Origin of the sequence: Oribacterium sp. P6A1, from assembly GCF_000702885.1 — a bacterium.
Classification (GTDB): domain Bacteria; phylum Bacillota; class Clostridia; order Lachnospirales; family Lachnospiraceae; genus Oribacterium.
The window spans coordinates 230686-313831 of sequence record NZ_JNKO01000001.1; the positions used below are offsets into that span (position 1 = coordinate 230686).

Sequence of the window (83146 nt, forward strand, 5' to 3'; positions counted from 1 at the left end):
CTTCGCAGTAACCCACATTTTCGAGATTCCCTGCCATATTTTTCTGACGGTAGAGATAATACGGTTTCAGATTCAATATCCCTGCAGTATATGCAGAAGCCATCATCATACGGGTTATTTCAGGATATCTGAAACAAAGTTCCTTATCCTTCCCGGCAGCTTCGCCATTTCCTCTCATACCTGCTGCCAATGCCTCTTCCTGAAGTCTTGTCTCCTGAACTATCTCATTCTCATCCCCGGCACGGTAAACTCCAGCCCAGAAATCTCTTTCCAGAGTAAGACGCGCGGCCCTTTTAATGGCAAGACTGTGAACAGTAAGGCTGTCAGGCTTATACCTGGCAATTTCGCAGAGGGTATGTGTTACCTCCGGGAGCTTCTCTCCCGGGAGTCCCAGAATTATATCCATATTTATGTTCTCAAATCCCACTTCCCTGGCAAGAAGATATTTTTCTATAACAGAATCAACACTGTGCTTTCTGCCTATGAGATCAAGAGTCTTCTGATTAAAAGTCTGGGGATTTACAGAAATTCTGTCCACCCCGGAATTCTTAAGAATCAGAAGCTTTTCTTTTGTTATGGAATCCGGCCTTCCGGCCTCAACAGTAAACTCAACTATTCCGTTTCCACACTCTTCATGAACTATATCCATCAGAACCTGAAGCCACTTTTCATCAAGGGAAGTGGGAGTTCCGCCACCGATATAGATAGTCTGAAGCGGCTTTTTCTGTCTTCCGCAAAGCTCTGATACCGTAAACCTTATTTCTTTACGAAGATTATCCATATACTCCGAAAGACGCTTCTCCCAGAGATCTATGGTGTTGCTAAGGAAAGAACAGTACAGACATCTGGTGGGACAGAAGGGGATTCCGATATACAAACTCCATCCCTCTTTGTAGGTTCTTCCTGTTTTCTCAAATATACGGTTAAGAATATGATGCTCCCTGACTGCCACATCAGTCATGAGGTCAAGCTTCTCTCCTTTTATGCAGTACTCCGCTGTCAATGCTTCCTTTATGTTTTTTATATCATCTTCGGAAATATTTCTCTCTCCCAGAGCCTCCACCATGGGACTGACCAGAGAAACCGGTCTTATACCTGTAAGATCACCCCATGGAAGCTCCTTTCCGGTCATACCCACAAGAGTATCGTATAGTTCAGCCTTGATTATTGATTTGTCGTTTTTCCTTACGCCTGTAAGCGGCATTTCCGAAGCCGATATTTCCAGAGTCAGTCTTATCTTTTCCTCGGAAGCTCCCTCAGGGGTCACCTCCTGAGCCATCTTTGCTTTGTTCTTTGTTGACTTTTTATTAACCGCAGTCACTTCCCCTGAGGCCTTGGCCTGCTTCAAAGCATTCTTCTCTTCCTGAGTCGTATTTGTAAAATGAATTCCTTCAGAACTCCGGATTTCGAAATCCTCTCCCGGATAGAATTCCTGAACAAGCTCTCTTATATCCTGTTCAAAGCTTTCGGAAGCCTTGTCTAAAATCAGTCTTATCATCTTTACCTCTTATAAAAAAGTCTGGTTCACACGCAAACATGCGTATAAACCAGAAAAAATATACACTCAAATCATTATCAAATGAAATCATATCCTCTTGCCAAAGGATTATAGGTTCTTTCGATACCTATACTTGTCTGTGGACCATGTCCGGGAAAAACAGAAGTTTCTGCCGGAAGAGTAAGGATTTTATCTCTTATGCTCGATGTTATCTCCCTCTGTGAGCCACCCTGAAAATCCGTTCTCCCATGGGAGCATCGGAAAAGAGTATCTCCGGAAAAAAGCACCGGTACAGTCTTCTCTTCGCTTGCACCATTCGGTATATATGAAAGTCCATCCTCTATATAAAAGCAGGAAGAACCTTTGGTATGTCCGGGAGTTCCTATGACCTTCCAGTTTCGTCCAAGATAATTTAAGCTCCCGGAATCTGTAAAGGTCTCAAATTCTTCTCTTCCATAGGAAACCTCTGAACCTGTGAAGTTCAGGCTGAGATTTGCTTCAGGGTCAGTCATCATATCAGCGTCCAAAGCATTGACATATATCTTTATGCCGAAATGTCCGGAAACTTCTCCCGCTGCTTTCATATGATCAAAGTGAGCATGCGTAAGCAGTACAGCCACTGGTCTTACAGATAGTTCATTTTCTGCGATGTTTATGATATGATCCCCGTTGTCGGCAGGATCGATGATAACGCATTCATGCGTATCATTGTCATAACAGAAATAGACATTGGTCTCCAGCATTCCCGCTGCATATTTTGATATTTTTAACATTTCATCTCCGATAACAATTCTTAGGGGCTCTATATCCGGGATCTGCAAAAACCACATTTTCCGTAAAGCTCCAAATAAAACATCATCCCTGTGCTCTTACGATATCCACAACTCCTGCTATCTTATGTATCTTGCTGACAAGAGTCTGAAGTTCTGTCTTGTTATGTATATCGAAGGAAACCGTAATGGTAGCCTTGTCATTCTTACCGACTCTTGAAGTCAAAGCCTTGATATCGATATTCGAATCCGTAAACATCTTTGAGATATCCACAAGAAGACCGACTCTGTTGTTGGTAAATATCTCAAGCTCTGTGGAATAAGTCTCTCCTGCGATGTCGGACTGCCACTCAGCCTCAATAAGTCGTGCCTTTTCATCCTCAGGCAGATTCATCATATTTATACAATCGGTACGGTGTATGGTTATTCCGCGTCCTCTTGTAACGAAGCCCACAATTTCGTCTCCCGGTACAGGTGAACAGCACTTTGCGTAACGAACAGCAAGGTCGTGTATACCCTTAACAACGATTCCGGACTTTGACTTACGAATGATCTCCGGTTTCTTGGTCATGCCTTCAAGATTCTGAAGAACATCCTCATCGGATACAGTTGTCTCTTCGGACTTGTGCTTAAGCTCTATGAGCTTCGCGATAACCTGCGACTCCTTGATACCGCCTCGACCCACAGAAGCAAGAATTGCCTCCCAGTCCACATAGCTGTATCTTCTGATGACTCCCTCGATATACTCAGGCTTCGTAAGTTCACTTAAATTATATCCTCTGGACTTCGCATAGCTTGAAAGAAGGTCCTTTCCATGGTCAATGTTTTCATCCTTCTGCTCATGCTTGAACCACTGGTTTATTTTGTTCTTTGCCTGAGTGGACTTACATATCTTAAGCCAGTCACGGCTCGGTCCATGGGAATTCTGTGAAGTAATGACCTCAACACGGTCACCGTTCTGCAGTTTATATGTAACCGGCACAAGCTTCGAATTAACCTTGGCACCCACCATCTTATTACCTACTGCCGAATGAATTGCATAGGCAAAATCAATGGGGCAGGACCCGGCAGGGAGATTCTTTACATCACCTGACGGAGTAAAGCAGTAAACATTTTCATTGAAAAGGTTAAGGTCTGACTTGACCATGTTCATGAATTCCTTGGAGTCGGACTCATCCTTCTGCCACTCAAGGATCTCATGAAGCCAGTTCATCTTTACATCTTCATTCTGGGAAGCATTTTCCTTAGATCCGCCGGATTCCTTGTACTTCCAGTGGGCCGCGATACCAAACTCGGCTGTACGGTGCATCTCGAAAGTACGGATCTGAATCTCAAAAGGCACGCCGTCCCGGCCGATAACAGTGGTATGAAGGGACTGGTACATATTCGGCTTAGGCATAGCGATATAGTCCTTGAAACGTCCCGGAATAGGCGTATACATCTTATGTATTACGCCCAGAGACGCATAGCAGTCTCTCACTGTATCAACGATTATTCTGATGGCAAAAAGATCGTAGATCTGATCGATGGTCTTGTTCTGATTTACCATCTTCTTATATATGGAGAAGAAATGCTTGACACGGCCGTTGATGTCCGCATCGATTCCTGCTTCCGTAATATGTGAAGAAACTTCTTTGACAATGTTTCTGATACGCTCTTCTCTGGCTTCCTTCTTAAGGTTTACCTTGGCCGCAAGATCATAGTAAACATCCGGCTCAAGATACTTAAGAGAAAGGTCATCCATCTCTATCTTTATCTTACTGATACCGAGACGCTCGGCAAGGGGCGAATAAATCTCCAGTGACTCTCTGGCTTTTTCCCTCTGCTTCTCCGGAGTCTGATACTCCAGTGTTCTAAGATTATGCAAACGATCAGCCAGCTTTATGATGATGACACGTATGTCCTTCGCCATGGAAACAAACATCTTACGAAGGTTCTCAGCCTGCATCTCCACCTTGTCGGTATTCAGGTTCAACTGGGTCAGCTTTGTAACGCCGTCCACAAGAAGGGCAACATCAGGATTGAACTCCTGTGAAACTTCATCAAGAGTCATACCTGTATCTTCAACTACATCATGAAGAAGACCGCCTACTATAGTTTCCTTATCCATCTGAAGATCAGCAAGGATTATGGCAACACAAAGAGGGTGAATGATATACGGTTCACCCGACTTTCGTTTCTGGTCCTTATGCTGTTCTTTTGCAACTCTGTAGGCCTTCTCAATCATACTGAGATCGTCTGACGGATGATAGGATGTGATGGTATCTATCAGACTCTTATATAATTGTTCCGGCGGAGTATTATCTTCCGGTCTCTCCAGGATTACTTCTTCTGTCATATTATTTTTCCCCTATGGTTCTCTGCTTAAGCCTAAACCCGTTTTTCCAATTCAAACCTTAATTTTACTATCGGAAATAAATATTGTCAAAACCTATGTCTTTACCTGAAATACGTTCCCTACTATGTTTTTTCGACTGTTTTTTTCCTATAAATTATCTTAATTTTTCTCCGGATTTGTTTTAGTAAATTTTAATAATCAATTATGTTTTTCGAGAAGATGTTTTATGCAGAATATGCTATTATATCAGAGGTCGAAAATGTTTTTTAAATTTGGAGGCATTACAAATGAATATTTTATTCTTCCTTACACCCAAATGTGATGTAGCTTATCTTGAGGAAGACTATACATTGCGACAGGCTCTGGAAAAAATGGAGTTTCATCGCTATTCCACAATTCCCATCCTTACAAAGGACGGAAAATACTTCGGAACTATGACAGAGGGGGATCTGCTTTACGAAATAAAAAATGATTTAAACATGAATTTAAGCTCACTTGAAAAAGTAAAGGTATCCGACATACCCATGAAGAATCATTACAACCCTGTATATGTAGACGCTTCCATGGAAGATCTTATGGAACGTGCATCAAATCAGAATTTTGTTCCCGTAGTGGATGACATGGGTCATTTCATCGGCATCATACGCAGAAAAGAGCTTATCAATTATCTGTACGCGCACTCCAGTCTTTCACTCCCCATGGACAGTGATAATTCAGAAAACAACATCATATCCGATTTAAGGGTACTTGCGTAATCAATCTTCTCCATAAGGAAACCGTCCGATAAAAGGCATCTTTTGATTCCTTTCATCGGACGGTTTCTGTTATATCGTATATCTTCTTCAATAGAAACTATACATATAATTTTTTCTGATCTGATTAATCAGAAGGACTTGATATAATCATCCTCCGACTCACCGGTGTTCTCGATTTTTCTGATGACTACATAGTAGCTCTGTCCGTTCTCAGTGGTAACCTCGCATCTGTCCCCCACCTTATGTCCCATAACCGCTCTTCCTATAGGGGATTCGTTGGAAATAAGACCTTCGAGACTATGTCCGCGGATAGACGTAACTATACGATATACCTCTTCCTCGTCATCCTCCTCAAAGTACAATGTGACTGTATTGTTGAGTCCTACTTCATCATCCTTTGAAGAATCATCTATGATACGCGCAAACCTGAGAACTCTCTCAAGATAGTTGATGCGTCCGTTATTCTCTCGATTTGCTTTTTTTGCCGCATAGTATTCGAAGTTCTCGGAACGGTCTCCCTGAGCTGCCGCCTCTGCGATCTCCCTGGTAATCTGAGGTCTTAGCACCAGCTTTCTGTGGTCGATTTCTTCCTGTATCCTTCGAACATCCGACTTGGTTAATTCCTGTCCCATTTAATTTGTCCTGTTATTTTCCTTCGTAGGTTATAAGTGACTTAACATTGTATCCCTCAAGCTTCTTACGGCCGCAAAGACCTGCAAGCTCCATGACAACAGCTATTTCAGCCACCTCGCCCCCAAGCTGCTCAACAAGCTTGCAGCAGGCCTCAAGAGTTCCTCCTGTAGCAATGAGGTCATCGATGATAACAACCTTATCCCCCGGCTTGATGGCATCCTTATGGATCTCGATCTCAGCCTGGCCGTACTCAAGATCATACTTCGCGGAAACTGTCTCTCTTGGAAGCTTGCCCTTTTTACGAACAGGTACAAAGCTCTTTCCAAGTGCATAAGCAACAGGAGTTCCGAAAATAAATCCTCGTGACTCAAGTCCCATTACCACGTCGAATTCCACACCCTTTAATGCATCGAGAAGCCCGTCGATGGAATCCTTAAATCCGTCAGGATCCTGAAGAATGGATGTGACATCTCTGAACATGATGCCCGGCTCCGGGAAATCGGGAATGGTCAAAACATAGTCTTCTAATTTTTCTCTCTTCATTTTTTTATCCTCTCTGTTTGGGAACATCTGCCCATTGTTTCTTTGATAATGTCTCTGCCCTGTACCGGTTCTCTCAGGTACTTATATACAGGGCTTACTTGTTGTACTTTGCAGCATAGGTCATGATAGCTGCTACAGTTTTTCCATCGGTCATTTTACCTTCATAAATAAGCTGTTTCAGATCTTCCAGCTTCCAGGGTTCCACACCAAGTTCTTCATCCTCATCCCAGTGTGCATTGCCCTTCTCCAGATTTTCCGCAACATATATACCTATCTTTTCATCAAGAAAAGCAATGGTGGTATTCACATAAAGAAGAAACTCAAGATGATCTGTCTTGTATCCTGTCTCCTCTTCAAGCTCTCTCATGGCGCAGACCTCAAAGGACTCATCCTCTGCATCTCTCTTTCCCGCAGGAAGTTCCAGTGTATACCGTCCGAGTGCGTGTCTGTACTGTCTTACCATAAGTATACGACCGTCCGGAAGTACAGGAAGCACTGCCGCAGCTCCCATATGATGAATGAAATCCCAGTGGGTCTTATGTCCCCCCACATCCACATAATCATCATAAACAGTGATGACCTTGCCTTTGTAAGCAAGCTTTCTCTCTATGAGCTTTACAGGTTTTTCTGCATTATCTTGATTAAGCATTATCATCCTCCTGTGTGCTTTTCAAACACGAAAATGTAGTATAGCACAATTTATTGATTTTCCGTAGAATTATTCTTCTTTCTTACAATGGTCTTTCCGATACGGTGATTCTTTATATATGCAACATCTATACTGAGTTCATCCGTCTCCACATGGAAGGAACTTCCGTCATCGGGAACCTTGCCGATTATACCCATGATATATCCGCCGAAAGTATCCGCATCCTCTGTGGGGATGTCCACCTTAAGCTCCTCATTGACATCCTCAAGATCCGCAATTCCAAGAACTATCCACTCGTTCTCACCTATAGCCTCAATGGGTTCCGGCTCAGGTATGGCATCTTCTTCCTGAAGATCCCCCACAAGTGCCTCTATCAGATCGTGGAGGCTTACTATACCTGTCATACCGCCATACTCATCGATAACAACAGCATAATACTTACGCTCTCTTTTCATGGTCTGAAAAAGATCAGAGACTTTCATATTCTGGGAAACCAGGAAGGGCTTATCCACAGCGTTCTTCATGACGCTGTCACGTGACTGATCCTCAAGACGGAAATAATCCTTAGTGTCCAGGATTCCTATGACATCATCATCATCTTCGCCGCATATAGGATAGTTGGCAAATCTGTTGTTATAAATGATCTTACGCCAGTCCTCATCACTGTCCTCAGTGTAAAGCATTGCAACATCTGTACGATGGGTACAAACATCTTCCACTGTGAGGTCATTGAACTCAAATACATTCTGGATCATTTCATTTTCCGCAGACTCGATAGTTCCGTTCTCAGTACCCTCATCCAGCATCATTTTAATGTCTTCCTCAGACACCTTATCCTCCACCTCGGAAGGATTTATACCCATAAGATGCATAACTCCGTTGGTTGATACCGTAAGAAGCCAGACAAACGGTCTGAATACAACCGAAGCAAGCTTAAGTATTCCGGCCATACTGAGAGAAAGCTTCTCTGTATATGCCTGAGCCAGTCTCTTGGGAACAAGCTCACCGAATACTATGTTTACATAAGAAAGAACAAGTGTGATCACTATGATAACCACAGGATTCAAAACCTCTTCGCTTACAGGTACTCCCAGCTTTAACAGAAGTCTTGTAAAAGGTCCCGCAAAGCTGTCAGCCGCGAATGCCGATGACAGAAAACCGGCCATGGTTATGGCCACCTGAATTGTCGAAAGAAACTTCGCAGGCTCCTCTGTGAGCTTTAAAAGGGTGGAAGCCCTTTTATCACCATCCTCCGCAAGTCTTTTCAGCTTCGTATCTCCTACCTGCAGCACTGCGATTTCAGCACAGGAAAAAAGACCGTTTACAAATATCAAGATTATAAGAAGAACAAAACTTCTGATCATAAAAACAAGATGCCGCCCTCCAAGCGGTAACAGGGTACTAAACTATACCTTCATAACATGTCTCGAAATTTCCCGGGTCATGAGTTAAATCAGGTAAAAACCACTATATTATAATACGAGAAAAAGGCCTAACCGGCTACCCTCTTCACCGACTATGCCTTGATACCATCTAAATATTAAGTGAGGTCAAGCCACAGGAGGCTCCTCCTTCATCCATGATGTAAATTTCTCCTTTTTTATCATCAAATGATTTTAAGCATTCAAAACGTCTGTGAAAGCCTGACAGTCCATGCTTCATAATCAACTTAATGAAATCTTTGTTTATCAGTGTATCTGAACCCTTATATTTTGTCAAATCAGGCAGGATTCACTTTTTTATTTCACCTTGAATTTCCTGTACTGCTCCTCCAGATATCTGCAATCCTCATAGTATCTGTCAGGTGTGGAATTTTCAAGTGTACCAACGATGTACGGTTTCCACAGGCTTACCTGCCTCATGAGCTCCTCATAATTAAAGAAACCCTCTCCCGGATGTCTGAACTTCTGATCATTTCCTTCAAAAACACCGTCTTTAAGGTGAAGGGTGGTAATCCTGTCTCCGTAAAGGTCAAATGCCTTCTTTATCAAAGCATTCTGACCCTCGGGATCATTTTCAAGATCAGGTGTTATAAGATTCACAGAATCAAGAATGACATCAAAATTCACGGAATCTATATCATCAAGAAATCTTCTCATTAATTCAGGTGAGTGAAGAGTATGGTTGAACACACCTTCGACTCCCACCATAACCCCAAGCTTTTCCGCCGCGTCCCTTATACGCTTAAATGAGTCAAGCACCCTGAGATAGTTTTCTTCGGTATATGTTTCCGGAACTATCCTCATATTTGCATCCGCACGTCCGGTTTCTGTACCCACCATATCAGCCCCGATACGTTTACAGTATTTAAGATGCTCAATAAAACGCTGTACCTCCAGCATTCGCCTATCCTCATCAGGATGAGCAGGATTTATATAGCATCCGAGAATTGAAACGTGAATGTCTCTCTTCCGAAGCTCCTCTCCGACATAATCCCCAAGGCCTGCATTGTAATGCCCGACCGATGTATCCACATCCGAAAAGCTCTTTGACATGGCGAGCTGGACATAATGGACTCCCAGTTCCTTTACCTTATCCAGCACTCCTGTTACCGTATCCTTACCGCAAATATCATGAACCCTCATCCCATACTGTATCATAATATGTCTCCTCTAATATTTTTAAGATCACTTCAACCTGAGCTTTATTTCCTTCTCCGGATTTTTACGGTACTTTCCCGGTGAAAATCCTGTCATCTGTTTAAATACCTTCTCAAAATAAGTGATATTACCGAAACCGCATATCTCGGCTATTTCAGTAATACTGGTGTCAGAATCCCTCAGCAGCTGCTGCGCCTTTTGTACTCTGATATAGGTCATATACTCCACTACGGAAAAGCCTGTAACGTTTCTGAAAACTCTTGTGAGATAGGACTTACTCATAAAGAACTTCTTTGCAAGATCATCAAGAGACATATTTTCATCCGTATGCCCCTGAAGGTACATGGCTATATCTCTTACCTTCTGATAAACTCCCGTCTTTACCACAGACTGCTGCTCTGCAGTCTCGATTCCCTGTTCCGTAAGCTTTCTCTGCATATCTCTTCTTCGGCTCTTTGCAAATATGCAGGCCAGCTCCACTGCCTGAAGATACAGAAAAGAATGAAGATCCTCCATAGATGAAGTCATACCTCTTCTCTCATCATCACAGGCAGCCTTAAACTCATCGATGATGGATTGAATCAGCTGCCATTCTGTATCATTGAATTTCGCAAGTCCTCCGTATGTTGCTCCGAAATCATCAAATCCTTTAAGACCGAACTCCCTGAACTTTTCATCAAAGACAGCCCTGTCCAGCTGAAGTATGAAATTGTGATGATCCGGCGGCATATTGGGCGCAGTTGATGTCTTATGTATGATATTGTGATTCACCATAATGGCAGTATGAGGAGTCAGCCGGTATGTCTCCTGATTTACGAACATAAGACGTTGTCCGTATATGATTATGTGGAGCTCTATGGTTTCATGAAAATGCCTGTTTCGCATTATAAACCGCTGATGTCTCACTGCCTCATTAACTCTGAGACCCGGTATTCTTTTTTCAAAGACCAGCTCCAGCCGCGAATTATGTAAGTTCTCGTCTGACATATAACTCCTTTTTAACCACATATTCAAAGACTGCAATACATGCCGCTGCAGAACAAAGGATATGTTTCAGATATGATATTTAAACAGTAAATGGGATATGTGTCATGCCGGAATTTATCCGATAGGACACACATCCCATATTTTATCTTAGCATTTCAGTATACGCAAGGAATAGTGGTCCTACTCCCTTTGCATCATTTTCAACCACAGGTTCGGATAAGTAGTAAGCAACAGAACCGTCACGACGCTTCTCGCCTCCCAGACCTGCCACAAGACATATGCCTGTTACTCTCGGATTACCATCCTCTCCTTTAGATAACCTCTTGTCTACTATTCCATAAAATGCCTTTTGACCTATACTCTTATAACGCTCCGGGAGAAGACCCAGTCTTACTCCCTTCAGTATTGCTGCGCTTATAAGGGCGGAACCGGAAGTCTCAAGATAGTTTCCGGGGACATCAGGCAATGCTATAAGCTGATACCATAATCCGCTTTCATCCTGGTACTTCAAAAGTGCTTCAGTGAGATCCGTAAGCATTGACTTAAGATGTCTGAACTGTGATCTCATGTCCATATCCATCATTATCTCAAGAACATCCACCAGGCTCATGATAAACCATCCCTCTGCCCTGAGCCAGAAGTTAGGACTGCAGCCCGTCTCCTTATCTGCCCAGTACATGGATCTTGTTTCATCATAACCATGATAATAAAGGCCTGTCTCCTTATCCCGCATTAGCTTTTCCACATTACATATCTGCTCATACACATCCATAGCCTTATGAGAATCCCCAAATCTCTTCTCATATTCAAGATAGAAGGGCTGAGCCATATATAATCCGTCAAGCCATACCTGATTGGGATAAATGTTTTTATGCCAGAAATTACCCGCCTGTGTTCTCGGCATCATATCAATCTGCGAACGTACATTTTTTATAGCTTTTAAGTACTTTTCCTTACCTGTGCAGTCATAAAGCATAAACAGATTTTTCGCCGGATTGATATTGTCAAGATTCTTTTCTTCCACATCATATGTTCTTATGGAGCCGTCTTCCATCACAAAGCCCCCCATAAAATCATCTGCAAAACCAAGATACTTCTCGTCTTCTGTCATTTCATACAGACTGAGAATACCTCTTATCATGCACCCGTCGATGTAATTCCATTTATTCTCTTTACCGCTCCTTATGACCTCCAGATTCCATGCAGGATGCCCGGAATCTGAATTCGCCATAAGATATTCAATATATTCGTTCAGCAGTTTTTCTGTTTCTTCTCTTCCACCATCAAGATGGCTAATCTGATTCATTTTAAACTCCTATATCCATTTATCCCTTTACCGATCCGGCTGTAACACCGTCGATAAACTGATCCTGAGCTATAAAGAAAACAACCAGTGAAGGAATGATGGAAATCAGTGAAAGGGCCAGAATTCTGTTCCATGAGAATCCGGTATCCGCATCCATTGACATCTTTACGAAGATGGCTGCAGGATAGCGCTTCGGTGTTGAAACATAAAGCAACGGTCCCATGAAGTCATTGGATGACCACATGAACTGGAACAGTGCGGCTGAAGTCATGGCCGGCTTAAGTACAGGAACGATTACATGCCAAAGTGTTCCCAGTGCAGTACATCCGTCAATCTTGGCTGCCTCATCAAGCTCCTTTGGAATGTTTCTCAGGAACTGAATGAGCATGAATACGAAGTATGTATCCTGTGCAAACATGGTAGGAACGATAAGAGGAAGATAAACAGGTGAATCTACCCATCCCCAGCCGTTATACATGATAAACTGAGGTACGTTTAATACTACGTTCGGAAGGAAAAGGGTTGCCATGAGAACAGCAAACAGAAGATCATGGCCCTTGAATTTAAATCTTGCAAAACCGTAAGCTGTAAGGGTACAGGATGCGATGGTAAATAAAACCTTCGGAATTACTATCTTGTAGGTGTTAAGCATTGACTTCCAGATGTCGATATCTCCGCCGTAACCATTCATGGCATCAATATATCCCTGAACCGTAGGTGCCTTTGGAATAAATCCGATGCTTGAGAAAATCTCCGAATTTGTTTTAAAGGAAGCACCGATCATCCATACCAGTGGATAAATCATAACGATACCCACAAGAACCAGTACTATATACTTAAAAACCGTGGCTATCTGTCTTTTCTTTTCAAGTGTCATTTTTAAGCCTCCTCATCGGAATAGTATACCCAGTGCTTCTGGCTGTACTGTAAGATTGCAGTGAAAATCATAAGAATGATAAACAGTACCCAGGCCTGTGCACTTGCAAGTCCCATCGCATACTTCTTGAATGCGTTGTTGTAAATAAGCAGCGAAACAAGTGTTGTGGCGCCTCTCGGTCCTCCGGCTGTAATGATATAAGGTCCATTAAATTCCTGGAATGCCTGAACCAGCTGTGTAACAAGATTGTAGAAAATAACAGGTGTTATCATAGGAACAGTGATGGTAAAGAACTGTCTCCACTTTCCGGCGCCGTCAAGAGAAGCCGCCTCATAAAGATCCGGTGAAACTCCCTTAAGAGCCGCAAGGAAAATAACCATGGTGGAACCGAACTGCCATACACGAAGCAGACAGATGATAAAAAGAGCTGCCGACTTGTTTGATAACCAGTGTGGTCCTTCCACACCAAAAACTCCGAGTATCATATTTATGATACCGTCGTCCTTGAAGATAGCCTTCCACAAAACTGCTATAGCTACTGAAGATCCAAGAATCGAAGGAATATAATAGACTGTTCTGAACATCTTAACTCCCTTTATTTTGAAGTTAAGGATATAAGCTACGAACAATGCAAAGACAAGCTTTAAAGGCACTGTCATAAAAGCATACTTAAAGGTGATGCCGAAGCCGGTCTTAATCTTTGAATTTGTAAAAACGTCCAGATAATTGAAGATACCCCACTTTGAAATACCCTCAAAAAGTGAATAATCACTGAAGCTGTAAATCAACGATGAAAGGAATGGATATCCCTTGAAAACAAGAAATCCTACCAACCAGGGGAAAATAAAAATAAAACCTTTATTTTCTTTCCAGAAGTTGTTCGGAGCACTTTTTGTTTTTGTATTTGACATTTTGTCTACTCCTTTTTTCACATTTTTCGCATAAGAAACGGACCTCCGAACCGAAGGTCCGTTTCAGGCACAAATTTTATTTATTTAACCCTAAACTTAGGAGGATCAGGGATAAATCACTTTCCTCTCCGGCTTACTTATTCTCTACCTCATCTACAGCATCAATAAGTGCCTGAGCAAGCTCCTTAGAATCTGTTCCGTCATAAGACATGTCGTTGATGATTTCCTGGTATGCACCCTCTGCACTATCCTTAAGAGCAGAATCCTCATAGTATGGTGAAAGCTGGAATGGTGCATTGGCAGCAGCTGTCTTGTTTGCTTCGTATGTAAGACCCTGAAGAGCACCTGAAGCTGAAAGCTTCTCCTGAGCTGCCTTAGAAGCAGGAACACCTCTCTCAAGAGCAAGAGTCTCTACACCGTCACCGTTGAACATGTACTGAAGGAGCTTGGCAGCCTCTTCCTTGTTTGCTGAGTTAGGTGAAACAGCAAATCCCATGGAAACCTTATATACTGTAGCAGGTGTGCCGTAATCAGCAGGATACTCACCGATAACAAGCTCCTGATCACCCTCAAGTGCATCCGTAAGCTTCTTGATTGAGCTGTCCCACTCAACAACACCTGCATAGTGTCCGTCGATGAAGTTAGGATTCTTATCAAGTGAATCTGCTCCGTCACCTGTAAGCTTCTCCTGTGTAGGAATTACGTGATTTGCTTCAAGGCTCTTAAGGAAGTCAAAGCCGTCGGCAAGCTCATCAACTGTATAGTTCAGGTGTCCGTCAACAACCCACTGTTTGTTGTACTTCTCCTGCATATAGTATGTGAGAAGAATAGTGAGATCATATGTACCGCAGCTAAGTGGATAGTAGTCATCACCAAGCTTCTCCTTGAATACAGGTCCTGCTGCAAGAAGATCAGCAAAGCTCTTTGGAACCTCAAGTCCTGCCTTCTCAAATGTCTGCTTGTTCCAGTAGAATACACGTCCTGTTGATGAAACAGGTACACCAAGTACATGTCCGTCAATGGTCATAAGATCAAGAAGTGACTGATCATACTGTGAAAGATCAAAATCTGAAAGATCCTTGAGATCTGCAAATCTTGTTCCATCCGGGCTGAACTGCCATAACCAGTTCCAGTTGATCTGGAAAAGATCAGGCTCGGAATTACCTGCGATCTGTGTTGCGATCTTATCCTGCCATCCTGACCATGCACCGTACTCTGACTCAACCTTTACGTTAGGATTTGCAGCCATATACTCATCAAGCATCTTAAGTGTTGCATTGTGTCTTGAATCACCGCCCCACCATGACATACGAAGTACAACATCTCCGCCATTTTCCTGAGCCGCAGCAGCAACAGTCTCCTTTGCTGTTTCAGCAGCCTTTGTAGTCTCGGCTTTTGGAGCCTCTGTTGCAGCATTTCCGCTGCCGCCGCATGCTGCAAGTCCCATTACCATAGTTGCAGCCAAACTTCCTGAAAGAATCTTTGTAACCATTTTTTTCATTTTTTTACCTCCTGGGGATCCCCTTCGACCCCCGATTATTAGTTTTTTATTTTAATACACGGATACCTGTGCCAGTTCCGATATCCGCATATCCAACTATTTTTTAAAATTCCGAAGCCACATTATTTACGTAGACAACATTGTAACTGTCGAAATCAATAACATTGATAAGTTCCGTCTGGGTATCGTCAGAACCTCTTATCTCGATGTTATCCATAGCAAGACGCTTCACGTTTCTTGCATAAACGCTCTTTCCGGTCATCTCCTTGAAATTGTCCATCATTATGGTCTGACCGGGTTTTCTTTCGGATTTCGGCCTGAAAGAAACCTTTACATTTCTAAGGACGATGTTGTCAATATAGTTTTCCGGAAGTCCGTAGGCCACGAGCATGCACTGATCTGCTCCTGTAGCTTCGATATTCTCGGCTCTGATGGTTCCTATAGTGGGAGTTCTGTCATCCACCGGTCTTTCATTCTGATCCTGAACGTATTCGCTGTGTCCATCCGGATCGCAGAAATAGAACATATTGAAGGTGAAAGGCATATGTACATCCTTCATGACAATGTCTCTGAAAAGTATATTGTCATAAACCGCCTTTGGTCCTCTGCCTCTTCTTGTTTTGATTCGAAGTCCTCTGTCTGTTCCGTCGAAAATGCACCTTTCAACAGTCACATTTTTTACTCCGGCAGCCGCTTCGGAACCAACCGTAACACTTCCGTGCCCTCTTTCCATAAAAGAATTTCTGATAACCAGATGATCCGAAGGCTTATGGTGCCGTTCACTCATGTAGTATTTTCCGGATTTTATGGCTATACAGTCATCTCCCACGGAAATCCTCGTACCAAGTATCAATACTCTGTCGCAGCTTTCAGGATCCATTCCATCCGTGTTGGGTGAATCCGATGGATTCCAGATGTTCACACTGTAAACAGATAAATCATCGGTGTAATAAGGATGAACAGTCCAGCATGGTGAATTTCTGATCGTAACAGACTGTAACCTCACGAACCTGCAGTGATTCAAAAATACTGTTTTAGGCCTCCACGCTATCCTTTTCAGCTTGGGTTCTTTCCACCAGTCCCCCTTGTCGCCGTTTCCGTCAATGGTGCCTCTTCCGAAGATGTCCAGGTTTTCAAGATTAATACAGGTTATGAGTGACGCAAAGCTTGTCTCGGGATTTCCCTCCCAGCTGGAAAGATTGTACTCATCCTTTCCATCGTCCTTTTCGATCATACCGGGAAGCAGCGGATACTTCTCTCTGTCAATGTCCCCGAGTATCACTGCTCCTTCATCGATCCAAAGGCTCATGCGGCTTTTTAAAAACAGCGGGCCTGTAAGATATGTCCCTTCCGGAAAGTAAACCGTTCCGTCTTCCGGGCAGGAGCTTACGGCAGCCTGAATGAACCTTGTATCATCATGTTCACCGTCACCCTTTGCGCCGAAGTTTCTCACATCCAGAAGAAAAGATTCATGTTCAGTCTTAAATGTCTTCTCTGTTCTTCCTTCTTTATCTTCTACAGCAACGCTGTATTCCCTGTCAGGCAAAAGACCGTCAATGGAAACAACATTCAAATTTGTCTTAAGCTTCTCTTCTCCGTCAATCAGCACAGTGTACTCTTCAGGTGTGTAGCAGATAGTACTATTTTTAAGCTCAATTGTCACACTACGCTTAAAAATCGCGCTAATTTCAAATTCCATGATGCTCCTTTTCCCTATCCTCTGATAGGATCCGACCAACACTCATACAATATGACCTTATTTCTTCTGTGGATACTATGCTGTTATGTCATAATCTATAATCATGCAGTCATTTTTTTAATCTTTGTTGTCTTTTCCAACTGACATGAATGATTATATCAGTGTATTTACGAAAATACTTACAAAAACAAACCTTATTTGTTCCATTATTATCTTATCGAACACTAAATTATCAATATTTTTAAATTTCAGGCAGTATTTTAATATCCTTTTTGATAAATATGCGTTTCGTTAGCCACCTATAACTGCAGTTTTGTTCCATCCAGCACTATACACATTGTATAATTCTATCATTTCTGTAACCGCTTTACATCATCATATTTATTGTTTTATCTTGATACAATATTATCAATGCCTATTTTTTCACAAAATAGACAAATTATTCTCTTTTGTCATTAATTCTATAGCCGATAGTATAATTGTATTCGATTATACAAATTCGTACGGCTGATTATACCTATATAATGATGTAAGTCTATATCTCACAGAATAAGCAACCACGAAAGGAGACTCTTATGATCATTGTTTCCAAATCAAACGACGGAGATTTTAATACTATTCAGGATGCAGTAGACCATGCCGCTGCCGGAGATACCATTTTCATCAGGGAAGGAATATATAACGAGCGTGTCACGGTAACAACTCCCAACATTAATATCATAGGAAGCAATACGGATTTCAGAAATTCCGTACCCGCAGGCACTGATGATGAATCCTTCATAAATACTCATCTTGATTCAGACAAAACCATCATAAGTTTCGGTCTCTACGCAAAGATGCCCCGGGAGGACATCGGCAAACTTGGTACCTTCAGGACTTATACCATGCTTATTGATGCAAATAATGTCAGTTTAAAGAACATTACCATCGAAAACAGCGCAGGTGCAGGTCCGGAAATAGGTCAGGCCATAGCACTTTATGCCGAAGGCAATCATCTTGAATTTGAAAATGTCAGACTTTTAGGATGGCAGGACACACTTTTCACCGGCCCTCTTCCGGAAAAAGAAATAGAAAAAAACGGATTCATCGGACCCAAACAGTATTCACCCCGTGTAAACGGAATTCAATATTATAAAAACTGCTATATAGAAGGTGACATAGATTTCATTTTCGGATCATCAACAGCTTATTTTAAGGACTGCATGATTTTCCAGAAAGACAGAGCTAAACTTTTGAAAAGATTATGCAGTCAGGAAACTCCGAAATATATAGAAGAACCAGCAGCTCACGAAGAATCAAGAGAAATAAAAAGCTATGCAACCGCAGCATCCACCCCTGAGGGTCAGGAATTCGGATATATTTTCGAAAATTGCCGTTTTGAATCAGACTGTCCCGATGAAAGCTGTTATTTAGGCAGGCCCTGGAGAAATTTTGCCCATGTGGCCATATTGAAGAGCTATATCGGATCCCATATAAAATCCGAAGGTTTTCATAACTGGAACAAAAAGGATGCCGAGGATACAGTTGGATTTTTCGAATATGAAAATTACGGTCCCGGCTCTGTAAATAATAAAAACAGAACCCCAAGGGCAGCATTTGTAAAGGAACTAAATAAGGAGGAAGCCAAAAAATATATAGACAGAGCTTCGATTTTGTTGTAAAAATCTTAAGAATGTGATCTTTTTTAGCATATCTATTTTCATCTGAACCGATTATGAGGCATCACATCTACCAGATTTTATTTCAAAGGAGCAACAATGAATAAGAATTTACTTGTAGCACAGTCAGGCGGACCCACAGCAGCCATCAACGCAACTCTTGCAGGCATCATCGAGGAAGCCCTCAGATCTTCCGCCGTCAACAAGGTCTTCGGAGCAAAATACGGAATTCAGGGAGTGTTACGCGAAAACTTCATTGATCTCAGCGGAATAAACAATATAAGTGAGATGCTGGATACCCTGGCTGTCACTCCGGCTGCAGCCCTTGGTTCATGCCGTTATAAGCTTAAGGATCCTTCTGTTGATCCATCTGAATTTCAGAATATCATAGACATTTTCAGAAAAAATGAAATAGGTTACTTCATATATATCGGCGGCAATGACTCCATGGATACTGTATGGAAGCTTTCCGAGTATATTAAGGATCATAATATAGATGACATAGTCGTTATCGGTGCGCCAAAGACCATAGATAACGATCTTTACGGTATTGATCACTGCCCCGGCTTCGGTTCAGCAGCAAAATACATCGCAACTTCCATCTCTGAACTCGAACGTGAACTTGAAGTTTATGATACACCTTATGTCATCGTGGTAGAAATGATGGGTCGTAATGCAGGCTGGCTCACAGCAGCGGCAGCTCTTGCAGTGGGAAACAACAGTAATGTTCCTTACCTTATCTATCTTGAAGAACACCCCTTCGACCTTAATAATTTCATTTCCGACGTTCGTGGGGAGCTCTCTGTATGCAACAATCTTATCGTTGCCATCAGTGAAGGAATCAGAGATAAAAGCGGCAAGATGATCTGTGATTACCAGGACCGCGATCAATCAAAGGATGCTTTTGGTCACACCATAGCAACGGGCGCAGGCCATGTCCTTGAGAACGCTATCCGCTCCAACATAGGATGCAAGGTTCGTTATATCGAGCTTAATCTTTTACAGAGATGCGCCGGACACCTTCTTTCAGAAACAGATATAAAGGAATCTTTGGAGCTTGGAAGAAATGCAGTTCGACTTGCCTCAGAAGGTCAGAACGGAGTCATGTCCACTCTTACCCGTGTACCCGGAGAAAGCTATCAGGTCACCTACGGTTCCGCAGATATCTCCGAAATAGCAGACCGTGAGAAGAAAGTTCCTGCGGAATGGATAAATGACGAAGGAAACGGCGTAAAAGAAGAATTAATCAATTATCTTAAACCTCTTGTTCAGGGCGAGATGAGCTGTAAATTTGAGAACGGAATTCCTAAATATATAGTTCTCTGATATTGTTCCAAAATATCCCGAATCATTAAAGACAGACATATCATAAGAGCCGGATGGATACCATTTATAATCGGTACCCATCCGGCTCTGTTAAATTATTATTTAAGATTCACAACTGTTTATTTTCCGAAAACAGACTCATAATCCTTCTTAAACTTATCGATACCGATATCCGTAAGAGGGTGCTTGACCATCTGCATAAGTACCTTGTATGGTACAGTTGCAATATCTGCCCCTGTCTTTGCACAATCAACGATATGCATCGGATGGCGAACAGAAGCACAAATCACATCTGTGTCTATATCAGGATACATCTGGAAGATATCCTCAATGTCCTGAATAAGAGCAATACCATCTGTGGAAATATCATCAAGACGTCCAAGGAAAGGAGAAACATAGGTTGCTCCGGCCCTTGCAGCAAGAAGCGCCTGTCCGGCAGAGAAAATAAGGGTAACATTGGTCTTGATTCCTTCACTGGAAAGAACCTTAACAGCTTTGAGTCCTTCAGCCGTCATAGGAATCTTTACTACCATATTCTTGTGAAGTCTGGCAATTTCTCTTCCTTCTTCAATCATCCCCTCAGCAGTTACAGTGCTCGCCTTTACTTCGCCGGAGATAGGTCCGTCAACGATATCCGTTATCTCCTTCAGAGTCTCCATATAATCTCTGCCCTCTTTTGCAATGAGGGAAGGATTTGTGGTTACACCGGAAATGATGCCCATATCATTTGCTTCTCTGATCTCCGAAACATTTGCCGTATCAATAAAAAACCTCATATTGCCTCCTTAATCTCATTCAAATATTTATATATTTATGAATTTACCATTTCTTTCATAAATAACAACTTCTGATTATAATTCTTTTTTCCAAAAAACTCTACATTACGATAATTCTTTCCATGTCCTCATCAATTAATTCAATGTGTCTCTTCATATACATCTCCGCTACATCAACATCCCTGTCGGTCAGAGCACGGAGTATCTTTCCATGAGCTTCTATGGCATTCTTAACATTATGACGTATCTTGAAGGTCTGGAATCTGAAATTCTTCATTTTCTTGTTCATACTCTGATTGATCATCTCCATGATCTCGTTTCCGGTCATCTTCATGATCTGACTGTGAAACTCTTCATCGAGATACGCCAGTTTTTCATCATCCATGATCATGGAAGTCTCTATAAAGGTCTCATGAATATCTGTCAGAGTTCGTATATCCTCATCCGTAGCCCTCTCGGCAGCCATACGCGCAGCGGCGGGTTCTATAATATTTCTGAATTCCACATAGTCCTGAATCCTACCGCGATTCTTGGTAAACCAGCTGGCAACCGCATCATTATCATTCTGTGACTTTCTTACGATAAATGCGCCTTTACCCGGTTTGATGGAAAGATACCCCTCAGCCTCAAGATTTCTGAAAGCCTCCCTGACGGTACCTCTTCCTACCTTAAGCCTCTCGCAAACCTCTTTTTCGGTTGCAAGCTTATCACCGATCTTCGCTTCATCAGAAAGAAGATATTCTTTCAATTCATTTATCGTTTTCTGTGTAGCCGAAAGTCTGTTCATAAGATCTCCATTCCACCGCATAATCTGCGGCATTTATATAATCCATTTCCAAGTATCTGTTTTTCTCAGATAAAGCTTTTTGCCTGATTAATAATCAGCCTAAAAGAGTATTCGGAAGCCATGTCACAAGCCCCGGAATATATGTACACATCATAAGTGTGACAAGAAGCGGGATAAGAAACGGCAGTATACCCTTATAGAGCATTTCAAGTCTCAGACGGGCCAGATCGCTTATGATAAACAGACATACGCCAAAAGGCGGAGTAACCTGTCCTATCATAAGGTTAAGTACCATGATAACGCCAAAGTGAACCAGATCAAGTCCTATACCCTGTGCGATAGGTACAAGAACAGGAAGCATAAGTGTAAGTATGGCTCCGGGCTCCATAAACATTCCAAGTATCAGAAGGATAATGTTTATGATCAGAAGTATCACCGCGGGATTCGAACTAATTCCCAGAATGAAGTTCGCTATATCCCTTGATATACCTTCCTTTACCATTACATAGGTAAACAGAGTTGACGTTCCTATAATAAAAAGTGTATTGGCAGCTCCTACCGCAGAATCCTTTGCGCACTTTATAAAATCCTTTAGTTCTATGGATCTGTAAACAAGAGCTGAGATTACAAGGGAATATACCACCGCTATGCAGGAAGCCTCAGTCGGTGTTATCCATCCGGTTGTGAATCCCGCAAGAATGATGAGAGGTGTCACAAGAGAAAGTATGGAACCCTTGAAGCTTTCGGCCAGAGCCTTAAGATTGAAAGGAGTTCTTTCATAGCCTCTTTTAACCGCAAAGATAAAGACAAGTAACCTCCCGCAATTGCCGATGGCAGATAATGCCATGCTTTTGTCAGTTTCTGCATGGTGGAGAACTTACTTGTGGCAAGTATCGGATACATATCCTTGTAGGAAATGATCATTACAATGCCAAGGAATATGGTGGCAAATCTAATGATTATCCAGAATATATTCCTGATATTATCAGGCACCCTGGCATATATCATATCGAGATTTATCATCCTGCTTTCATCCACAAGGATAATGAGTCCCATAAACGCCATCCACATGAACAAAAAGCCGTTTAGCTCTGTTGAAAATCTGAAGGAAATATTGATGGTATTCCTGACTATCAGTTCCGATAACATGAGACAGACTATGCCCAGAATGCAAACGAGCATTATCACTGTGGAGATCAATTTAAAAATGTCTAAAAATTTACGATACAGTCTCACAACTTTTCCCTTTCTGTTTCTAATCGGGTAAATCCGGAATTCAATTCTTATACCGGGATTTGTCACGATAATACCCGCATTAAGGCGGATTATCTGTATAAAAACAGCAGGATATCTTTAATGACTCCTGCTGTTTTTTATTGTTTCCCGTCTAAGTCCTTCTCCTCTTTAACATGAAAAGGTTAATTCACAGGGATGAAGGATCAGACATTTCATGTTCTCGATTATTTATTAACTGCGAGAAGTGCATCAAGAAGCTCCTGATCATACCAGCTCTCATTCTCATACTTCTTGTAGAAGTTAGGGATGTCAAGCTTATCCTTGAAGGACTGGATATCAGGGTTGTCATCAAACTGAACGCCTGCATCTTCAAGAGTCTTTCTTGCTGTTACATTGTCCTCTTTGATGGTATCGAAAGAATACTTGGCAGCCTTCTTCGCTTCTTCTCTTAAGATAGTCTGATACTGCTCCGGAAGAGCATCAAAGCTGTCCTTGTTTGCAGCCATGGTGCAGCCCATCCACATGTAGTTAATGAAGCTGAAGTACTTGATATCATCGTATGTTGCATTAGCAACAAGGTGATATGTAGCATTATCCTGACCCTCTGCAGTACCGTTTGAAAGTGCAATGGCAAGCTCGTTAAGTGCAAGAGCTACAGGATTTGCCCCAAGTGTCTGCCATACATCAAGATAAACCTGGCTGGTAGGAACACGAAGCTTCACACCTTCAACATCTGCTGCCGAATGAATCGGTCCACCTGCTTCTGTGGTGGAAACCTGTCTCATACCATTGTCGCCTTCAGCAAGATAAACAAGACCTACATCCTCAAATCCTTCAAAGATCTTGTCTCCCAGCTCTCCGTTAGTTACTTCATAAGCCTGATCTGCATCCTTAAAAAGGAATGGCATGTCAAGAATCTTTGCCTTGTCATAAAACTCTGTAAATCCTGAAGTGCCCGCAAATATAAGGTCGATGGTTCCGACTGTTTACTTATCGAAAACACTAAATCATCTGTCATTATCGTAACACTTCAGCCTATGTTTGTCTAACACATTTTGTGCATTATACACTATTTATCTGTCTACAAATCATGTTTTATTGATTTATTTATGAATTTTTCCGGTATGTGTGCTTTGATTTGTAGTACAATTTATACCCCTTTTCATAGACAAAAAAAGACCCTTTGTGACATTTTCATCGCAAAAGGTCTTGTATTACTTACTGTATGTACAGATAGGATTTTTACTCCCTTACATCCTATCTTTTCTTCGGGATGACTTCTCCCTGCTCGAGTATATCACCATTTCTGTATGCCCTGAGAAGCTCTTCCAGATCTCTGATCTGCCTCTTAAGCTCCTTACCGTTATCGGTCTCACCCACACGTACTCTGGTCTTCATCTGTTCAACGATCTGAATCTCAGGTGTGTTCTCGGAGCCCTTCTTGAAGCCCTTATGCTCCGCAAGGGCGAGATGACGTGAATTGAAGATAAGGGTATAGCCTGCGATACCTGTTCTTGAGTGGTATGCCTTGGAGATACCGCCGTCGATGATGAACAGCTTTCCGTTGGCCTTTATAGGCGACTCTCCCATCTTGGTCTTTACAGGAACATGGCCGTTCACGATATGGCCCACCTCTGCATTAACACTGAACTCCTCAAATATCTTGTCAACATACTTTTCTTCCTTTACGAGATCATAGTATGCATTGAATCTTTCCTTGTGAGTTGCGGGATCCTCTATGAAGCAGTGTTCAAAGGTAGTGATCTTGTCCTTTCCGAAAAGTGGTGAGTTAGGGCCGCACCACATATACCAGAAAAAGTCTGTCGCATAAAGCTTGCCCTGAGGGTCATTTTCACCGTTAAGGAAATAGGCGTCTATAGCCTTATCGTTAAAATAATCAAGAAGTGCCTTTCCGGAGAATGTTCCGTCCGGTGTGGTTATCTTCCTGAAGCTTCCGTCCTTCTCCATAGGGATGCATCCATGATAGAGGATATTGTTGTTGACAACCTTATACATAGATCCGTTGGTAAAGAAGAAACGTATATGCTTCTGAAGAAGCTGTGAATGGGTGAAGCTGTAAATAAGGGTCTTCATCAGAGCTTCTTCCCTCTCGGTAAGCTTGTAGGGATGTTTTGGATCGATGGTGGGGAAATTCTTATCCTTAAGAGAATAAACCTTACCGTCAATGTTCACTGTACCCTTCTCATAGTCCACCTTTTCAAGCAGAAGCCTGTGCTCCAGGTGATACTCCGGATGACGCTTTATAAGAAGACCTTCCTCCTTCAGCATGATGATGGATATGGCTTTACACATCTTTGCGGCAAGGGCAGGGGATACCGAGTCGGAGACATTGGCATCCAGAAGATGGGGCTGGAAACATTCACAGGGGTCGTCTCCGTAAACCTCCTCTGCATACATGGAAAGAGGTCTCAGGTTGATGCCGTAGCCGTCCTCCAGAACATCAAAGGAGTTGTAGGAAGTGGCGATTCGGAGAACATTGGCGATGCAGGCGGGATTGCCGCATACCGCACCCATCCAGTCAGCATCATGATTTCCCCACTGTATATCAACGTCATGGAAACTCATGAGTTCCTCCATGATACGGTCGGCATGTGGTCCTCTGTCGAAGATATCTCCTATGATATGGAGATTGTCGATTACCAGATTCTGTATAAGCTCGCAGAGAGCGATGATAAAATCATCACCCATGTCAATGTCTATGATCGCATTCATGATTTCACGGAGATACCCCTTCTTATCCTCATCGTGACTGTCGATGTGAAGAAGTTCGTCTATTGCGTAGGCATAGTTCTTGGGCATCTTTTTACGCACCTTTGAACGGGTGAACTTTGAGGAAACCACTCTGCAGATATTTATAAGCCGATGAATGGTTATTCTCTGCCACTCCGGTGAATCCTTCTCCTTATGTTTGGGGGAGGACAGGATGTCCCGTGGATAATAAATAAGATTTGCGAGCTCCAGCTGCTCTTCTTCAGGCAAAAGATTTCCGAAGGTCTCATCGATCTTATCTCTTACGATACCGGATGCAGAACGCATAAGGTAAATGAAGGCGTCACTCTCGCCATGAAGATCCGAGAAGAAATACTCTGTTCCCTTAGGCAGGGCACAAATGGCACGCAGGTTAATGATCTCCGCACCTGCATCTGTTGCAGTAGGAAACTGCTTGGCTAATAACTTCAAATAATCAAGATCACGCATTTCAAATACTCCATTAACAAATCTCTTTTGGTTAGACCTAATACTTTTAACTACTTCCCGAAAATTAAAAGACCAACAAACATGTCCTAATTATATAGGGCAAATTCATTAATATCTATACAAAGTGACTATTGTTTGTCTAAAAGAACCAAATTTCAACAATTTTTTAACAATTCTTATAATCACTACCTTTTTAGCAATCGATTGACATACAGCCGGTCCATAGCAGTGTGGAATTGTCAAAAAAGTAACATTTTTGACGCAAAAATAACAAAAAAGTCACAGACCTGAACCGGATGTTACGATAAAGGTCTGTGACTGATTGTTTTGTTTATAAATATGCTGATATAAGGGTCAAAATCCTGTTCCCACGACAAGCTTTTTTGACGGTTGGGACAAGGCTTAATGTCCTGCCCGGCATCGAGCTCGAAGTGGGTTACAAGCCCCCGATTACCGGATGATCACATCTGTGATTCCTGAGACGGAGCTATAACGGAAGGATCGATCTCCTTTCTGTTCAGTATCTCCATGAACTCTGCACCGGTGATGGTCTCCTTCTCATAAAGGAACTTTGTGATCTCATGAAGCTTGTTGATATTGTCCTGAAGAAGCTTGTATGCCTTGTCATGCTGTGACTTTACGAGATCAACAGTCATCTTGTCGATCTTTGTCTGGGTCTCAGGTGAACAGGTGAGAGATGCGTCTCCGCCGAGATACTGGTTATGAAGCTGCTCCATGGCAACCATACCGATCTCATCCGCCATACCGTAGCGGGTTATCATGGCTCTCGCATACTTTGTGGCCTGCTCTATATCATTGCTTGCACCGGTGGTACATGTGTGGAAGATAAGCTCCTCGGCACAGCGTCCGCCTGTAAGAGTTGCGATCTTGTTCTCCAGTTCTTCCTTTGAGTAAAGGTAATGATTACCCTCTTCCTCAACCTGCATGGTATAACCGAGTGCACCCGAGGTTCTCGGAATGATGGTTATCTTCTGAACAGGTGCACTGTTCTTCTGAAGGGCTGCCACGAGAGCGTGACCAACCTCATGATAAGAAACTATGAGCTTCTCCTTATCCGTCATAACCTTGTTCTTCTTCTGATAGCCTGCGATAACAACTTCGATGGACTCCTCAAGATCTGACTGGATAACTCTCTCACGTCCCGCTCTTACAGCACGGAGAGCCGATTCATTGATGATGTTTGCAAGTTCTGCACCGCTGGCGCCTGCCGCAGCCTTTGCGATGGCTTCAAGATTGACATTCTCAGACATCTTGATGTCTCTGGCGTGAACCTTAAGGATATCTATTCTTCCCTGGAAATCCGGAAGCTCAACAGGAACTCTTCTGTCAAATCTTCCCGGACGAAGAAGGGCTGGATCCAGAGAATCCGGCTGGTTGGTGGCTGCCAGAATGATGATGGCCTTTGAAGAATCGAAACCATCCATCTCGGTAAGGAGCTGATTTAATGTCTGCTCACGCTCATCATTACCACCTACGGCACCACCGCCTCTCTTTTTACCGATTGCATCGATCTCATCGATAAATACGATACAAGGTGCCTTTTTCTTTGCCTGATCAAAAAGATCTCTCACCTTGGCAGCACCCATACCTACAAACATCTCTACAAATTCGGAACCCGAAATAGAGAAGAAAGGTACATTTGCCTCACCTGCCACTGCCTTGGCAAGGAGGGTCTTACCTGTTCCGGGAGGACCTACAAGAAGAGCTCCCTTTGGAATATGGGCTCCTATCTCTGTATACTTGTCCGGCTCCTTCAGGTAATCAACCATCTCACTGAGAAGTTCCTTTGCTTCATCTTCTCCGGCAACATCCTTGAAGCTCACCTTGTTTGCACCGTTGGCTTCATACTCTCTTGCATTGGACTTTCCGAAGCCTCCGAACATTCCGCCGCCTCCCATGGAGCCCATGGATGAAGCCATTCTCTTGGAAAGCCAGTTTCCCAGTGCCCAGAAAATAAGTATGGGGAATATCCAGCTGAGCAGGAAGGAAAGAATAGGACTTGTCTCAACAGGAATGTCTTCCTCAAAATTAACATTCTGGCTGTTAAGTTTATCCAGCACCGACGCTTCAACAAACTGGTTTTTCAAACGTCCGGTACGGCAGGTGATGGCCTGGCCGTTGACATTGGCAACATATACTATGGAATCATCATTCAGATTAACCTTTGTAACCGCGCTGTTGTTTACTGCATTTATAAACTCAGAATATGTGGTATCACGAACCGAACGTGAAAGGAGTGACGGAAAAACAAAGGTATTCAAAAGAAGAATGATGATAAGCGCCACGAAATAATAAAAAATAAGAGGTTTTCTGTTTCGTGGCTTATAACTGTTGCCGTTATTTTTTTGGTTATTCGGGTTAAACTGATTGAAAAAGTCGTTGAAATTATTGAAGTTATTGAACCCGTTGTCATTTTGATTGTTCTGATTGTTTCCGGGATAATTCTCATTCGCGAGATTCATCTGCGATGAAAGCATTTTCCTTTTAAATACATTGAAGGTATTTACCATAAGATGCCCTTTCTGCTACTACTCATCCTCTATGTTTCATTTGTGTAAATTAATGTGAATTAATGATACCAAATATACCGATTAAATGTGTATACATTGTGAAAAAACATAAATAAAAGATAAAAATTTAGCAGTCGGATATTCCGACTGCTAATCAACATAATTTTTTATACACTTGTACATCCTGCTTATATTCTAATCAGATAACAGTTTTCCGAATCAGATGCAGAAATGACTCTCTTCACTTCATTGTCTTTTTCAAAAGCTCACAGAGTTCATCCACTACCGCATCATTTCCTTCCCTGATATCATCAACAACACAGGACTTTATATGTGCTGAAAGAAGCTCTTTATTAAAGGAATTCAGGGATGCCTGAACAGAACTGACCTGTATAAGTACATCAGGACAATACCTGTTTTCTTCTATCATCTTTTTGATCCCGCAGATCTGACCCTCTATCCGATTAAGTCTGGTAACCAGTGCCTTCACCTGTTCCGGTGTTCTTGGCTTATGCTTATGTCTTTCATTTTCATCTGCGCTGCAGCAACATGCCATGAAATATACCTTCCTTTTCAAAATCCCGAAGTCCCATGGACCTCTTCTGTCTAGTGTCACTTATACCATCCGGGGGTATATGTGTCAATGAATATTATATTTGCAGCTTATTCATATAATATAGAATTCAAGTGAATGACCGGAACATTTGTCATGCCTGATATTCAGTTAATGCACTTTCCTGTATCAAAAAACCTCCTTACCGGATGTCCGGTAAAGAGGGAACATATCAATCTTTAGATGATGCTGATATAATCAGGCTTTGTAATCGAAATTAGCACCCAGATCAAGATATGGATCAGGAATATCCTCCATAGTTTCCAAAACTGTCTCAGCTGCATCAATATTATCATCTTTTAATGCCCTTGAGAGATTGGCTATGGCAACCTTCTGAATATTCTGTGCATAATGCATCTGGGTTGCTGCAGCAGCAAGATTTAATGAAAAATAATTAGACATAATCCCACCTTTCTATTACTTGCCGATGCTTTATGGAGAGTGCATGAACAATTTTGTTCGAAGCCTCGACAAGATTTGTTATTCGTACGGGCGTAGTCTATTACTTAAAGCTTAAATGTCACTGAAAACAAAAAATATATTTGAAACTTATCAAAATATCAAACTAGCATCAAACTCTATAATTGAAATCAGACTCCGGCAAGGGCCAGGATACAATTTGCAGGAATTGTGAGAATAAGGCCTGTGCCCTCAACCATTTCCGGAGTGATGGCTACAAGAATAGGTCTTCCCAATTCGTCATAGTATGTGCACATGATAATGTCGTCTGCACATTGGCATACTTACATGAAATCATAACGTTTTCATCATGACCTGATGGCTGTTCCCAAATTTATTTATTTCTCAGATTCTTCACAAGAACGAGAACATTCTCATCCCCTTCTCTTTCATAAAGCACAGAATCCATAGACTTCTTCACCATAAAGATACCTAGTCCGCCAATGTCTCTGTCCTCGGCGCTGAGGCTGACATCGGGATCGGATTTCTCCAGGGGATTATAGGCTATGCCCTTGTCCCTGAACATAATCTGGATATTCTCCCCGGTTTCATCCATAGAAAGCGAAATCCGGGCATTTCCATGAAGATCGGGAGAAATCTTTTTATATGCATAATGAGCTATGTTTACAAAAATCTCTTCACAGGCAACGCTTATCCTCATCTCCATAGCCATACTGCAGCCCTGTTCGGAAAGATAATCACTTATAAAATCAAGAACCTTTTCAAGTTCCTCAGTCTCTGCGTTCACTGTGAGCTCACTTTTATTATTTTCAACTAAATTCATGGTAATGCTCCTATATCAACGAACCCTATATTCCCACATAAAATAATCATAACATAAACTGAAGAGCTTGTGGCAATATAAAGTTTTTTATATAATTTTCACAGCAATTATATAACTACAGCTGTTATGATGTACGGAAATGAACAAAAAACAGGCGGTGATGGTTATGAGCTTTTTATATGAATATTTCAAACATCCACGTAAAATAGGTGCAGTGGCTCCAAGCGGAAAGAATCTTTCACGAAAGATGATGAAACCGATAAATTTTGACACTGCAAAAGTCATAGTTGAATACGGTCCGGGAACAGGTTCCTTTACAAAGGAGCTTGTAGCAAAGAGAAGACCTGATACCGTGCTTTTTCTCATAGAACAGAATGAAGAATTCTGTAAACAGCTGTCCCATGAGTTCAGGGGAGAGAAAAATATGTATCTCATACACGGAAACGCCGAACATGTTGTGGAATACCTGAAGGCCTACGGTTTTGACCATGCGGATTACATCGTTTCTGGACTTCCTTTCACATCTCTTCCGGGAGAGATTTCCGACCATATTCTTAACGCCACCAAGAAAGCTCTGGGTGACAGAGGTGAGTTCATAACATTTCAGTACAGCCTTGTTAAGCGAGACTTTTTCGAGCGCTATCTCAGCATTAACGACACCCTGAAAGAAATGCTGAACCTGCCGCCGGCTTATGTATTTGTCATGAAGAACCGGAAACTTGCTATATGAAATATAAAGTGCAGCTGACTTATCATATTTTGTCAGCTGCACTTTTTTATCCGCTCAGGCAAGATTCATCATTCTGATGAGGAAAACCCATGCAAGACCATAATATGTAACTACCGCCACAAGGTCGTTAAGGGTGGTGATAAGCGGTCCTGAAGCAACCGCAGGGTCAATGTTCAGCTTATGGAAGAACATAGGCACCAGGGTACCCACAAGGCTTGAGATGACCATGGCGAGAAGCAGTGAGATACCAACGCAGGCCGAGATCAGAAATGCCTCATTCCATCCGTATCCCTTTACAACCGTGATGTATATTCCAAGGAAGATCACTGTCATGACTCCAAGGAGCATTCCGTTTCCGATACCTACCTTTGCCTCTTTTACAACCAGCATAAGCTTGTCTTTGCCCTTCAGATTCTCATCCATAAGAACACGGATGGTCACGGCAAGGGACTGGGTTCCCACATTTCCCGCCATATCAAGTATCAGGGACTGGAAACAGATGACAATGGGAAGAATCGCTACAACGCCCTCAAAGGCACCTACCACAGTGGAAACGAGCATTCCCAGGAACAGAAGCACTATGAGCCATGGAAGGCGCTTTTTGACGCTTTCTCCCGTGGTTTCACGAAGGTCCTCCTCCGAAGTGAGACCACCCAGCTTTGCGTAGTCATCTCCCAGCTCATCATCCACAGCTTCTATCACGCTCTGTGGAGTAAGTATGCCCACCAGTTTTTTATCTGAATTCAGGACCGGAAGAGAATCCTCTTCGTAGTCCTTTATTCTGTCGATACAATCGGAAATCTTTTCTTTATCCAGAAGGTACGGATATGAATAGGATATGATGGAGTCCAGTTCATCTGTTTTTCTGGCAATGATAAGGTCCTTAAGGTCTATGGTTCCGCAATACTTCCCGTCTTCGTCATTGACATAAATGGTTGAAATATTGTCATTTTCACCGGCCTGACGTATCAGCTCCTGAGTCGCCTCGGGTATGGTAAGATTCTTTTTTATCTCGATGTAGTTGGTGGTTATCAGGCTTCCGATTTCGTCATCATCATAGGAATTGATGAGGTTGATGTCCGCCTTTACATCTTCATCAAGGTAAGAGTTTATCTCGCTCTGTGTGCCTTCATCCAGCATCTCCAGAATGTCTGCAGCATCATCGGAATCCATCTCGTTGATGAAGGCTGCTATCTGCTTTGCTCCGAACTCCTTTATATATGGCTTTGGATCATCCACATAGGCAAAAACTTCGGAGCACCACTCTGTTCCAAGTATGGAGAACAGGCGTCTTCTTTCTGAAGGTTCAAGCTGTTCAAGGCTCTCTGCGATATCATTATCATGATAGTCTTCGAGCTTTGCTCTCAGTTCCGCATCGGAGCATCCGCTCCTTATAAGCTTTACTATATCGTTTACAAATACAGGTTCGTTCAATATCTCTTTATTCATTTCAAGCCTCCTCTCCGCCCTGAAAAAGGGCGCAAAAAATCCATCGCGTAATTACACAACAGATGTGAAATGTCGTGAAAATAAACGATGGATGAGACTTAATGAATATGAGGCAATAAAGCCTTACAGAATAAGGGTATACAAACAGACACTCTGAATACCCACAGTCTGTCCATCGTTATGAAATATTCGACTTCGACTATCACAACTGTCCATTTGTATCCTCCTTTTATTTATTAATGCAATGTGTTATATGCCGCATACAAGCTTATGACAATTTTTTGTCAATGTCAAATCGTGAAGATTTTCTTCAGGATCATCCCAGTGTTATGCTCTTGATAACCTGTCCCTCGAAATCATAAACTGTGAAATCATCACCGTCCAGAATCGCATAGCTGTTCGGATTTCCACCCTTTGGAAGTGATGTGCTTCCCGGATTCAGATGATAAAAGCTCTTTCCGTCCTTCTCAAGCTTTTCAGCCTTAAGTAAGTGGGTGTGACCATGAAGCAGTGCATCTCCGTCCATAATCGGAGGAAGTTCCTCCTCATTGAAGAGGTGACCATGTGTGGTGAAAATGGTATGTCCGTTAAGCACTAACACTGCATAATCAGACATGATAGGGAATTCAAGGACCATCTGGTCTATTTCCGCGTCACAGTTTCCACGTACTGCCCAGATACGGTCCTTCAAAGGATTAAGAATAGAAATCACATCTTTAGGTGAATAGTCTTTTGGGAGCTCGTTACGAGGTCCGTGATAGAGGATGTCACCCAATATAACAAGGCGCTCGGCACCGCTCTCGGAAAATGCTTCAAGAGTCTTTCTGCACCAGTATGCAGAGCCATGTATATCACTTGCGATAAAGTATTTCATTTTTCTTTCTCCTTTTAAATAATTTGATGGACCGTTTAACAAGGGTCAACTCTGGTTCTGATAACCAGAGTTGATTTCCCTTCGGGAAACGGTTTTTCTTTCAGAAAAACCGCCATGACGGTCAGAGTTTTTCTGAAGAAAAACTCTTCCACTGCCATATCGTTCCGGAGTTTTCCTGAAGGAAAACTCTATTCTACTTGGCCGTACCCGCTGGGTCCTCACCGGTTCTGAGACCGGTGAGGATTTTGCTTCGCAAAACAGTTTTTCTTTCGAAAAACTGCCATATCGTTCCGGAGTTTTCCTGAAGGAAAACTCCTACACTCACATTCTCTCAGGTGCGCTGAATCCCAGGGTGTTAATGCAGGTGTTGAGTACCTTCCATGTGAGCATGAGAAGAGCCATATAGCCCTGCTTCTTTGCTGTATCCTCTTCACTGAGGAACTTAACATCATGATAGAAGCTGTTGAATGCATTTGACACTTCATAAATATATGAACAGATACGGTGAGGAGCCAGATCCTTCCATGCGCCGTTTATCTCATCATGATATCTTGTGAGAAGTGTCTCCAGTGTCCGTCCGCTCTTATCTTCGATAGGAAGGATAGCGAAATCCACTGCATGATCCCTGATATAATCCTCTACCTTCACATCTCCTGATACACCCTGCTCCTCAATGAACTTACGGATGATAGAGCTTATACGAACGATGGTATAAAGGATATATGGTCCTGTATTTCCTTCAAATGAAGTAAACTTATCAAGATCAAAGATGTAATCCTTTGTAGCCTGGTTGCTGAGATCTCCGTACTTAAGAGCTGCAAGTCCAACGATGGAAGCGATGTTCTTTGCCTCTTCCTCTGTTATCTCATCACCTCTTGATTCTCTGATTCGCTCATAAACCTTATCGTTTGTCTCTCTGATGAGGTTCTCAAGACGGAGAACACCGCCCTCACGGGTCTTAAATGGCTTTCCGTCCTTACCGTTCATGGTACCGAATCCGATAAACTTAAGCTCCTCCTCAGGTCTCACAAAGCCTGCCTTTCTTGCTACTCTGAAGAACTGGGTATAGTGAAGAGACTGACGGCTGTCAGCAATGTAAATGTATCCGTCCGGCTGATACAGCTTTTCACGCTCGATGATGGTACCAAGATCTGATGTGGCATAAAGAGCACCACCATCTGACTTACGAACCATACATGGAGGAATCTCCTTAGGATCTGATTCTTCGCAAACATCTACAACGAGAGCTCCCTGTGACTCATAGGCAAGTCCCTTGTCCTGAAGATCCTGAATAAGTCCCGGAATATAAGGCTGGGCATCACTCTCCCCCTTCCAGAGGTCGAAATGTACATCCAGATTTCCATAGTTCTTCTTAAGGTCTGCAACAGAAACTGCCATGATCTTCTTCCATACCTCACGGTACTTGGGATCACCCTCCTGAAGCTTAACAGTTGCTGTATGAGCACGCTCTGCAAACTCAGGGTTCACGAGAGTACCGTCCTCATTCTTATCCTTTGCCTTTTTAGAAGCAAATGGGTAGATTTCCTCAAGCTGTGAGATATTGAGATCTTCATCAAGCTGTCCTCTGTCCTCAAGCTCAGCGATGATAAGTCCCATCTGAAGTCCCCAGTCACCGAGATGAACATCACCGATGACCTCATTACCCTGCTGCTTTGCCATACGCTTGATGGTCTCGCCGATAACAGCCGAACGAAGGTGACCTACATGAAGAGGCTTGGCAACATTGGCTCCGCCGTAGTCAACGATGATTTTCTTTCCCTCATGGGCATCCAGACCCAGATCCTCATGGAATGTCATCTCATTAAGATATTTCTTAACCAGCTCTCCTGAGAGGTTAATGTTTATAAATCCCGGCATTACGGCTGTGACCTCTGAAAACATGACGGTATCGTCACGCTTCATGTCCTTAAGTTTCTCAACAACCTCATTTGCGATATCTATGGGCTTCTTATGATACTGCTTTGCGCCTGCCATGGCACCGTTGCACTGATACTCACAAAGATCAGGACGATTGGATATAGTTATTTTTCCAAGTTCTGAATCATAGCCTGCAAGTGCGAAACCCGTTCTTACAGCATCTCCTATAACATTAAGTATTGTAGTCAATGTAAAACTCCTTTTTAATTTTTATAAAAAAAAGGTTTCCTTTCGGGAAACCTTTCTCAAAACGGAGATTTCTCCGTAAATCTTTATTCAGGATATATTAGCCACGAGACTCGTACTGACCTGTCTGTGTAGAAACGATAACCTTGTCTCCGATGTTTACGAAAAGAGGTACCTGAATCTCTACGCCTGTCTCAAGTGTTGCAGGCTTTGTAGCACCTGTAGCTGTGTTGCCCTTTACACCCGGCTCAGTGTGAACAACCTCAAGAGTAACCTTAAGAGGTGGCTCTACTGCAAATACCTTACCCTGGTAAGAATCAACACGAACTGTCTCGTTCTCCTTAACGAACTTCATTGAATCAGCAATCTCATCATGTGAAAGTGCGATCTGCTCGAATGTCTCAGGGTTCATGAAGTTGTACATCTCACCATCATCGTAAAGATACTGCATATCCTGTCTGTCGATATGTGCTGGCGGGAACTTCTCTGTTGGACGGAATGTACGCTCTGTTACACCACCGTTGATAACGTTCTTAAGCTTTGTTCTTACGAAAGCTGCTCCCTTACCTGGCTTAACGTGCTGGAACTCAATGATCTGAACAACCTGGCCGTCGATCTCGAGTGTGACACCGTTTCTGAAATCACCTGCTGATACCATAAAATCCTCCTAAATAATGAAACCACCGAATATTTCTATTCTGTTTTTATCTAATTTTTATTAAATAATAGTGCTTTGTGGCTTCATAATAAGCCTCTACTGGCATTCAAGCTCACAAAATACTGACATATTTTAATATATAAGTATTATTATTGCAAGACTTTTCTGAAAGCATATTTGTTTTAGACCTTTAGACCTTTAAGCTTTCAACAGTACGAGAGAACCCGTGTCTTTAAATCAGAGTCTTAATTAATGCCTGTTTTATGAAAATCTGTATACTGTCCTGCTCTTCGCTGTCTCTCCGCCCTTTATGACAGGCTGTGCGAACCGAGGTACATTGATCGCATTTGGGAAGTACTGTGTTTCCAGACATACACCGCCGCGATGAGGTATCTTCTCACCCTTCAATCCTGTTACATCACCCTTAAGGAAGTTTCCTGTATACACCTGAAGCCCAGGAAGTGATGTATAGACCTCCATATTACGTCCGGTTTTGTCGTCATGAAGCTCTGCAGCGAAAAATACATCCATGTTTTCCTGAGAATATCTCTTGCAGACATCCTTATGTGAAAGCACGTAATTATGGTCATAACCACCGGTATATTTTAGTTCCTCGAAATCAGCATCAATCCTGTATCCGATTTTGCATGAGGCACGAAAATCCATCGGTGTACCGGAAACAGAGCATATATCACCATCCGGAATTGACTCTTTTCCTCCGGGAGTAAAGCATTCAGCATCAACCTTAAGCATTCCGGAAAGAATAGTTGTATCTTCCCCAAGATTAAAGTAAGAATGATTTGTGGGATTGAACAGAGTATCCACATCACTCTTTCCTTCATAATCGATGATCAGTGCATCATCCTCTGTAACAGTATATGTGACGCAAAGATGCATCTCACCCGGAAATCCCATATCACCATCGGGACTTTCAATTTCAAAAGTCACGCTGTTATCGGTAACCGTGCTTATCTTCCAGTCACGGAAGCAAAGACAGTCCTTACCGCTATGGAGATTATTGTTACCGTCATTTTTCTCAAGATCGTAGGTCTTGCCGTTTAATGTGAACCTGGCGCCGCCTATTCTGTTGCCGACACGTGCCACACATGCCCCAAAATAGTATGGATTTGTTTCATATAACGATTTATCCTCATACCCAAGCACCAGATGTCTGTCTCCGTTACCTTCTTCATAAGTAATATCTTCTACCGTAGCTCCGAGGCTCAGAACTTTAACTGTTACTTTAGTTCCTTTAATATAAACTCTTTCAACTTCTCTGCCTGATGGCAGTGTAAATTTCTCCTTTTTCATACTTTTCCCTCCAATAAATAAGGAACCCCCCTTTTCGGACGGTTCCCCAGAAACAAAACAAGATACTTCTCTATATCAAATCAATCTATGCATGAAAAAATCACGCTCAAAATCTTATATTGCCAGAGTCAATGTTTCGTTGTTAATGTATATTATTTCAATGCATCCTTAACCTGCTCTGCGATACCAACAGCATCAAGCTTATACTTATGAAGCAGTTCCTTCGCCGGGCCTGATTCTCCGAATACATCCTGCATTCCTATCTTGGTTATCTTCACAGGGTACTTTTCAGAAAGAACCTCTGAAACTGCAGATCCAAGACCTCCGATTACAGAATGCTCTTCTACTGTAAAAATCCTTCCTGTCTTTTTAGCAGCAGCGAGTACAAGTTCCTCATCCAGCGGCTTGATAGTATGAATATTTATCACCTGAACGCTGATGTTTTCTTTTGAAAGCAGCTCTGCCGCATCCAGAGACTCAGAAACCTCGAGACCTGTAGCTATGATAGTGCAGTCACTTCCGTCACGAAGCTCTACACCCTTTCCAATCTCAAACTTATAATCAGGCTTATCATTGATAACAGGCACTGCCAGACGGCCAAAACGGAGATATACAGGGCCTTCATGCTCATATGCTGCAAAAACAGCGGCTCTTGCCTCAACAGCATCAGATGGGTTGATGATTGTCATGCCAGGGATTGCACGCATGAGAGCGATATCTTCGTTACACTGGTGTGTGGCTCCGTCCTCTCCTACTGAAATACCTGCATGAGTAGCACCGATCTTGACATTGAGCCTTGGATATCCGATGGAATTACGTACCTGCTCAAAAGCTCGTCCTGCTGCAAACATAGCAAAAGAACTGATAAAAGGTACATATCCGCAAGTCGAAAGACCTGCTGCCATGGATGTCATGTTACACTCTGCGATACCGCAATCTATATGACGCTCAGGAAATTCCTTTTTAAACACGCCTGTTTTGGTGGCTGCTGCAAGATCCGCATCAAATACAATGACATTTTCATGCTGCTTACCAAGCTCAACCAAAGCATTTCCATAACCATCTCTGGTAGCAACTCTCTTTACTTCTGACATAACGCTTTACCTGCTTTCTCCAATTCTTCCATGGCAATCTTGTACTCTTCATCATTAGGAGCTTTACCATGCCAACCAACCTGATTCTCCATATAGGATACGCCTTTACCCTTTAATGTCTTGGCAATGATAACTGTCGGCATACCCTTGGTCTCTCTGGCTTCTTTAAATGCTGCGCGGAGCTCGTCAAAATCATTACCGTTTTCTACATTGATAACATGGAAATTGAAAGCTCTGAACTTCTCATCTATAGGATAAGGTGAACATACTTCACTCACAGCACCGTCGATCTGGAGATTGTTGTTATCCACAATTACAACCAGGTTATCCAGTTTTCTGTGACCTGCAAACATCGCAGCTTCCCAGATCTGTCCTTCCTGAATCTCACCATCTCCTGTTAATGCATACACGCGGTAATCCTTTTTTGAAAGCTTACCTGCAAGTGCCATACCAACAGCTGCTGAAACGCCCTGTCCCAGAGAGCCTGATGACATATCTACTCCTGGAATGTGCTTCATATCAGGATGTCCCTGCAGATAACTTCCGGTATGACGAAGTGTCAGAAGATCTTCAACCGGAAAATATCCTCTGTTTGCAAGTGCCGCATAGTATCCAGGAGCAGTATGTCCCTTTGAAAGAACAAATCTGTCTCTGTTCTCATCTTTCGGATTCTCCGGATTTATATTCATCTCTTCAAAATAAAGAAATGTAAATATCTCTGCCGCAGAAAGTGATCCACCCGGATGACCTGCCTTTGCACTATGTGTCGATGATACAATGCCTTTTCTGACATTCACAGCCATCTTCTGTAATTCTATATTTTCCATCTACATACCTTCCTTTTTAAATGTCATTGAGCCTTATCTCCTTTAAAAGCATGTTTGCAACTATTTCTCTATGATACACACACATAGAACAAATTGGCTACACATTTTCTCAAAAAAAACAGAAAGGCTTTTACTCTCCAAAAACTGCTATATAGTCTTTCTTGAATTTTTCGATACCGGCATCAGTAAGCGGATGTTTTGTCATAGCTTCGATAACCTTGTAAGGAATGGTTGCGATATCAGCTCCGGCAAGAGCACAATCAGTTACATGTATCGGATTTCTGATTGATGCTGCAATTATCTCTGTCTCATATCCATAGATGTCAAAAACCTGTGCTATCTCACGGATGAGATCAACACCACGCACACTTATATCATCAAGACGGCCGAGAAATGGTGATACATATGTAGCTCCGGCATTGGCAGCAAGGATAGCCTGGTTAACATTGAAGATCAAAGTTACATTGGTTTTGATTCCTTCCTTAGAGAGAACATTGGTGGCCTTTAAGCCTTCAACGGTCATAGGAATCTTAACTACCATGTTAGGATGGATCTTGGCGATTTCACGGCCTTCTCTGATCATGCCCTCAGCATCTTCAGTTGTTGCCTTAACCTCACCACTGATAGGACCATCTACGATAGAAGTGATCTCGCGGATTACTTCATTGAAATCACGTCCTTCCTTTGCGATAAGTGAAGGATTGGTAGTAACTCCGCAGATTACTCCCATATCATTTGCTTTTTTAATTTCCTCAACATTTGCAGTATCAATAAAAAATTTCATAACTTCCTCCATTTGTTTTTAACGTCTCATCATAAATGAGCGGCAGAACTCCTGCCACTCACTTATTATAGCTTTAATTTGATGTTTTAAATTATTGAATGATCATTTATTTGAAAGGATTCTCTGTAGGATATGGCAGAGATGCAGGCTGGTTGTAGTTGAGATCCTCTACAGGTACGCCGATATACTTGAACAGATCATAGAGTGCACTTCCGTAATGTCCAAAAGCAACTGCACCGTGATGCGGATAGTTCTTCTCGATCAGAACGTGGCGATAGAATCTGCCCATCTCAGGTATTGCAAATACTGCAATACTTCCAAAGGAACGAGTAGCAACAGGAAGTATCTCACCTTCAGCAACATATGCACGGAGAAGTCCGTCTGAAGTACTCTGTAAACGATAGAATGTTATCTCACCCGGAGCGATGTCACCCTCAAGTGTACCATTTGTAACCTCTTCAGGAAGTGAACGAGCCATGATCTTCTGGTTTCTCATCTCACATGAAGACATTTTCTTAGAGCAGGTATTGCCGCAGTGGAAGCCCATGAACGTATCACTGTGCTTGTAGTCAAACTTGCCCTCTATGGATTCCTTGTACATATCCTTAGGTACGGAATTGTTTATATCAAGAAGTGTTACGATATCATCACTTATGCAGGTTCCGATAAACTCTGAAAGAGCTCCATAGATATCAACCTCACAGCTTACAGGAATGCCACGGCCTGTGAGACGACTGTTAACATAGCAAGGAACAAATCCGAACTGTGTCTGGAATGCCGGCCAGCATTTTCCTGCAATAGCTACATACTTGCGATATCCCTTATGTGCATCGATCCAGTCAAGAAGTGTAAGCTCATACTGAGCAAGCTTACGAAGGATTTCCGGCTTCTTGTTGCCTGTGCCGAGCTCCTCTTCCATATCCTTAACAACACTGTCGATTCTATCATCATCAGCATGCTTGTTAAAGGCTTCAAAAAGGTCAAGCTCTGAATTTTCTTCAATTTCTACACCAAGATTGTAAAGCTGCTTGATAGGAGCGTTACATGCAAGGAAATTCTGTGGACGAGGTCCGAAAGAAATTATCTTCAGCTCAGAAAGACCGACCATGGCCTTTGCAATAGGAACAAACTTGTGAATTTCCTCTGCGAGATCCTCTGCATCACCTACAGGATTTTCAGGGATAAATGCCTTGACATTTCTGAGTCTCAGATTGTAGCTTGCATTTAAGAGACCGCAATAAGCATCTCCTCTTCCATCCTGTAAGGAATCCTGTGTCTCCTCAGCTGCTGCAAGGAAGATCTTTGGACCGTCAAAATGCTTTGCAAGAAGTGTTTCTGAAATCTCAGGTCCGAAATTTCCGAGATATACACAGAGGGCATTGCAGCCTGCCTTCTTGATGTCTAGAAGCGCCTCAACCATCTGTATCTCGCTCTCAACGATACAAACAGGGCACTCATAAATCTCCTTTGTGTCATACTTCTTTCCATATGCAGCTACAAGAGCCTTACGACGCTCTACTGAGAGGCTCTCAGGAAAACAGTCACGGCTTACAGCCACGATACCAATCTTTACTTCAGGTACATTTGCAAAACTCATATTATCTCCATTCCGTTGCCCATCAGGCAGCACTTACCAATATCATTTGATATTTGAAGTGAATCACAAGATCTTTGTCACTCACATTTTTTTACTTTTTCGACTCACATAAAACAGTGTCATAAACGTGTGACGTATCAAATAAAGTGCATCATACTATTCAGATACACTTACATATAATGTTCAAAGTTTCCCATATACATCCTTAAGTGCCGGATAGAGCTTACGGAAACTCCGGTATCTTTCTTCATATTTCTTAACAAGCTCAGCGTCAGGTTCGCAGGTACTCTTCACTGATACGATGGCATTGGCCGCATCCTCAACAGTTGCATATTTTCCATCAGCTACCATCGCAAGCATTGCGCCGCCCATACCAGGGCCCTCCTCACAGTTCGGGATATCGATGCTGATGTTCAGGATATTGGCTATCATCTTCTGCCATAAAGGACTCTTGGCACCTCCGCCGCAGATCATGGAATGTTCAAGACTTATACCCGCTGACCTTGCAGCTTCATACATATCCCTTGTGGCAAATGCTACGCCCTCAAGGACTGCCTGAACCATATCCTCTCTTTTTGTATCAAGGCCCATTCCGACAAAGGCGCCTCTCGCCATCGGATCATTCCATGGACTTCTTTCACCCATAAGATACGGCAGGAAGTAAACATGGTTTTCACCAAGCTTAACTATATCTTTCTGTTCCTCAGCATACCTGTCGGTTTTCAGAATATTGTCCATCCACCATTTATTGCAGGAAGCTGCTGAAAGCATGCACCCCATGAGATGATACTTTCCATCTGCATGGGCAAATGCATGAAGCGCATTGTTTGCATCAACCCTGAAACAATCCGATGTGATAAAGATGGTCCCGCTGGTTCCAAGGGAAATGTTACACTTGTTCTTTCCAACGGTTCCTGTACCTACTGCTGCCGCAGCATTATCACCTGCTCCTGCTGCAATCACAACATCCCGCTTCATACCAAGGCTGTCTGCAATCTCAGATTTAAGATATCCGACTGCCTCATAGCTCTCATAAAGTTTCGGAAGTATGTCTTTTGTAATTCCGCAAAGTTCACACATAGGCTCTGACCAGCATTTATGCTCCACATCCAGAAGAAGCATTCCTGATGCATCGGAATAATCTGTAGAGAAGCTTCCTGAAAGCTTATATGCAAGATAATCCTTAGGTAACATTATTTTTTTTATTTTTGCAAAAAGCTCAGGCTCATGTTTCTTCATCCAGAGGATCTTTGGTGCGGTAAATCCGGCAAATGCTATGTTTCCCGTATAACCGGAAATCACCTTCTTACCGATAGTCTCGTTAAAGTAAACAACCTCTTCCTGCGATCTGCCATCATTCCATAGAATTGCAGGTCTGATAACATTGTCATCCTCATCCAAGGCGACAAGTCCATGCATCTGCCCGCCGAAACTGATTCCCGCTATTTCCTTGGGATCAACTGCATGAACCAGTTTCTTTAATCCATCAAGAGTCTGCCTGTACCAGTCCTCCGGATTCTGCTCGCTCCAGCCAGGCTGAGGAAATGAAAGCTCATACTCTCTTGAAACCACATTTTCGATCTTACCGTCTTCTCTCATGAGAAGAAGTTTCACAGCCGAGGTTCCAAGGTCAATTCCTACATAGTACATATTTTTTACCTATCCCCTTATATCAGTTCTTTAAAAAAGTTTCTTCTTTAGCTGCTCCCCGCAAGCAAAGGGTCCCGCAATCGGACATACTTCCCTGTGATCACCAAAGTAGTCTTCATTGAAAATGATCTCACTGCCGTCCGGATTTTCAAATCGCATCTCCGGTTCAAATGCATAGCCCAAAGTGGCTGTTGAAACGGTTCTTACATTCTTTTCAGGAAGATACTCATAAAGGTTTGTCTCAAGAACCGGTTCTTTATCGCTGCCTGTCAGCCTCCATTTGACCTTATGTGCATCATCCACATAGGCGTCCTTTTCCATATCGCCGCTTTCTGCACCGTTGAAATACAGATTGCCTGCTGCATCCACAGGGAAATGCTCATAATATTTATCCTTGGCACCCTCATCGGAAAACTTCCACGGGCCAAAATTCTTTAAGTACTCTTCTGTTGTGGGATATCCGTTATAAACAGAAAGACCGCACACAAAATTGTATTCCTTCTCTGTCTTGGTTTCCTTTGCGTAATCCTTATAATCCTGAAGGATGTCGGGCTGGAGGAAGATGTTGTTGTAGAAACGCATATCACCGTGATTAAAGGTCATAAAGCCTGCCACATCTGTCTTGTGAGGCACATGATATGGCGTATAACGTGGTGTAGGAAGATATGCACCTCCGTTTTCAACTCCGGCATCAACATAAGTGATAGCCCCGCCTATCAGATTATGAACACAGGCTATACCCTGAGCACTGATACGCATTGACAGTGGTGAAAGGAACAGATTGTTGTCGAGAAGTGTGGGGCCATGAGATACCTCTACCCAGATATCCTCACCAAGTCCCAGAAGACTTGTGATCTTTATGCCCTTCGGCGGCGTATTGTCATGGAAAAGGCTCTGTGTGACCCTTGTTCCCTGTGCCTGCCAGTCAAGCCACATTCCTCTTGTGCAGTGATGTATATGATTTCTGCGGAAGATAACATCGATTGCAGCATGCATCTTTATACCGCCGATTTCCGCTCCGGCGAGATCCTGCTTATTGTTGATGTTATGTATATGATTATCCTCGATAATAGAAAAGGCTCCGCCAAGATGACCTACGATACCGGTCTGTCCGCAATGATGTATATGACAGCGGCGGATGATATGTGAACCTACTGTCTCCTTTGACCATCCTTCATTGACAGCCTGCATCACACAGTCTCTCTGTGTCTGAGTGCCATCCTTCAGGCCGAAGCGTGTCCACTTGTTGTCATTTTCAGGCTGAAGATACTTTCCGAGACTTATTCCCGAGCATCTTGAATCACTGATCTCGCAATCCTCGATGATCCAGCCCTTTGACCAGTGAGGCCCCACCATTCCGTCCTGATATGCAGTTGGCGGTGCCCAGGTGGTTGCTGCTTGTTTGATAGTAAATCCGGAAACTGTAATATAGCCTATCCCCTCTTTCGATGGCATAAAGCAGTTTCTGCGGACATTAAACTCCATATCATGCTCTCTCGGATCTGCTCCGAGGTTTACATAGATCAGAGTATCATTGCCATCCTGCTCCGTATACCATTTGCGTACAGAAACCTCTTCAGGTTCCCATGACATAGGAGCCGGTTCCGGATTCAGAAGCTCCTCTTTCTTCATTACCTCGTAAAGCTGTACCCCATCCATATAGACTTCACCGGTATGTACAGGAAGCTCTGCAAAGTACCAGTCTCCCTTTACCATAGTTGTGTAAGGATTGTAATCACCGAAAAGTCCATTGCCGATCCGAGCCACATAAACATTTCCTTCAGCATGCTCCCATCCCGTAAGCTTTTCTGCGCCTGTGATTACTGCCTCCCCGGGTTTTTCCGAACGATATACGATACGTGCTTCCTGTGTTCCTGCGTGAGCTGGATTTACATACTCACGGTAAACTCCGGGAGCTACTATTATTTCATCACCTGGCTTTGCTATCATTGCCGCCTCGGAAATCTTTTTGAAAGGTCTCTCTTTAGTGCCATCACCACTTCTGAAGGCTTTCTCTGACACATGATATACCATATTGTTTTTTCCTTCTCTTTCATTTATTTTTCTTCCGGTTCTCAGGAGACCGTAAGATAAAGCATTACTTAAGCTTTTGATCCGCTGTATATTTCACTCACTCAACCCATCCGGGTATAAGAATAGACGGATTCACGCCTACAGATTTTTTAAAGGCCTTACTGAAATAGTAAATATCCGAAAAGCCGCATTGCTCCGCAACCTGAGATACACTGTACTCTCCGCTGTAAAGCATATTTTTGGCTACCTCCATACGGATCTCCATGAGTTTTTGATTAAAACTCACCCCTGTGATTTTTTTAAATATATTGCCGTAATAGTTTGGATGAAGACCGTAGTGTTCCGCAGCCCCTGTGATACTGAGAGGCTCGTGAAAATGCTGTTTCATATACTTGATGGTTTCGGTAATACGGGGATCCGCCTGTTCACTCAGTTTCTTTTCATAGACTGACATCACCTCCGCCACATAAAGGCATGCAAGTCCCCGGGCTTTAAGCTGATACCCCGGCTCTCTGCCTGTCCAGACCACTTCAAGATCATGCAGTATTTCCAGTACCTTCGGCTGCTGACGAATGTTTGTGATAGTATCAAGCGGCAGCTGTACATCCTGTCCCTGTGTATCTTTAAACATCAAATTTACAGCGTAGCATTCCATCAGATCATCGGTGACACACTCTGCCTGCCGTCGTGATCCTTTTGGAATGTAGATGATATCTCCTGCTTTTGCTATATAGGTCTTGTCATTGATGTGATAGACTGCCGCTCCCTTTACAACATAGGTGAAATCAGTGAAGGGAATCGTCATTGGTGTAATGCACCATTCCGGGGTGCATTTTCTGTGAATGAAATAATGCACCTCCGGAACGAGATTGCTGTAGTTGTATACGTTCATAATTTGTGTTTTTAACCCTTTACGCCGGATGCTGCTATACCTTCTGTGAAATACTTCTGCGCTACAAAATAAAGGATGATAGCCGGTAACAGTGCGATGAAAGACATTGCCAGAATCTGATTCCATGCTACTACACCACTTGAAGTATCTACGGACATCTTAAGTGCCAGTGATACAGGATACTTCACAAGGCTTGTGATATAGATAAGGGGTCCCAGGAAATCATTGAAACTCCAGATAAACTGGAAGATAAGACAGCTTACAATGGTCGGTTTAAGTATAGGCAATATGATAAGGATAAGACGCTGGAACGAATTACATCCGTCCAGAGTTGCCGCTTCATCAAGATAGGTCGGTGTTGATCTCAGGAACTGGATGATCATGAACACAAAGAAAGGTTCATTGGCAAAAACCGAGGTAGCGATCAACGGTACATAAGTATCCAAAAGGCCGAACTTTTTCCACATAAGGTACAGCGGAATGCGGATAACTACCTGTGGCAAAAACAGGGTGGACATAAACAGCGCGAAAAGAATCTTTTTGAAAGGAAACTCAAATCTCGCAAACCCGTATGCCACCAGTGTGCTGGATGCTACCGTAAAGAAAAGCTTTGGAATTACATACATAAAAGTATTTAGATAGTATTTTCCGAAATTATATTGTGTTCTTGTGTGCCAGCCATCCTGATATGCCTTAAAGTCAATATGGGACGGTATAAAGTTTATGGATGTGAAGATCTCACTGTTGTCCTTGAAGGTTCCGCCGATAAGCCAAAGAATAGGATAGATCATGATGAAAGCCCCGATCGTAAGGACGATGTATCTTATCACCTTACTGATCTGTTCATTTCTCTGTCTCAGTAATTCTCTGGATATCTTTTTATTATCTGTACTCATCATATCAGCCCTCACCTGAATGGTATTATTGTCCATTTTCATAGCATCAACCCTCATCTGAATAGAATACCCATTTATCCTGCGTATAGAACAGAATCATTGTAATTACCACAATAATGCTGAACAGAACCCAGCTTGCTGCACTTGCATAACCCATCCTGTAATACTTGAACGCATTGTCATAGATAAACATGGAAGTCATGTAGGTTGCATTCAAAGGACCGTTTCCTGTTACAAGATATGGACCATTGAACTCCTGGAATGCATTGTTTAACTGCATGACCAGATTAAAGAAAATTGTTGGTGTGATGAGGGGTACTGTTATTGTGAAAAACTGACGTATCTTTCTGGCACCGTCTACATCAGCAGCCTCGTAGAGCTCCTTGGGAACATTTTTCAATGCTGCAAGGAAGATAAGCATTGAAGAACCGAACTGCCATATCTTAAGAAGTATGATTATGGTCATGGCTCCCGAAGGGTTTGAAAACCAGCCTATAGGGGCTATACCGAATTTACCGAGGATGAAATTTACCACTCCGTTCTGCTGGAACATAAATCTCCAAAGTACAGCTACTGCAACGTTTCCGCCAAGGATTGACGGTATATAATAGGCCGTTCTGTAAAAACGTATGCCCTTCAGTTCAAAATTCAGTATAAAAGCTACTATAAGTGAAAATGCAAGCTGTAAAGGCACTGTCAGCAGTGTGTAAAAAAAGGTGTTATTCAGGGTTTTGATAAAATCCTTTTGAGTGAACAGTGTAAGGTAATTCTTTATTCCCACAAAGTTGGCAGAACCGATGAGGTTGTAATCTGTAAAGCTTGTTGCCAGAGCATTTAAAAAGGGATAAGCCGTCAGAAAGATAAATCCCACAAGCCATGGAAGAATGTACAAAAGGCCGACTTTACTTTTTTTCATAGATATTCTCCTGAAACCATACTGCCGGAGCCTGTCCGGCAGCATATTAATTTTTATCAATTACTGATTCTGAGCCTTCAGTGTTTCAAGTGCAGAAGCATTGGCCTCATATATAGCCTTTCCGCAATCCTCAGCAGAAATCTGACCGTACTCAAACTGTTCGTAATTATCCTGATATGCCTTGTTGAAGTCAGCAGATTCAAAGAACGCTACCTCATTGATTACCTGAGCCTTTGCTGTAAACTCATAGGCTTCCTTAACGATATCTGTGATCTGTCCATCCTCTTCCAAAGTCTTCTGTGCAGCCTTAGATGCCACCATGCCTCTCTTTGTGCCCATGAGCTTAACTCCCTCAGGATCATTCAGAATATACTGAAGGAACTTTGCGGCCTCCTTTGTGTTCTTGCAGTTCTTGTCGATGGCGAGAAGCAGTGAAGGCTTTGCCATAGTTCCGGTAAACTTGGCATTATCAATAGTCGGAAGCTCAGCGATAACCAGTGAATCACCTTTTTCCTTTAATGTTGCTTCATTGGATGCAACACCGCCGGTCCACTCCATAACACCGAGATATCCTGCATTAAGGAACTTCTCATTCTGTGCTACTGACTTAGGATCGTTGCCGACATTTTCCACATAGTCCTCTCTTGAACAGAAAACATGCTTGTCAGCCATATCCTTATACCACTTTACAGCCTCTGTATAATCGTCTGCTGTCCAGTTCATGGTGTAATCATCATTGAACTCTCCCTTACCTGTCTTCTGCTGAAGATAATAGGTTGCCGCAAAACGGATAGTGGGACTTACTACAAGGTAATTGTCAGGATCCTTTGCTGTTACGATAGCTGCATCCTTCTCATAATCCTCAAATGTCTTGGGAAGTTCTGTGATACCGTATCTTTCAAAGGCTGACTTGTTTAAGTAAAATCCCATGGTGTTCTGTCCGTATGGGATTGCTTCCTGAACTCCGTTCATCATACCTGTTTTCAGGAAGGCTTCATCGTACTGGGAAAAATCAAAGCTGTCTTTAATGGTGCTGAGATCAAGGAATCCGTCGCCCTTTGATCCAAAGGTTGCAAGCCAGTCGAAATTCAGTGTCATGACCTCTGCATTGGTTCCGCCTACATAACGTGTCGCAAAGGTCTCCTGCAGATTGTCAAAGCCTGTGGGTTCTCCGGTTATGGTTATGCCCTCGCCGTTGGTACTGTTGAACTGATCGATTGCCTGCTGTGTTGCCTGATGACGATCATCATTGCCCCACCATGAGAAACGAAGCTGTACTCCGTCTCCGGATGCTGCCTGCTGTGATGAGCCGGCACCTTTAGATGCTGCAGGCATTTCATTGGTTGTACTGCATCCCGCAAGTAATGATACTGCCATAGCTGTTGCCACTATTCCTGATACTCTTCTTTTCATTTCATTTATTCCTCCATTATTGAGCTTTAATACTCATTTTTTAAAATTCACTGAAAACATCAATCATAGATTTTTCTATGCTGTTCATCCTGTATTCCGGACTTACGATAGAAATAAGTGTTTATGGTATCTCTCCACTCTGTTGCTGCAGCAAGCTGTCTCTCAGCTCTCTCCAGTATGTTGTCATAATCCGTGTCCCTGATTTTTCCCTTCAGGCTTCTGATAAAATCCAAATACTTTTCCACAGCTTCAACACCTTTAAAGTGTGTATCGTAAATGTGCTGTATCACTGTCTTTCCGGAATGTAAAACGTGATTGTAAGGTACATGATGCATAAACAGGAGCAGTTCATCCGGACAGGTTTTCAAATCTTCATATTCTTTAAACCGTCTGTCCGAATAACGTCTTGTATATCCGGTTCCCGATGAAAGGCTTCGTTCACGCCCTACCCCGTTTCTGTCGGCACAATGATAAGTTCCCCATCTGTCATATTCATATCCGTCAACATCAACTCCGTAATGTACGTTAGGCTTGCACATGAAGCCGACTCCCAAAGGACAGGTATAATCCTCGTAGGTATCCCTTGATGTCATAAGCATACGGACCATGCCCTCTTCATCCTTCTCATCAAGAGAAAAGCACAATCTCACAAAGCGTCTTGCTATTTCATCTGATGTTAATGCATTATTCCAGCACATAAGACCGTATCCGAACAGATTGGCCTGCGCCATTTTGTTGCCGGTCCAGTTCTCATCCATGCCAACATTGACTACCGCAGCGATACCGCTGTTTTTCTTTACCGGAGAGCAGTCTCTCACTATGTCCTTCACCAAAGATGAGCCTTCATATTTGGTATCAAAGTCCATAACCTCCTTCCACATAGGAAGCAGATAACACTGATCTATCTGATGTCCGGTGTACTCCTGAGTGATCTGGAACTCTATAATCTGATTGGTTTTATGAAGCACTCCAAACAGTGGTGATACCGGTTCACGGATCTGAAAATCTATGGGTCCGTTTTTGATCTGAAGTATGACATTATCAGAAAACTCACCATCCAGAGTGCTGAACAAGTCATAGGCTGCATTGGCACGGTCCAGGCTCCTGTCTTTCCAGGACTGCTGACAGTTATAGACGAAGCATCGCCATATGATGATCCCCCCATGTGGTTCGATGGCTTCCGCAAGCATATTGGCTCCATCCGAATGAGTTCTGTTGTAGGTAAACGGTCCCGGCTCTCCCTCCGAATCAGCCTTCACCAAAAACCCTCCAAACTGAGGGATTTCCCGATATATGGCATCAATGGTCTCTGTCCACCATTTTTTAACCCTGGTGTCACATGGATCCGCCGTATCCAATCCTCCTGCAATTATAGGGGCTGCAAAATTAATTGATAAAAACAGCCTAATTCCATAAGCTTCGAAGATATCCGCTATTTTTCTTATATGCTGAAGTGCAGGTTTCTCTACAAAGAACACTTCCAAATGATGTACATTAACATTGTTTATGGAAACTGCATTAATTCCTACCGAACACAGAAGTCTTGCATATTGAGTGATGAGGTCTGAATCATCCCGGAATTCATTGTGATCATAAAATATCGATCTGCCCGCGTAGCCTCTCTCGATGGTCCCGTCGAAATTGTCCCAATGGTTCAGCATGCGAATGCTCTGGTCCGGTACAGATCTATATGGAAAAGCAGCTTCTCTCCTGCCCGCGATCATCTCATAAAGGGAAAACAGACCATATAGATAACCCTTTTCTTCGGATGCATAGATCTTTACTGTTCCGTCCCGCTCCTTATCAATGGTGAATCCCTCTCCGAGATCATCTTCTGTTTTTACAAACTGAAGCTTTCCCTCATGAAGTGCTGTTTCAGCTGCATTTGGAAATAACCTAGATACTTCTTTACAGATTGTTTCATGAATCTTCAATGACACATCCCCTGTAAAATCATCTATGGAATATGTTGAAAATCGATCCGGAATAGCTGTAACAAGCCAGCATTTATCCCGTTTCGTTGTAAATTCTGTTTCCATTTTTCACAAATCCTTTTTTTGTAGATTTAATTCTTTATTCATTTTTACTATACTATAGCGAATGAAAAAGTCTTTATAAATGGAAAAACTAACACTCATTTGTAAATTTCAAAGATTTATATCAGGGGGTGCTGCCACAGCACAATCTGTCTTTGATTTTTCTAAAATAAACCGCAAAAAAAGAAAGTCAATTTGCTCATGATGATTCTGATCTGCAAATGACTTTCTTTTTTTTACTTACTGATAACAAATGGACTCATAGGATAACCTGACGAATTATAAATCAGTCCTCCGTAATTTGTATCGCTATAGAGATATCTGATTTCACTGATGCTCTCTTTTGGTACATTGACATAAAGCTCTATAAGATGGTCCCCAAGCATCGCCTCGGCACTTATTTCGGTGCCACTTACATCAATCACCGAGAAATCCTTTATTTCACTTCCTTTATCCTGTGAAGAAGCATATAAACCATCTGCATGGGACAGCCTTAGCTCCACTCTGCATCCCTCAGAGCTTTCTTTTACAGTGAAGCTTTCGGGAACAGGCCCTGTATATTCTCCTTCTGCACCATAGACCATATGAAGAGCCTGATCTGCCAAACGTTCACCTATCCTCTTCTTTCCATGAGGGTGAAGATCATTGTCCTCACCGAGATCCATGCTGACGATCATACCTGTATGCGGTTCTCTTGCCGCCTGTCTTTGACATTCACGCAGTGCAGGCCATTTTCCGGAGATATTACTGTACCTTTCCATGTAGTTCGGAAGCTGAACAAAGAGATATGGTAATTCTTCGTCTTTCCAGAGTTCACGGTAACCCTTTATCTGTCTTTTTGTAAGATCCAGATAGTCCCATTTGAGAGGTGCGTTTTCTTCTCCCTGATACCATACGATACCTTCTACAGGGTAAGCAGTACAAGGTGCACACATTGCGTTGAACAGACCTGTTGCTTTCCAGTTAACGAAATCCGTTTCCGGGATACTCTTTGAGACACCCCCGATTTTATAGCCCCAGCTTCCGCTTAAGTCTATGACTCCCTGCTCATTGAACAAAAAGTACCCTTTTTCAGGTGTCCATCTGCCCTGACCGTTTTCAACTATCAGTCTCACCACGAGTGTATTGACTCCGGCATGAAGAAGTTTTTCCGGAACAAGATATTTTCTTGGGGGATACTGGTACCCGGTCTCGCCTATCTTTACACCGTTCAGATAAACTGTATCGGAATCCACCATGGTACCCATCCATAAATGAGCCGGTTTACCTGCCATTTCTTTGGGTACTGTAAACTTCTTTTCAAACCAGACACTGCCCGTGAAGCCTTTAAGTTCGGTTTCCTCAAACACAGCAGGAAGCATGATTTCTTTTTCATCTCCCTCCGTAAGCCCATTTCTCCATGACTCAAGAATACCCTCATCCTTTTCATCCAATGCCTTGTGCCATTCCATGAAACTTAACTCATTTCTTCGTATCTGCCCTTCCAGATATGAATCATCACTGTACATTTTTGCTTCTGAAAGTAGTTCATCATATCCTTCCAGCATCTCTTTGGACATCCAGCCATGTATCCTGGAGCCTCCCAGTGATGCGTGAAGGATTCCCACACAAAGTCCTGTTTTCTCTCTGAGCTTTCTTGCAAAAAAATAAGCGGTAGCAGAGAACTCAAGGATGTTGTTCGGCTCAGCCTTTTTCCATTCACCACTTTCCGGTTCCTGAAGCGGTCCATGATAGTTCACTGAAGTTGCGATTTTAAAGTTTCTGATACCGTCATCCGCACAATCGGAAATGATATCCGGATAACTGTCCTTTACCCGATCCATCATAAGATCCATATTGGACTGCCCTGAGCAGTACCATACCGCACCGACCATGATATCTTTTACGATCACCTGGTTACTGAGATCATCCCTTACCAACAGTTCATAAGGGCCACCTGCTTCATGAACAGGAAAACTGATATCAAAGCGTCCATCCTTCCCGATTTCACCACACTCGGTAATACCATCAAAAACAGCTGTCACCTTAGCCCCCGGTGTACCATAGCCCCATATATGAACAGGCTTTTTATGTTCCAGTACTGCCCCGTCACTTAAAAATCTTGTGAGTTTTAATGATGTCTTTTCACCATCACCATTTCCATGCACTATCTGTTCCATAATGACGTATCCCCCCTTTAAATGTCATTCTTTGATACATTTTTGTTTAATGCTTAATCCGTTTCCATACTCATCAGATAATGATGTAAGTGTCAAAAGTATTTGCCACTCACTGATAACACAACTGCACACATTCTTATGCAAAGTGCTTTTGAACACTCATATAATTCCACATTTTTTCATAAAATGATAGAGATTTATCAATGATTCAATAAAAAAATCTCCGAAACCGATTTGTGTCTCGGTTTCGGAGATTTTTTAACAATGTGCCACGTCGTTTTCAGACTGATTTTAATAATGAACTACATCGCTTTCTGCCTTAATTCTCTCAATGACAGGTTCAGCCTCTTCACTTGTGAAAAAGCGGTATGTAGTCTCAGGAACAAGATCCTTTATTGCTTCAGTATTCCCGTCATGTATAAGCTTTCTCACAGTGGAAGCCGAGATAGCCTTGCCCTCAAATTCTTTTCTCGGGATGATATAACACTCCACTCCTGCCTTCGGAAGAGCCTCAGCCATGATATCATTGTAGATACCGGTAACAAGAGAAGTGGGTTCATCACCCACATAACGGGCATTTACATGGAGTTTATCTGCTATACCTTCAAATACATGAAGATCGATACCGGCCTGGCTCTTAATAACAGCATTGTCTCCCTTCTGGAAGTATGCCGGAAAGGTTGCAGAGCTTATGATATATGAGCCGGAATCATGATAAATGATGTTCCCAAGGTCGGAAGTCCCTTCCTCAATAAGTTTCTTTCTTACGCTGAAAGGCACGAGACTGGCATCCTCGGAAACCATAAAGAGGTGAAGTATGTCACAGCCCTCCATGGCCTTTTCCACAAGGTAACGGTGTCCCATGGTAAAGGGATTTGCATTCATGACTACAGCACCGATCTTTATACCCTCTGCCGGCTTCAGACCTGAATCTTCACCATCAGACCTGAGTACAGAAAGATATGAGGATGCTGTATCGCCTTCCATCTTTTCAAGCTGTTCAATGGATTCCTTCCGAAGATTCTCGAGGTAGTCCTTAAATCCGGTCCTCTTGTTCTCCATGAAGACGATATTTTCCTCTTCCATTCTGGCGATCTCTCTGAATCCGAGACTGTTGAAGAAAAGCGCCGTGTTGCACTTCGTGTACATGAAAAGATGATAGTTGCCTCTCATGTACTGATACTCTATGAGATGCGATACTATATCGTTCATCAGCGCTTCACCCTGATGGTCCGAGCTTACAGCCATACATCTCAAAGTATTACCGAAGCAGCTTCCCGTGGCGATGACATTGTAATCATCGTCCAGCATGGCTGCTGTATAGTCGAGATTTTTATCAAGGTGGATGCCTTCTTTTTCAAGAAGGTTCTCCACCAGCTCCATCATGTATTTGTCGCCTTTTCCTACTGAAGATATCGCGTAATTTGCTTCTGCCATATTAATATATTTTCCTTTTCTGGTTAATTGGGTTACTTGGCCGTACCCGCTGCAATCCTATGGTCATGTTCGGCCTTGGGAGTTTTCCTGATGGAAAACTCCTCCACTCAGAATCTATGACTGCCGCCACCGCCATGGTGTCCGCCTCCGCCACTGCTGTGGAAGCCTCCGCCGCCACCGCTTCGATGGCTTCCGCCACCTCCTCCGCTGCTTGATGAAGGCGGAATATATTTCTTTGTCTGTCTCAGGAACTGCTCCACACAGGCACCAAGCACAAAGCTGTTCACCGTATGCACCAGCACCTCATCGCTCTTAATCTCCTTTGTGTATCTTTTTCTCGAAAAAGAAAGAAGACCGTAATTCATAAGGAGAGCCAGAATGATGGCGAGAACAGCATTGCTGGTATACTTCATAGGCTCGGCTATACGTCCGCCCTCAAGTACCTTCAGGATCTGTTCAAAAGCCAGAACCGCGCAGGCATAATACTCACCTCTTCCTGCGGCTCTGTAGGCATTGTCCGTAATGGTCTCTGCCTTGTCATTTGTAATGTGCTCGTAAATTTCTCCGTCACTGTGTATGCATATCTCTCTGTCCGCCATATCGATCATGAACATGGATCCGCTTTCTATTCCAAAGAGCTCCATGTATTTTCTCTCTGTGAAATATACTGTGGAATCGCTGTGAGACTCTTCACTGGTCATGAATGCGGCATTACCGTATTCCGTGATACCCTTCATGGTGGTCACAAGACTTTCTTCCTCTTCATCTGTGATGAGATCTGCCCTGTCATCTATGTACACTACATAATTTGTGGAAGGGTTTGTATACTTCACTTCATAGGCAAAGCTCTCAGAGGCACAGAGAAAAACAATGGCTGCCAGTCCAAACAGCACTCTGATAAATGACGAAAATCTGTTGTTCCTTATTTCGTCCCTATGAGCCTTATACTGCTTCATGATATTTCTCATGGTTAGATCCGCCAGTAACATTCTGACAAAACCAGCTTTCTTCTTAAGCATGAATGTTACCTCCTTCTCTGTCAAAGTACTCAGGTATCGGATGAGTGGACAGGATATTGTATTTCCTGATGATTCCGGTGATGGTATAAACTATTCCCGCAAAGGCCGCTGTACTTGCCACATAGAAGATGATATCCTCCACCGGATTCCATATAAGTACCACGACAGAGATCACAAGGCCGACGATCACACCCAGCATCTCAGTGTAGCTGTACTTCTTAGCCGCCTTTTTATCACCCTTTTTCTTTGCCTTATCGGCTTTTTTGCTGTCCAGCATATACACTGCAAGAACGAATATACCAACGAGAAAAAGTACACCAACAAGAATGTACCAGTACTCCATGATGATTAAGATTGCTCCCAGAACTATCTCCAGCACCCAGTACGCGATAAACAGGTATCCCAGTACAGTACCGCATCCGTCAAAATGATAGTGCTTTTTAGCTGCCGTATTTTCCTTGAAATCCTTGTAGGCATTGACCCCTACCCTGTCACCGTTCTTGAAGGTTCCGTTGCATCTTGCAGCCACATAACCCTGATCCTCTCCGGGATCTTCCTGCTTCTCGATCTTGTCTATTTCCCTCATGTACAGAATCGCAGTGACCAGTGCCATAATGATCGAGAATATAAGTACAGATCTGGGCTGTATCGTAAACTGCAGATTAAGCAATATGAATACAGGTATAGCCAGCAGGAAAGATGTGATATAGAACTTTTTGAAATCCACAGGTATGTCTGCGGACAGCTTTCCCGTGACACCGTTCATAACGGAATAGCAGACTCTGTCTCCCTTTCTGTAGGTCAGGAACCATACCGGCAGCATAGCCTCCTTTTCTCCTCCGTACTTCAGATTCACTATACCTTCAGCAGTCGAGGCACTACTGAGACTGTCTCTGTCGAATCCCCTCTTTTTACACTCCTTATCGATGGAGCTGAAGGTATGCTTAAGTACATAGACCTCCGCATCGTCCCTGTACGTTTCTAACGGAACATCCGGCACATCAGCATAAAATCCGCAGAGGAATGAGGGCGTGAACTCTATCATGTCCTTTGCATCATAAGGCGCTATGACCTCAGCTATATGATCACTGAAGGAGCTTGAAGCGTCAAATGCTATGCCATCGAACTTTCCGTCCAGATCCATGGTGAGACTGAATTTATCTGTTATCTCATATCGCCCCTGGGTTTTGGTTCTGGAAACAGGAACCTCAGCCTTTGGACCGATAGAAAATCCATATACCCAGTACGGCATGTAGATGCCCACAAAGCCTGAAAGAGCATCAGGATCCGTAAGCTCCTTGGGAGCATAAAGTGCCCCCTTCATCCTGCTGACGAACATCTCCTTGCAGGCAGCCTTGTCTATCTTAAAGGGTATGATCTTCTCAGGACGTCTTTCATTACTCACCCTTGACGAGAACACCGCAGGCTGGCCGCAGTAGCTGCAGAATCCGGCTGCACTGAGATTCGTACTGGATATCTCCGCTCCGCAGCTCCTGCAGGTAAATATGGTCATCTGCATGCTCTTCTTGGGATTATCTCCTTCACCTGAGTCTTTCCCCGCAGCATTTCCTTTTTTTCCGGAACGGGCTGCCTTTTTATTCCCGGAGCCTGATCCGTCCCCCGACTTTTCTCCGGAATCCTCTTCAAAAACTTCGACCTTGTGCTCTTCCGCATCCTCCTCAACAACTACTGAATACGGATCAAAGGTTGTATCACAATGCTCACACCGTAACTTCTGTGAAGGTATATCAAATCTCAGATCCCCTCCGCAATTCGGACACTCATACATAGCTTATCCCCTCTAGCTTTAATAGTAATATGGTTACAGCAAGAATATCTGCAGCCCCACCCGGACTGATATTCTTCTCTATACATTTTACATTAAGTTCCTCTATTGCCGAAAGACCTTCTTCACTGAATGCGGCACCTATTTTCACTATCTCAGCGCTCTCCCCTTTCAGCCACTCCATATCCTCGTATGAGCTTCTGGTGAGCACATTGGTATCGTTGAGATCGGACATTATGGCTATCAGGGTGCTGATGTTCACGGCATTTTCAAAATGCTCATCCCTCATGCTTCCTTCATCTTCAAGAAGCCTATGTCTCAATGTCGCTCTCTCTGCGATCTCACTTCTAAGCTCAGTATCCCCTGCTATACTTAAATACTTCCTCATAGCCGGCAGTCCAATCTCCTTTATGATAGGAAAGCCCTCCATAGCCTGCCCACGGATGCCCTTTTCTCCGTATTTGTGAAAAAGTTTTTCTCCGTGGGATCTCGGTTCACGCTTCGCCATCTCAAGGAAATCCTTCTCCAGTATCCTGTATGACATGTTCCTGCCTGTTTCGAGAATTCTATCGATATCAAAGAACCGGAATTCTACACGTTCATGGCTTTTACAGGAGTCATTCTGTTGAGCGTCACTGAACCTACTCAGTTTTTCACCTGCGATTAATCCCGCCGCCGCAAGAAGTATTCCCATTGTGAATATCATGCCCTTATGGGTGTTGACATTGCCGGTGGCAGCATACATGGCTTTCTCCGCCTCCATACCTGTCTTTCTTATACCGAGAAAGACATTTTCAGGATTCTCTGTGTTTCCGCCGCTTCTAAGCCCCTCTTCGAACATTTCCGCAAGATAAGGAGTGATGGCTTCTGTGCTTAAAAGAAAGGTCTCGTAAGACATATCACTGTGTGAGCCTGTATCTCTTCTGTCCACAAGCCCCGGCTTCGGCGTGGCATAAACCTCTCCCAGCAGGGCATTACGCACATTCCAGCCGACTATTTCCACCAGTTCTTCAGCATTATGAAATTCCGCCCCGTGTCTATCCTGCATAAAACATCCCTTTACCTTTGTGTTTCTTTTTCTTCTGTTATGATCCGAGCATTTCTGCTCTGTAAATCCCGGGCATACTAAGGCTTAACTGTTCACGCCCCGGCAAATGATTCTTTGATTATCCTGTGTATCTCTTCCACCATGGACTTAACGGTGTGAGTCCTGTTTCTCGCACAGATATGCGCTTCCAGCTCGCACATGAGACATTTTCTCGGGCCCATGCCGAACTCCTCACGACTGACCTTACTTCCATCGGTACGGAGAACATCTATATCGAAGATCCTGCCTATCCTGTCCTTCTCCTCAATCTCACACATGGCTTTTTTAATGTCTACGGCGTCAGCATCCACTGAAACATAATAGATATATCCCGTCACAAAGGCTTCTTCCTTCTCCGCATCCTTTTTCATTCCATGCTTTTCCAGGGCTTCATTAATATTTTTCACCCCATATCTGAAAGCCTTCTCAAATTCTTCTCCCACCTTGTGAGGGCCCGGAACATTCAGCATAAAACACACCACAGGATGCTGAAACTCAGCTATGAGTTTTCTCTGCATCACCACTCTGTGGTCTCTTGCATACATCATCTCGGGAACAGTCACTTCATGTTCATAATCAAGCTTTACTTCCATTTCATCTCCAATTTCATTTTTAATTGAAATCATCAGTTATATCATCAAAAGTGCCACTGGCTCATGATGCTGAGCATAATCTCAGTAATGTACGCTGTCCTGCCGTACACTCTGTTCATATTCACATGACAGCTTCAGCTATTGTCTCTTTAAGCTTATCAAAAAGCTCCTGCCTGTAGCTCATTGAGTTTTCTTTATCAGGTATAAAATAGTCAGGCATATCCTGTGGAGGTATCAGATACCCAGGAAAAACATCTGTGTCCGGTGAGCCTGCATCAGCACAGCTCCTGATTTCCTCTTCCACTATTTCTTCACAGATTTCTCTCATCACTTCATCGTTTCTTTCCGAAGCTCTTTCTTCTGTCATTCTGTCTGCCTTTTCTCTAAGCTTAGTAAGAAACTTAGTGAACTCATCCTTTCGATTCTCGAGATAAATGATATGTTCTGTTGAAACTATGGGGTAAAGCCCCATATGACTGAAAACAGGAAGATTTTTAGGCTTGGTGAAACCGACAAAATGAGCAGTTCCCTTACTGAACATGATCTCATAGAGCTTGGTCATCAGTTCATTCAGAAGTCCCTGTCCATGATGCCTTTCTGAAACTGCAACACACTTCAGTATTATACCACTAAGAGACCCTGTAGCTGCTATTTCACCGGTATCTTCATCCATGATGCATACTGTATGTGTGATCTTTTCATCGTAATCAAGGCCTCTTTGTTTAAGAAAAGCCTTCAGTCTGTCAAGTTCCCTTCCCGAAAAGGGCTGACCCTCTGCAAAATATAAATTATCTGTCATAGTCCATTTTCCGAAACAGAAAGACGGCGTTGTGGCTTATCCCCCTGATCGCCACAACGCCGTATTCTTTACACTATATTTAAATTCAAACCATATCAGTTACTGAACTCAAACTTCTTGATCTGACGAACGACGTCCATGATAGTTCCATCACGTCCCTCGATGATACCAACTACACGATCACCGAACTGAACCTTCTCTGGCTCGCCTGTGATGCTGTAAGCAATATCTCTGAGCTCCTCGATAGTCTTGAGAGGAAGTCCCTTATCCTTTGTAGCCTCGATAAGATCTGTTCTCTTAGGATTGATTGCGATACCGTAATCAGTAACAACAACGTCAACGTCCTCACCCGGAGTTGTAACAGTTGTACAATCTGTGCAGATTGTAGGAATTCTTCCCTGCATGATAGGTGCGATAACGATAGTACACTTAGCACCTGCAGCAGTATCAGGATGTCCGCCCTGAGCACCTGTGATGACACCGTCAGAACCTACTACTACGTTACAGTTGAAGTGTGTATCAACCTCAAGAGCTGCAAGGATAACGAAGTCAAGCTTGTTAACATAAGCGCCCTTGTTGAAAGGATCAGCATACTCACTTGCTGTGATGTAGTGATGGTTAGGATTTGTTGCAACAGACTTGATAGCATCCTGATCGAAGTCCTGTGTATCTACAAGAGTCTTGATGAGACCCTCCTCAAGGAGATCACACATTGGCTTAGCGATACCACCGACACCGAAGGACATGTGAATGTTCTTCTCTCTCATGATCTCAGCAAGGAACTTTGTTGAAGCGATAGAAGCTCCGCCGACACCTGTCTGATATGAGAAGCCTTCCTTGAAATAAGGAGTAGCTACAACGAAGTCTGTGCAGTACTTAGCCATGAGAAGCTTTCTCTGGTCTGTTGTAGGCTTTGCAGCACCTGTAGCGATCTTTGTAGGATCTCCGATCTCGTCAACCTTAACTACATAGTCAACATAAGTCTGTGTGATCTGTGCAGGAAGATTAGGGAATGGAACAAGTGTATCTGTAATAGCAACTACGCGGTCTGCATACATAGCATCTGCTGCTGAATATGAAAGAACACCGCAGTCTGCCTTACCGCCGTTAGCATTAAGGTTACCGTACTCATCTGCTGTAGGAGCACCGATAAATGCGATATCGATGTGAGTCTCGCCGCTCTCGATAGCTCTTGAACGTGCGCCGTGTGAACGCATGATAGCAAGTCCCTGAAGTCTTCCCTCTGAGATTGCCTTACCAATCTGTCCACGAACACCGGATGACTGGATCTCTGTGATTGTTCCGTCATCAAGCATGTATACGATAGGATCATTCTGGCTTCCAAGTGATGAAGCACATATTGTAATGTTCTTGATACCCATCTTATGTACTTCTTCCATAACCATGTTAAGAACCTTATCACCGTTACGGAAGTGGTGATGGAATGAAAGTGTCATGCCATCCTTGATTCCGCACTTAACAAGTACATCATGAATATTGTCAACAAGCTTTGTGCCGTTTGAATTAATTACGCACTTTACCTTATGAGAAGCTGTCTGATACTCATAACCATCAAAGTGATGAGTACCCTGGAAAACTTCCTTACCTGTTGCCTTTAAGATTTCCTCAGGTATATCTCTACCAACTGCATTAATCATAATTACAGATCCCCCTTATAAACTCCGGCAGCCTTTGCAAGCATGATGTTTCTCTTTGCACCGTCATAGAAAGCGATATCGATCATCTTTCCGTCAACAGTGAATACACCGATGCCCTTTGCCTTCTTGTCATCGATTTCCTTGATAACCTTCTCAGCGAAGATGATTTCCTTCTGAGTAGGGGTATAAATATCATGAACGATATCGATCTGACGAGGGTTGATACATGACTTACCATCAAATCCCATATCATGTATCATCTGTACTTCCTTACGGAAACCTTCCATATCATCAAGGTTTGTCCAAACTGTATCAAAGCACTGAACACCGGCTGCACGAGCTGCGATGATCATCTGCTGACGAGCACCCATGAGCTCAACACCTGTTCCGGTGATACGTGTCTGAAGATCCTTTGTATAGTCACCGCCTGAAAGGGCAACACCGATCATACGATCTGATGATGTACATACTTCGTATGCATTCATAACACCCTTGCAGGACTCAAGAGCTGACATGATGAGAGTTGAACCCGGCTCTCTTCCGAACTCTTCCTCAGCTGCTACGATCTTCTCTTCAACCGCGCGAACCATGGAAGCATCCTCTGTCTTGGGGATACGGATAACATCTGCACCACCTGCTACGCAAACACGGATATCCTCTTCCCAGAGATCAGTATCGAGACCGTTGATACGTACTACACGCTCTGATCCTCTGTAATCGATGGTCTGAAGAGCATGATAAAGAGAAAATCTTGCAGTATCCTTTGCAGTTACAGCAACGGCATCCTCAAGATCCAGCATGAGAGAGTCAATCTTGTAAATATACGGATCCTTAATGAGTGAAGGCTTCTGAGCATTCAGGAACATCATGGATCTTCTTAATCTTTTCTTATTAGGATTCTCAATCATCTGATTGCACCTCCCCATGGTAAATCTTTATACTGGTCTACTGAACGGAACACAGCTCCCTCGATACGAGCCTTGATTGTGCAGTCAAGAGCGCCCTTATCAACGATGGAAATCTTTACGTTATCAACGCCAAGATTTTTAAGTGTCTCAAGTGTTACCTTTTTGATCTGATTTCCGAACTGATGAGCAACTGCAGAGTCCAAAGTGAAATCGATCTTTCCCTCTCCAGGCTCAACAGTAACCTGGCAGTCACTGGATTCCATAGTGCCCGCTACAGCAGGTTTCTTAATTTCCATAGTTTCCTCCTTGGATGCAGGATCTTTCCCCTTAATCCCGCGCAAACAATGTTACATAAAGTTCTTCTTACGATGAGTCTCTAAAGTCGCAAAATATGCGATAAAAGCGGCTTTTTGTCCTCATCATATTCACATCCCACAGCGCTTAGGTTTCACGCCCCAACTACTAGCAATTATATCCTAGCAATGGTGGAATTTAAACTTTTTAATTGTAGTATTTTAATAATAATACCCACGACGACCATAGTAAAATAGTTATATCGTTATGGCAGTCATAGGTTTTTCCTATTATTTTCACCATGAAAACGCTTTATCATGTCTTAAATTATTATAAAATAATTTTTCATTTTCCTTTTTAAGAGTTTTCCGACACTTATGATTACGAATATTTATCCTTATTAAAATTCTTAATTTTTAATTAAGAGCATATTTCACCCGTTCTTAATGACGGAAAAAAAGCCCCGGACAGCTGTCCGGGGCTTATAAATACTGATTTATCCGATTTTAAATTATGCAAAATTCTTTGAGTGTCCGAACTTGTTAAAGTTGATGAGGCATCCGTCCTGAACGATCTGACGCTCATTAGGAGTCATAGGAAGAACATAAAGCTCTATCTCTATAGCCTTGCCCTCCTTTATTACATAAGCCTTTATTTCCTCAAGCTTATCATCCTGAAGCGCCTTCCTGATGCCAGGTACATAGATGTAATCATCTACATCGAACTTGTCAGGCTCTCCTTTGAGATGGAAAGGTACCATGCCCCAGTTCATACAGTTGGATCTGTATCTCTTTGTAGCATATTCCTGAGTGATATTAGCAAGTCCGCCAAGTACTCTCTGACATGAAGCAGCCTGCTCACGGGCCGAACCATCACCCGGCTTGTTTGCGTAGATGGTTGAACCGATCTCTACGTCGGAAGCATTAACACCTTCCTGACCCGGAATTGTGTTGATAACCTTAAATACATCAGCGATCTCAGCAGGAACAGTACCCTTCTTTCGATTATCCTCAAGATCTCTTACAGCCTTTGCACGGCCTACGTATTCAGGATCTCTTCTTGAAAGTGTGAACTCGGCGAGTCCCAGCGGATTTGATCTGTAGGACGAAGTCTCTCCTGAAGGAATGAGCTCATCGGTTGTAGTAACAGGATCAAGAATCTTTGAAGCCACCTTGAGAAGGATGTTGTCTGTCATAGACTCCTGCTCAGGCCAGTCCTTGATGTTCGGTCCGAAACGGAGCTCCTGATCCAGATCAGCCTTACCCCAGCCCTGATATAATCTGTTGCGGTAAGCCTTGTCATCATAGTTGTACTCAGGGATATCGCCCCAGCAGTCAAGCTCTTCAGCAGAAGTGAGCTTACCGCCATTAGCTGCTGTTGCAGCGATAGAACGTGCATCCATAAGACATACAGCTGACATCTGTCCGTTACCCGGCTTTGAACCCTCACGGTTAGGGAAGTTACGTGTTGTATGACGGATTGAAAGTGCGTTGTTGGCAGGTGTATCACCGGCACCGAAGCAAGGTCCGCAGAATGCTGAACGGATGATAGCACCTGCATCCATAAGGTCTGCAAGAAGACCCTTACGGTCAAGATCTGTGTAAACAGGCTGTGATGACGGATATACGCTGAGATAGAACTCACCGTCACCTATGCTCTTGCCCTTGAGTGCATGAGCCGCCTCAACAACGTTTGTATAGTTACCGCCGGCACATCCTGCGATGATACCCTGCTGTACCTGAAGCTTGTGATCCTTAGTGATCTTGTCAAGAAGTGTAAAGTGCGCTCTTCCTTCAGCTACTCTCTCGGCTTCCTTCTCTGTCTCACGAAGGATATCCTCAAGATTGTCATAGAGCTCTGTGATCTCGTATGCATTTGAAGGATGGAAAGGAAGTGCTATCATAGGACGAACCTCTGAAAGATCAACCTCTACGCAGCCGTCATAGTATGCAACCTGTGCAGGATCAAGCTTTTTGAAGTCATCCCCTCTGCCATGCATGGTAAGGAATGCCTTAGTATCATCGTCTGTTCTCCATACAGATGAAAGACAGGTTGTCTCTGTTGTCATAACGTCGACACCGTTTCTGAAATCTGTTGTCATGGAAGATACGCCCGGGCCTACAAACTCCATTACCTTATTCTTTACGTATCCGTTCTTGAATACAGCTCTCTCGATGGCAAGAGCAATATCATGAGGTCCTACAAACGGTGCAGGCTTTCCTGTAAGGTATACGCAAACAACACCCGGATATGCAACATCGTATGTCTGCTCAAGAAGCTGCTTTGAAAGCTCTCCGCCGCCTTCTCCGATAGCCATGGTTCCAAGTGCGCCGTAACGTGTGTGTGAATCTGATCCAAGGATCATCTTTCCGCCGCCTGCATACTTCTCACGCATAAACTGGTGGCAAACAGCTACATGAGGAGGTACATAAACTCCGCCGTACTTCTTTGCAGCTGAAAGACCGAAATAATGGTCATCATCGTTAATGGTTCCGCCTACTGCACAAAGTGAATTGTGGCAGCATGTAAGAACGTAAGGAAGCGGGAACTTCTCCATACCTGAAGCTCTTGCTGTCTGAATGATACCTACGAATGTGATATCATGAGATACCATAGCATCGAACCTGATCTTAAGATTATCCATAGTATCACTTGTGTTGTGTGACTTCATGATACCATAAGCGATGGTACCCTTCTTTGCCTCTGCCTTATCTGCAGCCTTGCCAGTGAGCTGCTCAACCTTTGCTTCCTCTGCCTCGGGAACAAGTTCTGTTCCGTTTACCAGATATACGCCGCCTTCATGAAGCTTGACCATAATAAACCTCCTTAGTGATATCCCTTTGGGGGAACAACATTAAACATAAGAGCTCTTAGATACTAAGCAATCTATACAATATTTCACATTTATATCGATAACAAACATGTCTATTATATCGCTTTTTTCTATTTCTCTGTGTTTTATTTTTTATGTATTTATTCTAATTTGACATGGCACAATAGTAAAATATTTATATCTATATGCCAACTATAGGCTTATCCTATTGTATACATTTTGATGTATAGGATTGTACCTATACCATATACAATAAAAATGTACCGGTCTTACTTATAACCAGTTTTCAATAAAACCGGTACTTTTAAATCCTTAGTAGAACAGTCCGCCGAGGTTAAATACTCCGAGAGCTGCCATAACTACATTGATAACAACGTTCATTACTGATAAGAGGAAAAGAGTTTTGAACATCTTGTTCATCTCATCTGTTGTTGTCTCCTTGGCTGCTGAGTAAGATGACATGATGATAGCACCGCCTGTCGAAAGAGGGCTGATAGCTGCAGCAAAAGATGTAGCTGTAACCGCCGATATAAGCTCTACATAGCTTACATTTGATCCGAATGTCTTAACAATGTTGTCACAGATAGGATAAAGTGTAGGCATTACAACACCTGTTGTTGAACTCACCCATGAAAGAATACCTGAAGTAGCTGCCATAACAGGCGCTGCTGTATGCTCGTTCATATGTGCGCTTAAGAAATCAGATACAAGTGTGATACCGCCGAGCTTGTCTATAACATTTACAAGTACGCCTACACCACAGATAAGCATCAGTGTTCCCCAGGGAATTGACTTGATAGCCTTCTTCTCATCTGCACATCCGAGAAGGATAAGTACTGCTGCTGCAACGAAAGCGAAAAGTCCTGTGTCAAGCTTGAAACCGATACATGCTACAACCATGATAACGATTGCTGCAACAGTGATCTTCTGGTCTCTGTTAAATGCAGGGATATCTGAAAGCTTGAGAGGGTTGTCTCCCTTTACCTTGTAGCCTTTGTAGTAGATATAAAGGATAAGTGTGAAGACAAAGCCTGATAGAAGAGTTGTAAGGAAAAGATGAGTACCGAAACCTGTATATCCGAGAGGCTCGCTAAGGTTCTTTGCAAGAATACCCGTCATTGACAGTGTTGAAGCGCATCCTGCATTGGCACCGAGCTTTGCGTAAAGAGCTGTAGCCATGGGGTTGATATCAAGCTCAAAAGCAAGATATACAGCAAATGTTGTCATGAGGATTCCGGCAGCGATATGTCCGGGTCCGATGGCTGAAATAAATGCTGAAAGTGCAAACATGAGAATCGGAATAAGATAAGTTCTCTTTCCTACGAGAGCTACGATTTTCTTTGAGAACAGGTCAAGTGTACCATTCTGTGAAGCCATTCCGAAGAAGAGGGTAACACCTACAAGAGTTACAAACATGGAGCTTGAAAAGCCCTTTGAAATCTCTTTTGCGGTCATATCTCCCGCCATTCCGAGAACAAATGCTGCTCCGACTGAAAAGAATCCGATGTTTATCTTCTTTATGAAGCCGACTGCCACCACGATAGCCAGTACGACAAGGGAAATCAATGCGAAATTCATAATATTTATCTCCTGAAATATTTGATGATCATTTACCTGTGCATCCCCTTCCCCGGGATACACAAGAATATGACGAAATATATGTATCTTTTTATCTATACTCTATGATTAAAATACTTTCATCCCAGTCGTATGACTGCATTTCCTTCCATAATGAGGTTTGCAGTTCTGAAGCCAAAGGTATCATCTATCTTCGGCACATCAGGATTCTCTGTATTTTCCGCATAATCAACTCCACACTCAAGCACTCCGCTTGCATGTCCTATACGGATAAACTGTGTGTCAGTTCCCTTTGAAAGAACCTGATTGACCACACTTCCCTTTACAACTGCTGCTGCAGCAGTACACATGGCTCCTGTCATGGCGTAGCTTGGATGAGCCTTCTGCATCGACATCATTCTGGAAAGAAGGTCAATGTCTTCTTTCTTAATTTCCTTGCCGTCAGCTGTAACATAATCTGCTGATTCAGCAACAAATGTCATCTTCGGAATTCCCGGTGTCTCCCATGCTGACTTTGTATAGTCGTCAATGAGACCAAGCTTTACAGCCGCAAGACCTCTTACCTTCTCAAGAAGCAAAAGCTTCTCTTCATCACCGTTTATCTCATCAGGTGTTTCTCCGCCCTTAAGGCCAAGGTCTGAAGCTTTGGCAAAAACCAGCGGATTTGCCGCATCCACTATGGATACCTCTACCTTACCGTATCCCGGAACCTCCAGAACATCAACAACATTTCCTGTAGGAAGAAGTCCGCTTCCCAGTGTTCCTGACGGATCAACAAACTTAAGCTTTATAGGTGAAGCAGTTCCGGGCACACCAGCGATGTTGAAATCGCCGTCGTACTGTACCTCTCCGTTACTGGTCTTTACTTCTTCAACGATTATTTTGTCTGTGTTTGTATTATATATACGTACGCTTGTAGTTCCTTCCTGAGCCTCTACAAGACCCTTTTCTATTGCGAAAGGTCCGACACCTGAAGAAATATTACCGCAGTTTCCTTTGTAACTTACTATTGGCTTATCTACCGATACCTGGGCAAATGTATAATCAACATCCGCATCAGGTCTGTCTGACTTTTTGATGATTGCCACTTTACTTGTAACGGACTGAGACCCGCCAAGTCCGTCTATCTGCTTTCGGTCAGGACTTCCCATCATTCTGAGAAGAACCTTGTCCCATTCGTTTTTATCCTTTGGAAGATCCTCTTCCAAAATATATACACCCTTGCTGGTTCCTCCTCTGATGATGGAAACCGGCAGCTTGATCATACCCTCATGCACTCCTGTCATGCAAACCTCCTTCATATAGTCCCATACCCTGAAAAACGGATACAGAAACAGCTAAAGTGACAGATTCCGTAAACCTTTTCACTTTTCGGAAATATCTCTCGCCGGGGGATGATGAGAGATATCTCCCTGAGTTTTCAATGAACAGCGCGCATCTGTTTATCTATGTCTATAAAATACCATTTGTATTTTTATATATCCAATGCATTTATTCGATAAAATATATGCATTGGACGTATACTTATACAATGACTTAAAATATAATAAGCCTGGATGGTTTTCCCGGGTTTATATTTCATCCGCCGGTAAACACATCTGCCGGTAAATATTTATTATTTTTATAAAACACGGAAGGGAACTGCTACAGATGATTTATCTTTCCGGTTTTTAATGTTTCCAAAGGAGTTATCATGGATTTCAAAGATCTCACATACATCATTGCAATAGAAAAGTATGGCAATATCTCCAAAGCTGCGGAAGCACTGTTCCTTACCCAGCCTTCACTTTCAAGGTTTCTTCAGAATACCGAATCCCATGTAGGACAGCCTTTGTTCAATCGTATCGGAAACAAATATATTCCGACATATGTCGGACAACGCTATCTTGCAAGAGCAAAAGAAATATTGAATATAAAAAAAGAGCTGGATCAGGAAGTGGGAGACATTCTCAAAAATGATTCCGGTCTGCTGAATGTAGGATTCCCCGCCATGAGAGGCACCTATATGCTGCCCTGTACCCTGCCCATCTTCCACAGCCTGTATCCTAATGTGAGAATCCAGATACACGAAGCCAGTTCCAGCCATCTGAATGAACTGATACTGAACGGAGACATTGATCTTGCATTCTACAATCAGCCTGATGAGAATCCGAATATCGAAACAGAGGTCATCAGCCACGAGGAGATGGTTCTGGTAATGTCTCCGGAGAACCCTTTGTGCGAGTTGGCTTACCCTTTGGAAGGCTGCCGCTATCCTCACCTGGATCTTAAGCTCCTTGAAGAAAATGGTCAGGGAGTCATCATGCAGAACCCGAACCAGCGAACCAGAACCATTGTGGACAGGCTCTTTAAACAGCATCATGTCACTCCCAACGTAATTCTCGAAACAAGCAATATCCGTGCCGAAGCCGAGCTTGCCTCCAGAAATTACGGTGTCTGCTTCATAACGGAAACTCATTTAAAGCACATGAAGCTTGATAAGCCACTAAGTTTCTTTTCAGTCGGAGATCCAAGTACACCCATCAATTTTGTAGCGGCCTACAGAAAAAACAGTTACCTGCCCTATCATGCAACCGAGTATATAAAGATAGTCAGAGACTTCACTTAAACCGAAGCGGAATTTCTCTTTTTCCCATCCGTTTGGCTTATCCACGACATAAGTATTTGATTCCATTCAAAAACAATCTCAAAAAAAAGAGCAGCTCATCCTAAACCGGATGTCCTGCTCTTCTTCATTTTACGTATTTCTCAAAGATACCGATGCCCAAAATGATTTCGTTTTAAATTATGTTTAATCTATTTTTCCAAAATACTTTGTCACATCAAATTCTACAGAGTACTCCCCTTCCCCTGCTCCTTCTTTAGATCCATAGGTTATAACGAGATTGTTTCCTGTGGAGAATTTCATGGATTCCGGCCAATAATACCGGTTGTCTATGCTTTCCACCCTGCTTACGGTTTTCCCGTCTTTATCAATCACATAAAGATCAGGGCCATAATATCCACACATATAAAGTTTACCTGATGAGCTGAACACCCATAAAGCACTTGCTCCTCCGAAATCAGGATTCTCTTTTTTTACGGCCCCTGTCTCAGGATCAAGCATCATTACAGTTCCTCCATGAAGGACATAGGCATAGCCGTTATTTATCCCGAGAAACTGGGATCTTGTCAATTCTGTCGCCGGTAATGGATCCAGATTTTTACTCCACATAATAGATCCATTGGTCCTGTTTTTGCATGTCAAAGTACTGTATTCATAGCAGTCAACATATTTTATGTTCATGCTTATCTTTGGTTCAGCTGCAAAGATTGTTGTACATAATCCCAAAATAAAGCCCACAATACCGATAACTATTTTCTTAAGCATATCTTCCCCCTCAAAAATAGTAAAGTTTGACTATTCCTTCCCAAACTTATTATCGACGCCAGATCATTAATTATTAACTATTGTCGGTATCTAACCGCTTTGCACTCATATCTTAGTATAGAAAATCAAATCAAAAAAACACAGAGGCCGCACCAAGTTTTTCCTTGATAGACCTCTGTGTACATTTTCCGGGAACAGCAGAATTTTGCACCCTGCCAACTCATTAATAAGCTTAATTTATTGCCTTACGCCCCTTCGTGCCTTTTGCCTGAATATCTTTTTATCCATCCTGCTTCCGGCACCCGGGATGCCATTCATATATCTTATGCAGCCATTGCGAGAAGCTTCTTAACCTCATTAATCACAGCATCTGTGTACTCGGTTGTGGAAGCTTTTCCGCCGATATCCTTTGTTGTATGGATACCTTCGTCCATAACATTCTTGATAGCTGTACGGATCATATCACCATACTCATTGAGTCCGATATGATCGAGCATCATACATGCTGACCAGAGGAATGCTGTAGGATTTGCTATATTCTTTCCTGCGATATCAGGAGCTGAACCGTGCACTGCCTCGAACATGGCCATATCGGTTCCCACATTGGCAGAAGGCATAAGACCTACGCCTCCGATAAGCCCGGATGTAAGATCTGTGATGATGTCTCCGTAAAGATTCTCTGTTACCATAACGTCGAACTTTGAAGGATCAAGAACCAGATTCATGCAGCATGCATCTACGATCATGTCCTTTGCTTCGATATCCGGATAATCCTTTGCTACCTCATAGAATACATCCAGGAAAAGTCCGTCTGTAAGCTTCATGATATTGGCCTTGTGAATACATGTAACCTTCTTACGTCCGTTCTGTACTGCAAAATCGAAAGCTGAGCGGCAGATTCTCTCTGACTTGTCTCTTGTGATGATCTTGATGCTGTGCATCTCATTGTCTGAAATCTTCTCCTCAACTCCTGCATACAGGTCTTCGGTATTCTCACGGAATGTGACAATGTCTGTATTCGGGAATGGTGTCGGAACCGCTGAATTTGACTTCGCCGGACGGAAGTTTGCATAAAGATCATACTTCTTTCTCATTGTTACATTGAGAGAACGGAATCCCTTACCAACAGGTGTTGTGATAGGGCTCTTAAGAAGAACCTTTGTCTTTTCAAAAGATGTAAACGCATCATCAGGAATAAGCTTTCCGTTTCTGTTATACTCTGCTTCTCCCACATCAAATATCTCAAACTTAACGGGAACATGTGCAGCCTGGAAAATGGCAAATACTGAATCTGAAATTTCAGGTCCGATTCCGTCGCCTCTGAAAAATGTTACTGTCTTTACTGCTTTGTCATCTGCTGCTCTCATGGCTTACCTCCCGCTTCTTTGCTCTTTGTTTGTTCGTTTGTGTTAGATGTCAGTCAATATTTATGTTTGTTATCGGTTATCATCAATATCAGCTAACTTAGTATCACGTTATTTTGGACTTGTTTCGTGTGTCCTTATCTCTTATGGTTCATATCATAAACCAGTAATAAAGACTTGTCAACCGTGTCCTTATTATTTTTCCGAATATCTCCTATAACGCATAAAAAACGCGCTCCAAACAGAACGCGTTTTTCTTTCAAGTTTACGTTTAAAGACATATGAGACTTATTTTTTGTAGTAATTGATGAGACTGCCGGAAATTATGATATCTCTTTCTTCCACCGTTAACTTATCAAGAGTAGCCTTAATGCTGCCTGTCCTGTGCTTTTCTATATCCGAAGCGCTGAGTCCTTTAAGCTCTTCTTCACTGTTCACTTCGAAATCACCGTCAAGAATCATGATTTCAGGCTCGCTTTCTCCGTTTTTCAGTATGCTTTTTATATCCTTGATATAAAGGTAAGATCCAACGGATATGTTCAGAGCCTCCTCTGTCCGGAGAGGAAGCAGTCCCCAGTTAATAAGATTGCTCCTGTAACGTTTTGTTGAGTACTCATTTGCAAGATTTGCAAATCCACCCAGAACCTTCTGACAGGATGCTGCCTGCTCACGGCTTGAACCGTCACCAATCTGATCAGAGATCATGACAGACCCGAAGGTAACAGCATTGGCAGTTTCCTGAAGATTAGGTCTGGTACTTATGTCTCTTATTGCTTTTGCCAGAGGTACATACTGCGGATCTCTGGATACCATGGTATAGCCTGAGATCTTTTCAGGATTTGAACGATATGAGCTTATCTCTCCCGAGGGTATAAGCTCGTCTGTTGTAACAGAGCCCTTATATGATCCTGCGACCTTCAGAAGAAGATCATCCTTCAGTCCCGTCATTTCAGGCCAGTCAGCGATATTAGGACCCTTGACTATTTCTGCATCGGGATCTGCATGTCCAAAATTGTCAAACACCTGATTTTCATAAATCTTTTTGTTGAAAATGTGCCTTATATCACGATATTCAACATCCTGAAGCTCTGTGGCAGCGGTAAGCCTTCCGCCGTTCCTTACGGTTGCAGCTATTGATCTTGCATCCATAAGGCACACCGCAGCCATCTGTCCCTGTGTAGGTTTACTACCTTCACGGTTTGGATAGTTTCTTGTCACATGACGTATGGAAAGCTGGTCGTTGGCCGGAGCATCGGTTACTCCGAAGCATGGCCCGCATATACATGGACGCATGGTAACACCTGCCTGTGCAAGTTCGGAACCTATTCCTCTGGTCATTAAATCTTCCATTATAGGAAGTGATGCCGGGTTCACATGAAGATTAAGCTCCTGTCCTTTAATTCCGTAAATCCCATTTCCGGTGCCTGATTTAAGAATGTCAGAAACAGCTACGATGTTCTCGAAAAGTCCTCCGGCACATCCGGATACCAGGGCCTGATCAGGATAGAATGCCCCATCTTTTATATGCTGCCTGAGGCTGAAAGGTTTTCCTTTATCTCCCTTTATTGCATTACCTGCATCCTCAACTTCTCTCAGAATCCTGTCCATATCAGATTTGAATTCTCTGATGCTCATGGCATGGGAGGGATGGAATGGAAGCGCGATCATAGGTTCTGCTGAATCCATATCTATTTCTATAAATTTATCATAGTAGGCGCCAGCCTCCGGTTCCAGTCTCTTATATGCCTCTGCTCTTCCGTGCTCCGCAAGGTACTCTTCCGTCAGCTCATCCGTACACCATATAGAACTCAGGGCTGCGGATTCCGTAGTCATGACGTCTATGCCCATACGGAATTCCATGGAAAGATTTCTGATTCCCGGACCCATAAACTCCAGAACATTGTTCTTGCAGAAACCATTGGAAAAAGTCTTTCCTATAAGTGAAAGCGCCACATCCATCGGACCTACTCCCGGCTTTGGACTTCCTGTGAGTCTTACACCGATTACCTTTGGATACGGAATGTCATAGGTATGTCCAACGAGCTGCTTTACCAGTTCTCCTCCGCCTTCTCCTATACCCATAGTGCCCAGCGCACCGTAACGGGTATGAGAATCTGAGCCAAGGATCATCTTCTCTCCGCCTGCCATCATTTCACGCATATACTGATGAAGCACTCCTCTGTATGGAGGCAGGAAGATACCACCGTATTTCCTGACATTGGAAAGACCAAATGCATGATCGTCCTCAAGAATGGTTCCGCCTACGGCGCAAAGTGTATTGTGGCAGTTTGAAAGCACATAAGGTATATTAAATTCCTTAAGTCCCGCAGCTCTCGCTGTCTGAAGGATATTTACATAATTGTTATCGGGAGAGACCATACAGTCAAACCCGAGTTTCAGATTCTTCATGTCTCCGCTATGATTATGCCCGGACAATATCCTGTAGGCCATGGTTTTTTTACGGCCTTCTTCGACTTCCGAAGCATCTTCCGGAGCTCCCATCGGTCTTTCAGATAAGCCTGGAATCATCTCATACTTTTCATCAATAAAAACACCGTGATCAGTCAGTCTAACCATGTTTTCTCCTTTACAAAAATCCCTACAATCATAATTTGATTATAGGGATTTCGTAGTCATAAGTACAATATATTGAAATGTATGTTTATTATAGTTGATTTCTATTAAATAGCGGGTTTTCTATTGGATCAGACTCATACCTATCATTCCGGAACTCTCAGGACATCATCTCCGGCTTTATTCCCTGATATCTGGCAAACACCTCTCTCATGGTTCTTATGAGAGCCCTCTCCGCTTCATCCAGGTATACGTTTTCCTTATAGACGATGTTCACATCCCAGCTGTCGCTTTCCTCACTGTAATTGAAAACCTCAAAGCCTGCATTTTTCAGCGGTTCTATGGCCCTTTCCGGGACTATGGTGATTCCGAGGCCTGAGCTTGCGAGCTGTGTAGCCGAAATGCAGCTCGATACCTCCATTATTTCCTTCGGAACAAAATCGAATCTTCTGAAAACATCATCCACCTTACGGCGTATATACTGACCTTTCTTCATAATGATGAAGGGAAAAACATTGAGCTTACTTAAATCCACTTCAGGAATAGTTTCCTCGGTTCCGGGATTGATGATCATATCATCAGTTATCATGCCCTTTCCGGCAACAAGATACAGCTTTTCGGTATAGATATACTCGACATTCACTCCCGCAGGCAAATGTTCTTTCCCTCCCGGAAGTACACAGAATGCGATCTTATCATTCATCAGATTATTTATTATTTCCTCTGATCTGGACTCCTGAAGATATATCTTGATGTTCGGATATATCTCCCTGAAGGCTCCTATGACTTTTGGAAGCATATATCCTGCACGCTCAGTCGGGATGCCTATGTTAATGCGCCCTTTCTTTCCGTGTCCGATATCCGAAAGCTCACGCCTCAGATTGTCCTTCAGCACCAGTATCTGTCTGGCTGTCTTGACATATCGTTCACCGGCATAGGTAAGAGTTATGGGATTAGTCTTTCTGTCAAAGAGCTTAACCCCGAGATCCTCTTCCACCTTTGAAATAATATAACTTAATGAAGGCTGTGAAATATACAGCTGTTTTGCTGCTTCAGTGACTGAGTGGTTATCGGCAACAGCAGTTATGTAAGTCAATTCTCTAAAATCCATAGATCCAATCCCTTTTAATGATAATGTCTGTCACTCTTCATTATAAACGATTTCTTTCACTTCTTCGCCTACAAATTCTATAACAGACGGATCCATTATGACATGATCACCTTCCTTTATACCATCTACTTCCGTCATCTGATCATCTCTGAGACCTGTAGTTACATATACCTTGGTAACAACGCCTTCTTTAATCATATAAATATACGAGCCCTCATCATCATCGAAGATGCATTCATTAGGCACTCCCAGAGTATCTGCTCTTTCATCCAGCTTCAAAGTAACATCCGCATCCAGTCCGACTATCAGTTCATCCTTTGTATTCAGCCTTATCTCTACTACGGCCTTGGCTTTACCGCTTGAATCATTTTCCGCTGACTGATTAATTCTTTCTACTTCGCCTTCATATAACTTGTCACCGATTCTTACATCTGCTTTCTGACCGATATTCACTGATGTTATATCAAACTTTGAAACCTTCATCTTTATAAGGTATTCATCATCAGATTCTATCTCCATTATAGCTGCGCCCTTTTCAACTGCAGCACCTTTATCTACAAAGCAGGCAGTTATGATACCGTCTGCTGTGGCTGAAGTTCCTTTTTGTGCGGCAGCATAATTCTTTTCAGCATTCTCAAGATTCCTGTCATCCAAAGCAACCTGCTGTTCTCTGCTCTCTATATATCCGTTAGTCAAAAGCATGGTCTGGGCAAATTCCTTTTGTGCCCTTGCTTCCGTCCACATTCTCATGACTGTTTCCATGTTTGATTGTATCTCCAGATACTTCTCATGTGTGGCGGCATCCATACCTTCCTCCGGGAGAGTGGTCTTATCGACCTCAATATCAGTAAGCTTTCTGTTCAACTCTGATATGCTCTCCAGGTAATCAATTGCCTTATCCGTTTTTTTGTCCACTTTTTCTTTGCTGGCTTCCTCTTCATCACCTGTGAGCAATTCAATTTTCTTTAGTTCAACCTCTGTCTGCGCAACACTATTCTGCTTTTGGCTGATTTGCTGCTGGAGCTTTAGGATATCCGAGTCATACTGCTTTTTCACATCAGCTATAAAACGATCATCCGCATAGCTTTCATTGGTCATGGTTCTCAGCTTCTCTTCCAGCTGTGTATATGTCATGGCACAGTTATTTATCTGTGCTGTGGCATCATTCATCATCCTTTCATACCTGGCCTTTTGATCCTTATCGGCACTTAGTATCTTCTTACTGTATTCGGCATCGGTTCTGGCCAGATCCACCAAAAGCTGTTGATTGTCCATGACATAATTCACCAGTTTGTCTCCCGACTTCACCCTGTCACCTATCTGAACCGTTTTTGAATCCACTATACCGGACACATCAGAATATACAGTTATCTTTTTCCCTCCGGAGATTCTTCCGGTACCGTTGATTTCGGGGCTTATGGTGCTTTTCTCTGCCACGACAACTATCATTTCTTCAGGCTGAAGAAAATACCAGACAGCTGCACCCACACAAGCTATACATAAAAGAGCTATTATTCCACGTTTAACATTTTTAATCATTACTCTACTCCCTTTAATGCATCAACCATATTTATAGTTTTTACCCGTGATGAGATTACGGCATTGACTGTGACTGAAAGAACAAATGAAACTAATATCGAAAGCAGATACGGCATCAGACTGATTTTATAAATAAAATCAGATGAATAATCTATATTGTCCATAGTAAAAACCAGTATCGTCTTTCCCAGTATGAGCCCCAGGACAGTGCCTATACCATCGATGATTATACTTTGCTGATTCAGAATCCAACGGATATTCCCGGTTGAAAAGCCAAGTACCTTGAGTGTGGCCACCTCCCTGACCTTTTCCACAAATGACAAAATACCGAGATTATACATAACGACTATTCCGAGCATCACTGCAATAGTCATTACATAATAAACCTCCTGGTCCGTTGCGGCTCTTTTCAGATTCATCGCTCTTATGTACTCGTTCTTCGAAAAAACGCTCAGTATTTCTTCTCTTTCCGTAACATATCGTTTAGGCACAGTCATGTTGGTAAACAGAAGATTTGGCTTAAATTCTCCATTAATGCTTTCAAAGTACTCTCGTTTCATGGCTATGCCCTGTTCATCGGGTGCCTTAAAAACATCACAGATCCTGACCTTGAATTTATCCCTGACACCGGGAATCCGGAAGCTTACCTCGTCTCCGATATTCAGCCCCATCTCATTCATAACCTTTGAGCTTACAGCAGCTCCCCTTTCCGGCAGGTTCATGAAGTTCCCATCGCCATCCTGAAACATATACAGGTTTCCCTTATCCATCACAGTTACATAATACAGACCTATTTCGTCGCCTTTTGTCACATCGGTCTGCACCTTTTCGACCATCTGTCCCCTGAATCTCCTGGAGTAGTCGTAAACGGTGTTGTAATCGGTCCCGGCTGTAAACCCGACCTCGAAATTAGCAGGTGTGAGTCTCAGATATTTCCAGTTCTCAACTCCCTTGTTGAGTTCATCCATACCAAAAGCCGTAAGCATCAGAGCTGTACATAGCATAACTCCGACTATACCTGCCAGGGTCCTCACCCTATTCCTGTTAATGTCTCTGATATTCCATCTGCTGGCAAAGCTCAGCTTGTTCCAGATTGGTGTTTTTTCTATAAATCCCGCACCTGACATGGCAGGGGGCTCAGGTCTTAATATCTCTGAGGCTCTCAAAGACAGGATACCTCTGCAGGATAAGTAATTGGTCATGGCCGACATCGCTGCGACAATAGATATGACTATCACTACTCTTGATGATAGTTCCATCCTGCCGAAGGGATGACTGTAATACAGTTTAAGAACATCAAAGATATATATACCCAAACTGTACCATCCTGCCACAGCACCTGTTATGCATCCCATAAGACATACCACAACCGAGTATGTTATATAGTGTATAAAAACGGTCTCCTGGGCGAATCCCAGCGCCTTAAATGTTCCTATTATGGTTCGCTGCTTCAGGACAAGTCTTGTCATGGTAGACACGATACCGAGAAGTGCGATGGAGATGAAAAGGCAGGGAAAAACTATTTCCAGAGTCTCATCCGCATCAAGATCACTGTGTATCGAATCATATCCTCCATCATCCTTTTTTGATACGCAGGTAATATTCCTATCTTTAAAAAGCTCCTGTATCTCTGACTTGGCTTTTTCTATCTCCCTTTTATCAGCATCGGTAAGCTCAAATTGATTAGTGACATTTTTCAGATCTATGTACATGCTGTCGAACTGAAAGTCCTGTCCCGGATAATCTCCTGAATCCAGAAATGCATACCCGTATGCTCCTATATCAGGCTCCGTATATGTATCATCTATCTTAAAGTATGTGTGATCGGGATTCTCCATTATCCCCATGACTATCTCATCAAATGCTGTACTATCACATATAAGCGAGAGATTATCTCCTACATCTATACCCTGCTTCTCGGCGAAATACCTGTCTATCCATATACCGTGCAAATCCCTTTCATACTGGACTCCCTTGTGGAGCAGCATCTTTGAAATCGCATTATCTTCGATAAAATTGAATTCCAGCTTTTTTTCTACGCCATTCAGATTTATCTTTCCGTTAACTGTATGCCGGAGCTCTGCTTTTTTTACCGCCGGAAGATTCTGCACCAGTGACAGATCCTCTCTGGAAAAGCTCTCACCCTCAACATACACATCCATAAAATTTGTTATAAAAAAGTACTCATCTACAGATTTTCCCAGTCCGGAAACAACAGAGTCAAAGGCTTCCATTATGAACATGGCAAAAAAGCACATCAAAAAAATAGCAAGGAACTGTACTGCATTTTCCTTCAAATCCCTGATAAGCTTGATTCCAAGATTTTTACTCATAGCATCTTACCAATTCAATTCAAAAGCATCTTTCGGATTATCGTTAATGACTATTTCATCTATCGTACCGTTTTTAACCATGATAACTTTATCCGCAATCTCAGCGAACAAAGCATTATGTGTGACCATGACAACGGTTCTTCCCTCTACCCTGCTCTGATCCTGCAGAAGCTTAAGAACTTCACGGCCTGTATTTGTATCGAGAGCTCCGGTAGGCTCATCGCACAAAAGAAGCCTGGGCTTTTTGGCTATAGCTCTGGCTATGGCGATTCTTTGCTGCTGACCACCTGACATCTGGGAAGGAAAATTATCCTTTTTATCTTTAAGTCCGACGAGGTCGAGAGCATCCAGGGGATTCATGATGTCTATACCAAGGTCTCTCATAAGGTCTACATTTTCATAGGCTGTAAGGGATGGAACCAGATTATAGAACTGGAATATGATTCCCACATCCCTGGCTCTGAACTGTCCCAGTCTTCTGTCATCGAATGCAGTTATTTCTTCTCCGCCAAAAAAGATAGAACCTCCTGTGGCTGCATCCAGTCCTCCAACCAGATTAAGCAAAGTACTCTTTCCTGATCCGCTGGGACCCAGTATGACAACAAGTTCGCCTTCCATGATTTCTACATTCACATCATGCAGCGCCTCATAGACTATTTGGCCGTTTCTGTAGATTTTTCCTACATTATTAAGTTTAATAAGTAATTTCGTATTTTCTTCCATACCTATACAGCGACAAATGATCAAAAATGATAAAATAAATAATTATTTCTATTAATTTTACTTTATATTTTATTTTAACTATTTTTATTTATTATAAGTATATCAAATTTTTTTATTTCGTTACTATTTATCTTTAATTTAGTTAGTTCCTGAATCGGTCTTAACTTTTTCGCAAAAAAAGATGCAGGTTTAAGCGTCTGACACGCTCCTTAACCTGCATCCGTCTTTAATCGGCCTTACCGGCCTATATATGATCTATAAGATTATTTCATCATCTGATATATACATATCCGTCCATGATTCTTCTTGCTGTTCTCTGTACTGCAACTCCCGGAATCTTATAGTCCGCAGGATTTCTTCCTTCCTTTACCACAGTAGGAACCATAGTCATCACACCGCTTGGATGTCCTATGCGAACTGTCTTCCGGTCATCCTTTGCTGCCACTATTTTATTTACGATAGTGCCTTCAAGGAACGCCGCCGTAGATACTGAACTTGCTGCTGTAAGTGGAATAGCCTTATGACATTTGAATACCGAAATGACTCTTGCGCAGACATCCATCTTATCTTCCGCAACTTCCTTATCTTCTATGTCAATGTATCCTCTCGGAGTAGTCACGAATCCGACCTTCGGTACACCCGGCTGGTTATCTGTGGCTTCCTTAAGATCCTTCGCAAATCCCATCATTACACAGGCAGTCCCACGGATCTTTTCAAGAAGGTCCATGACCTCCTTATTGTTGTTTATCTGATCCGGAAGTTCTGTTCCCTTCATTCCGATGTCTTCAGCTTTTACAAGTACGATAGGATTTGACACATCTATAATGGTTGATTCTATCTTTCCGAATCCGGGAATGTCGAGAACATCAACTTCATTTCCTGTTGGGAGCAGTTTCCCTGTCTTAGAGCCTGCCGGATTCAGGAAATCAACCCTGAGTTCTGCGGCTGTGCCGTCAACACCGGCTATCTCACAGTTTCCGTCATTTGCAAAGGTATGAGTCTCAGGATCTATAGGAACGTCCACATTGATATATTTATCTGTGTTCTTATTGAGCATTCTTACTGTTGTTACAGGCTCTTTAATATCGACCATTCCTTCTTCTACACAGAATGCAGGTACAGCCGCAGTCATATTTCCGCAGTTTGACTTGTAATCCACCTGTCTTTTTCCGACTATGACCTGTCCAACCAGATATTCAATGTCTACATCCGGTTCTTCGGATTTCCATATGATAACAATTTTATTGTTGGATGATACTGTTCCGCCCATTCCGTCGATCTGCTTAGGATCTGGAGAACCCATTACCTGTAGAAATATATCATCCCACTCTGCTCTGTCTGCCGGAAGGTCTTCCTTCTTGAAAAGACACCCCTTAGATGTACCGCCACGCATGAATACTGTTCTAAATTTTCTCATTTTTACCTCCTTGGGTCATGCACAAATCGAGCTTGCTCGAATTTGTATATGACCCACTAATTAAGTTTGAAAGTTTACTTTCAAACTTTCTCTCCTGTTCTGTGAGGAACGTTAATTTGCTTTTATACTGCTATTCAGACTGACAAATTTTATTACTAACATTATACTTAGGCGATGGAGATAGAGTAAAATATAACTTATTGTATGTTTATTATAATCATTATTTTATGATGGAAAATAGGGCGGGACGGCACCGGCCCACTCGAGAGAGAAAATGCCATTTAAATGCGCTTCACGCTGGCATTTTCGCTTGATTTCGGCTAACGCCGAAACAGCCTCGCCGCCTGGGGGCATCAGCATGTCTTACGACATGCTGTTTATGATTGAAAGTACAGCCGGATCGACATGTTCGTATTCATCAATGGCTAAAGGGTTTAGATTACATGGCACTTTCCTATACCTCAAAAAAAGCTCCGATGTTGCCATCGGAACTTCTAAAGCTTATATCTATATTAGGTATCGTCTCTTGAAAACTGTACACCACATTATCAATTATTCTCAGTAATCCATCATTCTCTATCCGATAAACATTTAACCTCATTGGTCAAACCCTCGACCTATTAGTAACTATCACCTGAATGCTTTACAGCACTTACAGCTTAGCCCTATCAACCTCGTAGTCTTCAAGGGGTCTTACTCTTGCGATGGGATATCTCATCTTGAGGGTGGCTTCACGCTTAGATGCCTTCAGCGTTTATCCAGTCCCGACATGCCTACCCTGCACTGGAGTTGATCTCCAACAGGTCCAACAGAGGTCAGTCCA

At 42.8% G+C, this 83146-nt stretch carries 68 protein-coding genes and 1 rRNA gene (1 of these 69 cut by a window edge); 5 read left to right on the top strand and 64 right to left on the bottom strand.

Annotated elements, in window-relative coordinates:
* The 3 genes from hemZ to T515_RS00960 all read right to left on the bottom strand — a co-directional run.
* Positions 1 to 1498, bottom strand: the 5' portion of a protein-coding gene (hemZ, locus tag T515_RS00950) for a coproporphyrinogen dehydrogenase HemZ (RefSeq protein ID WP_036606497.1). Its footprint begins 218 nt before the window's first position; the window shows 1498 of its 1716 coding nt (coding positions 1-1498); its start codon is at positions 1496 to 1498; its stop codon lies beyond the left edge, outside the window.
* Between the two features lie 77 nt (positions 1499 to 1575).
* Positions 1576 to 2271, bottom strand: a complete 696-nt coding sequence (locus T515_RS00955; protein ID WP_036606682.1) for an MBL fold metallo-hydrolase — start codon at positions 2269 to 2271, stop codon at positions 1576 to 1578.
* 82 nt (positions 2272 to 2353) lie between these two features.
* The gene (locus tag T515_RS00960) at positions 2354 to 4606 is read right to left on the bottom strand and encodes a RelA/SpoT family protein (protein WP_036606499.1); all 2253 of its coding nucleotides are present in this window, start codon (positions 4604 to 4606) and stop codon (positions 2354 to 2356) included.
* A gap of 287 nt (positions 4607 to 4893) precedes the next feature.
* On the opposite strand from T515_RS00960, the gene T515_RS00965 reads away from it, so the two are divergent.
* On the top strand, positions 4894 to 5361 hold the full coding sequence (locus tag T515_RS00965; protein WP_036606501.1) for a CBS domain-containing protein: 468 nt from the start codon (positions 4894 to 4896) through the stop codon (positions 5359 to 5361).
* A gap of 128 nt (positions 5362 to 5489) precedes the next feature.
* On the opposite strand, the gene T515_RS00970 is transcribed toward T515_RS00965, so the two are convergent.
* From T515_RS00970 to T515_RS01025, 11 genes are all read right to left on the bottom strand, one after another.
* Complete coding sequence (locus T515_RS00970; protein WP_036606503.1) at positions 5490 to 5993, bottom strand: GreA/GreB family elongation factor; 504 nt, start codon at positions 5991 to 5993, stop codon at positions 5490 to 5492.
* Positions 5994 to 6006: 13 nt separating this feature from the next.
* Positions 6007 to 6537: an adenine phosphoribosyltransferase gene (locus tag T515_RS00975; RefSeq protein ID WP_036606505.1), complete on the bottom strand. Its 531-nt coding sequence runs from the start codon at positions 6535 to 6537 to the stop codon at positions 6007 to 6009.
* 94 nt (positions 6538 to 6631) lie between these two features.
* Entirely contained in the window at positions 6632 to 7186 is a 555-nt protein-coding gene (locus tag T515_RS00980) for an NUDIX hydrolase (protein WP_242839299.1), read from the bottom strand.
* Positions 7187 to 7236: 50 nt separating this feature from the next.
* Positions 7237 to 8550 carry a hemolysin family protein gene (locus T515_RS00985; protein ID WP_036606509.1) on the bottom strand — a complete coding sequence of 438 codons (1314 nt, stop codon included), beginning with the start codon at positions 8548 to 8550 and terminating at the stop codon, positions 7237 to 7239.
* A 375-nt stretch (positions 8551 to 8925) separates the two neighbouring features.
* On the bottom strand, positions 8926 to 9786 hold the full coding sequence (locus T515_RS00995; protein WP_242839300.1) for a sugar phosphate isomerase/epimerase family protein: 861 nt from the start codon (positions 9784 to 9786) through the stop codon (positions 8926 to 8928).
* Between the two features lie 27 nt (positions 9787 to 9813).
* Positions 9814 to 10773 carry an AraC family transcriptional regulator gene (locus tag T515_RS16230; protein ID WP_051671297.1) on the bottom strand — a complete coding sequence of 320 codons (960 nt, stop codon included), beginning with the start codon at positions 10771 to 10773 and terminating at the stop codon, positions 9814 to 9816.
* A gap of 142 nt (positions 10774 to 10915) precedes the next feature.
* A complete protein-coding gene (locus tag T515_RS01005; RefSeq protein WP_036606515.1) occupies positions 10916 to 12079 on the bottom strand; it encodes a glycoside hydrolase family 88/105 protein in 1164 nt (387 codons plus the stop codon).
* 19 nt (positions 12080 to 12098) lie between these two features.
* On the bottom strand, positions 12099 to 12956 hold the full coding sequence (locus T515_RS01010; protein ID WP_036606517.1) for a carbohydrate ABC transporter permease: 858 nt from the start codon (positions 12954 to 12956) through the stop codon (positions 12099 to 12101).
* A 2-nt stretch (positions 12957 to 12958) separates the two neighbouring features.
* A complete protein-coding gene (locus T515_RS01015; protein ID WP_036606519.1) occupies positions 12959 to 13867 on the bottom strand; it encodes a carbohydrate ABC transporter permease in 909 nt (302 codons plus the stop codon).
* Between the two features lie 133 nt (positions 13868 to 14000).
* Positions 14001 to 15368 carry an ABC transporter substrate-binding protein gene (locus T515_RS01020; RefSeq protein ID WP_036606521.1) on the bottom strand — a complete coding sequence of 456 codons (1368 nt, stop codon included), beginning with the start codon at positions 15366 to 15368 and terminating at the stop codon, positions 14001 to 14003.
* Positions 15369 to 15471: 103 nt separating this feature from the next.
* Positions 15472 to 17067, bottom strand: a complete 1596-nt coding sequence (locus T515_RS01025; protein ID WP_197026377.1) for a glycoside hydrolase family 28 protein — start codon at positions 17065 to 17067, stop codon at positions 15472 to 15474.
* A 575-nt stretch (positions 17068 to 17642) separates the two neighbouring features.
* Here T515_RS01025 and T515_RS01030 point away from each other — a divergent pair.
* Positions 17643 to 18728 carry a pectinesterase family protein gene (locus T515_RS01030; protein ID WP_036606523.1) on the top strand — a complete coding sequence of 362 codons (1086 nt, stop codon included), beginning with the start codon at positions 17643 to 17645 and terminating at the stop codon, positions 18726 to 18728.
* A gap of 96 nt (positions 18729 to 18824) precedes the next feature.
* Positions 18825 to 20051, top strand: coding sequence for a 6-phosphofructokinase (locus T515_RS01035; RefSeq protein WP_036606525.1), 1227 nt, complete (start codon positions 18825 to 18827; stop codon positions 20049 to 20051).
* 119 nt (positions 20052 to 20170) lie between these two features.
* Here the strand turns inward: T515_RS01035 and fsa (T515_RS01040) are convergent, their stop codons facing one another.
* The 11 genes from fsa (T515_RS01040) to T515_RS01085 all read right to left on the bottom strand — a co-directional run bounded on the left by fsa (T515_RS01040) (position 20171) and on the right by T515_RS01085 (position 30456).
* Positions 20171 to 20827, bottom strand: a complete 657-nt coding sequence (fsa, locus tag T515_RS01040) for a fructose-6-phosphate aldolase (protein ID WP_036606527.1) — start codon at positions 20825 to 20827, stop codon at positions 20171 to 20173.
* Between the two features lie 100 nt (positions 20828 to 20927).
* On the bottom strand, positions 20928 to 21614 hold the full coding sequence (locus tag T515_RS01045) for a FadR/GntR family transcriptional regulator (RefSeq protein ID WP_036606529.1): 687 nt from the start codon (positions 21612 to 21614) through the stop codon (positions 20928 to 20930).
* A gap of 94 nt (positions 21615 to 21708) precedes the next feature.
* Positions 21709 to 22416 carry a TRAP transporter large permease subunit gene (locus T515_RS01050; RefSeq protein WP_242839303.1) on the bottom strand — a complete coding sequence of 236 codons (708 nt, stop codon included), beginning with the start codon at positions 22414 to 22416 and terminating at the stop codon, positions 21709 to 21711.
* A complete protein-coding gene (locus tag T515_RS17805; protein WP_155988219.1) occupies positions 22326 to 22850 on the bottom strand; it encodes a TRAP transporter small permease in 525 nt (174 codons plus the stop codon). The genes T515_RS01050 and T515_RS17805 overlap by 91 nt, the downstream gene beginning before the upstream one ends.
* Positions 22851 to 23074: 224 nt before the next feature.
* Positions 23075 to 23824, bottom strand: a complete 750-nt coding sequence (locus T515_RS01060; RefSeq protein ID WP_081832606.1) for a TRAP transporter substrate-binding protein — start codon at positions 23822 to 23824, stop codon at positions 23075 to 23077.
* Between the two features lie 283 nt (positions 23825 to 24107).
* Positions 24108 to 26069, bottom strand: coding sequence for a fructose-bisphosphatase class III (locus T515_RS01065; protein ID WP_036606533.1), 1962 nt, complete (start codon positions 26067 to 26069; stop codon positions 24108 to 24110).
* Between the two features lie 461 nt (positions 26070 to 26530).
* Entirely contained in the window at positions 26531 to 28600 is a 2070-nt protein-coding gene (gene ftsH, locus T515_RS01070; protein WP_330372617.1) for an ATP-dependent zinc metalloprotease FtsH, read from the bottom strand.
* A gap of 241 nt (positions 28601 to 28841) precedes the next feature.
* Positions 28842 to 29156: a metal-sensing transcriptional repressor gene (locus T515_RS01075; protein ID WP_036606536.1), complete on the bottom strand. Its 315-nt coding sequence runs from the start codon at positions 29154 to 29156 to the stop codon at positions 28842 to 28844.
* Between the two features lie 255 nt (positions 29157 to 29411).
* Positions 29412 to 29615, bottom strand: coding sequence for a hypothetical protein (locus tag T515_RS01080; protein ID WP_036606538.1), 204 nt, complete (start codon positions 29613 to 29615; stop codon positions 29412 to 29414).
* Positions 29616 to 29803: 188 nt separating this feature from the next.
* On the bottom strand, positions 29804 to 29929 hold the full coding sequence (locus T515_RS18130; protein WP_278245390.1) for a hypothetical protein: 126 nt from the start codon (positions 29927 to 29929) through the stop codon (positions 29804 to 29806).
* A gap of 77 nt (positions 29930 to 30006) precedes the next feature.
* Positions 30007 to 30456: an ATP-binding protein gene (locus tag T515_RS01085; protein ID WP_036606540.1), complete on the bottom strand. Its 450-nt coding sequence runs from the start codon at positions 30454 to 30456 to the stop codon at positions 30007 to 30009.
* A gap of 139 nt (positions 30457 to 30595) precedes the next feature.
* Between T515_RS01085 and T515_RS01090 the strand changes: the two genes are divergently transcribed.
* Positions 30596 to 31186 carry a class I SAM-dependent methyltransferase gene (locus T515_RS01090; protein ID WP_242839301.1) on the top strand — a complete coding sequence of 197 codons (591 nt, stop codon included), beginning with the start codon at positions 30596 to 30598 and terminating at the stop codon, positions 31184 to 31186.
* Positions 31187 to 31240: 54 nt separating this feature from the next.
* Here the strand turns inward: T515_RS01090 and mgtE are convergent, their stop codons facing one another.
* The 30 genes from mgtE to T515_RS01235 form a co-directional block, all read right to left on the bottom strand.
* Positions 31241 to 32635: a magnesium transporter gene (gene mgtE, locus T515_RS01095; RefSeq protein ID WP_051671298.1), complete on the bottom strand. Its 1395-nt coding sequence runs from the start codon at positions 32633 to 32635 to the stop codon at positions 31241 to 31243.
* Positions 32636 to 32951: 316 nt separating this feature from the next.
* A complete protein-coding gene (yfcE, locus tag T515_RS01100) occupies positions 32952 to 33509 on the bottom strand; it encodes a phosphodiesterase (RefSeq protein ID WP_036606542.1) in 558 nt (185 codons plus the stop codon).
* 35 nt (positions 33510 to 33544) lie between these two features.
* A complete protein-coding gene (locus tag T515_RS18135; RefSeq protein WP_278245391.1) occupies positions 33545 to 33667 on the bottom strand; it encodes a hypothetical protein in 123 nt (40 codons plus the stop codon).
* 163 nt (positions 33668 to 33830) lie between these two features.
* A complete protein-coding gene (gene argS, locus T515_RS01105) occupies positions 33831 to 35636 on the bottom strand; it encodes an arginine--tRNA ligase (RefSeq protein WP_036606544.1) in 1806 nt (601 codons plus the stop codon).
* A gap of 97 nt (positions 35637 to 35733) precedes the next feature.
* Positions 35734 to 36291: an elongation factor P gene (efp, locus tag T515_RS01110; RefSeq protein WP_036606547.1), complete on the bottom strand. Its 558-nt coding sequence runs from the start codon at positions 36289 to 36291 to the stop codon at positions 35734 to 35736.
* A 261-nt stretch (positions 36292 to 36552) separates the two neighbouring features.
* Positions 36553 to 37602 (bottom strand): aldose epimerase family protein, encoded by a 1050-nt coding sequence (locus tag T515_RS01115; RefSeq protein ID WP_036606549.1) that lies wholly within the window; start codon positions 37600 to 37602, stop codon positions 36553 to 36555.
* 152 nt (positions 37603 to 37754) lie between these two features.
* Complete coding sequence (locus T515_RS01120; protein ID WP_036606551.1) at positions 37755 to 38696, bottom strand: transketolase family protein; 942 nt, start codon at positions 38694 to 38696, stop codon at positions 37755 to 37757.
* On the bottom strand, positions 38684 to 39523 hold the full coding sequence (locus tag T515_RS01125) for a transketolase (protein WP_036606553.1): 840 nt from the start codon (positions 39521 to 39523) through the stop codon (positions 38684 to 38686). The genes T515_RS01120 and T515_RS01125 overlap by 13 nt, the downstream gene beginning before the upstream one ends.
* Positions 39524 to 39653: 130 nt before the next feature.
* Positions 39654 to 40307, bottom strand: a complete 654-nt coding sequence (fsa, locus tag T515_RS01130) for a fructose-6-phosphate aldolase (RefSeq protein WP_036606555.1) — start codon at positions 40305 to 40307, stop codon at positions 39654 to 39656.
* Between the two features lie 106 nt (positions 40308 to 40413).
* Positions 40414 to 41904, bottom strand: a complete 1491-nt coding sequence (locus T515_RS01135; protein WP_036606557.1) for an L-fucose/L-arabinose isomerase family protein — start codon at positions 41902 to 41904, stop codon at positions 40414 to 40416.
* 183 nt (positions 41905 to 42087) lie between these two features.
* Complete coding sequence (xylB, locus tag T515_RS01140) at positions 42088 to 43554, bottom strand: xylulokinase (protein WP_036606560.1); 1467 nt, start codon at positions 43552 to 43554, stop codon at positions 42088 to 42090.
* A gap of 30 nt (positions 43555 to 43584) precedes the next feature.
* A complete protein-coding gene (locus T515_RS01145; RefSeq protein ID WP_036606563.1) occupies positions 43585 to 45588 on the bottom strand; it encodes a right-handed parallel beta-helix repeat-containing protein in 2004 nt (667 codons plus the stop codon).
* A gap of 97 nt (positions 45589 to 45685) precedes the next feature.
* Complete coding sequence (locus tag T515_RS01150) at positions 45686 to 46480, bottom strand: AraC family transcriptional regulator (RefSeq protein ID WP_036606564.1); 795 nt, start codon at positions 46478 to 46480, stop codon at positions 45686 to 45688.
* A gap of 11 nt (positions 46481 to 46491) precedes the next feature.
* Positions 46492 to 47376 carry a carbohydrate ABC transporter permease gene (locus tag T515_RS01155; RefSeq protein WP_051671312.1) on the bottom strand — a complete coding sequence of 295 codons (885 nt, stop codon included), beginning with the start codon at positions 47374 to 47376 and terminating at the stop codon, positions 46492 to 46494.
* Between the two features lie 46 nt (positions 47377 to 47422).
* The gene (locus T515_RS01160) at positions 47423 to 48292 is read right to left on the bottom strand and encodes a carbohydrate ABC transporter permease (protein ID WP_036606565.1); all 870 of its coding nucleotides are present in this window, start codon (positions 48290 to 48292) and stop codon (positions 47423 to 47425) included.
* A 60-nt stretch (positions 48293 to 48352) separates the two neighbouring features.
* A complete protein-coding gene (locus tag T515_RS01165; protein ID WP_051671299.1) occupies positions 48353 to 49705 on the bottom strand; it encodes an ABC transporter substrate-binding protein in 1353 nt (450 codons plus the stop codon).
* 59 nt (positions 49706 to 49764) lie between these two features.
* The gene (locus T515_RS01170; RefSeq protein WP_036606566.1) at positions 49765 to 51744 is read right to left on the bottom strand and encodes an alpha-glucuronidase; all 1980 of its coding nucleotides are present in this window, start codon (positions 51742 to 51744) and stop codon (positions 49765 to 49767) included.
* 233 nt (positions 51745 to 51977) lie between these two features.
* Positions 51978 to 53900 (bottom strand): sialate O-acetylesterase, encoded by a 1923-nt coding sequence (locus T515_RS01175; protein WP_036606567.1) that lies wholly within the window; start codon positions 53898 to 53900, stop codon positions 51978 to 51980.
* A 291-nt stretch (positions 53901 to 54191) separates the two neighbouring features.
* A complete protein-coding gene (locus tag T515_RS01180) occupies positions 54192 to 55337 on the bottom strand; it encodes a [citrate (pro-3S)-lyase] ligase (protein ID WP_036606568.1) in 1146 nt (381 codons plus the stop codon).
* A 107-nt stretch (positions 55338 to 55444) separates the two neighbouring features.
* The gene (locus tag T515_RS01185) at positions 55445 to 56356 is read right to left on the bottom strand and encodes a TPM domain-containing protein (protein WP_051671300.1); all 912 of its coding nucleotides are present in this window, start codon (positions 56354 to 56356) and stop codon (positions 55445 to 55447) included.
* Positions 56349 to 58145, bottom strand: coding sequence for a hypothetical protein (locus tag T515_RS01190; RefSeq protein WP_036606569.1), 1797 nt, complete (start codon positions 58143 to 58145; stop codon positions 56349 to 56351). The genes T515_RS01185 and T515_RS01190 overlap by 8 nt, the downstream gene beginning before the upstream one ends.
* On the bottom strand, positions 58138 to 59190 hold the full coding sequence (locus T515_RS01195) for a triphosphoribosyl-dephospho-CoA synthase (RefSeq protein WP_051671301.1): 1053 nt from the start codon (positions 59188 to 59190) through the stop codon (positions 58138 to 58140). Before T515_RS01195 ends, T515_RS01190 begins: the two co-directional genes overlap by 8 nt.
* A gap of 92 nt (positions 59191 to 59282) precedes the next feature.
* Positions 59283 to 59822, bottom strand: coding sequence for a citrate lyase holo-[acyl-carrier protein] synthase (gene citX, locus T515_RS01200; protein WP_036606571.1), 540 nt, complete (start codon positions 59820 to 59822; stop codon positions 59283 to 59285).
* A gap of 121 nt (positions 59823 to 59943) precedes the next feature.
* On the bottom strand, positions 59944 to 60621 hold the full coding sequence (locus tag T515_RS16235; protein WP_051671302.1) for a GNAT family N-acetyltransferase: 678 nt from the start codon (positions 60619 to 60621) through the stop codon (positions 59944 to 59946).
* Between the two features lie 95 nt (positions 60622 to 60716).
* A complete protein-coding gene (gene citF, locus T515_RS01210; RefSeq protein ID WP_036606573.1) occupies positions 60717 to 62279 on the bottom strand; it encodes a citrate lyase subunit alpha in 1563 nt (520 codons plus the stop codon).
* Positions 62280 to 62281: 2 nt separating this feature from the next.
* Entirely contained in the window at positions 62282 to 63184 is a 903-nt protein-coding gene (locus tag T515_RS01215; protein ID WP_036606707.1) for an aldolase/citrate lyase family protein, read from the bottom strand.
* Positions 63184 to 63483 carry a citrate lyase acyl carrier protein gene (gene citD, locus T515_RS01220; RefSeq protein WP_036606575.1) on the bottom strand — a complete coding sequence of 100 codons (300 nt, stop codon included), beginning with the start codon at positions 63481 to 63483 and terminating at the stop codon, positions 63184 to 63186. Before citD ends, T515_RS01215 begins: the two co-directional genes overlap by 1 nt.
* 509 nt (positions 63484 to 63992) lie before the next feature.
* A complete protein-coding gene (locus T515_RS01225; RefSeq protein ID WP_036606577.1) occupies positions 63993 to 66296 on the bottom strand; it encodes a hydratase in 2304 nt (767 codons plus the stop codon).
* A 330-nt stretch (positions 66297 to 66626) separates the two neighbouring features.
* Entirely contained in the window at positions 66627 to 67892 is a 1266-nt protein-coding gene (locus T515_RS01230) for an SLC13 family permease (protein ID WP_051671303.1), read from the bottom strand.
* A 119-nt stretch (positions 67893 to 68011) separates the two neighbouring features.
* Positions 68012 to 69178, bottom strand: coding sequence for a 2-methylaconitate cis-trans isomerase PrpF family protein (locus tag T515_RS01235; protein WP_036606579.1), 1167 nt, complete (start codon positions 69176 to 69178; stop codon positions 68012 to 68014).
* A 407-nt stretch (positions 69179 to 69585) separates the two neighbouring features.
* Here T515_RS01235 and T515_RS01240 point away from each other — a divergent pair, with 407 nt between their 5' ends.
* The gene (locus tag T515_RS01240; protein ID WP_036606581.1) at positions 69586 to 70500 is read left to right on the top strand and encodes a LysR family transcriptional regulator; all 915 of its coding nucleotides are present in this window, start codon (positions 69586 to 69588) and stop codon (positions 70498 to 70500) included.
* A gap of 183 nt (positions 70501 to 70683) precedes the next feature.
* Here the strand turns inward: T515_RS01240 and T515_RS01245 are convergent, their stop codons facing one another.
* The 9 genes from T515_RS01245 to T515_RS01285 form a co-directional block, all read right to left on the bottom strand.
* Positions 70684 to 71262 (bottom strand): hypothetical protein, encoded by a 579-nt coding sequence (locus T515_RS01245; protein ID WP_036606583.1) that lies wholly within the window; start codon positions 71260 to 71262, stop codon positions 70684 to 70686.
* A gap of 323 nt (positions 71263 to 71585) precedes the next feature.
* The gene (locus T515_RS01250) at positions 71586 to 72629 is read right to left on the bottom strand and encodes an isocitrate/isopropylmalate dehydrogenase family protein (protein ID WP_036606585.1); all 1044 of its coding nucleotides are present in this window, start codon (positions 72627 to 72629) and stop codon (positions 71586 to 71588) included.
* Positions 72630 to 72914: 285 nt separating this feature from the next.
* Positions 72915 to 75203 carry a hydratase gene (locus T515_RS01255; protein ID WP_081832610.1) on the bottom strand — a complete coding sequence of 763 codons (2289 nt, stop codon included), beginning with the start codon at positions 75201 to 75203 and terminating at the stop codon, positions 72915 to 72917.
* Positions 75204 to 75360: 157 nt separating this feature from the next.
* Positions 75361 to 76311, bottom strand: coding sequence for a LysR family transcriptional regulator (locus tag T515_RS01260; protein ID WP_036606586.1), 951 nt, complete (start codon positions 76309 to 76311; stop codon positions 75361 to 75363).
* Positions 76312 to 76341: 30 nt separating this feature from the next.
* On the bottom strand, positions 76342 to 77850 hold the full coding sequence (locus tag T515_RS01265; protein WP_036606589.1) for an HlyD family efflux transporter periplasmic adaptor subunit: 1509 nt from the start codon (positions 77848 to 77850) through the stop codon (positions 76342 to 76344).
* Positions 77850 to 80183 carry an ABC transporter permease gene (locus T515_RS01270; protein ID WP_036606591.1) on the bottom strand — a complete coding sequence of 778 codons (2334 nt, stop codon included), beginning with the start codon at positions 80181 to 80183 and terminating at the stop codon, positions 77850 to 77852. Before T515_RS01270 ends, T515_RS01265 begins: the two co-directional genes overlap by 1 nt.
* Before the next feature lie 6 nt (positions 80184 to 80189).
* Positions 80190 to 80816: an ABC transporter ATP-binding protein gene (locus T515_RS01275; RefSeq protein ID WP_330372620.1), complete on the bottom strand. Its 627-nt coding sequence runs from the start codon at positions 80814 to 80816 to the stop codon at positions 80190 to 80192.
* A gap of 361 nt (positions 80817 to 81177) precedes the next feature.
* The gene (locus T515_RS01280; RefSeq protein WP_036606595.1) at positions 81178 to 82323 is read right to left on the bottom strand and encodes a 2-methylaconitate cis-trans isomerase PrpF family protein; all 1146 of its coding nucleotides are present in this window, start codon (positions 82321 to 82323) and stop codon (positions 81178 to 81180) included.
* 600 nt (positions 82324 to 82923) lie between these two features.
* Positions 82924 to 83146 (bottom strand): 23S ribosomal RNA (locus T515_RS01285); the annotation flags it as partial.

Bases quoted from the DNA above. Each gene is read 5' to 3' on its own strand.
- T515_RS00955 (WP_036606682.1), bottom strand. From the start codon at position 2,271: ATGTTAAAAATATCAAAATATGCAGCGGGAATGCTGGAGACCAATGTC.
- T515_RS00960 (WP_036606499.1), bottom strand. From the start codon at position 4,606: ATGACAGAAGAAGTAATCCTGGAGAGACCGGAAGATAATACTCCGCCG.
- T515_RS00965 (WP_036606501.1), top strand. From the start codon at position 4,894: ATGAATATTTTATTCTTCCTTACACCCAAATGTGATGTAGCTTATCTT.
- T515_RS00970 (WP_036606503.1), bottom strand. From the start codon at position 5,993: ATGGGACAGGAATTAACCAAGTCGGATGTTCGAAGGATACAGGAAGAA.
- T515_RS00975 (WP_036606505.1), bottom strand. From the start codon at position 6,537: ATGAAGAGAGAAAAATTAGAAGACTATGTTTTGACCATTCCCGATTTC.
- T515_RS00980 (WP_242839299.1), bottom strand. From the start codon at position 7,186: ATGCTTAATCAAGATAATGCAGAAAAACCTGTAAAGCTCATAGAGAGA.
- T515_RS00985 (WP_036606509.1), bottom strand. From the start codon at position 8,550: ATGATCAGAAGTTTTGTTCTTCTTATAATCTTGATATTTGTAAACGGT.
- T515_RS00995 (WP_242839300.1), bottom strand. From the start codon at position 9,786: ATGATACAGTATGGGATGAGGGTTCATGATATTTGCGGTAAGGATACG.
- T515_RS16230 (WP_051671297.1), bottom strand. From the start codon at position 10,773: ATGTCAGACGAGAACTTACATAATTCGCGGCTGGAGCTGGTCTTTGAA.
- T515_RS01005 (WP_036606515.1), bottom strand. From the start codon at position 12,079: ATGAATCAGATTAGCCATCTTGATGGTGGAAGAGAAGAAACAGAAAAA.
- T515_RS01010 (WP_036606517.1), bottom strand. From the start codon at position 12,956: ATGACACTTGAAAAGAAAAGACAGATAGCCACGGTTTTTAAGTATATA.
- T515_RS01015 (WP_036606519.1), bottom strand. From the start codon at position 13,867: ATGTCAAATACAAAAACAAAAAGTGCTCCGAACAACTTCTGGAAAGAA.
- T515_RS01020 (WP_036606521.1), bottom strand. From the start codon at position 15,368: ATGAAAAAAATGGTTACAAAGATTCTTTCAGGAAGTTTGGCTGCAACT.
- T515_RS01025 (WP_197026377.1), bottom strand. From the start codon at position 17,067: ATGGAATTTGAAATTAGCGCGATTTTTAAGCGTAGTGTGACAATTGAG.
- T515_RS01030 (WP_036606523.1), top strand. From the start codon at position 17,643: ATGATCATTGTTTCCAAATCAAACGACGGAGATTTTAATACTATTCAG.
- T515_RS01035 (WP_036606525.1), top strand. From the start codon at position 18,825: ATGAATAAGAATTTACTTGTAGCACAGTCAGGCGGACCCACAGCAGCC.
- fsa (WP_036606527.1), bottom strand. From the start codon at position 20,827: ATGAGGTTTTTTATTGATACGGCAAATGTTTCGGAGATCAGAGAAGCA.
- T515_RS01045 (WP_036606529.1), bottom strand. From the start codon at position 21,614: ATGAACAGACTTTCGGCTACACAGAAAACGATAAATGAATTGAAAGAA.
- T515_RS01065 (WP_036606533.1), bottom strand. From the start codon at position 26,069: ATGCGTGATCTTGATTATTTGAAGTTATTAGCCAAGCAGTTTCCTACT.
- ftsH (WP_330372617.1), bottom strand. From the start codon at position 28,600: ATGGTAAATACCTTCAATGTATTTAAAAGGAAAATGCTTTCATCGCAG.
- T515_RS01075 (WP_036606536.1), bottom strand. From the start codon at position 29,156: ATGGCATGTTGCTGCAGCGCAGATGAAAATGAAAGACATAAGCATAAG.
- T515_RS01080 (WP_036606538.1), bottom strand. From the start codon at position 29,615: ATGTCTAATTATTTTTCATTAAATCTTGCTGCTGCAGCAACCCAGATG.
- T515_RS18130 (WP_278245390.1), bottom strand. From the start codon at position 29,929: ATGTGCACATACTATGACGAATTGGGAAGACCTATTCTTGTAGCCATC.
- T515_RS01085 (WP_036606540.1), bottom strand. From the start codon at position 30,456: ATGAATTTAGTTGAAAATAATAAAAGTGAGCTCACAGTGAACGCAGAG.
- T515_RS01090 (WP_242839301.1), top strand. From the start codon at position 30,596: ATGAACAAAAAACAGGCGGTGATGGTTATGAGCTTTTTATATGAATAT.
- mgtE (WP_051671298.1), bottom strand. From the start codon at position 32,635: ATGAATAAAGAGATATTGAACGAACCTGTATTTGTAAACGATATAGTA.
- yfcE (WP_036606542.1), bottom strand. From the start codon at position 33,509: ATGAAATACTTTATCGCAAGTGATATACATGGCTCTGCATACTGGTGC.
- T515_RS18135 (WP_278245391.1), bottom strand. From the start codon at position 33,667: ATGGCAGTGGAAGAGTTTTTCTTCAGAAAAACTCTGACCGTCATGGCG.
- efp (WP_036606547.1), bottom strand. From the start codon at position 36,291: ATGGTATCAGCAGGTGATTTCAGAAACGGTGTCACACTCGAGATCGAC.
- T515_RS01115 (WP_036606549.1), bottom strand. From the start codon at position 37,602: ATGAAAAAGGAGAAATTTACACTGCCATCAGGCAGAGAAGTTGAAAGA.
- T515_RS01120 (WP_036606551.1), bottom strand. From the start codon at position 38,696: ATGTCAGAAGTAAAGAGAGTTGCTACCAGAGATGGTTATGGAAATGCT.
- T515_RS01125 (WP_036606553.1), bottom strand. From the start codon at position 39,523: ATGGAAAATATAGAATTACAGAAGATGGCTGTGAATGTCAGAAAAGGC.
- fsa (WP_036606555.1), bottom strand. From the start codon at position 40,307: ATGAAATTTTTTATTGATACTGCAAATGTTGAGGAAATTAAAAAAGCA.
- T515_RS01135 (WP_036606557.1), bottom strand. From the start codon at position 41,904: ATGAGTTTTGCAAATGTACCTGAAGTAAAGATTGGTATCGTGGCTGTA.
- xylB (WP_036606560.1), bottom strand. From the start codon at position 43,554: ATGTACTATGTAGGAATTGACCTTGGAACCTCGGCTGTGAAACTTCTT.
- T515_RS01145 (WP_036606563.1), bottom strand. From the start codon at position 45,588: ATGGTATATCATGTGTCAGAGAAAGCCTTCAGAAGTGGTGATGGCACT.
- T515_RS01150 (WP_036606564.1), bottom strand. From the start codon at position 46,480: ATGAACGTATACAACTACAGCAATCTCGTTCCGGAGGTGCATTATTTC.
- T515_RS01155 (WP_051671312.1), bottom strand. From the start codon at position 47,376: ATGAGTACAGATAATAAAAAGATATCCAGAGAATTACTGAGACAGAGA.
- T515_RS01160 (WP_036606565.1), bottom strand. From the start codon at position 48,292: ATGAAAAAAAGTAAAGTCGGCCTTTTGTACATTCTTCCATGGCTTGTG.
- T515_RS01165 (WP_051671299.1), bottom strand. From the start codon at position 49,705: ATGAAAAGAAGAGTATCAGGAATAGTGGCAACAGCTATGGCAGTATCA.
- T515_RS01170 (WP_036606566.1), bottom strand. From the start codon at position 51,744: ATGGAAACAGAATTTACAACGAAACGGGATAAATGCTGGCTTGTTACA.
- T515_RS01175 (WP_036606567.1), bottom strand. From the start codon at position 53,900: ATGGAACAGATAGTGCATGGAAATGGTGATGGTGAAAAGACATCATTA.
- T515_RS01180 (WP_036606568.1), bottom strand. From the start codon at position 55,337: ATGGCAGAAGCAAATTACGCGATATCTTCAGTAGGAAAAGGCGACAAA.
- T515_RS01185 (WP_051671300.1), bottom strand. From the start codon at position 56,356: ATGCTTAAGAAGAAAGCTGGTTTTGTCAGAATGTTACTGGCGGATCTA.
- T515_RS01190 (WP_036606569.1), bottom strand. From the start codon at position 58,145: ATGTATGAGTGTCCGAATTGCGGAGGGGATCTGAGATTTGATATACCT.
- T515_RS01195 (WP_051671301.1), bottom strand. From the start codon at position 59,190: ATGCAGGATAGACACGGGGCGGAATTTCATAATGCTGAAGAACTGGTG.
- citX (WP_036606571.1), bottom strand. From the start codon at position 59,822: ATGGAAGTAAAGCTTGATTATGAACATGAAGTGACTGTTCCCGAGATG.
- T515_RS16235 (WP_051671302.1), bottom strand. From the start codon at position 60,621: ATGACAGATAATTTATATTTTGCAGAGGGTCAGCCCTTTTCGGGAAGG.
- citF (WP_036606573.1), bottom strand. From the start codon at position 62,279: ATGATTAATGCAGTTGGTAGAGATATACCTGAGGAAATCTTAAAGGCA.
- citD (WP_036606575.1), bottom strand. From the start codon at position 63,483: ATGGAAATTAAGAAACCTGCTGTAGCGGGCACTATGGAATCCAGTGAC.
- T515_RS01225 (WP_036606577.1), bottom strand. From the start codon at position 66,296: ATGGTCAAGCTTCATGAAGGCGGCGTATATCTGGTAAACGGAACAGAA.
- T515_RS01230 (WP_051671303.1), bottom strand. From the start codon at position 67,892: ATGAATTTCGCATTGATTTCCCTTGTCGTACTGGCTATCGTGGTGGCA.
- T515_RS01235 (WP_036606579.1), bottom strand. From the start codon at position 69,178: ATGACAGGAGTGCATGAGGGTATGATCAAGCTGCCGGTTTCCATCATC.
- T515_RS01240 (WP_036606581.1), top strand. From the start codon at position 69,586: ATGGATTTCAAAGATCTCACATACATCATTGCAATAGAAAAGTATGGC.
- T515_RS01245 (WP_036606583.1), bottom strand. From the start codon at position 71,262: ATGCTTAAGAAAATAGTTATCGGTATTGTGGGCTTTATTTTGGGATTA.
- T515_RS01250 (WP_036606585.1), bottom strand. From the start codon at position 72,629: ATGAGAGCAGCAGATGACAAAGCAGTAAAGACAGTAACATTTTTCAGA.
- T515_RS01255 (WP_081832610.1), bottom strand. From the start codon at position 75,203: ATGGTTAGACTGACTGATCACGGTGTTTTTATTGATGAAAAGTATGAG.
- T515_RS01260 (WP_036606586.1), bottom strand. From the start codon at position 76,311: ATGGATTTTAGAGAATTGACTTACATAACTGCTGTTGCCGATAACCAC.
- T515_RS01265 (WP_036606589.1), bottom strand. From the start codon at position 77,850: ATGATTAAAAATGTTAAACGTGGAATAATAGCTCTTTTATGTATAGCT.
- T515_RS01270 (WP_036606591.1), bottom strand. From the start codon at position 80,183: ATGAGTAAAAATCTTGGAATCAAGCTTATCAGGGATTTGAAGGAAAAT.
- T515_RS01280 (WP_036606595.1), bottom strand. From the start codon at position 82,323: ATGAGAAAATTTAGAACAGTATTCATGCGTGGCGGTACATCTAAGGGG.